Origin of the sequence: Kitasatospora sp. NPDC058170 (assembly GCF_042883905.1) — a bacterium.
Classification (GTDB): Bacteria; Actinomycetota; Actinomycetes; order Streptomycetales; family Streptomycetaceae; genus Kitasatospora.
Genome location: NZ_JBHVUV010000003.1, coordinates 168,262 through 283,604, shown reverse-complemented (window position 1 = coordinate 283,604; position 115,343 = coordinate 168,262). Strand labels below are relative to the sequence as shown.

General features: G+C 73.0%; 95 protein-coding genes and 1 pseudogene (1 of these 96 running past the window's edge). 48 read left to right on the top strand and 48 right to left on the bottom strand.

All coding sequences use genetic code 11. From position 1 onward, the window contains the following. Positions 1-313, bottom strand: the 5' portion of a protein-coding gene (locus ACFVVX_RS05790) for a PadR family transcriptional regulator (RefSeq protein ID WP_387941779.1). The gene continues 56 nt to the left of window position 1, outside the view; the window shows 313 of its 369 coding nt (coding positions 1-313); the start codon lies at positions 311-313; the stop codon falls past the left edge of the window. 79 nt (positions 314-392) lie between these two features. Next, positions 393-1,595 carry a PucR family transcriptional regulator gene (locus tag ACFVVX_RS05785; RefSeq protein ID WP_387941777.1) on the bottom strand — a complete coding sequence of 401 codons (1,203 nt, stop codon included), beginning with the start codon at positions 1,593-1,595 and terminating at the stop codon, positions 393-395. A 186-nt stretch (positions 1,596-1,781) separates the two neighbouring features. Between ACFVVX_RS05785 and ACFVVX_RS05780 the strand changes: the two genes are divergently transcribed. Beyond that, positions 1,782-3,581: an aldehyde dehydrogenase family protein gene (locus ACFVVX_RS05780; RefSeq protein WP_387941775.1), complete on the top strand. Its 1,800-nt coding sequence runs from the start codon at positions 1,782-1,784 to the stop codon at positions 3,579-3,581. A gap of 88 nt (positions 3,582-3,669) precedes the next feature. Here ACFVVX_RS05780 and ACFVVX_RS05775 read toward each other — a convergent pair whose 3' ends face one another. Further along, positions 3,670-6,033, bottom strand: coding sequence for a SpoIIE family protein phosphatase (locus tag ACFVVX_RS05775; RefSeq protein ID WP_387941773.1), 2,364 nt, complete (start codon positions 6,031-6,033; stop codon positions 3,670-3,672). A gap of 310 nt (positions 6,034-6,343) precedes the next feature. On the opposite strand from ACFVVX_RS05775, the gene ACFVVX_RS05770 reads away from it, so the two are divergent. Together ACFVVX_RS05770 and ACFVVX_RS05765 are read left to right on the top strand one after the other, a co-directional pair. After that, a complete protein-coding gene (locus ACFVVX_RS05770) occupies positions 6,344-7,270 on the top strand; it encodes a diiron oxygenase (protein ID WP_387941771.1) in 927 nt (308 codons plus the stop codon). Positions 7,271-7,437: 167 nt separating this feature from the next. Further along, a complete protein-coding gene (locus ACFVVX_RS05765; RefSeq protein ID WP_387941769.1) occupies positions 7,438-9,171 on the top strand; it encodes an FAD-dependent oxidoreductase in 1,734 nt (577 codons plus the stop codon). Positions 9,172-9,205: 34 nt separating this feature from the next. On the opposite strand, the gene ACFVVX_RS05760 is transcribed toward ACFVVX_RS05765, so the two are convergent. From ACFVVX_RS05760 to ACFVVX_RS05740, 5 genes are all read right to left on the bottom strand, one after another. Further along, a complete protein-coding gene (locus ACFVVX_RS05760) occupies positions 9,206-10,060 on the bottom strand; it encodes a methyltransferase domain-containing protein (protein WP_387941767.1) in 855 nt (284 codons plus the stop codon). Between the two features lie 573 nt (positions 10,061-10,633). Then, complete coding sequence (locus ACFVVX_RS05755; protein ID WP_387941765.1) at positions 10,634-11,746, bottom strand: PucR family transcriptional regulator; 1,113 nt, start codon at positions 11,744-11,746, stop codon at positions 10,634-10,636. A gap of 100 nt (positions 11,747-11,846) precedes the next feature. Beyond that, on the bottom strand, positions 11,847-12,551 hold the full coding sequence (locus tag ACFVVX_RS05750) for a hypothetical protein (protein WP_387941763.1): 705 nt from the start codon (positions 12,549-12,551) through the stop codon (positions 11,847-11,849). Positions 12,552-12,708: 157 nt separating this feature from the next. After that, a complete protein-coding gene (locus tag ACFVVX_RS05745) occupies positions 12,709-13,635 on the bottom strand; it encodes a GNAT family N-acetyltransferase (protein WP_387941761.1) in 927 nt (308 codons plus the stop codon). Between the two features lie 96 nt (positions 13,636-13,731). Continuing rightward, positions 13,732-14,166 (bottom strand): SgcJ/EcaC family oxidoreductase, encoded by a 435-nt coding sequence (locus ACFVVX_RS05740; RefSeq protein WP_387941759.1) that lies wholly within the window; start codon positions 14,164-14,166, stop codon positions 13,732-13,734. A 276-nt stretch (positions 14,167-14,442) separates the two neighbouring features. On the opposite strand from ACFVVX_RS05740, the gene ACFVVX_RS05735 reads away from it, so the two are divergent. After that, positions 14,443-15,033: a hypothetical protein gene (locus tag ACFVVX_RS05735; protein WP_387941757.1), complete on the top strand. Its 591-nt coding sequence runs from the start codon at positions 14,443-14,445 to the stop codon at positions 15,031-15,033. A gap of 114 nt (positions 15,034-15,147) precedes the next feature. Here ACFVVX_RS05735 and ACFVVX_RS05730 read toward each other — a convergent pair whose 3' ends face one another. The 7 genes from ACFVVX_RS05730 to ACFVVX_RS05700 all read right to left on the bottom strand — a co-directional run bounded on the left by ACFVVX_RS05730 (position 15,148) and on the right by ACFVVX_RS05700 (position 23,741). Further along, complete coding sequence (locus tag ACFVVX_RS05730) at positions 15,148-16,167, bottom strand: N-acetylglucosamine kinase (protein WP_387941755.1); 1,020 nt, start codon at positions 16,165-16,167, stop codon at positions 15,148-15,150. A gap of 119 nt (positions 16,168-16,286) precedes the next feature. Next, on the bottom strand, positions 16,287-17,567 hold the full coding sequence (locus ACFVVX_RS05725; protein WP_387941936.1) for a 6-phospho-beta-glucosidase: 1,281 nt from the start codon (positions 17,565-17,567) through the stop codon (positions 16,287-16,289). Between the two features lie 8 nt (positions 17,568-17,575). Then, positions 17,576-18,496, bottom strand: a complete 921-nt coding sequence (locus ACFVVX_RS05720) for a carbohydrate ABC transporter permease (protein ID WP_387941753.1) — start codon at positions 18,494-18,496, stop codon at positions 17,576-17,578. 21 nt (positions 18,497-18,517) lie between these two features. Then, positions 18,518-19,516 carry a carbohydrate ABC transporter permease gene (locus ACFVVX_RS05715; RefSeq protein ID WP_387941751.1) on the bottom strand — a complete coding sequence of 333 codons (999 nt, stop codon included), beginning with the start codon at positions 19,514-19,516 and terminating at the stop codon, positions 18,518-18,520. 22 nt (positions 19,517-19,538) lie between these two features. Then, the gene (locus ACFVVX_RS05710; RefSeq protein ID WP_387941749.1) at positions 19,539-20,891 is read right to left on the bottom strand and encodes an extracellular solute-binding protein; all 1,353 of its coding nucleotides are present in this window, start codon (positions 20,889-20,891) and stop codon (positions 19,539-19,541) included. Positions 20,892-21,077: 186 nt separating this feature from the next. Beyond that, positions 21,078-22,268, bottom strand: coding sequence for an ROK family protein (locus ACFVVX_RS05705; protein ID WP_387941747.1), 1,191 nt, complete (start codon positions 22,266-22,268; stop codon positions 21,078-21,080). A gap of 267 nt (positions 22,269-22,535) precedes the next feature. Continuing rightward, positions 22,536-23,741 (bottom strand): mechanosensitive ion channel family protein, encoded by a 1,206-nt coding sequence (locus ACFVVX_RS05700; protein ID WP_387941745.1) that lies wholly within the window; start codon positions 23,739-23,741, stop codon positions 22,536-22,538. Positions 23,742-24,229: 488 nt separating this feature from the next. On the opposite strand from ACFVVX_RS05700, the gene ACFVVX_RS05695 reads away from it, so the two are divergent. Continuing rightward, positions 24,230-24,874, top strand: a complete 645-nt coding sequence (locus ACFVVX_RS05695) for an HNH endonuclease (RefSeq protein ID WP_387941743.1) — start codon at positions 24,230-24,232, stop codon at positions 24,872-24,874. 113 nt (positions 24,875-24,987) lie between these two features. Here ACFVVX_RS05695 and ACFVVX_RS05690 read toward each other — a convergent pair whose 3' ends face one another. Next, positions 24,988-28,953, bottom strand: a complete 3,966-nt coding sequence (locus ACFVVX_RS05690; protein WP_387941741.1) for a beta-N-acetylglucosaminidase domain-containing protein — start codon at positions 28,951-28,953, stop codon at positions 24,988-24,990. A gap of 344 nt (positions 28,954-29,297) precedes the next feature. Here ACFVVX_RS05690 and malQ point away from each other — a divergent pair, with 344 nt between their 5' ends. Together malQ and ACFVVX_RS05680 are read left to right on the top strand one after the other, a co-directional pair. Beyond that, positions 29,298-31,460 (top strand): 4-alpha-glucanotransferase, encoded by a 2,163-nt coding sequence (malQ, locus tag ACFVVX_RS05685; protein WP_387941934.1) that lies wholly within the window; start codon positions 29,298-29,300, stop codon positions 31,458-31,460. A 21-nt stretch (positions 31,461-31,481) separates the two neighbouring features. Then, positions 31,482-31,715: a hypothetical protein gene (locus ACFVVX_RS05680; protein WP_387941739.1), complete on the top strand. Its 234-nt coding sequence runs from the start codon at positions 31,482-31,484 to the stop codon at positions 31,713-31,715. Between the two features lie 145 nt (positions 31,716-31,860). On the opposite strand, the gene pepN is transcribed toward ACFVVX_RS05680, so the two are convergent. Beyond that, on the bottom strand, positions 31,861-34,452 hold the full coding sequence (gene pepN, locus ACFVVX_RS05675) for an aminopeptidase N (protein ID WP_387941737.1): 2,592 nt from the start codon (positions 34,450-34,452) through the stop codon (positions 31,861-31,863). A gap of 147 nt (positions 34,453-34,599) precedes the next feature. After that, complete coding sequence (locus ACFVVX_RS05670; RefSeq protein ID WP_387941735.1) at positions 34,600-36,324, bottom strand: PQQ-binding-like beta-propeller repeat protein; 1,725 nt, start codon at positions 36,322-36,324, stop codon at positions 34,600-34,602. A 452-nt stretch (positions 36,325-36,776) separates the two neighbouring features. Here ACFVVX_RS05670 and ACFVVX_RS05665 point away from each other — a divergent pair, with 452 nt between their 5' ends. From ACFVVX_RS05665 to ACFVVX_RS05655, 3 genes are all read left to right on the top strand, one after another. Further along, positions 36,777-38,003: an ROK family protein gene (locus ACFVVX_RS05665; RefSeq protein WP_387941733.1), complete on the top strand. Its 1,227-nt coding sequence runs from the start codon at positions 36,777-36,779 to the stop codon at positions 38,001-38,003. A 177-nt stretch (positions 38,004-38,180) separates the two neighbouring features. Beyond that, complete coding sequence (dxs, locus tag ACFVVX_RS05660; protein WP_387941731.1) at positions 38,181-40,115, top strand: 1-deoxy-D-xylulose-5-phosphate synthase; 1,935 nt, start codon at positions 38,181-38,183, stop codon at positions 40,113-40,115. A 133-nt stretch (positions 40,116-40,248) separates the two neighbouring features. Then, entirely contained in the window at positions 40,249-41,763 is a 1,515-nt protein-coding gene (locus ACFVVX_RS05655) for an ArnT family glycosyltransferase (protein WP_387941729.1), read from the top strand. Between the two features lie 112 nt (positions 41,764-41,875). Here the strand turns inward: ACFVVX_RS05655 and ACFVVX_RS05650 are convergent, their stop codons facing one another. The 5 genes from ACFVVX_RS05650 to ACFVVX_RS05630 all read right to left on the bottom strand — a co-directional run bounded on the left by ACFVVX_RS05650 (position 41,876) and on the right by ACFVVX_RS05630 (position 48,813). Then, positions 41,876-44,002 carry a 3-hydroxyacyl-CoA dehydrogenase NAD-binding domain-containing protein gene (locus ACFVVX_RS05650; protein ID WP_387941727.1) on the bottom strand — a complete coding sequence of 709 codons (2,127 nt, stop codon included), beginning with the start codon at positions 44,000-44,002 and terminating at the stop codon, positions 41,876-41,878. A gap of 2 nt (positions 44,003-44,004) precedes the next feature. After that, the gene (locus ACFVVX_RS05645; protein WP_387941725.1) at positions 44,005-45,222 is read right to left on the bottom strand and encodes a thiolase family protein; all 1,218 of its coding nucleotides are present in this window, start codon (positions 45,220-45,222) and stop codon (positions 44,005-44,007) included. 311 nt (positions 45,223-45,533) lie between these two features. Then, positions 45,534-46,778, bottom strand: a complete 1,245-nt coding sequence (locus tag ACFVVX_RS05640; protein ID WP_387941723.1) for a ribonuclease D — start codon at positions 46,776-46,778, stop codon at positions 45,534-45,536. Positions 46,779-47,105: 327 nt separating this feature from the next. Then, positions 47,106-47,822 (bottom strand): LuxR C-terminal-related transcriptional regulator, encoded by a 717-nt coding sequence (locus ACFVVX_RS05635; RefSeq protein WP_387941721.1) that lies wholly within the window; start codon positions 47,820-47,822, stop codon positions 47,106-47,108. A gap of 328 nt (positions 47,823-48,150) precedes the next feature. Continuing rightward, positions 48,151-48,813 (bottom strand): DUF3000 domain-containing protein, encoded by a 663-nt coding sequence (locus tag ACFVVX_RS05630; protein WP_387941719.1) that lies wholly within the window; start codon positions 48,811-48,813, stop codon positions 48,151-48,153. 145 nt (positions 48,814-48,958) lie between these two features. Between ACFVVX_RS05630 and hemE the strand changes: the two genes are divergently transcribed. Continuing rightward, complete coding sequence (gene hemE, locus ACFVVX_RS05625; RefSeq protein ID WP_387941717.1) at positions 48,959-50,071, top strand: uroporphyrinogen decarboxylase; 1,113 nt, start codon at positions 48,959-48,961, stop codon at positions 50,069-50,071. 72 nt (positions 50,072-50,143) lie between these two features. On the opposite strand, the gene ACFVVX_RS05620 is transcribed toward hemE, so the two are convergent. Continuing rightward, on the bottom strand, positions 50,144-51,187 hold the full coding sequence (locus tag ACFVVX_RS05620) for a DUF4349 domain-containing protein (RefSeq protein ID WP_387941715.1): 1,044 nt from the start codon (positions 51,185-51,187) through the stop codon (positions 50,144-50,146). A gap of 145 nt (positions 51,188-51,332) precedes the next feature. On the opposite strand from ACFVVX_RS05620, the gene ACFVVX_RS05615 reads away from it, so the two are divergent. Genes ACFVVX_RS05615 through hemQ form a run of 3 tightly spaced genes read left to right on the top strand, consistent with a single transcriptional unit; the run spans position 51,333 to position 54,101 of the window. Beyond that, positions 51,333-51,920, top strand: coding sequence for a Uma2 family endonuclease (locus ACFVVX_RS05615; protein WP_387941713.1), 588 nt, complete (start codon positions 51,333-51,335; stop codon positions 51,918-51,920). A gap of 34 nt (positions 51,921-51,954) precedes the next feature. Then, complete coding sequence (gene hemG / locus ACFVVX_RS05610; RefSeq protein ID WP_387941711.1) at positions 51,955-53,391, top strand: protoporphyrinogen oxidase; 1,437 nt, start codon at positions 51,955-51,957, stop codon at positions 53,389-53,391. Beyond that, a complete protein-coding gene (gene hemQ, locus ACFVVX_RS05605; RefSeq protein ID WP_387941709.1) occupies positions 53,388-54,101 on the top strand; it encodes a hydrogen peroxide-dependent heme synthase in 714 nt (237 codons plus the stop codon). Before hemG ends, hemQ begins: the two co-directional genes overlap by 4 nt. Positions 54,102-54,189: 88 nt before the next feature. Here hemQ and ACFVVX_RS05600 read toward each other — a convergent pair whose 3' ends face one another. From ACFVVX_RS05600 to ACFVVX_RS05590, 3 genes and pseudogenes are all read right to left on the bottom strand, one after another. After that, positions 54,190-54,972: a TIGR04222 domain-containing membrane protein gene (locus ACFVVX_RS05600; RefSeq protein WP_387941707.1), complete on the bottom strand. Its 783-nt coding sequence runs from the start codon at positions 54,970-54,972 to the stop codon at positions 54,190-54,192. 89 nt (positions 54,973-55,061) lie between these two features. After that, entirely contained in the window at positions 55,062-56,120 is a 1,059-nt protein-coding gene (locus ACFVVX_RS05595; RefSeq protein WP_387941705.1) for a TIGR04222 domain-containing membrane protein, read from the bottom strand. Positions 56,121-56,146: 26 nt separating this feature from the next. Beyond that, a pseudogene (locus ACFVVX_RS05590) lies at positions 56,147-57,464 on the bottom strand (DUF692 domain-containing protein). Between the two features lie 267 nt (positions 57,465-57,731). Between ACFVVX_RS05590 and ACFVVX_RS05585 the strand changes: the two are divergent. The 8 genes from ACFVVX_RS05585 to ACFVVX_RS05550 all read left to right on the top strand — a co-directional run bounded on the left by ACFVVX_RS05585 (position 57,732) and on the right by ACFVVX_RS05550 (position 65,570). Continuing rightward, positions 57,732-58,655, top strand: coding sequence for a GNAT family N-acetyltransferase (locus ACFVVX_RS05585; RefSeq protein WP_387941703.1), 924 nt, complete (start codon positions 57,732-57,734; stop codon positions 58,653-58,655). A 273-nt stretch (positions 58,656-58,928) separates the two neighbouring features. Next, positions 58,929-59,675 carry a hypothetical protein gene (locus ACFVVX_RS05580; RefSeq protein WP_387941701.1) on the top strand — a complete coding sequence of 249 codons (747 nt, stop codon included), beginning with the start codon at positions 58,929-58,931 and terminating at the stop codon, positions 59,673-59,675. A gap of 225 nt (positions 59,676-59,900) precedes the next feature. Next, entirely contained in the window at positions 59,901-60,929 is a 1,029-nt protein-coding gene (locus ACFVVX_RS05575; protein ID WP_387941699.1) for an MBL fold metallo-hydrolase, read from the top strand. A 77-nt stretch (positions 60,930-61,006) separates the two neighbouring features. After that, complete coding sequence (locus ACFVVX_RS05570) at positions 61,007-62,971, top strand: ATP-binding protein (protein WP_387941697.1); 1,965 nt, start codon at positions 61,007-61,009, stop codon at positions 62,969-62,971. Then, positions 62,968-63,396, top strand: a complete 429-nt coding sequence (locus tag ACFVVX_RS05565; protein WP_387941695.1) for a roadblock/LC7 domain-containing protein — start codon at positions 62,968-62,970, stop codon at positions 63,394-63,396. The genes ACFVVX_RS05570 and ACFVVX_RS05565 overlap by 4 nt, the downstream gene beginning before the upstream one ends. Further along, on the top strand, positions 63,393-63,746 hold the full coding sequence (locus ACFVVX_RS05560) for a DUF742 domain-containing protein (RefSeq protein WP_387941693.1): 354 nt from the start codon (positions 63,393-63,395) through the stop codon (positions 63,744-63,746). The genes ACFVVX_RS05565 and ACFVVX_RS05560 overlap by 4 nt, the downstream gene beginning before the upstream one ends. Positions 63,747-63,819: 73 nt before the next feature. Beyond that, the gene (locus ACFVVX_RS05555; RefSeq protein ID WP_387941932.1) at positions 63,820-64,380 is read left to right on the top strand and encodes an ATP/GTP-binding protein; all 561 of its coding nucleotides are present in this window, start codon (positions 63,820-63,822) and stop codon (positions 64,378-64,380) included. Continuing rightward, on the top strand, positions 64,377-65,570 hold the full coding sequence (locus tag ACFVVX_RS05550) for a cytochrome P450 (protein WP_387941691.1): 1,194 nt from the start codon (positions 64,377-64,379) through the stop codon (positions 65,568-65,570). The genes ACFVVX_RS05555 and ACFVVX_RS05550 overlap by 4 nt, the downstream gene beginning before the upstream one ends. 78 nt (positions 65,571-65,648) lie before the next feature. Here ACFVVX_RS05550 and msrB read toward each other — a convergent pair whose 3' ends face one another. The 4 genes from msrB to ACFVVX_RS05530 form a co-directional block, all read right to left on the bottom strand. After that, positions 65,649-66,053 carry a peptide-methionine (R)-S-oxide reductase MsrB gene (msrB, locus tag ACFVVX_RS05545; RefSeq protein WP_387941689.1) on the bottom strand — a complete coding sequence of 135 codons (405 nt, stop codon included), beginning with the start codon at positions 66,051-66,053 and terminating at the stop codon, positions 65,649-65,651. A 27-nt stretch (positions 66,054-66,080) separates the two neighbouring features. Then, positions 66,081-67,523: a UDP-N-acetylmuramate--L-alanine ligase gene (murC, locus tag ACFVVX_RS05540; RefSeq protein WP_387941930.1), complete on the bottom strand. Its 1,443-nt coding sequence runs from the start codon at positions 67,521-67,523 to the stop codon at positions 66,081-66,083. Positions 67,524-67,677: 154 nt separating this feature from the next. After that, positions 67,678-68,139, bottom strand: coding sequence for an indole-3-glycerol phosphate synthase (locus tag ACFVVX_RS05535; RefSeq protein WP_387941687.1), 462 nt, complete (start codon positions 68,137-68,139; stop codon positions 67,678-67,680). A 144-nt stretch (positions 68,140-68,283) separates the two neighbouring features. After that, a complete protein-coding gene (locus tag ACFVVX_RS05530; RefSeq protein WP_387941685.1) occupies positions 68,284-69,051 on the bottom strand; it encodes a pyrimidine reductase family protein in 768 nt (255 codons plus the stop codon). A 132-nt stretch (positions 69,052-69,183) separates the two neighbouring features. Here ACFVVX_RS05530 and zapE point away from each other — a divergent pair, with 132 nt between their 5' ends. The 4 genes from zapE to ACFVVX_RS05510 all read left to right on the top strand — a co-directional run bounded on the left by zapE (position 69,184) and on the right by ACFVVX_RS05510 (position 74,502). Continuing rightward, positions 69,184-70,248 (top strand): cell division protein ZapE, encoded by a 1,065-nt coding sequence (zapE, locus tag ACFVVX_RS05525; RefSeq protein ID WP_387941683.1) that lies wholly within the window; start codon positions 69,184-69,186, stop codon positions 70,246-70,248. Positions 70,249-70,285: 37 nt separating this feature from the next. Then, positions 70,286-72,391, top strand: a complete 2,106-nt coding sequence (gene uvrB / locus ACFVVX_RS05520; protein ID WP_387941681.1) for an excinuclease ABC subunit UvrB — start codon at positions 70,286-70,288, stop codon at positions 72,389-72,391. A gap of 261 nt (positions 72,392-72,652) precedes the next feature. After that, positions 72,653-73,234 (top strand): TerD family protein, encoded by a 582-nt coding sequence (locus tag ACFVVX_RS05515; protein ID WP_387941679.1) that lies wholly within the window; start codon positions 72,653-72,655, stop codon positions 73,232-73,234. Positions 73,235-73,527: 293 nt separating this feature from the next. Further along, the gene (locus ACFVVX_RS05510; protein ID WP_387941677.1) at positions 73,528-74,502 is read left to right on the top strand and encodes a TerC family protein; all 975 of its coding nucleotides are present in this window, start codon (positions 73,528-73,530) and stop codon (positions 74,500-74,502) included. 88 nt (positions 74,503-74,590) lie between these two features. Here the strand turns inward: ACFVVX_RS05510 and ACFVVX_RS05505 are convergent, their stop codons facing one another. Both ACFVVX_RS05505 and ACFVVX_RS05500 read right to left on the bottom strand, forming a co-directional pair. Further along, positions 74,591-75,244, bottom strand: a complete 654-nt coding sequence (locus ACFVVX_RS05505; protein ID WP_387941675.1) for an MBL fold metallo-hydrolase — start codon at positions 75,242-75,244, stop codon at positions 74,591-74,593. Between the two features lie 121 nt (positions 75,245-75,365). Beyond that, positions 75,366-76,166 carry a maleylpyruvate isomerase family mycothiol-dependent enzyme gene (locus ACFVVX_RS05500; protein WP_387941672.1) on the bottom strand — a complete coding sequence of 267 codons (801 nt, stop codon included), beginning with the start codon at positions 76,164-76,166 and terminating at the stop codon, positions 75,366-75,368. 271 nt (positions 76,167-76,437) lie between these two features. Between ACFVVX_RS05500 and uvrA the strand changes: the two genes are divergently transcribed. The 11 genes from uvrA to ACFVVX_RS05445 all read left to right on the top strand — a co-directional run bounded on the left by uvrA (position 76,438) and on the right by ACFVVX_RS05445 (position 89,570). Then, on the top strand, positions 76,438-79,350 hold the full coding sequence (uvrA, locus tag ACFVVX_RS05495) for an excinuclease ABC subunit UvrA (protein ID WP_387941670.1): 2,913 nt from the start codon (positions 76,438-76,440) through the stop codon (positions 79,348-79,350). Positions 79,351-79,498: 148 nt separating this feature from the next. After that, on the top strand, positions 79,499-79,981 hold the full coding sequence (locus ACFVVX_RS05490; protein WP_387941668.1) for a Rieske (2Fe-2S) protein: 483 nt from the start codon (positions 79,499-79,501) through the stop codon (positions 79,979-79,981). Between the two features lie 42 nt (positions 79,982-80,023). Further along, the gene (gene uvrC, locus ACFVVX_RS05485) at positions 80,024-82,138 is read left to right on the top strand and encodes an excinuclease ABC subunit UvrC (RefSeq protein WP_387941666.1); all 2,115 of its coding nucleotides are present in this window, start codon (positions 80,024-80,026) and stop codon (positions 82,136-82,138) included. A 118-nt stretch (positions 82,139-82,256) separates the two neighbouring features. Further along, on the top strand, positions 82,257-83,168 hold the full coding sequence (gene rapZ, locus ACFVVX_RS05480) for an RNase adapter RapZ (protein WP_387941664.1): 912 nt from the start codon (positions 82,257-82,259) through the stop codon (positions 83,166-83,168). A gap of 76 nt (positions 83,169-83,244) precedes the next feature. After that, positions 83,245-84,330 carry a uridine diphosphate-N-acetylglucosamine-binding protein YvcK gene (gene yvcK, locus ACFVVX_RS05475; RefSeq protein WP_387941662.1) on the top strand — a complete coding sequence of 362 codons (1,086 nt, stop codon included), beginning with the start codon at positions 83,245-83,247 and terminating at the stop codon, positions 84,328-84,330. Continuing rightward, complete coding sequence (whiA, locus tag ACFVVX_RS05470) at positions 84,321-85,301, top strand: DNA-binding protein WhiA (protein WP_387941660.1); 981 nt, start codon at positions 84,321-84,323, stop codon at positions 85,299-85,301. The genes yvcK and whiA overlap by 10 nt, the downstream gene beginning before the upstream one ends. 298 nt (positions 85,302-85,599) lie before the next feature. Beyond that, a complete protein-coding gene (gene gap, locus ACFVVX_RS05465) occupies positions 85,600-86,604 on the top strand; it encodes a type I glyceraldehyde-3-phosphate dehydrogenase (protein ID WP_387941658.1) in 1,005 nt (334 codons plus the stop codon). A 153-nt stretch (positions 86,605-86,757) separates the two neighbouring features. Continuing rightward, a complete protein-coding gene (locus ACFVVX_RS05460; RefSeq protein ID WP_387941656.1) occupies positions 86,758-87,963 on the top strand; it encodes a phosphoglycerate kinase in 1,206 nt (401 codons plus the stop codon). A 4-nt stretch (positions 87,964-87,967) separates the two neighbouring features. Continuing rightward, positions 87,968-88,753 (top strand): triose-phosphate isomerase, encoded by a 786-nt coding sequence (gene tpiA / locus ACFVVX_RS05455; RefSeq protein WP_387941654.1) that lies wholly within the window; start codon positions 87,968-87,970, stop codon positions 88,751-88,753. 88 nt (positions 88,754-88,841) lie between these two features. Further along, positions 88,842-89,078: a preprotein translocase subunit SecG gene (gene secG, locus ACFVVX_RS05450; protein ID WP_387941652.1), complete on the top strand. Its 237-nt coding sequence runs from the start codon at positions 88,842-88,844 to the stop codon at positions 89,076-89,078. 204 nt (positions 89,079-89,282) lie between these two features. Then, the gene (locus ACFVVX_RS05445; protein ID WP_063349510.1) at positions 89,283-89,570 is read left to right on the top strand and encodes an RNA polymerase-binding protein RbpA; all 288 of its coding nucleotides are present in this window, start codon (positions 89,283-89,285) and stop codon (positions 89,568-89,570) included. A gap of 112 nt (positions 89,571-89,682) precedes the next feature. On the opposite strand, the gene pgl is transcribed toward ACFVVX_RS05445, so the two are convergent. The 5 genes from pgl to tkt form a co-directional block, all read right to left on the bottom strand. Continuing rightward, positions 89,683-90,471: a 6-phosphogluconolactonase gene (pgl, locus tag ACFVVX_RS05440; RefSeq protein WP_387941650.1), complete on the bottom strand. Its 789-nt coding sequence runs from the start codon at positions 90,469-90,471 to the stop codon at positions 89,683-89,685. A gap of 52 nt (positions 90,472-90,523) precedes the next feature. Continuing rightward, positions 90,524-91,795, bottom strand: a complete 1,272-nt coding sequence (opcA, locus tag ACFVVX_RS05435) for a glucose-6-phosphate dehydrogenase assembly protein OpcA (RefSeq protein ID WP_387941648.1) — start codon at positions 91,793-91,795, stop codon at positions 90,524-90,526. Then, positions 91,792-93,348: a glucose-6-phosphate dehydrogenase gene (gene zwf / locus ACFVVX_RS05430; RefSeq protein WP_387941928.1), complete on the bottom strand. Its 1,557-nt coding sequence runs from the start codon at positions 93,346-93,348 to the stop codon at positions 91,792-91,794. Before zwf ends, opcA begins: the two co-directional genes overlap by 4 nt. Positions 93,349-93,409: 61 nt before the next feature. Beyond that, positions 93,410-94,549, bottom strand: a complete 1,140-nt coding sequence (gene tal / locus ACFVVX_RS05425) for a transaldolase (protein WP_387941646.1) — start codon at positions 94,547-94,549, stop codon at positions 93,410-93,412. Positions 94,550-94,643: 94 nt separating this feature from the next. Then, positions 94,644-96,743, bottom strand: a complete 2,100-nt coding sequence (tkt, locus tag ACFVVX_RS05420; RefSeq protein WP_387941644.1) for a transketolase — start codon at positions 96,741-96,743, stop codon at positions 94,644-94,646. A gap of 456 nt (positions 96,744-97,199) precedes the next feature. Between tkt and ACFVVX_RS05415 the strand changes: the two genes are divergently transcribed. Continuing rightward, positions 97,200-98,141 carry a heme o synthase gene (locus tag ACFVVX_RS05415; RefSeq protein ID WP_387941642.1) on the top strand — a complete coding sequence of 314 codons (942 nt, stop codon included), beginning with the start codon at positions 97,200-97,202 and terminating at the stop codon, positions 98,139-98,141. Between the two features lie 73 nt (positions 98,142-98,214). On the opposite strand, the gene ACFVVX_RS05410 is transcribed toward ACFVVX_RS05415, so the two are convergent. After that, positions 98,215-98,856 (bottom strand): DUF2461 domain-containing protein, encoded by a 642-nt coding sequence (locus ACFVVX_RS05410; protein ID WP_387941640.1) that lies wholly within the window; start codon positions 98,854-98,856, stop codon positions 98,215-98,217. A 72-nt stretch (positions 98,857-98,928) separates the two neighbouring features. Between ACFVVX_RS05410 and ACFVVX_RS05405 the strand changes: the two genes are divergently transcribed. Continuing rightward, entirely contained in the window at positions 98,929-99,267 is a 339-nt protein-coding gene (locus ACFVVX_RS05405; RefSeq protein ID WP_387941638.1) for a hypothetical protein, read from the top strand. Between the two features lie 149 nt (positions 99,268-99,416). Here the strand turns inward: ACFVVX_RS05405 and ACFVVX_RS05400 are convergent, their stop codons facing one another. Next, entirely contained in the window at positions 99,417-100,385 is a 969-nt protein-coding gene (locus ACFVVX_RS05400) for a heme A synthase (RefSeq protein WP_387941636.1), read from the bottom strand. Positions 100,386-100,624: 239 nt separating this feature from the next. On the opposite strand from ACFVVX_RS05400, the gene ACFVVX_RS05395 reads away from it, so the two are divergent. Together ACFVVX_RS05395 and ACFVVX_RS05390 are read left to right on the top strand one after the other, a co-directional pair. Further along, complete coding sequence (locus ACFVVX_RS05395) at positions 100,625-101,977, top strand: choice-of-anchor A family protein (RefSeq protein WP_387941634.1); 1,353 nt, start codon at positions 100,625-100,627, stop codon at positions 101,975-101,977. A gap of 299 nt (positions 101,978-102,276) precedes the next feature. Beyond that, positions 102,277-103,002, top strand: a complete 726-nt coding sequence (locus tag ACFVVX_RS05390) for an LAETG motif-containing sortase-dependent surface protein (RefSeq protein ID WP_387941632.1) — start codon at positions 102,277-102,279, stop codon at positions 103,000-103,002. Between the two features lie 89 nt (positions 103,003-103,091). On the opposite strand, the gene pip is transcribed toward ACFVVX_RS05390, so the two are convergent. Continuing rightward, positions 103,092-104,051, bottom strand: a complete 960-nt coding sequence (pip, locus tag ACFVVX_RS05385) for a prolyl aminopeptidase (RefSeq protein WP_387941631.1) — start codon at positions 104,049-104,051, stop codon at positions 103,092-103,094. Positions 104,052-104,322: 271 nt separating this feature from the next. Between pip and ACFVVX_RS05380 the strand changes: the two genes are divergently transcribed. Continuing rightward, positions 104,323-105,498: a serine hydrolase domain-containing protein gene (locus ACFVVX_RS05380; RefSeq protein WP_387941629.1), complete on the top strand. Its 1,176-nt coding sequence runs from the start codon at positions 104,323-104,325 to the stop codon at positions 105,496-105,498. Positions 105,499-105,553: 55 nt separating this feature from the next. On the opposite strand, the gene ACFVVX_RS05375 is transcribed toward ACFVVX_RS05380, so the two are convergent. Next, the gene (locus ACFVVX_RS05375) at positions 105,554-106,162 is read right to left on the bottom strand and encodes a 1,4-alpha-glucan branching protein (protein ID WP_387941627.1); all 609 of its coding nucleotides are present in this window, start codon (positions 106,160-106,162) and stop codon (positions 105,554-105,556) included. Between the two features lie 194 nt (positions 106,163-106,356). Here ACFVVX_RS05375 and ACFVVX_RS05370 point away from each other — a divergent pair, with 194 nt between their 5' ends. Both ACFVVX_RS05370 and ACFVVX_RS05365 read left to right on the top strand, forming a co-directional pair. Continuing rightward, positions 106,357-108,153 carry an SMI1/KNR4 family protein gene (locus ACFVVX_RS05370; RefSeq protein ID WP_387941625.1) on the top strand — a complete coding sequence of 599 codons (1,797 nt, stop codon included), beginning with the start codon at positions 106,357-106,359 and terminating at the stop codon, positions 108,151-108,153. Between the two features lie 207 nt (positions 108,154-108,360). Then, positions 108,361-108,741 carry a TipAS antibiotic-recognition domain-containing protein gene (locus ACFVVX_RS05365; RefSeq protein ID WP_387941623.1) on the top strand — a complete coding sequence of 127 codons (381 nt, stop codon included), beginning with the start codon at positions 108,361-108,363 and terminating at the stop codon, positions 108,739-108,741. Between the two features lie 23 nt (positions 108,742-108,764). On the opposite strand, the gene ACFVVX_RS05360 is transcribed toward ACFVVX_RS05365, so the two are convergent. From ACFVVX_RS05360 to ACFVVX_RS05345, 4 genes are all read right to left on the bottom strand, one after another. Further along, positions 108,765-109,334, bottom strand: a complete 570-nt coding sequence (locus ACFVVX_RS05360; RefSeq protein ID WP_387941621.1) for a hypothetical protein — start codon at positions 109,332-109,334, stop codon at positions 108,765-108,767. Between the two features lie 240 nt (positions 109,335-109,574). Continuing rightward, the gene (locus ACFVVX_RS05355; protein WP_387941619.1) at positions 109,575-109,775 is read right to left on the bottom strand and encodes a DUF397 domain-containing protein; all 201 of its coding nucleotides are present in this window, start codon (positions 109,773-109,775) and stop codon (positions 109,575-109,577) included. 156 nt (positions 109,776-109,931) lie between these two features. Then, positions 109,932-110,135, bottom strand: a complete 204-nt coding sequence (locus tag ACFVVX_RS05350; RefSeq protein ID WP_387941617.1) for a DUF397 domain-containing protein — start codon at positions 110,133-110,135, stop codon at positions 109,932-109,934. Continuing rightward, on the bottom strand, positions 110,128-110,679 hold the full coding sequence (locus ACFVVX_RS05345) for a DUF5753 domain-containing protein (RefSeq protein WP_387941926.1): 552 nt from the start codon (positions 110,677-110,679) through the stop codon (positions 110,128-110,130). The genes ACFVVX_RS05350 and ACFVVX_RS05345 overlap by 8 nt, the downstream gene beginning before the upstream one ends. Before the next feature lie 166 nt (positions 110,680-110,845). Here ACFVVX_RS05345 and ACFVVX_RS05340 point away from each other — a divergent pair, with 166 nt between their 5' ends. The 3 genes from ACFVVX_RS05340 to ACFVVX_RS05330 all read left to right on the top strand — a co-directional run bounded on the left by ACFVVX_RS05340 (position 110,846) and on the right by ACFVVX_RS05330 (position 112,478). Next, the gene (locus tag ACFVVX_RS05340; RefSeq protein ID WP_387941615.1) at positions 110,846-111,088 is read left to right on the top strand and encodes a hypothetical protein; all 243 of its coding nucleotides are present in this window, start codon (positions 110,846-110,848) and stop codon (positions 111,086-111,088) included. Further along, positions 111,085-111,378, top strand: a complete 294-nt coding sequence (locus ACFVVX_RS05335; RefSeq protein WP_387941613.1) for a hypothetical protein — start codon at positions 111,085-111,087, stop codon at positions 111,376-111,378. Before ACFVVX_RS05340 ends, ACFVVX_RS05335 begins: the two co-directional genes overlap by 4 nt. Before the next feature lie 152 nt (positions 111,379-111,530). Beyond that, complete coding sequence (locus tag ACFVVX_RS05330; RefSeq protein ID WP_387941611.1) at positions 111,531-112,478, top strand: YhjD/YihY/BrkB family envelope integrity protein; 948 nt, start codon at positions 111,531-111,533, stop codon at positions 112,476-112,478. A gap of 37 nt (positions 112,479-112,515) precedes the next feature. Here the strand turns inward: ACFVVX_RS05330 and ACFVVX_RS05325 are convergent, their stop codons facing one another. Together ACFVVX_RS05325 and ACFVVX_RS05320 are read right to left on the bottom strand one after the other, a co-directional pair. Then, entirely contained in the window at positions 112,516-113,235 is a 720-nt protein-coding gene (locus tag ACFVVX_RS05325; protein WP_387941924.1) for an ABC transporter permease, read from the bottom strand. 47 nt (positions 113,236-113,282) lie between these two features. Continuing rightward, the gene (locus tag ACFVVX_RS05320) at positions 113,283-114,224 is read right to left on the bottom strand and encodes an ABC transporter ATP-binding protein (protein ID WP_387941609.1); all 942 of its coding nucleotides are present in this window, start codon (positions 114,222-114,224) and stop codon (positions 113,283-113,285) included. Positions 114,225-114,502: 278 nt separating this feature from the next. On the opposite strand from ACFVVX_RS05320, the gene ACFVVX_RS05315 reads away from it, so the two are divergent. Further along, positions 114,503-115,342, top strand: a complete 840-nt coding sequence (locus tag ACFVVX_RS05315; RefSeq protein ID WP_387941607.1) for a helix-turn-helix transcriptional regulator — start codon at positions 114,503-114,505, stop codon at positions 115,340-115,342. Position 115,343: the final 1 nt, after the last annotated feature.

Genomic DNA, 115,343 nt, shown 5'->3' with positions numbered 1-115,343 from the left:
GTGCGAGCCTGCGCTCGGCCTCGGCCACCCCGGCGCGCAGGCGCTCCGTCTCCTCGCCCAGCACCTCCCGGCCGTCCTCGGTGAGCGCGAAGGTGCGGCGCATCCGGCCGCCGACGACCTCCTCGTGGTCGATCCGGATCAGCCCCTGCTGGAGGAGGCGGTCCAGTGCCGTGTAGAGGGTGCCGGTGAGCAGCTTGGTCCGGCCGCCGGAGATGGCCAGGACCTCCTGGACGATCGCGTAGCCGTGCCGGGGGGCGTCGGCCAGCGCGGTGAGCACGAGCCGGGTCGGCTCCTGTAGTTGACGGTTAGCCATGGACCTGAGAATAGGTCAATGATGAGAGTATGTCGATGGTTGAGCTATTGGCGGTTCGCGGACGCCGCCGACGGGGCCGTCAGGGGCTGGTGGCGGGCGGGGTGGTGAGGTGGTGGGCGCGGAGGGCGGTGTGGAGTTCGGCGGCGTCGACGGGGCGGGTGGGGGTGCGGCCGGTGAGCTGGGCGATGCGGGCGATCCGGTAGAGGACCGTGTTGCGGTGGCAGTGGAGGCGGCGGGCGGCCTCGGCGGTCGAGCCGTCGGCGGCGAACCAGGCGTCGAGGGTGTCGAGGAGGGCGGCGTCGCCGCCCGCGCCGGAGAGCAGCGGGCCGAGGACGTCCTCGGCGAGCTCGGCCGCGGACTCGGGGTGCGCGGCCAGCAGGGTGTCGATCGGGGCGGTGCCGTAGCAGTGGACGCCCGGGCCGGTCGGGGGTGCGCACTCGCGGGCGATCCGGGCCTGGCGGAGGGCCTCCGGGGCGGCGGCGAGCGCGGCGAAGGGGCGGCTCACGCCGACCCGGGCGGCGGCCAGTTGCTCGACGAAGCGCAGGGCCGCCGCGGAGCCGGCCTCGCCGACGGGAGCGATCAGGCCGAGCCGCTCGCCCAGTTCGGTGGTCCAGGCGGAGGCGACCTGAACGCCCGCCAGCCGGGCGGCGATGCCGGGCAGCGGGTCCTCGCCGTCCGGTCCGAGCGCGCCTGCCACCACGCGGTAGGCGGCGCGTTCGGGCAGGCCGAGGGCGCGCGGCACACCGGTGGCGCTCCCGCCGCGGGCGGCGCCCGCGCCCCCGAAGACGCTCAGCAGGGTGACCCGGCGGGACACCTCCTCCTGGCGCTCCCGGTCGCGGGCGACCTGCCGGTAGGCCTCGGTCGCGGCCGTGGACAGCCGGTCGAGTACGCCCCAGAAGTGCGAGGACCGGTGCAGCAGGGCGGTGGCCCGTTCGCCGGTCCCGGCGCGGGCGATGGCCCACTCCCAGATCTCCAGCCCGCCGAGCCGGAAGGCGCGCAGCAGTGCGGAGAGCGGTACGCCGTGCTCGGCCTTGACGCGGCCGGCCCACCGGGCGGTCTCGTCGTCCACGCCGGGGCGGCCGTCGTCCCGGCCGCCGGCCTCCGTGCGCAGCACCGCCTCGATGTTGGCGCGGACGGTCGCGCGGAGCAGGTCCGGCGGTAGCCTGCCCTCGGGGGAGCTGAACTCGTCCTCGTTGATCTTCTCGATGGTCGCGTCGGTGAGGTCGTCGACCGAGCGGAGCAGCTCGGCGAAGACGTCGTCGAGGCCGGTGGTGTCGCGCATGCCACCACGCTAGTGCCGCGCCGGGCTTGTGCGGCGGCACAGCCGGGTCCGGCGGATTCTGCGGCACCCGCCCATAGCCGCGGGCCCGGATCTGCGGCATGGTGGCGTGGTTCGGAGAAGCTTGTGCACACACCCAAATCCCGTAGGACGACGCCCGCCTGTGCGGTCGTGATCGAGGGGGTCGCCATGACCGTCGCAGTTCCCGCAGGCAGCAATCCCGCAGGCGGCAGTCCCGTGGGCGGCAGTCCCGCAGCCGACCGCCCCTCAGCCGCCGAGCGGGCCGAGCTCGACGCGCTCCTCGCCGAGCTCGCCGAGGGCGAACGCCGCTGGGCGGCGACCCCGTTGGCCGAGCGGGTCGCCCTGCTCGACCGCGTCCACGCCGCCGTCGCCGCCGAGGCCGAGAGCTGGGTGCGGACGGCGAGCCGGATCAAGCAGCTGCCGGCCGACTCCCCGTTCACCGGCGAGGAGTGGATGTCCGGGCCCTACGCGCTGCTGACCTCGCTGGACGCGCTGGCCCGCACGCTGCGGGCGGTCGACGCGGGCCGCAGCCCGCTCGACGGCGCGCGCCTCGGGCAGGCGCCCGGCGGCCGGGTGAGCATCCCCGTCCTGCCGTTCACCGCCCACGACCGGCTGCTCCTCAACGGGTTCAGCGCCGAGGTGTGGATGCCGCCGCAGGTGGACGAGGCGACCGTGCGCCGCCAGGCCGGGCTCGGCGCGCTGGCCCCGGAGCGGACCACGGGCGTCGGCCTGGTCCTGGGGGCGGGCAACATCACCGCCATCGCGCCGCTCGACGTCCTGTACGAGCTGATCGCCCACAACCGGGTCGTCGTGCTGAAGCTCAACCCCACGCTGGGCGACCTGGAGCCGGTCTACCGGCGGGCGCTCGCGCCGCTGATCGAGCACGGTGTGCTGCGGATCGTCGCGGGCGGCGGCGAGGTCGGCGGCTACCTCGCCCACCACCCGGGCGTCGCGCACGTGCACATCACCGGCAGCCTCGCCACCCACGACGTGGTGGCCTTCGGCCCGGGGGAGGAGGGCCGGGCCCGCAAGGCCGCCGGCACCCCGCTCCTCGACAAGCCGATGACGAGCGAACTCGGCGGCGTCTCCCCGGTCATCGTCGTCCCCGGCGCCTGGAGCGAGGCCGACCTCCGCTACCAGGCCGAGCACATCGTCACCCAGCGGCTGCACAACAGCGGCCACAACTGCATTGCCTCGCAGCTGGTCGTGGTCAGCAGCGACTGGCCGCAGCGCGAGGCCTTCCTCGACCGGCTGCGGACCGCCCTGCGCCGGGCTCCGGCGCGCCCGGCCTGGTACCCGGGCAGCGCGCAGCGGCTGGCGGACGCGGCGGCGGCCCACCCGGGCGCCGAGTGGCAGGGCGCCGAGGGCTCGCGCCTGCTGGTCGACCTGGGCGACGGCCGGGGCGGCGGCGAAGGCACCGACGCGTCGGTGCTGGAGACGACGGAGTACTTCGCGCCGGTGCTCGGCGTGCTCAGCCTGCCCGGTACGGGCGCCGACTTCCTGGACCGGGCCGTCGAGACCGCCAACCGGGACCTCGTCGGCACCCTCGGGGCGAACATCCTCGTCGACCCCGCGACCCTCAAGGGCCTCGGCCGGGCCTTCGACGACGCGCTGGCCGCCCTGCGCTACGGCACGATCGCCGTCAACGCCTGGACGGCGCTGGGCTTCCTGGCCGCGACGGCCCCCTGGGGCGCCTTCCCCGGGCACACCGTGGACGACGCGCAGAGCGGGATCGGCGTGGTGCACAACGCCCTGCTGATCGACGGGCCGGAGCGGACCATCGTGCGGGGGCCGTTCCGGCCCTGCCCGCGGTCGCTCGCGGGAGGCGAGTTCGCGCTGTTCCCGAAGCCGCCGTGGTTCGTCACGGCGCGCAGCGCGGCTCTGACGGGCCGGCGGATCACCCGGTTCGCGATGAAGCCGTCCTGGGCGCGGATGCCCGCCGTGTTCGCCGCGGCCTACCGGGCCTGAGCGCCGCGGCCGTCCGGCCGGGCCCGAGCGCCCCGGCACTCAGGCCTGAGCGACACGTCCGGCCGGGCCCGAGCGCCCCGGCCGGGCGCTACGGCAGCTCCTGCTCGGCCCAGATGGTCTTGCCGCGCCGGGTGTAGCGGCTGCCCCAGCGGCTGCTCAGCTGCGCGACCAGGTACAGGCCGCGGCCGCCCTCGTCGGTGAGCCGGGCCCGGCGCATCCGCGGCTGGGTGGCACTGGGGTCGGAGACCTCGCAGGTCAGCCGCTCGGCGAGGATCAGCCGCACCTCGACCGGGCCGCCGGCGTACCGGATGGCGTTGGTGACGAGCTCGCTCAGCACCAGTTCGGTGGTGAAGACCAGGTCCTCCAGCCCCCAGGCGCGCAGCCGCGCGGTCGCCGTCTCCCGGACCCTGGCGACGGCGGCCGGGTCGGCCTCCAGCGACCAGGTGGCGGTGGACCCGGCCGGCACCGCACGGGTGCGGGCGAGCAGCAGCGTGACGTCGTCGGCGAGCCGGTGCGCGGGGAGGCCGGCCACGAGCTCGCGGCCCAGTTCCGGCAGCGGTGCGGTGACGGCGCCGGGGCGGGACATCCGGCGGCGCAGCTCGGCCATGCCCTCGTCGAGGTCGCCGCCGCTGCTCTGGATCAGCCCGTCGGTGTAGAGCGCGAGGACGCTGCCGGGGGCGACCTCGATCTCGGTCGCCTCGAACGGCAGGCCGTTGACGCCCAGCGGCGGGCCCGGGCGGACGGGGACGTACTCGACGGTGCCGTCGGGGGCGGCGACGGCGGGCGGCGGATGCCCCGCGGAGGCCATCGCGCAGCGCCGGGAGACCGGGTCGTAGACCGCGTACACGCAGGTGGCGCCGAACGGGTCGGACCGGTGGCGGGCGGACCACCCGTCCTCCTCCGGACCGTCGGCGTTCCCGCCCTCGACGAGCAGTTGGGAGACCAGGTCGTCCAGGTGCACCAGCAGCTCGTCCGGCTCCAGGTCGAGGTCGGCGAGGGTGCGGACGGCGGTGCGCAGCCGGCCCATGGTGGCGCTGGCCTCCAGGCCGTGGCCGACCACGTCCCCGGCGACCAGCGCGACGCGGGCCGAGGACAGCGGGATCACGTCGAACCAGTCGCCGCCGATGCCGCTGGCGCTGTCGGTGGGCAGGTAGACGCTGGCGGTGGTCACGGCGGCGGTCTCGGTCTGCGCGGGCGGCAGCAGGCTGCGCTGCAGGCTGACGGCGGCGCGGTGTTCGCGGGTGTAGCGGCGGGCGTTGTCCACGGCGAGGGCCGCGCGGGCGGCGATCTCGCGCAGCAGGTCGAGGTCGGCGGGTTCGTAGCCGGGCCGGCCGGGGGCGCGCCGGACGGTCACCCGGCCGAGGAGGCCGCCGCGGGCCCGGAGCGGGGCGGTCATCGAGGCGGGGGAGTCCGCGGCGGGCAGGTCGTCGGCGTCGACCAGGACGGTCTCCGCCGCCGCCGGTCCGGGACCGGCGGCCCCCGGGTCCGCCCCCGGTCCGTCCGGCACCGAGCCCGCGACGGCGGCGCGGCGCAGCAGCAGCCGCCCGTCCTGCCCGGGAGCGGGCTCCTCGCCGGTGAACACCGGCTCGGCGATCTCCACCACCGCCTGGTCCGCCAGCCCGGGAGCCAGGACGGCGGCCAGCTCCTCGGCCGTACCGGTGACGGAGAGCGACCCGCCGACGGCCGCGGTGGCGCGGTGCAGCACGGCCAGCCGCTCGCCGGAGCGGTGCAGCTCGGTGACGTCGTTGAACAGCGCGGTGACGCCGATGACCTGCCCGTCGGGGGCCTGCAGCCGGAACGCGGAGATCGCCATCACCACCCCGCCGCCCGGGTCCTGGACCGTCCGGACCAGATCTCCCGCCCGGACCAGCGGCCGACCCGTCCGCAGCACCTCCCGCAGCTGGCGCTCCACCGCCGTGGCGTCCGCCGCCGCGAGGAAGTCCCCCAGCCGGCGGCCGCGCAGATCCGGCGGGAGACCGGTGTACGGGAGCAGATGGGTGTTCGTCCGGACCAGCCGCAGCCGGTCGTCGAACACGGCGAGGCCCACCCGGTCCTGCAGGAACAGCTCCCGGGTGAACGCCTCGTCCTGGCGCCACTGGGCGACCAGCCCGTCGGGGGCCGCGAGGACGAAGTACCGGGCCTCGCCGGTCGGCTTCCCGGCGGCGCCGTCGGCCTCCGTGAGCGGCAGGACCTGGAAGACGATCCCCAGCTCCTCGCCCCGGCCGGACCGCAGCACCGCCCGGCCGGACCAGTTGCCCGCCGTCCGGTCCGCCAGCAGGCCGGTCCAGGCGGCCGGATCCGCGAGCAGCTCGCGCGCCGGGTGGCCGCAGACCTCGTCGGCGCGCAGCGACAGCAGCCTCCCGGCCTCCGGCGTCCAGCGGACGATCCGGCCGTCCGCGTCGAGCAGGGCCCCGGCCGCGCGGTCGGCGAACGGGAAGCGTCGGCTGTCCATGTGCGCACCTCGGATGGGTCGTGCTCCTCTCCGCCGGCCCGCCGCGAGCGCCCTCACTCACGCCCCTGCGGCGCGGCCCGGGACCTCTCCATCATCTCTCCGGTGGGCCCGGCCGCCAGTCACGGGCAGCGACGGGCCGCCCCGCCGCCCCGCGCCGGGCGCCGGCCGGCCGCCGACCGGCGCACCCGGATCGCGCCGTTCACGCCCCCGCCGCCGCGCGAGGGCTTCTCGCGGACGGGCCCTTATTGTACTGTCCGTCTAATAAGCGGGTGAGCGGGAACCCGCACCGGGCATGCACCTGGAGGCAGCCATGGCTCGTACCGGCACGGCGGCGGGAACCCCACGCCACACGCGCCACACCCCGGCCGACGACGACGTCTCGAAGCGACTGCTCGACTCGGCCGCGACGCTCTCCTACGACCCGGCGACCGAGATCGACTGGGACGCCCCGCTCCCCGAGGACGCCTACGGGCTCAACCCCGAGTGGAGCACGCTCTACGGCACCGCCCTGTGGGACGAGATGACGGTCGAGCAGCGGGTCACCCTCACCCGGCACGAGGTCTGCTCGATCATGAGCACGGGCATCTGGTTCGAGATGATCCTGCAGCAGATGGTGCTGCGCGATCAGTACCTGAAGGACACCGGGACGGCCGAGTTCAGGTTCGCGCTCACCGAGGTCGCCGACGAGTGCCGCCACTCGATCATGTTCGCGCGGGCCTGCGAGAAGATGGGCGCCCCGGCGTACCGCCCGGCCCGCTCGGTCGCCCACGCCGGCCGGGCCTTCAAGGCGCTCGCCACCGGTGAACTCGCCTACGGCGGGATCCTGGTGGCCGAAGAGGTGCTCGACGTCATGCAGCGCGACTGGATGCGAGGCGAGAACGTCCTGGAGATCGTCCGCGGGACGTCCCGGATCCATGTGGTCGAGGAGTCGCGCCACATGAAGTTCGCCCGCCAGGAGATCCGCGAACGACTGCGCGGCGCCGGCCGGGCGCGCCGGCGGGCCGCCGCCACCGGCATCGCCGCGGCCGCGTTCGTCATCGTCAGCAGCATGGTCAACCACGGCGTGTACGCGGCCGCCGGCCTCGACACCCGGCGGGCACTGGCCGAGGTCCGGGGCAACGAGCACCGCAAGGCGATGATGCGCACCAGCTCCCGGCATCTGATCGCCTTCCTCGCCGAGACCGGCCTGCTGACCGGCCCCTCCACGGCGATCTACCGCCGCATCCACATGCTCTGACCGCTCGGACCGCTCGGACCGCTCTGACCGCTCGGACCACCCGGACCGGCCGCCGGGCCGCGGGCCGCCGCCGCACCACCGGCGGCCCGCGCCGCGCCCCGACCGCACCACGCCGACCGCACCGCCGCGCCCCGACCGCCCCCCACGCAGCGAGGACCCACCCGGCCATGGCCTACGCGATCACCCAGACCTGCTGCAACGACGCCTCGTGCGTGTCCGTCTGCCCGGTCAACTGCATCCACCCCACCCCGGACGAGCCGGAGTTCGGCCGCACCGAGATGCTGTTCATCGACCCGGTCGCCTGCATCGACTGCGGCGCCTGCGCCGACGCCTGCCCGGTGGACGCCGTCCGCCCCGTCGACCGGCTCACCGGACCGGACACCGTCTTCGTCGAGCTCAACCGCACCTACTACCGGGACCACCCCAGCGACCACGCCTGGCGGGCGCCCACCTTCCCCCGCAGCCTGCCGAACGGCCTGGGGACCCTGCGGATCGCCGTCGTCGGCACCGGCCCCTCCGCGGGCTACACCGCGCAGTCGCTGCTGCGCAGCACCGGCGCCGAGATCACGATGATCGACCGGCTGCCGGTCGCCGGCGGGCTGCTGCGCCACGGCGTCGCCCCCGACCACCCGGCGACGAAGCGGATCGGCGAGGGCTTCGCGAGCGTCTTCCACGACCCCCGCCTGCGGGTCCACCTCAACGTCGAGGTCGGCCGGGACCTCACCCACGCCGAACTGGCCGCCCACCACCACGCGGTCGTCTACGCCGTCGGCGCCAGTGCCGACCGCAGGCTCGGCCTCCCCGGCGAGGACCTCCCCGGCAGCCTGCCCGCCACCACCTTCGTCGGCTGGTACAACGCGGAGCCCACCGTGCCGGCCGACGCCGTCGACCTCTCCGCCGAGCGGGTCGTCGTGATCGGCAACGGCAACGTCGCGGTGGACATCGCCCGGATCCTGCTCTCCGACCCGGACCGGCTCGCCACCACCGACATCGCCGACCACGCCCTGGCGGCGCTGCGCACCAGCCGGGTGCGCGAGGTGGTCCTGCTCGCCCGGCGCGGGCCCGAACAGGCGGCCTGGACCCGGCCGGAGTTCCTGGCGCTGCGCCACCTGCCGGGCGTGGAGCTGGTCGTCGACGACCACCCGGAGGTCCGGGCCGCCGTCGCGGCCGCCCCGCCGGACTCCAAGGCCGCGCTGCTCGCCGGACTCCCGCTGGAGAGCGTCGACTGGTCCGCGGCGCCGCGCCCCGGCCGACGGATCGTGCTGCGCTTCCTCGCCGCGCCCACCGCCCTGCTCGGCGACGGCAGGGTCGAGGCGCTCCAGGTCGAGGCGGCCCAAGTCGAGGCAGCCCGGGGCGGGGCGGCCCAAGTCGAGGCAGCCCGGGGCGGGGCGGCCCGGGTCGAGGCGGCCCGGGGCAGGGCGGTCCAGGGCGGTCGGAGCGCCGCCGCCGACGGGCCGGAGACCATCCGGGCCGGCGCCGTCGTGCGCTCCATCGGCCACCGGGGCGTGCCGGTACCGGGCCTGCCCTTCGACGAGGCCGCCGCGACCGTCGCGCACCGCGGTGGCCGGATCGTCGACCCGGCCACCGGCCGGCCGCTGCCCGGGGCGTACGTGGTGGGCTGGGCCAAGCGCGGCCCCTCCGGCGGCATCGGCGCCAACCGGGCCTGCGCGCAGGAGACCGTGGACGCCCTGCTGGACGACGCCGCCGCCGGAGCCCTGCCCGCCCCGACCGGCACCCGCCGGGAGCTGGACCGGCTGGTCCGCCGCCGCCGGCCGGACGCCGTCGGGCTGAAGGAGCTGCGGGCCGTCGACCGCACCGAGCGCGCCCTCGGCGAGGCGGCCGGCCGCCCCCGGGTCAAGCTCGCCACCATCCCCGAACTCCTCGCCGCCGGCCGCCGCTGAGGTCCGACCGGGGGCCCGAGCGGCCGAGGAGGCGTCAGGCGGCCGGCTTGACGGCGGTGTGGACGTACCAGGCGATGTACTGCCGGACCCCGTACATCTCCACGACCGAGCGCATGTTGAGCCACTTCTCGGCCGGCCCCCACGAGCGCAGCAGCGCGTAGGGGACACGGAAGTACGTGTACAGCGCCTCCGCGGTCGGGGCGTAGTTCGCGGTGGCGTCGAGGGCCTCCTCGACCTGGAACCCCGCCTCGGTGAGGAGCCGTTCCAGGTTGCCGGCGTGGTAGCGCTTGGCGCCGGGGAACACCATGTCGTCCAGGTACCGTTCGAGCACGGCCCGGTCCCGGGCGCCCATCTCCTCCAGCGGGACGGTGCTCATCGGGCCGAGCAGCACCAGCCGGCCGCCCGGGCGAAGCACCCGGTGGAACTCGGCCAGGGCCCGCTCCGGGGCGTAGGAGTGGACGAGGGTCTCCATCGAGTAGGCGCCGTCGAAGGACGCGTCGGGGAACTCCAGCCGGTGGTAGTCGCCCCAGGAGAAGGCCGTCCGCCCCTCCAGCGCCGCCCGCGCGCTGAGCTTGCGGGCCTCGCGCACATGGAAGTCCAGGACGTCGACCCCGGTGACCGCCAGCCCGAACCGGGCCGCCATCGCCCGTGCCACCACCCCCGCCCCGGAGCCGGCGTCGAGGACCCGGGCACCCGCGGGCAGGGCGAGTTTGCGCCCCAGCACGTCCTCCAGCCGCCGTTGGGCCCGCCAGCAGCGCCACTTGGACTGTCCGGGCTCCGTCCACCCCCAGTGCCGGGCGTTCCTGGCCACCATCGTGTAGAACAGTCGGCTTCCCGGCCGTCCGTAGACCCGCCGCAGCCCGGTGAGATCGAGCTCCTCAGTGACCATGCGCACAAGCTAGCGCCACCGCTGGTACGGGTCGGCGCGCCACGCGACACGGGTCATCTGATGGGACGCCACCCGGAGAGGGGCCGCCCGCCGCGGGGTCCGGACCGGGGGAGCCGCCGCAGGTGCGGTCAACGGCCGTGAACTGCAGCGCCATTGGCGTCGGTGAGGGGGCCGGGGCCTGAGCTCCCCGGGGGTCCGGTCGGCGCCGTGTCCTCCGTGCACGGCGCCGACGTGGGGAGCGGCGCCGTGCACCCGGGCGGGGCGCCGACGTGGGGGTCGGGCCGCCCCGGAGAGGGCCGGTACCACTGCCACCGGGGCCGTTGTCCGGCACCCGGCGACCACCACCGGCGCGCGGGCGGACGGCGCCGTCGGGGAGCCCGGCGCGGCTTCGATGGATCCCCCCATCCGCCCCGCCCCCCTTGCCCCTCCGGCGGTGCCGCAGCCCCGCGCCACGGAGATCGTGACAGTCGAGTAGGTGTTCGCACACTGCCAGGATCCGGCAATCTTGACGCCGCTTTGACACCCCGGATCGGGCACCCGGACCGGACGCCTTGGCCGAACACCCGGGGCGTCTCAGAGCGGCTGCTCCGGCCAGTCGAGCAGCCGGGCGCCCATCGCCGCCGTCTCCAGCGTGTAGCGGTGCAGCGCGATCGCCGGGTCGTAGCCGGTCAGCGTCCGGATCCGCTCCAGCCGGTAGCCGAGCGTCCGCACGCTCAGCCCCAGGCGGCGGGCGGCCTCCGCGTTGACGTAGCCCGTCTCGGCCTGCACGGCCAGGGTGTCCAGCAGCGGCCGCGCACCGCCCCGGGCCGCCGTCAGCGGGCCCAGGACGCTGCGCACCAGGTCGGCCATCGCCGCCCGGTCGCGCATCAGCACCGGGAACACCAGCAGCTCCGCGGCCTTCAGCCACCGGGCGGGCAGACCCAGCCGATCGGCGTAGTCCAACGCGCCGAGCGCCTCCTCGTAGCTGCGCGCCACCCCGCTCGCCCCGGAGTGACGGCGGCCGGTCGCCACCCGCAGCACCGGGCGGAAGCCGGTGCCCGGACCGAGCACCAGCTCGGCGAACGCCTCCAGCACCGCGCGCTCGCAGTCGGGCGCGATGCAGACCAGTCGGCCGTCCTTGCTCGTGACCAGGACGTCCCGCTCGCCGAACCGTCCGACCAGCTCCCGCTCCACCCGGTGCACCAGCGGGTGGGCGTCCTCGAACGGGTCCTCGCCGACCGCCACCGCCACCGCGTGCGAACCCGCCGGCCGCAGCCCGAACCGTTCGGCCCGCTCGGCGAGCAGGCCGAGGTCGCCGCGGCCGTACAGCAGGTCCGCGATGAACTCGCGCCGGGCCGACTCCTCCTGGCGGACCGCCATCCGCTGGGCCCGCTCGTGCCCCTCGCCGAGCGCGGCCAGCGCGCCGTCGGTGGCGGCGAGGACGGCGTCGCCGGTGCGGCGCAGCTCGGCGACGGTGGTCGCGGCGGAGATCCCGGGCAGCGTCCGCCAGGCCTGTCGGGTGGCGCCGAGGCAGTGGGCGACCAGTTCACGCAGTCCGTGCCCGGCCTCGGCGCTGCGCTCGCCCAGGGTGCGCAGGCTCTCCAGCTCGGCCCGGCGCAGCAGTCGGCCGGTGCGGGAGACGTCGGCCAGCAGGCCGAGGTAACGGTCGCTCAACTCGGCGGGTACGCGCTGCTGCCGGCCCGCCATGCTGGTCTGCTCCGCCCCTGAACGCCCGGTCCTCCGGGCCCGGACTCTACCGGACCCCCGGGCGGCGGCCCCCGTGGGGCCCGGCCGACCGGGGGCGGGCTCAGAACCGGATCTCGGGGGCCTGGAGGACGATGCGCAGGCTCTCGTCCGCGCGGTCCGCGTCGATCTCGTGGCGGAGCCAGACGTTCTGCAGGGCGTCCTCCTGCGAGCCGTCGGACACCGTCACCCAGAGCAGCAGGCCCCAGAGCACCGCCGGTGCGTGCCCGGCGAGCTGGACGCCGATGCCGACCGGCACCGCGACGCCGATCCGGGAGGGCGGAGCCTGTTCGAAGTCGGGCGGGGCGAAGTCCGAGGCGTCCTCGCCCGCGAGGCAGACCGGGGTCTCGGTGACCTTCAGCCAGTGCACCTCCACGCCGTCGGCGATCCGCCCGAGCGCGACCGACAGCCAGCCGCGCACCGTCCCCTCCGGGTCGGGCAGCCAGCTCAGCGGCCCGTCCGGGTCGGTCGCCCGGGCGAGGTCGTCCTTCGGCGGGCCGAAGTGCTCGTTCTCGACGGCCTCACCGATCACGTTGCCGTCCCGGTCCACCTGCCACCAGCGCCGGATCGACTCGGGCGGCGCCCAGGTCTCGGAGGAGTACTCCCCGGCGACCTCGTAGATCCAGGAGCCGCCGCCCTCCGGCAGCGGCGGGTCCTGCGGCCCGACCGGGCGCATCGTGGCACGCGGCGGCGCGTCCTGCGGTGTGGCCTGCGCCGCGTCCTGCGGCGCGGCCGCCCGGTCCCGGCGCTTGCGGCTGAAGATCCCCATCCCGCACCCTTCCCCCCTCGACTGCGGGGGATTCTGCCCCAGGAGGCGGGTCGGCAGACCGGTAATCGGGGAATTCGCCGACCGGGCCGTGGATCTGACGAAGCGTCACCGTCCATGGATTCCACAGCCACCCCTGCCGTCCCCGTGGCCGCTTCCGTCACTCGGCGGCGAGGGGCTTCCCGTACACCGAGGAGCTGCGCCGGACGGTCATCCCCACCCGCTCGTAGAGCGACAGCGCGCCGGTCTCCGAGTGCGTCCACAGGGTGCACGTCCGCCGCCCCCGCAGGTGGAAGGCGCGGAACGACTCCCGCAGCAGCACCCGGGCGATCCCCCGGTCGCGGTGGTCACGCCGTACGGCGACCCGCTCGACGTACCCCTCGCCGGTGCCCGGGACGTCCAGCGCCAGCACCGCGCCGACCATCTCGCCGCCGGCGAACGCCACCGGCGACAGCGCCGGTACGAAGGTGTCGCGCTCGACGGTGTGCAGCGCCCACTCCGGGTAGGACTTCCGCCGCGGCTGCCACTCGTCGAACGCGTCCTCGGTGAGCAGGTACGCGGCCTGCTCGTCCCCGGCCCGGAACGGCCGCACCGTGACGCCGGCCGGCGGGTCGGGCACCGCCGGCTCGGCGGACATGGCGAACTCCAGCTGCCACTCGGTGACGAAGGCCCCGTAGCCGCGGGAGCGCAGCAGCCCGACGGCGGCCCGGTCGCCGTCCGGCACCGTCTGGGAGAGCCGCAGGCCGCCCGCCTCGCGGGCCCGCGCCTCCACCCAGTCGAGCAGTCGGCCGCCCAACCCCCGCCCCCGGTGGGCGGGGTGGACGTCGACCTTGCTGCGCCGCCCGTTGTGCACCCAGGCGCGGCCGGCGAGCCGCCCGGACCGGTCCTGGACGAGCAGGGTGTCGAGGGCGGGGTCGAGGCCGGGCAGGGCGAGGTCGGCGGCGACGCCGTCGGCCCCGCTCTCGGCGCGCCCGAGCAGCTCGCGCTCGCAGGCGGCGACCAGGTGGTGGATCTCGGGGGCGTCGGCGACGGTCGCCGCCCGGCTCCGGTACCGGTCCGGGAGGGGCGGGAGCGAGAGGTGGGCCATGGTGCGACTCTGCGCCATCCCCGCCGGGTCTGTCGACCGCTTTCCCGGCCCGCCGGGTCGGCGGTCCGGCCCCCGCGGAGGCCCCGCGGAGGAGGGTCACCCGGCGGCCGGGGCCTCCACGGCGTTGTTCTGGCCGGCCACGATCCGCCAGCCCTCCTCCTGGCGGGCGACCACGTACAGCGCGGCGCCGCGCGCGCCCTCGACGGGGTTGCCGTCGGCGTCGGTGGGCGTCTGCGCCACGTTGACGGCGATCACCTCGGGCGCGATCTCCAGCAGCTTGACCACCTCGTACCGCGCGTACGAGTCGCTCAGGAAGCCCTTCATCGCCGGGGCGCTGAACTCGGCGATCGCCGCACGCCCGTCCAGCCGGGTGCCCCTGGCGTTGGTCCAGGACGTCCGCTCGGCGAACCAACCCGCCAGCGCGACCGGGTCCTTGTCGTTGAACGCCTTCTCCAGCCCCCTGACGACACCGGCCACCTCGGCCTGTGTCCGCGTCGGGACCGCCCCCGCCGGCTGTGCGTCCTTCGCCATGGCCGTACCCCTCTCGATACCGGATCCCCTCCGGAGCCGGCGGTGATCGCCGCTGGTCCCCATCCCACAACCTGAAGCGCGGTTGAGGTCAACCCCGGTCGGCAGCACGGGAACCGGCCCGTCCTCCGCGCGGCGCACGGCCGCCTCGCCACCTCCCCCGTGGGGGTGAGCCGGTCCCGTCCGTCGGAGGACGCGGGAGCGGTGGTGGCGCTGCGACCTTGGGAGCGGAAGCAGTCGCAACGGCCCGTCGACCGGGCCCGCTGTCGGGGAGGACGCATGAACGCCCGCACGATGTCGAGGAGTCTGCACGGCCGGACGGCGCAGGGGGTGCCGCGCTGGGCGGTGCTCGCCGCCTACGCCACCACGCTGACGGCGCTGCCCTCCTGCGTCTGGCGGATCGCCGCCATGATCTTCGACGTGCCGCTGCTGGAGCACCGTCCCGACCTCCAGGGCTCGCCGGCCCTCTCGGCGGGGTGGTGGTACATCATCGCGCTGAGCGTGGTCAGCGAGGCGCTGGCCTTCCTCGCGGTCGGGCTGGTCGCCGAGTGGGGGCAGGTCTGGCCGCGCTGGATCCCGGGCCTGGGCGGCCGCCGGGTGCCGACGCTCGCCGCCGTCATCCCGGCCGGGCTCGGGGCGACGCTGCTGATGGTCTTCCCGTACGCGATGGTGATGTTCGCCTTCGGGCTCACGTTGACCGGGGAGCCGGGCGGCGTGATCACGCACGGCTGGCAGACCGTGGTGTTCTGGGCCGCCTACCTGCCGCTGGCCGCCTGGGGGCCGCTGCTGGGCGTGCTGACCGTGCACTACTACCGCCGTCGCCGCCGCGCCGCCGCTCCCGGGCCGGCCGGGCTCGCGCGGGCCGCCTGACGGTCGGCCGCTGCCGGGACCCGGCCGCCCCCGGCGGGTGTGCGGACCCGTCGGGGGCGGAGCATCGGAGGGGTGGAGCTCAGAGGGGGCGCGGGTGCGCGGACCGCAGGGGGATCACGCCGCGATCCGTCGCGCCGGGTCGTAGGCCCCCCGCACCCGCGCCTGGGCGGCCTCGCCCGCGCCGAGGTGGTCGAGGCCGAGCAGCGCGGCGCCCAGCACCGGCGGCGCGACGACCACGCGCGGCTCCGCCAGCGGCGCGGCCGCGGCCAGCCGGGTCGTCACGTTGTCGAGCAGCAGCGGCTGCCGTGAGGCGAGCACGCCGCCGCCGAGCACCACGGGCGTCGGCTCGTCCAGCAGCTCCAGCCGGCCGAGGGCGACGACGGCGAGCCGGGTGATCTCGTCGGCCTGCCGGTCGATCAGCTCCAGCGCCACCGGGTCGCCCGCCCCGGCGACCGCGAACAGCACCCGGACGATCTCGTGCAGCCGCACGGACGGCAGGTGCCCGAGGTGGATGGCCTCGGCGACCGCGCCGGTACTGGGCAGGCCGAAGTGCTCGGCGATGGCCCGGGCGAGCGCGGTGGGGCCGCCGCGGCCGTCCTCGGCCCGGACGGCGTGCCACATGCTGTTCATGGCCAGTCCGCTGCCGCCGCCCCAGTCGCCGGTGAGCTCGCCGAGGGCGGGGAAGCGGGCGGTGCGGCCGTCGGGGAGCAGGCCGACGCAGTTGATGCCGGCGCCGCAGACGACGGCGATGCCGCGCGGGCCGTCGGTGCCGGCCCGCAGCAGGCCGAAGGTGTCGTTGGCGACGGTGTTGGTGGCGCCCCAGGGGTGGGACTCCAGCGCGGTGCGCAGGGCCTCCTCCTCCACCGGGAGGTCGGCGTTGGCGAGGCAGGCGCTGACGTGGGTGGTCAGGACACCGCTGCGGAAGGACAGTCCGGCCGCGGCGGCGGCCTCCTCGACGAGGGGGGCGAGGCCGGCTACCGCTGCCGCGCCGCCGACCTTCTGCGGGGCGAAGCCGCCGCCGCGGGCGGAGCCGAGGACGGAGCCGTCGGCGCCGATCAGGGCGACGTCGGTCTTGGAGTTCCCGGCGTCGATGGCGAGAACGCCGGGCAGGAGTGGTTCGGGCTGGTGGGTCATCAGGTCCCCGCGGCTCGTACGTGGCCCGGCCGTTGTCCCCGGCCGGGGGTGGTCGGTCTCCTCGCGGCCCGGCCCGCGACTCCCCGGGACGGGGGCGCGGGCCGGACGCGGCGGGCGGGTCACGCCCAGGCGAGGTGCTCGCGGTTGTGGGCGAGCAACCGGTCCGTGAGCTGGTCGGCGCGTTCGATCTGGCCGACCAGCGGGTGGGAGAGCAGGGCGTCGAAGACGCGGTCGCGCCCGCCGTGCAGCGCGGCGTCGAGCGCGAGGTGCTCGTACGCGGTGACGGCGGCGATCAGGCCGGCGTACAGCGGCTCGACCGGCCGCTGCGGCAGCGGGCGCACCCCGGCGGCGTCGACCTCGGCCGGGACCTCGATGACCGCGTCGTCCGGCAGGAACGGCAGCACACCGTCGTTGCGGGTGTTCACGACCTGCACGGACGTCCCGCCGTCGGTGCCCAGCAGCGAGGCGATCAGCTGGACGGCGGCCTCGGAGTAGAACGCGCCGCCGCGCTTGGAGAGCAGCTCCGGCTTGGTGTCCAGGGCCGGGTCGGCGTACAGCTCCAGCAGCTGCCGTTCGATCGCGGCGACCTCGGCCGCCCGCGAGCCCTTGGCCTTCAGCTCCTCCACCACCTGGTCGTGCTGGTAGAAGTAGCGCAGGTAGTAGGAGGGCACGACGCCGAGGCGCTCGATCATCGGCTGCGGCAGCAGCAGCTCCTGGGCGATGTCCTTGCCGAAGCCGGCCAGCAGCTCCGGCAGCACCTCGCGTCCGGTGGCCGAGCCCGGTGCGTCGAGCAGGGTGACGCCGCGCTCCCAGGTCAGGTGGTTGAGCCCGACGTGGTCCAGGCGGATCAGCTCGGGGGCCACGCCCAGGTGCTTGGCGAAGCGCCGCTGGAAGCCGATCGCGACGTTGCACAGGCCGACGGCCTTGTGGCCGGCGCTCTGCAGGGCGCGGGTCACGATGCCCACGGGGTTGGTGAAGTCGACGATCCAGGCGTCGGGGTTGGTGCGGCGGACCTTCTCGGCGATGTCCAGCACCACCGGGACGGTCCGCAGCGCCTTGGCCAGCCCGCCCGCGCCGGTGGTCTCCTGGCCGACGCAGCCGCACTCCAGCGGCCAGGTCTCGTCCTGGTTGCGGGCCGCCTGCCCGCCGACCCGCAGCTGGAGCAGGACGGCGTCGGCGTCCTGGACGCCCGCCTCGACGTCGGTGGTGGTGGTGACGACGGCCCCGTGCCCCTGCCGGGCGAAGATCCGCCGGGCCAGCCCGCCGATCAGCTCCAGCCGGTCGGCGGCCGGGTCGATCAGCACCAGCTCGCCGACCGGCAGGGTGTCGCGCAGCCGGGCGAAGCCGTCGATCAGCTCGGGGGTGTACGTCGACCCGCCGCCGACGATTGCCAACTTCAGTGCGGACATCAGCCCTTGACCCCTGTCAGTGTCACGCCTTCGATGAAGGCCTTCTGTGCGAAGAAGAAGAGGATGATCACCGGCGCCATCACCAGCAGGGTGGCGGCCATGGTGAGGTTCCAGTTGGTGTGGTGGGCGCCCTTGAAGGACTCCAGGCCGTAGGAGAGCGTCCAGGCGGCGGGGTTCTCGCTGGCGTAGATCTGCGGGCCGAAGTAGTCGTTCCAGGCGTAGAAGAACTGGAACAGCGCGACGGCGGCGATGGCCGGCTTGGCCATCGGCAGCACGACCCTGACCAGGGTGCGCAGGTCGCCGCAGCCGTCGATCCGGGCCGCCTCGATGTACTCCTTGGGGATGGTCATCAGGAACTGGCGCAGCAGGAAGATCGAGAACGCGTCGCCGAAGGCCATCGGGATGATCAGCGGCCAGAGCGAGCCGGAGAGGCCCATCTGCTTCGACCAGAACAGGTACATCGGGATGACGGTGACCTGCGGCGGCAGCATCATCATCGCGATGACCGCCATCAGGGCCAGGTTGCGGCCCCGGAACCGGAACTTGGCGAGCGCGTACGCCACCGGGAGGCTGGAGACGACGGTGAGCACGGTGCCGAGTCCGGCGTACAGCAGCGTGTTGCGCCACCAGGTCAGGAACCCGGGGGTCTCCCACACCTTGGAGTAGTTGCCCCACTCCCAGGAGGTGGGCCAGTAGTCGGTGGTGAGCGCCTGGTTGTCCGTCATCACCGAGGTGAGGAAGGCGAAGACGAATGGCAGCAGGAAGAACAGGGTGGCGGCGATCGCCAGCGAGTGGACGGCCACCCAGTTGAGCGCGGCGCGCCGGCGGGCGGCCCGGTGGGCGGCGCTGCGGGTGCCGCCGGACCGCGAGGTGCCGGGCTTGTGCGCGGGGGCCTCGGTGAGCGTGGTGCTGAGAGTCATGATCGTGTCCTCACTCGTCCGCTAGTCGTCGTTCGCCATGAAGCCGGACTTGCGGCGCAGCAGGATCGAGGTGACGGCCATCGAGATGGCGAACAGCACCAGGGCGACGACGCAGGCCGCGCCGTAGTTGAAGTGCTGGAACCCGAGGTTGTAGACCATCTGCGGCAGGGTCCAGGTGGAGCCCTGCGGGAAGCCGGGCTCGAACTGCTGCCCGGAGTTGCCGGCGATGCCGCCGGCGACCTTCCCGGCGACGATCGCCTGGGTGTAGTACTGCATGGTCTGGATGACCCCGGTGACCACCGCGAACATGATGATCGGCGAGATGTTCGGCAGGGTGACGTACCGGAAGCGCTGGAACGACCCGGCGCCGTCCAGCTCGGCCGCCTCGTACTGCTCCTTCGGGACGTCCAGCAGGGACGCCATGAAGATGACCATCAGGTCGCCGATGCCCCACATGGCCAGCATGGTGAGCGCGGGCTTCGACCAGGTCGGGTCGGCGAACCAGCCGGGCTGGGGCAGGCCGATCTCGCCGAGGAAGTGGTTGACCGGTCCGGTGCCGGGGTTGAGCAGGAAGGCGAAGGACACGGTGGCGGCCACCGGCGGTGCCAGGTACGGAAGGTAGAACGCGGTGCGGAAGAAGCCGGCGCCGGTCTTGACCTTGGTGATGAGCAGCCCGATGCCGAGACCGAACGTCACCCGCAGCGACACCATGATGACGACGAGCCAGAGCGTGTTGCGCAGGCCCTGCCAGAAGGACGGGTAGTCGTTGAGGACGTAGTCCCAGTTCTTCAGGCCGCTGAAGGCGGGGGCGCTGAAGCCGTTGTACTTCATGAAGCTGAAGTAGACGGTGGAGATCAGCGGGTACAGGAAGAAGACGCTGAACCCGATCAGCCAGGGGGAGAGGAAGGCGAGGGTGCGGGCCGCCTCCCGGCGGCGCTTCCGGCGCAGCAGGTGCTGCGTGGAGGGCGCCGCCGGGTCGGTGGATCCGGTGCCCTTGCGGGTGCCGAACGCGAGTGACATGGGAGCTCCGTTGGGCCGCTGGCTACTTGGCCTGGGCGATGGCGGCGTCGATCTCCTTGGCGGTGGCCGCGAGGCCGGCCGGGAGGTCCTTCTGCTGGCCGGACTCGTAGGCGTAGCCGAGGTTCTGCAGCGAGACGATGTAGGCGCCGCCGTTGACGCTCGCCGGGGTGGTGCCGGAGTGCTGGTTCTTGGCGATGTCCAGGAAGGTCTTGAAGTTCTGGTCGGTGATCAGCTTCGGCGAGTTGAGCGCCTCGAAGGTGCTCGGCACGTTGTGGATCGCGTTGGCGAAGCTGACCACCGCGTCGGTGTCGGTGGTCAGGTACTTGACCAGCTCCCAGGAGGCGGCCTGCTTCTTGCTGCTGCTGGCGATGCCGACGATGGTGCCGGTCTGGTAGCCGCGGCCGTAGGTGGCGAGCTGGTCGTCCGGCACCGGGAACGGCGCGGTGGCCCACTCGAAGTCGGGCTTGTTCTCGGCGAGCGAGGCGGTGCGCCACTCACCGTCGATGGCCATCGCGACCTGGCCGGTGTGGAACGGGTTCTTGGCGCTGAACTCCTCGCCGAAGGTGGCGCGGAACTTGTCCAGCTTGTCGTAGCCGCCGAGCTTGTCGACCAGGCCCTTCTGCCAGTTCAGCATCGAGGCGACCTTGGGGTCGGAGGCGAGGTTCGACTTGCCGGAGCCGTCGAAGTAGCTCGGGCCCCACTGGCCGAGGAAGTGCTCGGTGGTCGACTCGTAGCCGTGGTACAGCGGCATGAAGCCGAGCTGCTTGAAGCTGTCGCCCTCGGGGACGGTCAGCCTGGTGACGGCGTCCGCGAACTCGCTGAAGGTCTTGGGCGCGGCGGTGATGCCGGCGTTGGCGAAGGCGGTCTTGTTGTAGTACAGGCCGAAGGCGTCGCCGAGCAGCGGCAGGGCGCACTGGTTGCCCTCGAACTGCGAGTAGTTGAGCATCGCGGCTGGGAAGGTCTTCGCGGCGTCGATCTTGTCCTTCTCCAGGAAGGGCTTGAGGTCGGCGAAGGCCTTGGTCGAGCAGAACATGCCGACGTTGTTGGTGGTGAAGGAGGAGACCACGTCCGGGGCGGAGTCGCCGCCGGCCCGCAGCGCCTGGTTGACCTTGTCGTCGGCGATGTTGCCGACCACCTTGACGTGGATGTTCGGGTGGGCCTTCTCGAAGGCGGCGATGTTGGCGCTGATCGCCTTCACCTCGGAGTCCTGGCTCCAACCGTGCCAGAAGGTGATGGTGACGTCCTTGCCGGAGGCCGAGTCGTCGCTGCCGCCGGCGTCGTTGGTGCCGGTGCAGGCGGTGGCGAGCAGGGCCAGTACGGCGCTGCCGGTGACGGCGGCGATCGTCCGGCGGCTTCTGCGGGAGGTGGAGTGCACTTCGAGATCCTCCTGGGGGTGCGCGGGCAGGCGTCATTGCCTCTGGTCCCGCGTTGGGGGGCTGGGGGAGAGGTGTGCAGGGTCTTCTTCGGTGCAGGTGGGAGCTGTCTGCGGGGTGGTGCGGGGGCGGGCGGTAGTTCGGTGCGGCGGTAGTTCGGTGCGGCAGTACTTCGGTGCGGCGGTACTTCAGTGCGTGGAGAAGACCGCCTCGCGGGCGGCTGCCAGGGCGCGTTGCAGGGCGCCGATCAGGACGGGCGAACCGGGCAGGGCACTGCTGCGGACTTCCGGCCGGGCGATCGAGATCCTGGCCAGCTCCTCCTCGACGAGTGCGCGCAGCCGTTCGCCGCCCGCGCTCGGCACGCCGCCGGAGACCACCACCAGCTGGGGGTCGACGACGGCGACGATCACGGCCAGGCCGACGGCGAGCCGGCCGGCCAGCTCGGCGAGGAACTCGTCACCGGCACCCGGGGTCTCCAGGGCCAGGGCGAGCGACTCCTCGGCGGTGGGGGCGGCGAGCCCGTGCCGGCGGGCCAGCGCCTTGACGGCGGGCGCGCCGACGAGCTCCTGGAAGCCGCCGGAGTTGCGGCGCCGGGCGTCCCGCACGAACGGTGAACCGGGCACCGGCATGTAGCCGACCTCCCCGGCGCCGCCGGTGAAGCCGCGGTGCAGCCGGCCGGCGATCACGATCGCTGCGCCGGTGCCCTCACCGGCCCAGAGCAGGACGAAGTCCTCGAACCCGCGGGCCGCACCGGACGCCTGCTCGGCGACGGCGGCGAGGTTCACGTCGTTCTCGATCGACACCGGCGCGCCGACCGCCTCGGAGAGCTCCTGCGCCAGCCGCGGCGCGTGCCAGCCCGGCAGGTGGGAGGCGTAGCGCAGCTTGCCGGTGACGGGGTCGGGCGCGCCGCCGACACCGATCACGACGTTGCCCAGGGCGTCCTCCGCGAGTCCGGCCGCGCGGACGGTCTCGGCCACCGCCGCGGCGACCCCGGGGACGGTGCCGGCGGCCGGCCAGCCCTTGGTCGGCACGACGTGCTCGGCGAGGGTGACGCCGGTGATGTCGGCCACCGCGATCCGCACGTGGCTGTTGGTGACGTCCAGTCCGGCGACGTAGCCGGCTGCCGGATTCACCTGGTACAGCTGCGCGTTGGGACCCGGGCCGCCCGCCGTGGTGCCGACCGGCAGGACCAGCCCGGCGGCCTCCAGACGGGCCAGCAGCTGGGAGGCGGTGGGCTTGGACAGGCCGGTCAGGGTGCCGATCTGGGTGCGGGAGAGCGGGCCGTTCTCCAGCAGCAGTTCGAGGGCGGCTCGGTCGTTGATGGCGCGCAGCAGGCTGGGGGTGCCGGCGAGGGGGGCCTTGGCGGTCGTCTTGGTCACGCGCGGAATCCTCCTCTTCCAGCTGGTCCCGGTAGCCCCCGGGTGGGGTTCGGGCGAACTGTTAGGAAACTTTCCAGTCGCTTGAGAAAGGACCGTACGGTCCCCGTCCGGAGGGTGTCAATGGTCCCTCCCGCGGTGGATGCCGAAGCGTTACCGGGCAGCACGGAGCCCCGCCTCCCGAGGGGGGAGAGCGGGGCTCGCGTCCGGTTCCGGCCGGTGTCGGGCACGCTCCGGCGGGGCGTCAGGGCCGGGCGTCAGAGCCGGGCGTCAGGGCGTCTTGCCGCCGTCGTCGCCCGGCTTCACCGGTGCCGGTATCGGCGCCGTGGCCAGATAGCGCGGCGAGGCCGGGTCGGCCAGCGCGGACGGCGGCGCCGCGTCGGTCGGCGCCGGCACCGAGGCGGTGGCCAGCACCATCGCGGAGGTCGCACCACCCGCGGCCGCGGCGGCCGCGGCCGCCGCCGGGACCTCCTCCTTGACCTTGATCCCGGCCAGGTCGAAGGCCGTCTTCAGCCGCTGGCGCAGCGCCCGGGCCACCGACAGCGACTTGCCCGGGGCGGTCCGGGCCTCGACCCGCAGCACCACCGAGTCGACCGCCACCGACTCCACGCCCAGGACCGTCACCGGCGCCCAGACCAGCTCGTCGAACGGCGCCTCCTTGGCCAGCGTCTCCGCCGTCTCCCGGATCAGCGCCTCGACCTGGATCAGGTCCTCCTTGTACCCGACCTGCACGTCCACCGAGGCCGTCGACCAGCCCTGGCTCATGTTGGCGATCCGCTTCACCTCGCCGTTGCGGATGTACCAGATCTCACCGCCCGCGCCGCGCAGCTTGGTCACCCGCAGGCCGACCTCCAGCACCGTGCCGGTGGCCACCCCGGTGTCGATCTCGTCGCCGACGCCGTACTGGTCCTCCATGATCATGAAGACCCCGGACAGGAAGTCCGTGACCAGGTTGCGCGCGCCGAAACCGATCGCCACACCGGCCACACCGGCACTCGCCAGCAGCGGCGCCAGGTTCACCCCGAGCGCCGCCAGCACCATCAGCGCGGCCGTCCCCAGGATGCTGAAGGAGGCCACGCTGCGCAGCACCGAGCCGATCGCCTCCGAGCGCTGCTGCCGGCGCTCCGGGTTGACCACCCCGGTGTTGGCCAGCAGACCGCCCAGCCGGCCGGGCTCGTCGTCGCCCTCGGCGGGCTTGGTCATCCGCCCTATCAGCTGGGTGATCAGCTTGCGCACCACGGCCCGCAGCACCAGCGCCAGCACGATGATGAAGACGATCCGGACACCGCCGGCCAGCCAGTCCTGCCAGTGCGAGTCGAACCAGCCCGCCGCCTGCCGGGTGGTCTCGCCGACCTCCTGCGCGCTGGTCGGGATTCTGAGGTCGAGCTGCGGCAGCGCCGGGGCCGTGGGGCTCGGGGACGGACTCGGCGTCGTGGACGCGTCGGCGAGGAGACCGGCGGCACCGGACCAGGACACGTGCGGGACCTTCCTGCAGGGAGCGTGGCGGGCCCGCCGCCGCGGAGGCATGCCGTGGCCTGCGGACCGTCCGCACTACCCTAACCGGCGCCGGACCACCCGCCGGACACGCCGAAGGGCGTGCGGACCACTCCCGGACGCCCTGTCAACGCCCCGGCGCGCCCCTGTTCCGCGCCCCGGAGAGCCCCCCGGAGCACTCCAGGAGCACTCCCGGGGCCGCCCGCGGCCGTGCTGCGCCGACCGGCCGAGCCGTCCCCCGGGCGGGCGGCGGCGCCCCGGGACGGCACCCGGGTGCAACCCCTCCTTCGCCTGGGCATATCGGGTATGACGGCAACCGCACCCCGCGGTTCATGTCGGGTCCGTTACACGGGAGTGGTGGCGCCGCACAAAGGCGTGAGGCGACACTGGGGGAGATCACACACCCGTTGCGTGATCCAACCGCTCGTCCCGGCGCGAGCCACGCGCCGCAGGCGTCCAAGGAGGCATCCGTGCCGCATGTCCTGGTCCTCAACGCGTCCTACGAGCCACTCGGCGTCGTATCGATGCGCCGCGCACTCATCCTGGTCCTCAACCACAAGGCGGTCAGCCTGGAGGACTCGGGAGTCACTCTGCACAGCGCCACCAGCGCCCTTCCGGCGCCGTCCGTCGTCCGCCTGACCCGCTTCGTCCGGGTCCCGTTCTGCGGGCCCGTCCCGCTCACCCGCCGGGCGCTGTTCGCCCGCGACCACGGCCGCTGCGTCTACTGCGGGGCCGCCGCCACCAGCGTCGACCACGTCATCCCGCGCAGCCGGGGAGGCCAGCACCGGTGGGACAACGTGGTGGCAGCCTGCCGCCGCTGCAACCACACCAAGGCCGACCGCCACCTCACCGAACTCGGCTGGCGGATGAAGCGGCAGCCGGCCCCGCCCAGCGGCCTGGCCTGGCGCATCATCGGCACCGGGATCAAGGACCCGCGCTGGCGCCCCTATCTGGAGCCGTACGGCGGGGGCGACCAGCTGCACGCCTCGCAGTGGGGCGAGTACGAACACCACGACCATACCGAGGCCGCGCACACCGTGCCGCTCGGCCGGGCGCACTCCGCCCACTCCGCCCCGATCCGCCGCGGCGAGCAGCCCGAACCGCTCTCCGCCTGACCCCGCTTCAACAAGGGCCTGCCCGTCATAGCGTCCGGTACGCCTCATGGGCCGCCGCGCACCCCGCAACCGGGGAGCGCGGCGGCCCGCCGTCTTGACCGACCCCGGCCGCCCTAGGGCTTGGCCGGCGGTGCGACGGGCGCCGTCGTGGGCGCGACCGGCGGCGCCGTGGCGGCCGGCGGCGGGGTCGGCTGACCGGTCGGTGCCGTGGTGACCGGCGGTGCGACCGGCGGGGTGGTCACGGGCGGGACGGTGACCGGCGGCGTGGCGGCCGGCTGGGTGACGGCGTACAGCTCGACACCCCACAGCGAGTAGCCGTACTTGGTGGCCCGGGCCACGCCCTGGACCCGCAGGAACTTCGCGTCCGGCGCGTCGAAGCGGACCGTCTCGTTGCCGCCCCTGCCGTCGTCCACCGTGGCCACCGTCGTCCAGCTGACGCCGTCCGCCGAGGACTGGATCTTGTACGCGGAGGCGTACGCGGCCTGCCAGTGCAGCACCGCCGAGCCCAGGTGGGCGGCCTTCGGCAGCTCCAGCTGCACCCAGGCGTCGTCCCTGGCCGGCGAGGACCAGCGGCTCTTCGGGTCGCCGTCGGCCACCGCGGCGGCGGGGAACGACGCCGTCTCGTCGCCCGAGGAGGTGGCGTGCGCGGTGGGCGCCAGGTCCGCACCGCCGGTCGGCGGCACCACGTGCACCTGGAGCACCTGGCGCACGGTGGTCAGGCCGGCCACGAACAGCACCGGCACCTGGTACGTCCCGGAGGGCGTCTCCGGCGTGGCCGTGACCAGCAGCGGGACGCCCACCCGGCCGCCGCGCGGCACGGTCACCCCGGCCGCCGGGGCGACGGTCAGGCCCTTGGCCACCACCGGCACCTCGGTGCGCAGCTCGCCGGCGGCGCCCTCCGGGCGGCCCGCCTCGACGATCGCGCGGGTCTGCGCGGGGGCCGCCGCGCCGGTCACCACGTCCAGTGCGGCGTCGGAGAGGCTGAGCCGGGCCGCCGGGGCGTCGGCGTACCAGGGGATCACCTGGTTGACCACCGGCGGGTCGCCGCCCGGCTTCCAGGCCAGCCGGAACGCGTCCGCGACCTGCCCGCCGGCCGCCAGCTCGTTGTAGCCCGGCTGGATGGTGCCGATCTCGCTCCAGCTGCCGTCCGGGTGGCGCAGCGACACGGTGGCACTGGCCCGCACGCCCGGGTCGGTGAGCACGGTGAGGCGGTCCAGCGGGCGGGCCGCACCCAGTTCGACGGTGAGCGGCTCGTCCGTGGCGGTCGGCGCGGTGGCCGCCCGGTAGGCGGTGTCCGGATTGCCGTCCAGCACGGCGTCGGCGGCGGAGCCGGGCAGTGCGGCCGGGCCGCCGGTGACGCTGGCCGGGGCCTCGTCGGGCGCGGTGACGCTGAACTCGCGCACCGCCACCGCGGTCTTCTGGGCGGCGGTGGCGCGCAGCCGCACCGCCCGGACGACCACGCCCGCGGGCAGCTGCGCGGTGACGCTCTTCTGGTTCTTCACCTGGGCGAGCTGCTTCCAGCCGCCCTCGCCGGTGGAGTACTCCAGCACCCCGTCGCGGATGTAGTCGTCGACCGCGCTCGGACCGTCCGCGCCGCCGCCCCACGAGCCCATCAGCACGGTGACGCTGCCGACCGGGCGGCCGCCGCCGAGGTCCAGGCCGATCGAGTCGCCGGGCTGCGCGGGCCCCGCGCTCCAGTAGAAGGTCTCGGCGACGCCGTCGGTCATCAGCGCGGGCAGGTGGTCGTGGGCGGTGCCCAGGGTGGTGGTCGGGGTGATGCCGCCGCCGACCACGCCGGCCCAGTTGTCGGCGGCCCGTATGGCGCGCTCCAGGAACGGGCCGAGCACACCGGCGCCGATCGTCGCCGGGCTCCCGCCGAGCTGCTCGCGCAGCCGGTTCAGCTCCACCCGGGCCTTCCAGGCGGTCGCGCCGTCGCCGCCGCGCTGGGCGAGCAGCATGTCCAGCGCGGCCTGGCCGGCCAGGCCGTAGTCGTGCAGCGGGGCCAGCCAGGGACCGGACTCGGCGGCCAGCTGGGCGGTGGCCTGGGAGGCGGCCAGGGTCCGCTGGGCGCCGGCCATCGCGGTGAAGGCGTCCCGCAGCGGGGCGGCCGCCTCTATCAGCTTGGCGACGTCCGGGGCGGTGCCGGAGTTCGGCTCGGCGGTGGCCCAGAACCGCTCCAGCAGCGGGGCGAGGTAGCCGGACTCCTGCTTGGACAGCGGCGAGGAGGAGCTGTTGCCGGCCAGCGCCGTGACGGCGCCGAGCACCGCGCCGACGGGCGTGGCGGTGCCGCCGGTCGGCCCGGCCAGCGAGCGCAGCGCGGCCTGCCAGGACTCCTCCGGCTTGTAGCCGCCGGGGTTCCAGGCGAAGTCACCGGCGGTGGCGAGCGCGATCCGGGAGGCCACCGGCTGCTGCATCGCGCCGGTGAGCATGACGGCCGACCTGGTCGCCACCTCGGTGTCGCGCCCGGTGTAGGCGCCGAGGAAGAGCCGGTCCGGGCTGGAGTCGTTCACCGGGTAGTTGTCCATGGTGACCAGCGGGTGCCCGTAGAGGGCGCCGGTGTCGGCGGTCTGAGCGCCCGTGATCTTCTCCGGGATCACCCCGACCCCGCTCCAGGCGACCTGCACCCCGCTCGGCAGCGCCGCGGCCAGTGCCTTGCGGTACGGCGTGGAGCCCTGCTGGTGGTACTCGGTCGGGACGACGGACAGCGGCGCCAGCCAGCTGTTGCGCGCGATCAGCCGGTCCTGCACCTTGGTGATCAGCTCGGCCTGCGCCTTGGCGGCCGCGGCCGGCCCGGTGCCGTACCGGGAGCGGTCGTCGCCGCAGTGCCACTCGTCGTAGGAGACGTCCAGGAACTGCAGCTGGAACGCGGTGAAGCCGAGCTTGCGCAGCCCGTCCAGCTTGGCCACCAGCGCGTCGGCGTCCTTGCCGGAGCTGTAGCAGAACGACTGCCCGGGGTCGATCGCGTACCCGAGGGTGACGTGGTTCTGCGCGGCCCGGGCGGCCAGCGCCCGCAGGTCCTCGGCGCGCTCCTGCGGGTAGGCGTCGCGCCAGCGGGAGAGCCGGAACGCGTCGTCACCCGGGGCGTAGAGGTAGAAGTTCTGCTTGGACCGGCCGAGGAAGTCGATCTGGTCGAGGCGCTGCTGCTGGCTCCACGGCGTGCCGTAGAAGGCCTCGGCGGTGCCGCGCACGGGCGCGCCGGAGGGCCAGTCCCGCAGCGTGATCCCCGGCAGGCCGAGGCCCGCCGCGCCCGGCGCCTGCCCCTGCCCGTCCGGCACGGCGGCGAGCAGCTGGCGCAGGCTCTGCGCCGCGTAGAACGTCCCGGCCGCGTCGACCCCGGCCAGCACCACCGCGCCGTAGCTGCCGCCGCCCTGGGCGGGCAGCTGACCGGCCGACAGCACGTACCCGCCGGCCGCCATCCCGCCGGGCGAGGGCGCCGAGCCGTCCTTGCCGCCGGCCGCCGCGGTCAGCTCCCGCAGCACCCGGTCCACCTGGCCGCCGGCGTCCTCGGCGGGCCCGCCGACGTACACCACCAGCGATCCGGCGGCCGGGGTGCCGGCCTCCTCCTGCGGCGTCACCGAGGTCGCCCCGGCGATGCCCAGCACCTCGCGGACGGCGTCCACCGCACCGTGGTCGGCCTTCGGCGCGGTCACCAGCGTCACCGCGGCCGGCACGGCCACCGGCTTGCCCGCCACGCTCTGCTCCTGCGGACGCGGGAACACCTGGGGGTTGCTCACACTGCCCAGCGGCGTCTGCGGCGCACTGCTCACCACGTCGGGCCCCGGGCTGTACGCGTAGGCGCCCGACGCCGGCGCGACCGCCAGCAGTCCGCCGACCACGGCCGCCGCCGACAGCGTCGCCGCGATCTGCAGCGTCCGCCGGCTCGGCGCCCCGGAGGCCCGCCCGCCGCCGGCCCGCTCGGCCCGCACCGAGGCGAGCAGCGGCTCCGTCCCCTTGAGGTCCGCGATCAGCCGGTCCGCCGCCCTGGGCGCCAGCTGACGGCACGTCCGCGCCGTGGCCCGCCGCGCGGCCAGCGCCGCCGGGTGCTGCAGCACCTCCCGCAGCGCGGGACTCTGTTCCAACTGCTGCCTCAGCCGCCGTCCGGCTGCGATGGACACTCGGGCTTGCACAGGAGCCTCCTCGCCAGGCTGCGACCACATCGCGCCAAAGCCCACCAGTTGGCCCAGCCGGTGTCAACGCCGCCGACTGGTATGGATGGTTTGTCCGAATTGATCACTGCTTGGGCCGCCCACGAAACACTTCCGGCGCCCTTCGGCCCGCCGCCCCGGCCCCGCACCGTGTGTCGCGCCGGGTCACCGGGGTGTTACGCGGGTAGGACTGTGGCTGTCCCGTTGGGCGTTGCCGAGAGCCGCAGGAGCCGCGAGTGGCCGCTTACCTCGATCGTGACGGAGCCGACAGCCGACAGGTGCCGGCGCAGGACGCGCCGCCGCCCCCGGCGGAGCTGGTGGCACTGGCACAGGCGTACGGGGTGGAGAGCAGTTACGACCCGGGCAGTGGGCCGGTGTCGGTGGGGGCCCGGACGCTGGTGGCGGTGCTGGCCGCGCTCGGGGTCGAGGCGGGGACGCCGGAGGCGGTGCGGGAGGCGCTGGAGCGTCACCGCGGCGGGCAGCGGGCCCGGTTGCTGCCGCCGACCGTGGTCGTGCGGCGGGCGGGTCGGCGCACCGCGCTGGACGTTCCCGCGGACGCCCGCCTCGGCGTCGAACTGGAGGAGGGCGGCGTCTGGGAGCTGCCGCGCGGGCACTCGCACTGGCTGCCGGCCGACCTGCCGCTCGGGCGGCACACCCTGACGGTGGCGGCGGGCGGGCGGGAGCAGCGCGCCCACCTGGTCGTCGCCCCCGAGCGGCTGCCGCAGCCGACCGGCCGCAGCTGGGGCTTCCTGGCGCAGCTGTACTCCGTCCTGTCCGAGCGCTCCTGGGGGATGGGCGACCTGGGCGACCTGGCGGAGCTCGCCCAGTGGGCCGGGGCCGGCCTTGGCGCGGGCTTCGTCCAGATCAACCCGCTGCACGCCGGCCTGCCCGGCGCACCGTCGGACCCGTCCCCCTACCGGCCCTCCTCCCGGCGCTTCGCCGACCCGGTGCACCTGCGGATCGAGGCCGTCCCGGAGTACGGCTACCTGACGGGCGAGCAGCGCGCCGAGGCGGAGGAGCTGGGCCGGCGCGCGGCCCGGCTGCGCGACGAGGTGCTGAGCCACGACGGCCTGATCGACCGCGACGCCGTCTGGGCGCTCAAGCGCAAGGCGCTGGAGCTGCTGTACGAGGTACCGCGCGGGGCCGGCCGGGAGGCGGCCTACCGGGCGTTCCTGCACCGCGAGGGCGGGTGGCTGGAGCGCCACGCGCTCTGGAACGCGCTCGCCGAGGTGCACGGCGTCGACTGGCACGCCTGGCCCAAGGGGCTGCGCCACCCCGACAGCCCGCACGTCACGCTCGCCGCCGAGGAACTGGCGGAGCGGGTCGACCTCCACCGCTGGCTGGCCTGGCAGCTCGACGACCAGCTCGCCCGCGCCCAGCAGGCGGCGGCCGGCGCCGGCATGGCCGTCGGCCTGATCCACGACCTCGCCGTCGGCGCCCACCCGGACGGCGCCGACGCCTGGGCGCTCCAGGACGTGCTGGCCACCGGCATCTCGGTGGGCGCCCCGCCGGACGCCTTCAACGCGCACGGCCAGGACTGGGGCCTGCCGCCCTGGCGCCCGGACGCGCTGGCCGCCGCCGGCTACGCCCCGTACGCGGAGCTGCTGCGCTCCGCCGCCCGGCACGCCGGGGCGGTCCGGATCGACCACGTGATGGGCCTGTTCCGGCTCTGGTGGGTGCCGGCCGGACACCCGCCGACCGAGGGCGCGTACGTCCGCTACGACGCCGAGGCGATGCTCGGGGTGCTCGCCCTGGAGGCGCACCGGGCGGGCACCACCGTGATCGGCGAGGACCTGGGCACGGTCGAGCCGGGCGTGCGGGAGGAGCTGGCGGTGCGCGGCATCCTCGGCACCTCGGTGCTCTGGTTCGAGCGGGACTGGCAGGCCAAGGGCGAGATCCTGGCTCCGGAGCGCTGGCGGCCGGGCAGCCTGGCCACCCTGACCACCCATGACCTGCCGAGCACCGCGGCCCGGCTGTCCGGCGAGCACGTCGAGCTGCGCCACCGGCTGGGCCTGCTGGCCCGCGCGCTCGGCGAGGAGCAGTCGCAGGCCGCGGCCGAGCTGACCGACTGGCGGGCCGAGCTGACCCGGCTGGGCCTGCTGGCGCAGGACGAGCCGCTGTCCGCGCGGGCGCTGTACCGCTTCCTGGCGGCCACCCCGGCCGAGCTGGTCGGCGTCTGGCTGCCGGACCTGGTGGGGGACCCGCGCCCGCAGAACCTGCCCGGCACCTGGGACCAGTACCCGAACTGGCGCCTGCCGGTGGCCGACGCCGAAGGCCATCCGGTGACGCTGGACGCGTTGGCCGCGCTACCGGCGGCCCGGTCACTGGCCGAGGTGCTGGCCGACGTGCCGGCCGAGGCGCCGCGCGAACGGCCCGAGGGCGCCGGGCGGCACGAGGGCGGCAGGCCCGAAAGGCCGACCCCGCCGAGCGGGGCCGCGTAAGAGGCGGGTAAGTTGAACAACGTGGACAAGAGGAACGCTTTGCGAGCCGGCGCGGTCAGCGCAACGGTCACGCTGATGATGCTGCTGTCGTCGCCCGCCATGGCCCTCACCCGGGACGACGGCGACGACCCGGGTACCGGCCTGACGGTCGCCCAGACCCTCGGCCTGTACGTGCTGCTCCCGATCGCGGCCTTCGTGATCATCGGTGCTCTCGCCGCGCTGCCGTTCGGCGACGGCAAGGGCAAGAAGAAGTAACCGAGGGCCTTCCACCAAGGACCCGTACGACCCCGAGGGGGCACCGGAGCGCATCCGGTGCCCCCTCGGGCGTTCTCGTTCCGGTCGGGGCCGAGCGGCCCGCCCCGGGCGGGAGGTCCGAGGACCCCCGCCCGGGGCGGTCGGGTCAGTGCCCCAGCTCCCGCGCGCCGGCCGCCCGGTCGGCCGCCTGGGCCTTCAGGGCGCGCTCGACGCCGGCCCGCGCCTCGACGACCTGCCGGCGCAGCGCCGGAGCCGGCTCGGCCGCGGCCAGCCAGGCGTCGGTGGCGTCCAGGGTGGCCTGCTCGACCTGGAGCGCCGGGTACAGGCCGACGATGATCTGCTGCGAGATCTCGTGGCTGCGGGACTCCCAGACCCCCTTGACGGCCGCGAAGTACTTCGCGGTGTACGGCGCCAGCAGCTCGCGCTGGTCGGACTGCTGGAAGCCGGCGATCACCGCGTCCTGGACGTAGTTGGTGAGCGCGTCCGACTCCACCACGGAGGCCCAGGCGCTGGCCTTGGCCTCGGCGCTCGGCCGGGCGGCGCGGCAGGTGGCCGCGTGCTCCTGGCCGGCCGCCGTGTTGTCGCGGGCCAGCTCGGCCTCGATCGCCTTGTCGTCCGCGCGGCCGGTGGCGGCGAGGCGCACCAGCAGCGTCCAGCGCAGCTCGGTGTCCACCGCCAGGCCCGCCAGCTCGGCCGTGCCGTCCAGCAGCCCGGCGAGCAGGCCGAGCTGCCCGTCGGTGCGGGCGACGGAGGCCAGCGCGCGGGCCCAGGCCAGCTGGTGGTCGCTGCCGGGCGCGGCGGCGCGCAGCTCCCGCTCGGCGGCCTCGGCCCAGCGGGCGAGGCCCTGCTCGCGCCAGGCCGGGTCGGCGTAGGCGTCCAGGGCCAGCTTGACCTGGCGCTGCACGGACTGCACGACGCCGATGTCGGACTCCCGGCCGAGGCCGGAGAGGGCCAGCGACAGGTAGTCGCGGGCGGCCAGCTCGCCGTCGCGGGTCATGTCCCAGGCGGAGGCCCAGCACAGGGCGCGCGGCAGCGAGTCGGTGAAGCCGCCGAGGTGCTCGGTGACGACGGCCAGCGAGTCCTCGTCCAGGCGGACCTTGGCGTAGGACAGGTCGTCGTCGTTGAGCAGGATGACGGCCGGGCGGTGCCGGCCGACCAGCTGCGGGACCTCGGTGCGCGGGCCGTCGACGTCCAGCTCGATCCGGTCGGTGCGCACCAGCGCGCCGTCGGCCAGCTCGTACACGCCGATGGCGATCCGGTGCGGGCGCAGGACCGCCTCGCCCTTGGCGCCGGCGGGCAGCGCGGGGGCCTCCTGCAGGACGGCGAAGGACTCGATGTCGCCGTCGCCGTTCAGGGTGAGCGCCGGACGCAGGACGTTGATCCCGGCCGTCTCCAGCCAGGCCTTGGACCAGGACTTGAGGTCGCGTCCGCTGGTCTCCTCCAGCGCGCCGAGCAGGTCGGCGAGCCGGGTGTTGCCCCAGGCGTGGCGCTTGAAGTAGGCCTGCACGCCCTTGAAGAAGGCGTCCTGGCCGACGTACGCCACCAGCTGCTTGAGCACCGAGGCGCCCTTGGCGTAGGTGATGCCGTCGAAGTTGACCATGACGTCTTCGAGGTCGTTGATCTCGGCCATGATCGGGTGGGTGGACGGCAGCTGGTCCTGCCGGTACGCCCAGGTCTTCATCTGGTTGGCGAAGGTGGTCCAGGAGTGCGGCCACTTCGAGCCCGGCGCCTCGGCCTGGCAGACGGCCTCGGCGAAGGTCGCGAAGGACTCGTTCAGCCAGAGGTCGTTCCACCACTCCATGGTGACCAGGTCGCCGAACCACATGTGGGCCAGCTCGTGCAGGATGGTCGCGGCCCGCGACTCGTACGCGGCGTCGGTCACCTTGGACCGGAACACGTACTGGTCGCGCAGGGTGACGGCGCCCGCGTTCTCCATCGCACCGGCGTTGAACTCCGGGACGAACAGCTGGTCGTACTTGGCGAACGGGTACGGGTAGTCGAACTTCTCCTGGAAGTAGTCGAAACCCTGCTTGGTGACGGCGAAGATCGCGTCGGCGTCCAGGAACTCGCGCAGCGAGGGACGGCAGTAGACGCCCAGCGGCACCTTCTGCGAGCCGTTCTCGTAGGCGTCGAAGACGCCCACGTACGGGCCGGCCACCAGCGCGGTGATGTAGGTGGAGATCCGGCCGGTCGGCTCGAACGTCCAGACCTGGGTGTCCCCCTCGCCGACCGGGGTCGGGGTGGGGGAGTTGGAGACCACGACCCAGCCCGTGGGGGCCGTCACCGTGAAGGCGAACGCGGCCTTGAGGTCGGGCTGCTCGAAGGAGGCGAAGACGCGGCGGGCGTCCGGCACCTCGAACTGGCTGTACAGGTAGGTCTCGCCGTCGACCGGGTCGACGAACCGGTGCAGGCCCTCGCCGGTGTTGGTGTACGCGCAGTTGGCGACGACCCGCAGCTCGTTCTCGGCCCGCAGGGCCGGCAGCGCGATCCGGCTGTCGGCGAAGTTCGCGTTGTCGAGCCGCTCGCCGTTGAGCGTGATCTCCTCGACGCTCGGCGCGACGAGGTCGATGAAGCTGGCCGCACCGGGGGTGCGCGCGGTGAACCGGACCACGGTCGTGGACCGGAAGGTGCCGCCCTCGCGGGCGGTGCTCAGGTCGAGCTCGATGTCGTACGCGTCCACGTGCAGGAGCTCGGCCCGGGTGCGGGCCTCCTCACGGGTCAGGTTGGTGCCGGGCACTCGCAGGACTCCTTCGTCGGGCTGAATGTTTCGCATCCTCCCATGCCCAACGAACGGGCCCGGCGAATAATCGCGGCGGGGTGGAACCGGCCCGAGGCCCGTTCCACCCCGCCGCGACGGAGCCGGCGACCTAGCGCGCCGCGTACGTCACTTCTTCGCGTACTTGACCACCGGGGCGTCGGAGCCGGCGCCGCGCGAGAAGCCGTACAGCGAGCCGTCCGACTGCAGCACGTACTCGCTGGTGCTGTAGCTGGTGTAGGTGCCCTTGGGCACGCTGATCACCCCGAGGTCGCTGGGTGCGCCGTCGGTGGGCGAGAGCGTGACCAGCTTGGCGTCCTTGCCGTATCCCATGTCCAGCAGCGCGCGGACCTTGCCGTCCTTGTCGGTGCCGGAGACCAGCCGGATGCCCTCGCTGGTGCCGCCGGTGGACGACCAGAGCCGCTTGCCGGTGGTCAGGTCGTAGGCGTTGACGGCCGGCTTGGAGGGGTTGACCTGGACGTACAGCGTGGTGCCGCTGACCACGTTCTGGGTGAACGCGTCCGCCTGGCCGGAGAGCCGCAGGCTGTCCGCACCGGGCTCCTTGACCGACATCTTGGCCAGCGGCTTGTTGCCCTTGTCGAACGGCAGCAGGTAGTCGCCGCTGGAGCTGCCCGTCATCAGCAGCACCAGCGGCTGGTCCGAGACGACCTTGTCGACGCGCTCGATGGTGCCGTCCAGCGGGGTCGCCGTGCCGGCCGCCTTGCCGGTCTCGGCGTCCACGATCTGCAGCTGCGACTTCGGGTTGGCGCCGCTCCCGTAGCAGCGGTCGCTGACCGCGATCTGGTTGCCGGCCACCTTGCCGTAGATGCTGCAGTCCTTGTCGCGCGGCTGGAACTGCCACACCGGCGAGCCGTCGGCGACGCTCACCGCGCCGACGGCGCTGCTGCCGCCGACCGCGATGACCTTGTCGGTGATGCTCAGGGTCGGCGAGGAGATCCGCTCGGTGGACACCTTGGCCGACCAGAGCAGCTTGCCGGTGCTGATGTCGACCGCGCCGACCGTGGAGCAGTCGCTGTCACCGGTGTTGAAGGAGACCGCGGCGACGTGCTTGGAGTTGACCCCGTACGAGACGGTGCAGAACTCCTTGGCGCCGGCCGGCGGCGCGACCGACCACATCTCCTTGCCGTCGGCGGAGTTGAGGCCGCGGATGCCGGTGGTGTCGGCCCGGACGACGGTCTTCTCGGCGCCCCAGATCCCGAGGATCTGCGCGCCGCTGCTGGCGTTGGCGGGCTTGGCGGCGCTCCACGCGAGGTTGTAGGAGCCGGCCTTGCCGCCGCCCCCGCCGCCGGTGCCGCCCGTGCTTCCCGAGGCGGAGGGGTCGCCGCTGGCGCCGCCGGTGGTGCCACCGGACGTGGTGCCGCCGGTGCTCGCGACCGGGTCGTCCTTCTTGTTGTGGTCGTTGCCGGTGAACAGCACGACCAGGCCGGCGATGATGGCGATCGCCAGCACGCCGCCGATGATGCCGCCCCAGAGCATGACGGGGTTGCGCTGCTTGGGCGCCGGCGGCACCGGCGCGCCCGGGTAGCCGTACCCGGGCTGCTGCGGCTGCTGCGGGTACCCGTAGCCGGCGCCGTTGGTGGGCTGCGGCGTGGGGTAGCCGTACTGCTGACCGGCGTTGGGCGCGGCGAACGGGGGCGGGGTCGGGTCGAACGGTCCGACCGGGGCGCCGGGCGGGGGCGGCGGCGCGCTCTGCGCGGGGAAGGCGGCGGCGGTGGGCGCGTAGGCGTACTCGCTGCCGGGCGCGGGCGGCTGCACCGGCGGCTGGGCCGGCGGTGTGCCCGGCGCCGCCGGTCCACCCTGGCCCGGCACCGGGGCGCCGTCGAGCTGTGTCATCTGGTCCGCCACCGCGGCCGGGTCCACGCCGCCCGGCGTGCGCCCCAGCGAGACGCCCCGGTTGTCCTGTGGACCGGTGCCGGGCGTTTCGCCTGACCCCGGAGTAGGGTGATCCCCTGCCATGTGATGCCCCGTCATGTCTGGAAGCGTCCCCCTGCCGGTTCACGTCCGCGGCCGGTGGGACGGGTGAGAATGGGCACCATCGTACGGGTGGGCCGATTTCGGGCGGCCGCAGGAGCCCCGGACCGCGCGTGCCGTACCGCTGAGCTGCGCGCTCTCGTCCGCCGCGGAGCCGTCCGCGCCGCCCCCGCCGCCGTGGCCCGCGGTGCCGTCCGCGGTGCGGTCCGTGATCATCCGCAGGGAACGCGCCACCGGGCCGCGCAGGGCCTAGGCTTCAGGAGTTGAAGGGAGCACCCGGCGGAGGGGTTCCCTCGCCCTTGGAAGGGTGGATCATGTCGACGGACACACCGGGCTCGCAGTCCTCACTGCACCGGGCCAATCTCGAACGGGTCCTGCGGGCGGTGCGGATGGCCGGCTCGCTGACCCAGGCCGAGATCGCCCGCGGCACCGGGCTCTCGGCGGCCACCGTGTCCAACATCGTGCGGGAGCTCAAGGAGAGCGGCACCGTCGTGGTCGCCGACACCTCCTCCGGCGGCCGCCGCGCCCGCAGCGTCTCGCTCAGCGGTGACGCCGGGATCGTGGTCGGCATCGACTTCGGCCACACCCACCTCAGGGTCGCCGTCGGCAACCTGGCCCACCGGGTGCTCGCCGAGGAGAGCGAGCCGATCGACGTCGACGTCTCGGCCGCCCAGGGCTTCGACCGCGCCGAGGCGCTGGTCGACCGGCTGCTCCAGCAGGCCGGCTTCCGTCCCGACAAGGTGATCGGCGTCGGCCTCGGCGTCCCCGGCCCGATCGACGTGGAGACCGGGGCGCTCGGCTCCACCGCGATCCTGCCCGGCTGGACCGGGATCGCCCCCGGCCGGGAGCTGGCCGCCCGGCTCGGCATGCCGGTGCACGTGGACAACGACGCCAACCTCGGCGCGCTCGGCGAGCTGGTCTGGGGCGCCGGGCGCGGCCTGAGCGACCTCGCCTACATCAAGGTGGCCAGCGGCGTCGGCGCCGGCCTGGTGGTCAACGGCCAGATCTACCGCGGTCCGGGCGGCACCGCGGGTGAGATCGGGCACATCACCCTGGACGAGGCCGGGCCGGTCTGCCGCTGCGGCAACCGCGGCTGCCTGGAGACCTTCGTCGGCTCCCGCTACCTGCTCAACCTGCTCAGCACCACGCTCGGCCCGGACCTCACGCTGCCGCGGGTGGTCGAGCTGGCCCACCAGGGCGACCTCGGCTGCCGCCGGGTCATCGCCGACGCCGGCCGGCAGATCGGCACCGGCGTCGCCACCCTGTGCAACCTGCTCAACCCCCGCCGCGTCATCCTCGGCGGCGACCTCGCCGAGGCCGGTGAGCTGGTGCTCGCCCCGATCCGCGACTCCGTCGCCCGCTACGCCATCCCCAGCGCCGCCCGCCAGCTCTCGGTCGTCCCCGGCACCCTGGGCGGCCGCGCCGAGGTGCTCGGCGCGCTCGCCCTGGTGATGAGCGAGATGGGCGAGTCGGGGGCCATCGGCCGATCCGTCCAGGCGTCCGTCGCCCGACCCGAACGGGCGTCCGCCGCTCGATCGTGAGTCGCAGCCGGGGCGGGGTGACGGGCCGGTGGCACCGGGCGCCCCGCCCGGTGTCCGCCAAGCGGACATTAGACTCGACCGGTCGGCACCGACCGAGACCGTGGGAGCGCGCCGGCGACAGGGCAGCGACGCCCGTCGGACCGCGTGCGGTCCGCAACTTTGAACGAGGAGGAACGGGTGGCCCTGCTGACCCGCATTCGGGGACCGCGCGATCTCGACCGGCTCACGCCCGGACAGCTGGCCGCGCTGGCCCAGGAGATCCGGACCTTCCTGGTGACCGAGGTCTCCAAGACGGGCGGCCACCTCGGCCCCAACCTCGGCGTGGTGGAGCTGACCATCGCGCTGCACCGCGTCTTCGACTCCCCGCGCGACCGCATCCTCTTCGACACCGGCCACCAGAGCTACGTCCACAAGCTGCTCACCGGCCGCCAGGACTTCTCGCAGCTGCGCACCAAGGGCGGCCTGTCCGGCTACCCGTCGCGCGCCGAGTCCGAGCACGACGTGATCGAGAACTCGCACGCCTCCACCGTGCTCTCCTACGCGGACGGCCTGGCCAAGGCCAACCAGCTCCAGGGCCACCACGACCGCCCGGTCGTCGCCGTGATCGGCGACGGCGCGCTCACCGGCGGCATGGCCTGGGAGGCGCTCAACAACATCGCCGACGCCCAGGCCAAGGACCGCCCGCTCGTCATCGTCGTCAACGACAACGAGCGCTCGTACTCGCCGACCATCGGCGGGATGGCCAACCACCTCGCCACGCTGCGCACCACCCAGGGCTACGAGCGCTTCCTCTCCTGGGGCAAGGACGCCCTGCAGCGCACCCCCGTGGTCGGCCAGCAGCTCTTCGAGACGCTGCACGGCGCCAAGAAGGGCCTGAAGGACTTCATCGCCCCGCAGGGCATGTTCGAGGACCTCGGCCTCAAGTACATCGGCCCGATCGACGGCCACGACCTCACCGCCCTGGAGTCCGCGCTGACCAAGGCGCGCGGCTTCGGCGGCCCGGTGATCGTGCACTGCCTCACCGAGAAGGGCCGCGGCTACCACGCCGCCGAGAACAACGACGAGGACCGCTTCCACGCGGTCGGCGTGATCCACCCGGAGACCGGCCTGCCGATCAAGAGCGCCGGCAAGGACTGGACCTCGGTGTTCGGCGAGGAGATGGTCGCGCTCGGCCACGAGCGCGAGGACATCGTCGGCATCACCGCCGCGATGCTCCACCCGGTCGGCCTGGCCCCGTTCGCCAAGGCCTTCCCGGAGCGGACCTTCGACGTCGGCATCGCCGAGCAGCACGCCGTGACCAGCGCCGCCGGCCTGGCCACCAACGGCCTGCACCCGGTCTTCGCGGTCTACGCGACCTTCCTCAACCGGGCCTTCGACCAGGTCCTGATGGACGTCGCCCTGCACAAGCTGGGCGTCACCTTCGTCCTGGACCGGGCCGGTGTCACCGGCACCGACGGCGCCTCGCACAACGGCATGTGGGACATGTCGATCCTGCAGGTCGTCCCGACCCTGCGGCTGGCCGCCCCGCGCGACGCCGACCAGCTCCGCGCCCAGCTGCGCGAGGCGGTCGAGGTCACCGACGCCCCGACCGTGGTCCGCTACTCCAAGGGCACGGTCGGCCCGGCCGTCCCCGCGGTCGGCCGGATCGGCGGCATGGACGTGCTGCGCGCCAACGAGGAGGCCGGCCCGGAGAGCGCCGAGGGCCGCCGCGCCGACGTGCTGATCGTCGCGGTCGGCGCGCTGGCCACCACCGGCCTGGAGGTCGCCGACCTGCTGGCCGCCCAGGGCATCACCGCCACCGTGGTGGACCCGCGCTGGGTCAAGCCGGTGGACCAGGCCCTGCCCGGCCTGGCGGCCGAGCACCGGGCGGTCGTCACCATCGAGGACAACGGCCGGGTCGGCGGCGTCGGCGCCGCGATCGCCCAGGCGCTGCGCGACGCCGACGTGGACGTCCCGCTGCGCGACTTCGGCATCCCGCAGGAGTTCCTGGACCACGCCTCGCGGGCCGAGATCCTCGCCGAGATCGGCCTCAACGCCCCGGACATCGCCCGACAGGTCACCGCCCTGGTCTCCCGCCTCGCCCGGCTGGACGTCGCGGCCGTCGACGCCTGAGCCGGCCGCACGGCGGCCGACTGCGGCCGTCTGCGCCGGCTTCGCAACAGTTCGCAGGAGAACAGGCTGATAATCGCACCGAAAGGCGGGACCGGCGCTGCCCGCGTCGATCCCGCCCGGTAGGTTGTCACTCGTGCCGACCCCCACCCGTCCCCGCCTCGCCGGGCTAGCCGAGCGCCTGCCCGCCAGTGTCCGCCAGGGTTACTGGACGAGGCTGGTGCCGGTGCTGGCCCTGGTCGCGCTCGTCACCCACATCCCCTCCTTCGTCCGACCGGTCTGGAGCCCCGACGAGGGCTTCCTGGCCACCCAGGCCCGGATGCTGGCCAACGGCGGTGTGCTCTACGACACCGTGGTGGACCGCAAGCCGCCGCTGCTGCCCTGGCTCTACCAGGCCTGCTTCGCGCTCTTCGGCTCCACCTCGCTCTGGCCGCTGCGCACCCTGGCGGTGGTCGCCCACCTGGTCACCGCGATCCTGCTGGCCTCGATCGCCCGCGGCCGCTGGGGCAACCGGGCCGGCGCCGGCGCCGGGCTGCTGTACCTGCTGGTCTCCATCGGGCTCTCCCCGGAGGACACCCAGGCGGCCACCTTCGAGGTCTTCATGCTGCCCGCCATGGTGGCCGCCTTCCGGTACGCCGAGCGGCGCCGCTGGCTGGCCGCGGGCATCGCGGTGGCGCTCTGCTCGCTGACCAAGCAGACCGGCGGCGCGGTCCTGCTGCCGGTGCTCTGGATGCTCTACCAGGACGCCCGCCGGCGCGGGGTGCGCTGGCCGCCCGCCCTGTTCAAGATCGGCTTCGGGTTCACGCTGCCGATAGCGCTGGTCGCGGTGATCCTCACCAAACCCAAGGGCTTCCTGTTCTGGGTGGTCACCGGCAGCGGCGACTACGCCACCTTCGGCGGCGCCTGGCTGCAGATGACCGGCCGGGCGCTCGGCAACACGGCCATCCTGATCGGGGCCGGGCTGGGCTTCCTGCTGCCGGTCGGCCGCCGGCTCTGGCTGAAGTACCGCCACCGCCCGCTGCCCGTCGCGGGGGAGGAGCACGGCTCCACCGCCGACCTCTGGGTCTGGCTGCTGTCCTCGGTCGTCGCGGTCAGCGTGGGCTTCCACTTCTTCGGCCACTACTACCTGCAGCTGATGCCCCCGCTGGTCCTGCTGGGCACCGGCGCGGTCGCCACCTCGGCGATCCGCTGGAAGCCGGTGCTGGTGTACACCGCGGTGGCCGCCACGACCTTCTGGGGCCTGGCGCTGGCCTGGCCGGGGGAGCGGCTCAGCCGGACCACCGAGGTGGCCACCGCGGTGGCCGCGCAGACCACGCCCAAGGACACCGTGCTGGTCTGGGGCATGCACCCCGAGCTGTACTGGCTGGCCGACCGCAAGCCGGCCACCCGCTACCTGACGGCCGGCTTCCTGACCAACTACAGCGGCGGCAAGGACGGCAGCCAGAACGTCGGCGAGCAGTTCAGCGTCAGCAACGCCTGGCAGACCTTCGACCAGGAGATCGCCAAGAGCCTGCCCGAGGTCGTGGTGGACGACTCCGGCCTCGCGCCCTACCAGCCCAACCTGGTGCCGAGGATCGAGAACCTGCTGGAGACCCACTACGAGATGGTCGGCGTCTTCGCCGACACCGTGGTGTACCGCCTCAAGCGCTGAGGCCGCACCGCGCTCCGGCCCCGCGCGGCCGCCCGTGGGCCCCGCACGGGGCGTACGGGCCCATGGAAGAGCCCCGGTGACCTGTCAGGTCACCGGGGCTCTCACGTCGCTGCTAGGCGGGCACCGAGGCCACACCCGGGGCGAGGAACCGCTTGCCGGTCACCCGCTCCGAGACGCCCTCACGGTCCAGGTACGGGGTGATCCCGCCCAGGTGGAAGGGCCAGCCGGCACCGGTGATCATGCAGAGGTCGATGTCCTGGGCCTCGCCCACGACACCCTCCTCCAGCATCAGGCCGATCTCCTGCGCCACGGCGTCCAGGGAGCGGGCCAGGACCTGCTCCTCGGTCAGCACGGTGTCGCCGAAGGAGAGCAGCTCCAGCACCTCGGGGTCGAGCACCTGCTTGCCGTCGACCCAGGTGTAGAAGCCGCGCTTGCCGGCCTTGACCACCTTGCCGAGGTTCTCGGAGACGGTGAACCGCTCCGGGAACGCGCCGTGCAGGGTCTCCGAGACGTGCAGGGCGATGGCCGGGCCGACCAGCTCCAGCAGCACGATCGGGGACATCGGCAGGCCGAGCGGCTCGACGCCCTTCTCGACGGTGGCGATCGGGGTGCCCTCGTCGATGATGTTCTGGATCTCGCCCATGAAGCGGGTCAGGATCCGGTTCACCACGAACGCCGGGGCGTCCTTGACCAGCACCGCGGTCTTCTTCAGCTTCTTCGAGACGCCGAAGGCCGTCGCCAGCGAGGCGTCGTCGGTCTGCTCGCCGCGCACGATCTCCAGCAGCGGGAGGATCGCGACCGGGTTGAAGAAGTGGAAGCCGACGACCCGCTCGGGGTGCTTCAGCTTCGAGGCCATCTCGCTGACCGAGAGGGACGAGGTGTTGGTCGCCAGCACACAGGTCGGCGAGACCACGTCCTCCAGGTCCGCGAAGACGGTCTGCTTGACGCCCATCTCCTCGAACACGGCCTCGATCACGAAGTCCGCGTCGGCGAAGCCGGCGGCCTTGTCGAGCGAGCCGGTGACCAGGCCCTTGAGGCGGTTGGACTTGTCCTTGCCGATCCGGCCCTTGTCGAGCAGCTTGTCGATCTCGGCGTGGACGTAGCCGACGCCCTTGTCGATGCGCTCCTGGTCGATGTCGGTGAGGACCACCGGCACCTCCAGACGGCGGGCGAACAGCAGCGCCAGCTGCGAGGCCATCAGACCGGCGCCGACGACGCCGACCTTGGTGACCGGGCGGGCCAGCGACTTGTCCGGCGCGCCGAACGGGCGCTTGGCCCGGCGCTGCACCAGGTTGAAGGCGTAGATGCCGCTGCGCAGCTCGCCGCTCATGATGAGGTCGGCCAGGGCCGCGTCCTCGGCGTCGAAGCCGGCCTGCAGGTCGGCGTCCTTGACCAGCTGGATGATGTCCAGTGCCTTGTACGCGGCGGGAGCCGCGCCGTGCACCTTGGCGTCGGCGACCAGGCGGCCCCAGGCGACGGCGTCGTCCCAGGCCTTGCCGCGGTCGATCGCCTCGCGCTCGACCACGACGTCGCCGGTGAGGACCTTGGCCGCCCAGAGCAGCGACTGCTCCAGGAAGTCGGCCGGCTCGAAGATCGCGTCCGCGATGCCGAGCTCGAAGACGTCCTTGCCCCTGAGCTGCTTGTTCTGGCTCATCGAGTTCTCGATGATGACCTTGACGGCCTTCGCCGGACCGATCAGGTTCGGCAGGATGGTGCAGCCGCCCCAGCCGGGGACGAGGCCCAGGAAGACCTCGGGCAGCGAGAACGCCGGGACGCCCGTGCTGACGGTGCGGTAGGTGGCGTGCAGGCCGACCTCGACGCCGCCGCCCATCGCCGCGCCGTTGTAGAACGCGAAGGAGGGGACGGGCAGCGCGGCGATCCGCTTGAAGACCTCGTGGCCGCCCTTGCCGATGGCCAGCGCGTCGGCGTGCGCCTTGAGGATCTCGACGCCCTTGAGGTCGGCGCCGACCGCGAAGATGAACGGCTTGCCGGTGATCGCGACACCGACGATCGAACCCTCGGCGGCCTCGGCCTCGACCTGGTCCAGCGCGGCGGACAGCTTCAGCAGCGAGCCCGGGCCGAAGGTGGTCGGCTTGGTGTGGTCGAAGCCGTTGTCCAGGGTGATCAGCGCCAGCCGACCGGCCTGCAGCGGCAGGTCCAGGTGGCGGACGTGCGCGGTGGTCACGACCTCGCCGGGGAACAGCTCGGCGCCGTGCTTCAGCAGCTCAGTGGTGCTCATGGTCACTTACCACCCTCGAAGTGCGGGTTCTCCCAGATGATGGTGCCGCCCATGCCGAAGCCGATGCACATCGTGGTGAGGCCGTAGCGGACGTCCGGGCGCTGCTCGAAGCGGCGGGCCAGCTGGTTCATCAGGCGCACGCCGGAGGAGGCCAGCGGGTGGCCGAAGGCGATCGCGCCGCCGAACGGGTTGACCCGCTCGTCGTCGTCCGCGATGCCGTAGTGGTCCAGGAAGGCCAGGACCTGCACGGCGAAGGCCTCGTTGACCTCGAAGGCCTGGATGTCGTCGATGGTCAGACCGGCCTTGGCCAGCGCCTTCTCGGTGGCCGGCACCGGACCGATGCCCATCACCTCGGGCTCGACGCCCGCGAAGGCGTACGAGACCATGCGCATCTTGACCGGCAGGCCGAGCTCCTCGGCGACGTCCTCGGCGGCCAGCAGCGAGGCGGTCGCGCCGTCGTTCAGGCCGGCCGAGTTGCCCGCGGTGATGTTGCCGTGCGGGCGGAACGGGGTCTTGAGACCCGCCAGGCTCTCCATCGTGGTGCCCGGGCGCAGCGGCTCGTCCACGGTGGCCAGGCCCCAGCCGGTCTCGCCGACCTCGGGGTTGGTGTTGCGGATCGAGACCGGCACCAGGTCGGGCTGGATGTCGCCGTTGGCGTACGCCTTGGCGGCCTTCTCCTGGGAGCGGACGGCGTAGGCGTCGCAGCGCTCCTTGGTGATGTGCGGGAACCGGTCGTGCAGGTTCTCCGCGGTCATCCCCATGAACAGGGCGGACTCGTCGACGAGCTTCTCGGACACGAAGCGCGGGTTCGGGTCGACGCCCTCGCCCATCGGGTGGCGGCCCATGTGCTCGACGCCGCCGGCCACGACGATGTCGTAGGCGCCGAAGGCGATGCCGCCGGCGGTCGCGGTGACGGCGGTCAGCGCGCCGGCACACATGCGGTCGATCGAGTAGCCCGGGACGGACTTCGGCAGGCCGGCCAGCAGCGCGGCGGTGCGGCCGATGGTCAGGCCCTGGTCGCCGATCTGCGTGGTGGCCGCGACGGCGACCTCGTCGATCCGCTCCACGGGCAGGTTCGGGTTACGGCGCACGAGCTCCCGGATGCACTTGACGACCAGGTCGTCGGCGCGCGTCTCGTGGTAGATGCCCTTCGGGCCGGCCTTGCCGAACGGGGTGCGGACGCCATCGACGAAGACGACGTCCCTCGCGGTACGAGGCACGGGGGCTCTCCTCCCAGGGACCAACAGGTTGAGGTGGGCAGGCTGCCGCCGTCTCCTCCGTGCCGGAGGACGTCAGCGGCGCCGCTTCACCGCCATGCTACCGGTCGGTAACCAACCTGCCCAGGCCCGAAGGGCTCATCTCCCCGTGTGTCCCGCGACACGTCCGTCCGGTCGTGCCCCGCCGGCCCCGCCCGCGCCCGTCCCCGCCGGGTCCTGCCAGGTCCCGCCGGTCCGTGCCGGGTCCGGATCCGGGCCCGGGTACGACGAAGGGGATGCCGTCCCGGGACGGCATCCCCTCGTGGTGTCGGGACTCAGTCGGTCTGCTCCGCCGCCTTGGTGAAGGCGGCGGCCATCACCGGTGCCACCAGGTCGACCTGCCACTGCCGGGCGCCGAGCCGGCGCAGCGCGGCCGCCACGTTGGCGGCGCTCGCGTCGGCCGGCGGCTCCCAGGAGACGCGGCGGACCAGGTCCGGGGTGATCAGGTTCTCGGCCGGCAGGTTGTGCGTCTCGGCCAGCTCGCTGACGGCGGCCCGTGCCCCGGACAGCCGGGCGGCGGCCACCGGGTCCTTCTCGGCCCAGGCGCGCGGCGGCGGCGGACCGTCGTGCGGCGCGGAGGCGGGCGGCAGCTGGTTCTCCGGGATCTCCCGGGCCTGCTGCACGGCGGCCAGCCACTGGTCGAGCTGGCGGCGGTGGACGCGCGGCCCGAAGCCCTGGACGGACTGCAGCCCGGCGATGTTCAGCGGCATGGCCAGCGCGGCGTTGACGATCGCGGCGTCGGAGAGCACCCGGCCCGGCGAGACGTCGCGCTCCTGCGCCATCCGGTCCCGGGCCAGCCACAGCTCGCGGACCACGGCCAGCTGGCGGCGCCGGCGGACCTTGTGCAGCTGGGAGGTGCGGCGCCACGGGTCGGTCCGGGGGGCGGGCCGGGGAGCGCTCGCGATCGCGGCGAACTCCTCCAGCGCCCAGTCGAGTTTGCCCTGGGCGTCCAGCTCCTGTTCGAGTGCGTCCCGCAGCTCGACCAGCACCTCGACGTCCAGAGCGGCGTAGCGCAGCCACGGCTCGGGCAGCGGGCGGGTGGACCAGTCGACCGCCGAGTGCTCCTTGGCCAGGCTCAGCCCGAGCACGTTCTCGGTCATCGGTCCGAGTCCGACGCGGGCGAAGCCGGCGATCCGGCCGGCCAGCTCGGTGTCGAACAGCCGCTGCGGCCGCATCCCCACCTCGGCGAGGCAGGGCAGGTCCTGGGTGGCTGCGTGCACGACCCACTCGGTGTCCGCCAGGGCGTCACCCAGACGGCTGAGGTCGGGGCAGGCGATCGGGTCGATCAGCGCGGTACCGGCGCCCGCGCGGCGCAGCTGGATGAGGTACGCGCGCTGCCCGTAGCGGTAGCCGGAGGCCCGCTCGGCATCGACGGCGACCGGTCCGGTGCCCGCGGCGAAGGCGGCGACGGTGGCGGCCAGCGCCCGCTCGTCCGCCACGACTGGCGGGATCCCCTCCTTCGGTTCGAGGAGCGGGACCGGGGCTGCTTCTTCTGGGATGGCTGCTACGGCGTCGGTCACCCCCCAAGGGTACGACGGACCTTGCAACCGGGAGTGTTGTCGGACTGGTCAGACCGGGTCCGTGACTATGCCACCGGCCCGCCGCGACCGTGGAGCCCCCTGCCGAGGCCCGGACACCGACCGGCCCGGACCCGCCCGCCGCCCCGGAGCCCGGCCCCCGAACGCCCGCCCCGAGCCCGGAGCCCAGCCCCCGAACGCCCGCCCCGGGTCTGAACGCCCGCCCCGGCAGGACCCGCCCCGCCCCACCCCGGAGGCGAGCGGCGCGAAAACACAGCGGCCTTGGAGGAAACGTTCCTCCAAGGCCGCCGCAGCGGTCCCGCCGGGGGATCAGTGGATGATGCCGGTCCGCAGCGCCACCGCGACCATCCCGGCGCGGTCGCCGGTGCCCAGCTTGCGGGCGATCCGGGCGAGGTGGCTCTTCACGGTGAGCGCGGACAGGCCCATCGCGACGCCGATCGCCTTGTTGGACTGGCCCTCGGCCACCAGTCGCAGGACCTCCACCTCGCGGCCGGAGAGCTCGCGGTAGGCGGCCTGCTGCGCGCCCGGCGCACCGGGGGCCCCGGGGGCGCCCGGGGCACCGGCCGCACCCGGCACACCCGGCATGCCGGGGCGCCGCATCCGGCCGGCCAGGCCGGCCGCGCCGAGCGGGAGGCCCGGTCGGCCAGGCATGGCCACGTTGGTACGGGTCCCGGTGACCACGTACCCCTTGACGCCGCCGGCCAGCGCGCTGCGGACCGCGCCGATGTCGTCGGCGGCCGAGAGGGCCAAGCCGTTGGGCCAGCCCGCGGCGCGGGTCTCGGCCAGGATGGTCAGCCCGGAACCGTCCGGGAGATGGACGTCGGCGACGCAGATGTCGCGCGGGGTGGACACCCGGGGGCGGGCCTCGGCGATCGAGGACACCTCGATGACGTCCCGGACGCCGAGCGCCCAGAGGTGCCGGGTGACGGTGTTTCGGACGCGGGGATCTGCGATGACCACCATGGCGGTGGGCTTGGTCGGCCGGTAGGCGACCACGTTTGCGGGGTGCTCAAGAAGGACCGACACCAGGCCTCCTGCGGGGAGTGGCGGACGGAACCCCGATGGGGCGGTCGGAGTGTTCCGCGTTCGGAAAGGGTCACAGTCTGCTTCGGCAGGTACCGTGCCCGGCTTTAGCGAAAGATCACGATCTAGTGAGTAACAATACGGACAAATCGCGCATGTGACTGATGCGACATGCCCCGTATTCGTACAAAATCGATCAGATCGCGGGCAGTTCGATCGGTTTCCGCCGGTTAATTGACACAGGGGAAGGTCGAAGCCACACTCCGTCAGCCCCCGGGCGTCCGTCAGCCCTGGGGGTGGCTCCGGACCGGCCCGGAGCGGTTGCCACTCGTCAGTGCGAGCGCGGGCGCCGGCGGGCGGGCATCGGGACCACCCCGCCGAGTGACGGCACGTCGGCCGGCGGCTGCGGCGCCGGGGCCGCCGGCGGCAGGCCGGCGCTGAGGCAGAGCAGGTCGCCCCAGGCGGCCAGGTGCCGCTCGAACCGGCCGTCGGCGGGCGTCCAGGACGCCCGGATCTCGATCTCGGTGGACGACGCGCGGTCCGCCAGCCCGCCGAAGTACTGCGAGGCGCACCTGGTCACCGTGCCGCTGGGCTCGCCGTAGCCGGCGCCGTGCGCCTGCAGGGCGTCCAGCAGCCAGGCCCAGCCGACCTCGGACAGCATCGGGTCGCCGGCCATCTCCGGTTCCAGCTCGGCCCGGGTCATCGTCACCACGCGGAAGTCCCCGTTCCAGGCCTCCTGCCCGGCGGGGTCGTGCAGCAGCACCAGCCGGCCGTCGGCCAGCTCCTCGCCGTCCACTTCCACCGCGGCGGTCAGCGCGAACGAGTACGGGGCGAGCCGGCGCGGGGCCGGGGCGGGGGAGAGCTCGACCTCGGGGCGCAGCCGCGCCCCGGTCAGCGCCTCGACGGCGGCCCGGAACTCGCTCGGCGCCGCCTCCCGACCCGTTCCGCCACCTGTTCCGCCACCCTGTGCGGGGTGCCCGCCGACCGCTGCCATGCCCCGAAGACTAGGTCGAGAACCCGGGTATTCGCCGCAACTTCTCCTTGCGCGGCGTGCCGGGAGGGCAATCCGGCCAGATCTTGGAGGAACCGACGAGCCCGGGCGGGAAGCGCGGTCCGGGGCGCGTGCGAAGATTTGAACCGTGAGTGAGACAACGGCAGACACCGCGGCGGACACCCAGGCCGCCCCCACCGGCCAGCAGCCCTCCGCGCGCCGCGGCGCCGCGCACGACTCCGCGTTCCTGCGCGCCTGCCGGAACGAGCCGGTGCCGCACACCCCGGTGTGGTTCATGCGCCAGGCCGGCCGCTCGCTGCCCGAGTACCTGAAGGTCCGCGAGGGCATCCCCATGCTGGAGTCCTGCATGCGGCCCGAGCTGGTCAAGGAGATCACCCTCCAGCCGGTGCGCCGGCACAAGGTGGACGCGGCGATCTTCTTCAGCGACATCGTGGTGCCGCTCAAGGCCATCGGCATCGACGTCGACATCAAGCCCGGCATCGGCCCGGTGATCGCCGACCCGATCCGCACCGTCGAGGACCTCCGGCGGCTGCGGCCGCTCGAGCCCGACGACGTCCCGTACATCACCGAGGCGGTCGGCCTGCTCGTCGACGAGCTCGGCTCCACCCCGCTGATCGGGTTCGCCGGCGCCCCGTACACGCTCGCCAGCTACCTGGTCGAGGGCGGTCCGTCGAAGAACCACGAGAACACCAAGGCCATGATGTACGGCCAGCCCGAGCTGTGGGCGGCCCTGGTGGACCGGCTCGCCGACATCACCTCCGCCTTCCTCAAGGTGCAGATCGAGGCCGGCGCCTCCGCCGTCCAGCTCTTCGACTCCTGGGTCGGCTCGCTCGCCCCCGACGACTACCGCCGCTCGGTGATGCCCGCGAGCACCAAGGTCTTCGACGCGGTCGCCGGCTACGGCGTGCCGCGGATCCACTTCGGCGTCGGTACCGGCGAGCTGCTCGGTCTGATGGGCCAGGCCGGTGCGGACGTCGTCGGCGTCGACTGGCGGGTGCCGCTGAACGTCGCCGCCGAGCGGGTCGGCCCCGGCAAGGGCCTGCAGGGCAACCTCGACCCGGCCGTCCTCTACGCGCCCACCAGGGCCGTCGAGACCAAGGCCCGCGAGGTGCTGCACGCCGCGCAGGCGCTCGGCAGCAGCGGCCACATCTTCAACCTCGGCCACGGCGTGATGCCCAGCATGGACCCGGACGCGCTCAGCCGGCTGGTCGCGTTCGTGCACGAGGCCAGCGCGCGCTGAGCCGACGCCGGACCGGCAGCGACCGCCGGACCGGGTGGCGGGCCCCCTCGGCGGGGGCCCGCCACCTGTGCGTCAGGCGTCCTGGTCGTCCCCCGGCGGGTGGGGCGGCTGCGGGGGAACGGTCGGCTCGGCACCGGCACCCGCACTGCCACCGGCACCCGTATCGGTACCGGTGCTCGCCCGGCGCCGGCGCAGGAGCCAGAGGACGAGCGCCAGGGGGCCGAGCACCAGCAGGAACGGCGCCACCGCCGCCACCGCCATCGCGAGTCCGCGCACGATCGTGACCAGCACGTTCCAGCCGCCGCCGAGCGCCGAGCCGACCGAGGCCCAGAAGCCCTTCTCCTTCTTCTTCTCCGGCTCGTCGACCGGGACGGGCTTCGCCTCGCGCCGCACGTCGAGCGTGATGGTGGAGAGCGAGGTCCGGGCGGACAGCTCCTTCAGCTGCTTCTGCATCGACTCCAGGTCCGCCTCGCGGCGGCTCAGCTCGCTCTCCAGGCTGGTGATCTCGCTCAGCGTCTTGGTCTGGGCCATCAGCGCCCGGACCCGCTCCACGCTCGCCTGCTGCGTCTGCACCCGGCTCGCCACGTCCGCGACCTGCTGGGTCAGGTCGTCCGCCTGGCTCTTGCGGGTGAGCACCTCGCCGAGGCCGGCGAGCTGGTCCAGGGTCTGCTGGAACGACGCCGACGGGACCTTCACGGTGATCTGGCCACCGGCCCCGGCGGAGTCGTTCGCCCCGCCGTTGACCGTCTCGCCGCCGACGTAGCCGCCCGTCGCCGCCGTCAGCGCGCGGGCCTGCTCCAGTACCTTGGCGACGTCCTTCGCGCGCAGCGTCAACTGCGCGGTGTACGCGATCAGCCGGGTGTCGGGTACCGACACGGCGGCGGACGGGGGCGCACCGGTGGCGGCCCTCCCGTCGCCGGCCGCCGGCGGCGCGGCCGACGGCTGCGCGGCGCCGGCCCCGCCCACCGCGGGAGCACCGGCGGCCGGGGCGGCCGCGTCCTGCTTCGCCGCCATGCCGTCCGACCCGCGCTCGGCGGCGCTGCACCCCCCGACCAGGACCACCGCCGCGACGACCCCGGCCGTCAGCACCCCCGGTCTGCGTCGTCCTCTCGTCACGATCGAGCCCTCCCCAAATCCCTTGTCCGGCGCCCGGATTCGGACGCTCAGACCATGAGACGCGGGCGCGCCCCGATCGGACCCCGGTGGGAGATCGCAACTCGATCACGGGTGGGTGGCGGTCCGGAGTCGCTACCGTAGGGCCATGAGCGAGTTGCCGGACCGGAGGTATCCGCCCCGCATCGAGGGCTGGTTCGCCGAGGATCTCGATCGGCTGACGCAAGCCCCCCGGCACACCGAGCTGATCGACGGCGCGCTGGTCTTCATGACATCCCCGCAGCGCTCCTGGCACGGCCGGGTCGTGACGGCACTGACGGTCGCGCTGGAGGACCAGGCGCCCGACGACACGGTGGTCGACCGGGAGATGACCATCAGACTGGACCGGCGAAACCGCCCGGAACCGGACGTGGTGGCCGCGATGACCTCCTACGATCCGGACCGTACGTGGTACGACGCGGCCGATGTGACGCTCGTCGTCGAGGTCGTCTCCCCCGAATCGGTCGATCGCGACCGGGGTCTCAAACTGCGCAAGTACGCCGCGGCCGGCATCCCGCACTACTGGCTCGTCGAGGAGGAGGACGGCCGGCCGGTCGTCCATGTCTACGAGCTCGACATCGCCACCTCCGCCTACGCGCCGGCCGGGATCTTCCGGAACCGGCTGTCGCGGCCGGTGCCGTTCCCGGTCGACGTCGATCTCGACGCGCTCGTTCCCGTCCGGAAGCGGGCGGATTGAGGCATTGATGTAAGGACCTGCGAGACTGCGGGGCATGTCGCAAGCACATGTCGTCGTGATCGGCGGCGGTATCGCGGGCCTCGCCGCGGCCGCCCACCTCAGCGGGGCGGCGGGGGGTGCCGCACGGGCGCGGGTGACGCTGCTGGAGGCCTCGGAGCGGGTCGGGGGGAAGCTGCACGGCGGGGAGGTCGGCGGGGTCCGGGTCGACCTGGGCGCCGAGTCGATGCTGGCCAGACGGCCGGAGGCGGTCGAGCTGGCGCAGGCCGTCGGGCTCGCCGGGGCGCTGGAGCCGCCGACGACCGCCAAGGCCGCGATCTGGACCAGGGGCGCGCTGCGGCCGCTGCCCGGCGGTCAGGTCATGGGCGTGCCGGGGGACCTCGACGCGCTCGCCGCCTCCGGGGTGCTGACCGCCGAGGGGCTGGAGCGGGCCCGGCACGAGGACGGGGGCGCGGGGGTCGCCGACGACGTCGCGATCGGGCGGTACGTCGCGGACCGGCTCGGCCACGAGGTGGTGGACCGGCTGGTCGAGCCGCTGCTCGGCGGCGTCTACGCCGGGCACGCCGACGAGATCTCGCTGCGCGCCGCCGTGCCGCAGCTGCTGGCGATCGCCAGGGGCGGCGGCTCGCTGGTGGAGGGCGTCCACGAGCTGGCCTCCCGGCCGCGGACCGTCGGCACACCGGTCTTCCAGGGGCTGCGCGGCGGCCTCGGCACGCTGCCCGGGGCGGTCGCCGCGGCCTGCGTCAGGGCCGGCGTCGAGCTGCGTACCGGGGCCCGGGTGGACGAGCTGCGCCGCACCCCCGAGGGCTGGCGGGTGGTGACCGGCGACGGCGTGGCGCTGTCCGCGGACGCCGTCGTGCTGGCCGTGCCCGCGCCCGCCGCGGCCCGGCTGCTGCGCGCGGACGCGCCGGCCGCCGCCACCGAACTGGACGGGGTCGAGTACGCGGGGATGGCGCTGGTCACCCTCGCCTTCCGGCGCGCCGACCTGCCGGTGCCGCCGACCGGCAGCGGGTTCCTGGTGCCGCCGGTGGACGGCCGGCGGATCAAGGCGTCCACCTTCTCCTCCAACAAGTGGGGCTGGCTGGAGCGCGCCGCCCCGGACACGTTCGTGCTGCGCACCTCGCTGGGCCGGCACCGCGAGGAGGCGGCGCTGGACCTGCCGGACGAGGAGCTGGTGGCCCGTTCGCTGGCCGACCTGGGTGAGGCGATCGGCCTGACCGCCCGCCCGTACGACACCGCCGTCACCCGCTGGCGGGCCGGACTGCCGCAGTACCCGGTCGGCCACCTCGACCGGGTGGCCCGGATCCGGGCGGCGGCCGGGCAGGTGGGCGGGCTGGCGCTGTGCGGCGCCGCGTACGACGGCGTGGGGATCCCCGCGTGCATCGCGAGCGCCCGGACGGCGGTCGCGGCACTCGACAGACTGTTGACCCCGGCGACCGGGGCGAGCGTCACGGAGAGGACAATGGGCGCATGACTGAGACCGTTGAGCAGCAGCCGGAGAAGAAGAAGGCGCGCGACCTGAACCAGGTCATCCGCTACACCATGTGGTCGGTGTTCAAGCTCAAGGGCGCGCTGCCCGAGGACCGCACCGCCCTCGCCGCCGAGGTGGACGAGCTGTTCGCCCAGCTCGACGCGAAGGACATCACGGTGCGCGGCACCTACGACGTGTCCGGTCTGCGCGCGGACGCCGACATCCTGGTCTGGTGGCACGCCGAGAACTCGGACGACCTCCAGGACGCGTACAACCGCTTCCGCCGCACCGGCCTCGGCCGGGTGCTGGAGCCGGTCTGGTCCAACATGGCGCTGCACCGCCCGGCCGAGTTCAACAAGTCGCACATCCCGGCGTTCCTCGCGGACGAGCGGGCGCGCGACTACGTCTGCGTCTACCCGTTCGTCCGCTCCTACGAGTGGTACCTGCTGCCGGACGCCGAGCGGCGCGCGATGCTCGCCGAGCACGGCCAGATGGCGCGCGGCTACCCGGACGTCCGGGCCAACACGGTGGCCTCCTTCGCGCTCGGCGACTACGAGTGGCTGCTCGCCTTCGAGGCGGACGAGCTGCACCGGATCGTCGACCTGATGCGCGACCTGCGGCCGTCCCGCGCCCGGCTGCACGTGCGCGAGGAGGTGCCCTTCTTCACGGGGCGCCGCAAGCCGGTGGGCGAGCTGCTCAACGGCCTGGTCTGAGACCGCGGCACGACGAGGGCCGGCTCCCCGGGAAGGGGAGCCGGCCCTCGCGGCCGTTTCGGCTCGGTACCGGTCGGCTGCGGCGCCGTCAGCTCCGGTGCGGGCGCAGGGCGGCGCGCAGCCGGGCGTCGGGGAGGGCGTCCGGGCCGATCATCGCGACGGCGGTGAGCAGTTCGCGCTCGTCGTCGTCGGTGAGGCCGTGCTGGCGCGGCGGCCGCACCTCGCGCAGCACCTCCTGGCCGACCGGGGAGGCCCAGTGGGTGTAGGGGTAGACGTCGACCCGGGCCATTAGCAGGGTGCCCGAGGTGAGCACCAGCGGCAGCGAGAACCAGGCCAGCGGCGCCAGCGCGTCACCGTCCGCGAAACCGCCGACCGCCAGGGCCGCGGCCAGCAGCACCAGGGTGAGCAGCAGGGCGTGCCGGACCTGGCGGACCACCAGGACGGTGCTCTGCTGCACCAGCGCCGGGGTGGCCAGGCCGGCCAGGGCGAGCCGGCTGCCGATCTCCAGCACGGTGGGGTGGCAGGCCATGACCCGGCGCAGGTCGGCCGTCCGGCACTGGCCCTCGGGCCCGACGGTGGCGACCACCGCGCGCTCCAGGCGGCTGCGGCCCTTCGGGTCGACCACGGTGGTCCAGCCGGTGTGGGCGAGGTGCAGCCGGCCGCGGGAGGCCATCAGGACCAGGGCCAGTTCGACCACCCGGTCCGGTCCGCCGGCCAGGTACGCCGTCTCGTACAGCCCGATCCCGACGGCCTCGGGCGGCCTGAGCCCCTCCTGCCCGGCGAGTGCGTCGGCGGTGGCGGTCATCCGGACCAGCCGGATGCAGGAGAACACCGCGGCGATGCAGGCAGGGATCAGGAAGAGCAACCACATGGCCTTGTTGTAGACCCGCTTCCGCTCCGAGCGGTACGAATTTCCGGACCGCGATACCGAACTGTGACTCGCGGGCGGGTCGGCCGTCCTCAGGATCCGCAGCTGCTGCCGCCGCAGCTGGACGAGGAGGAGCTGCAACTCGACGAGGACGACCCGCAGCTGGACGAGGACGAGCCGCAGCTCGACGAGGAGGACCCGCAGCTGCTGGAGCTGGATCCGCAGCTCGAACCCGAGGAGCCGGGGCTGGAGGAGCCGCACCAGGTGCCCCCGCTGCAGGAGGAGGTGTAGGCGGCGGAGGAGCAGGAGGAGCCCGAGCCGGAGCTCGCGGTCGCCGAGGACCCGTACTTGGCGGTCAGCAGCTCGGCCGAGGCCGCGGCGAGCATCGCCTCCTGGAGCTCCGCGTCCTCCAGCCCGGAGGCCGCCACCCCGCTGAGCGCGACCGCGCCGAGCAGGACGGCGCCGGCCGTCCGGGGGGCCAGGCCCGTGCTGGGCTTCCACGGCTTGCCGATCGCCATCAGGCTGAGCTGGCGGCGCCCGGCCGGGGTGATCCGGCCCTTCAGCGGCCAGCTCGCGAGCAGCGAGACCAGCGCGAAGCCCAGCAGGACCGGGGCGACCCACAGCGCGGGGCGCTCGGAAGCGGCGGTGCCGTCGTCGATCACGAAGGCGAGTCCGAAGGTCGCCACCACGGCGAGGACGGCCAGCCAGAGCAGTCGCCGCGCCGTCCTCGCCCGGCGCATCCGGGCGGGGTTGCGCAGGAGACCGCGGTCGGCGAGCCCGTCGCCGATCTTCTGGACGGCGGGCGAGCGCATCACCTCGTGCCGCAGTGCGGCGAGCGGCCGCTGCCGGTCCGGTCCGGCGGCCTCGATGACGGCCTGGTCGACGGAGTCGTAGGGCCGCTCCGCGGTGATGGTGATCAGACCGGAGCGGTTGACGATGACGTGGCCGGCCTCGTGCATCCGGACGAGGGCGGTGTCGAAGACCCGGCCGGGCCCGCCGGAGAGGAAGGCGGTGTCCAGCAGCGGCAGCCCGCGGCCGGGCAGGCCCTTGGCCTGCGGTGCCCGCCGGACCAGCTGCTTGGTGCGCGAGGCGTGGAACGAGGCCAGCACCAGCAGGACGGCAGGGACGATGAAGTACGTGTTGTGCCACATGGGCGGTTCCCCCGGGGTGGTGAGTTCTAGGGCGTGCGGCCGGGCCAAAGGGCCCGGCGCAGGCGGGTGAGCGGGCCCGGCGGCTGCTCCGCCACCGGGTGGAGCCACTGCTGCACGGCCCGGCGCCGGTCGGGGCCGAGCCCCGGGCCGTCGTCCGCCCCGGCGCCGTCCGCCGGCGTGCCCTGGGCCAGCGCCCAGGCGGCGAAGGCCCGGGCGTCGGCGCGGTAGCCGTCGGTCTGCGGGTGCGTGCGGGCGTAGGCGAGGAACAGCGGTCCGTACTGCCGGCCGAGCAGGCGGGGCAGCTCCGGGGCCACCTTGGCGGTGGTGTCGCGGCGCTTGGCGGCCAGGCCCAGGGACTGGGCCCGGACCTGGGCCGGATCGAATCCGGGCGGCACCGGCCCGCCGGCCACCAGGGCCGTCAGCAGGGCCTCCTGGCGCCGGGCGAGCGCGGCGCGGGCGGCGTCGAGCCCCCCGGGGTCGTCAGCCATCGCGCCGGGCCCGGTCCAGCACCCGGCGGATGGCGTCGAGTTCGGCGGAGAGCTCGGCCGGCGGCGGGAAGGCGGCGTCCCGCTCCAGCAGCACCCCGGGCGGTGCCACCCGTGCGCACAGCTCGGCCAGCACCTCCAGCACCGGCTCGGTGACGGGGTGCGCGTGGGTGTCGTGCCAGACGCCGTCGACCATCGTGCCGCCCGCCACGTGCACGTACGCGAGCGCCTCCAGTGGCAGGCGGTCCAGCTCGGCGGCCGGGTCCAGACCGAGGTTGACCCGGTTGGTGTGCAGGTTGGCGACGTCGATCAGGAGCCGGACGCCGGTGCGCTCGACCAGCTCGGCGAGGAACTGCCCCTCGGTCAGCTCGTCGTCCGGCCAGGCCAGCTGGGCGGCGATGTTCTCCAGCGCCAGTGGTACCGGCAGCTGGTCCTGGGCGATCCGGACGTTCTCGGCGATCACCCGCAGCGCGTCGCGCGAGCGCGGTACGGGCAGCAGGTGCCCGGCCTCCAGGCCGCCGGCCCGGACGAACGCCAGGTGCTCGGTGACCAGCGGGGAGTCGAGCGCGGTGGCGGTCCCGGCGAGCCGGGCGAGCCGGGCCGGGTCGGGCCGCTCGGCCCCGCCGAGGCCGAGCGAGACGCCGTGCGGGACGACGGTGACGCCGCGGGCCCGCAGCACCGCCAGCGATTCGGGGAGGTGGTCGGCGCAGACGTTCTCCGCGACCACCTCGACCCAGTCCAGACCGGGTTGGCGCTCGACCACGACGTCGATCTCGCTGCGCCAGCCGAGGCCGACGCCGAGTGTGCCGCCCAGCGCGGGTAGGGCGGGCAGGCGGGGCTTTGTGGCAGGGGAGGTCATCGGTGCGCCCCCTTCGGAGGGCTGGGTGGGGAGGCCGTCGGGCGGTGCGGGCGTCGTCGCCAGGGCCGCCGGGCCGTGTTGCTGAGGATGTCCCCGGGCGGGGCGGCTGCCAAGCCTCACCCGGTCTTCTCAGAGCATTATTTGAGCTTGTCGGTCCGGCCGTGACGGACTTTATCCCGTCCGGTGCGCGGAGCCGCAGGTGGGGGGCGGTGCGGGCGGAAAAACCGGAGGCGTGCCGACCACCGCGGCGGCTAGGGTGACGCAGCTATGACGCCACTGACGATTCGTGACTTCCGCCCCGGCGACGGCGTGGCCGTCGCGGCCGCCCACAGCGCCGGGCGCGAGCACCTGCTGCTCACGCCCGAGGTGCTGGTGTGGCTGGACGGCCGCCGGGCCGAGGGGGAGTACTACCGCACCCTGGTCGCCGAGATCGATGCCACCGTGGTCGGCGCCGTGCGCTGCGGCGTGGTGACCGGCACCTCCACGAAGGGCGTCGGCTACGCCAACGGCAGTGTGCTGCCCGCCCGGCGCGGGCGCGGGGTCTTCACCGCGCTGCTGGCCGCGGCCGAGGCGCACCTCGCCGAGCACGGCGTGGTGGAGGTGCACAGCTGGGTGGACGAGGAGCCCGGGGCGCTGGCGTTCGCGGCCGCCCGGGGCTACACCGAGGGGCGGATCGCCCACTTCGCCCGCCGCGACCTGTCGCTTCCGCTGCCGGCGGCGGCCGGGCTGCCGCCGGGTGTCGAACTGCGCCCGGCGAGCGAGTGGGAGGACGACCCGTACCCGATCTTCGTCATCGAGGCGGACGCGGTGCGCGACGAGCCGGGCGAGGTCGAGATGGACGCCGCCGACTACGAGGAGTTCGTGAACGGCGTCTGGGCCCGGCCGGACCTGGACCGGGAGCTGACCACGGTCGCGGTCCTCGACGGCGAGCCGGTCGCGTTCAGCGCGGTGCAGACGGACGGCGTGGACCGCTACTGGTCGGCGTTCACGGCCTGCCGGCGGGACTTCCGGGGGCGGGGCCTGACCAAGCTGGCCAAGGCGCAGTCGCTGCGCCGGGCGCAGGCGGCGGGCTACCGGTGGGCGTACACCAGCAACGACGCGACCAACGCGCCGATGCTGGCGATCAACTCCTGGCTCGGGTACGAGCGCTGCGCGAGCGAGCGGAAGTTCGTCAAGCGGCTCGACGGCTGAGTTCCGGCGGCGCGGGCGGTGTTCGGTGTTCGGGCCGCCGCCCGGACGCCGGCCCTGCCCCGCGGCTTCACGTGGACTCCATTGTCGGTACACTGTCAACGGTCGAGGCGTCCCTGGGGCGGATGTGACGGGGGGTCACTCGAACGAGTGAGGCGGGCGCACTTTCCCGCCTTCCGCGCCGGGTGGGCCGCTGTGGCGGGAGTTCCGGGTGTTATACGGGGCATCACCTCACGGCAGACAGTTCGTATCCGAGTCTTCCGTGCGGGGGATGGTATGGAGATCCTGCTCCAGGTACTGATCGGATTCTTTCCGGCCGTTATCGGTTTTCTCGCGGCCCGGTCCCTCGCCCGCACCCGGCTGTTCCTGCGCTACGGATTCCTCCGGGCCCTGCTCGCGCCCTACAGCCGGGTCCAGATCATCAGCCCCAGCATCGAGGTGGCGGAGTTCGCCTTCGCCAAGGACGGCCGCCGGCTGACCAGCAGGGGCCCGAAGAACGTGCTGTTCATGCCGATGGCCGAGGCCCGGGCGATAGCCCAGCTCATCGACCTGCTGCGGAAGGTCAACCGCAAGGCGACGATCGAACTGGTCGCGGCGGGCTCGCAGGATCCGCGGATGCCGACCTTCTCGATCGGCGGACCGAGCGTCAACTCGTACTCGGGGGGCATCCTCGGCGCCGGGTTCCCGGACTTCCGCATCGAGTACCCGGAGGCGGCCCGGGCCCGGTGGGGCGGCATGACCTTCGAGGCGCAGTACAACGCCGCGGACGAGCTGATCCGCGACCACGGCTTCATCTTCGTCACCCGCACCTCGCGGAACGCGCCCTGCATCGTGCTCTGCGGGGTCTTCGCGTTCGGGTCGGCGATGGCGGTGGAGACCCTGGCGGCGGCGGGGCGCAAGTCGCCGCTGGCGGCGCTGTTCCGGTCCGGGGAGAAAGGATTCGTCGCGGTGGAGGGCCGGGTGATCGGCCTCGACACGGTGGACGTCACGGTCGAGGTCTGCCGGGTCCTGCCGGCGGCGTGACGGGAGGGGCGCCCGCGGGCCGCTGGCCAGGGCCGGTGGCCCGGGTGGGGGTGCCGGAGCCGCCGGGCGCACGCTCCCGGGGTGCGCCATCCTGATCCTTGAGACGAAGTGGTCCAGACCTTCCTGGTACGAAACGGGACAGGTCGGGAGGCTCTGGGGCAGGAAGTGGCCTGAATCGCAGGGGTTTTGCCTCGCCCCTGTCACATCATCGGCATAATCGCGCCCATGACGATCAGCCGCGCGAACGTGAGCGCGATTGCCGAGGACCTGTACGTGTGGCTCCCCCCGAAGCGGGGGTGGGGTCTGGCCAACTGCGGGCTGCTGGCCTCGCCGAGGACCGCGCTGTGGATCGACACCCCCTACGACCCGTCCCTCGCGGCGGAGTTCCTGGCCGAGAGCCGGCAGCGGCTGGCCGCCGGGGTGGACGTCGACCGGGTGATCGTCACCCACGCCAACGGTGACCACCTCTGGGGCGCCGGCGTGCTGCCGGACGCCGAGGTGATCTCCACCCGGGAGGCGCTGGAGCACATCCACTACGAGCCCACCCCGAAGCAGCAGCACGCGCTGGTCGCCGGCAGCGACCCGGCCTCCCCGCTCGGCGGCTACCTCCAGCGCCACTTCGGGCAGTTCGACTGGTCGGACACCGAGCCGGTCCAGCCGCACACCGTCTTCCACGGCGAGCTGGAACTGCGGGTGGGGGACTACCCGGTGCAGGTGACCGGCCTCGCGGCGGCGCACACCGGCGGCGACCTGATCGTCCACCTGCCCCGCCAGCGCGCGGTGTTCACCGGCGACGTGATCTTCGGCTCGACGCCCGAGCACCCCGGCGACCACCCCGTGCACTGGGCCGGGCCGCTGGAGAACGTGATCGCCGCCTGCGAGCAGGTGCTGGCGACCGGCGCCGAGATCTTCGTCCCCGGCCACGGCCCGGTGCTCGACCGCGCGGGCGTGCGGGAGCACATCGCCTACCTGGCGTACGTCCGGGAGCGCGCGCACGCGCTGCACGCCGCCGGGATACCCGCGCTGGACGGCGCCCGCCGGGTGATCGCCGAGCAGCGCCACCCCGAACTGGGCCTGCCCGAGCGCCTGGTGCTGACCGTCGCCGCCGAGTACCGGCACCTGGACGGCTCCGAGGTGCCGAACGTCCTGGAGGCCATGGGCCAGGTCGCCCTGGTGGCCCGGGAACTGGACGAGGACGCGGTGCGCGCCGCGCTGCGGCCCCGGAGCGGGGAGGGCGCCCCCGCGTCGGCCTGACCGGGCCGGGCCGGTCCCCGACCGGCCTCGCCCGACCCCTTCCAGTTCCCTTCGATCGAGGACGTTCGAGGACTTCGATGACGCAGATCGCGTTGGTCGCCCTGGTGGCGATCACGGTGGCCGCCCTCGCGGCGGCCGGTGTCCTGGCCCGCAGCCGGTCCCGGGCCGTCGCCCGGGCCGGGGCGGCCGAGGCGGCCACGGCCCACAGCGAGGAGCGGGCCCGCGCCGCCGAGGCCCGGGTGACCCGCCGCGACCAGCACCTGCGCGAGGCGCAGGCGGCCGCCCGACAGGCGGCCGAGGAGACCCAGCGGGCCGAGAACCGGGCGCTGGTCGCCGAGGGCCGCTCCCGGGAGGCGGACCTCCGGACGGCGGAGGCCGAGCACCGCACGGCCGAGGCCGAGCTGCACACCCGCGCCGCGGAGGAGCGGACCAAGACGGCCGAGGGGCTGGTCGCCGGGGCCGAGGCCCGGACCGCCGAGGCCGGCCGGCAGGCGGACGACGCCGAGGAGCAGGCCAGGGCGCTGCTCGCCGAGATCGGCCACCTGGCCAAGGAGCGGGTGGCCGCCACCGCGCTGCGGCTCAGTCACCCCAACGCCCCGGTCGCCGGTCCGCTCGACGCGCAGAGCGTCGGCACCGAGGCCGTCCAGGCGCTGCAGGCCGTGCTGGACGCGGCCGCCGCCGCCATCACCGACGAGCGCGAGCGCGTCGACGCGGCCGCCCGGGCCGCCATGCGCGGTGCCACCTCCAAGATCCAGACGCTGCTCTACCAGATCCAGAGCCTCGTCCAGCAGCTCCAGCACGAGAACGACGACCCCCGGCTGCTGGAGGTCGACTTCCGCAACGAGGTCGCGCTGCGCCGGATCCAGACCATCGCCGTGCTCTGCGAGGCCTGGCCCGGTCTGGCCCGCACCGACTCCCCGCTCGCCGAGGTGGTGGTCGGCGCGCTCTCCCGGGTGCCCGGCTACGCCCGCATCAAGGTCGCCAACCACCTGCGGGAGAACCGGCTGGCCGTCGTCGCCCGGGCGGCCGAACCGCTCGCCATCACGGTGGCTGAACTGCTCGCCAACGCCACCGGGTACTCGCACCCGGAGACCGACGTCCCGGTCACCGTCCAGCAGGGCGGCCGCGGCGCACTGGTGATCATCGACGACAGCGGGATCGGGATGGAGGAGGACCAGCTGCGCCGCGCCCGCCGACTGCTGGCCGGTCCGCCCGAGGTGCTGCTCACCGAGCTGGGTAACCCGCCGAAGACCGGGTTCGCGGTGGTCGGCAAGCTGGCCCGGCAGTACGGTTTCGCCTGCCACATCGAGCCCTCGCCGTACGGCGGCATGCGGACCATCGTCCGGATCCCGGCCGCGCTGCTCACGGTGGTGGACGACGAGCAGCCGCTCTCGGTGCTCACCCCGCTGCCGCTGCGGGCCGGCTCCGGCCCGGCTCCGGCGCCCACCATGGCGGCGCTGCCGCCCGTCCCGGCCGCGCGCGGCGGGGACGGGCAGGAGGGCCGGGGCGGGCCGGCCGGGTCCGCCGGGCACGACGTGCCACCAGGACACGAACTGCCCACCCGGCGCAACGTGTCGACACGGCACGAGCTGCCGTCCCGGCAGGCCGTGCCGACCATGCACGTCGTGCCACCCGTGCAGGCCGTGCCGTCCGACGACAGTGGCCTGCCCAGCCGCCGCCGGCGCCAGCCGCTCCCGCACCAGGCCCAGGCACCGCAGGGCGCGGGCACCGCCGGTCCCGCGCAGCTCCCGCCCGCCCGGACGCCCGAGCAGGCCGCCGAGCGCTGGGGCGCCCTGCAGCAGGGCACCGGCTCCGGCCGGGCCGCCGTGGCGCAGGCCGCGGACCGGTCCGTCCTGCCCGCCGCCGCCCCGGTCGACCACCCTGCGGACCACCCGGCCCCGGCGGCGGACCACCCGGCCCCGGCGGCGGGTCGCCCGGACCGCACCGACCGCACCGACCACACGGGCGAGACCGACCACACGGACGGGACCGACCACACCGGTCACCGCCGGGCCCAGACCTCCGAAGGAGCCGAGCAGTGAGCACGCCCAGCCCTAGCGCCACCGATGAGATCTCGTGGGTGCTGACCCCGCTGCTGGAGCTCCCGGGTGTCCTGCACGCGGTCATCGCGACCGGTGACGGCCTCGTCGAGGGCGCCTCGGACGGCCTCAGCCGGGCCTCCGCCGAGCGGGTCGCCGCCATGACGGCCACCGTGCACGCCTCCGCCCGCGCGTTCACCACCGCCTTCACCGACACCGAGCAGCCGAAGCTGGCGCAGACCGTGGTGGAGTCCGAGCTGGGCTTCGCCATCGTCGTCCCGGCGGGGGAGAACACCTCGCTCGCGGTGTTCACCACCCCCGACGCCCAGCTCGGCAACGTGGCCTACCAGATGCAGGTCCAGGTCGCCGCCCTGGGACGCGCCATGGCGAGCCCGGCCAGGCAGCAGGACACCACCCTCCGGTCATGACCGCCGTACCCCGCAGGCGGATGGTGCCGGCCTACCTCGCCACCGGCGGCCGGGTCCGCGCCGGCGCTCCCGGGTTCGAGCGGCTCACCGTCCTGTACGCAGCCGACGCCGAGCCGCCGCAGGAGCTGGAGCACGAGCACCGGCGGCTCTGGGAGCTGCTGCGCCCGGGGGCGCTGACCGTGGTGGAGGCCGCCGCGCACCTGCGGCTGCCGGTCAGCGCCACCGTCTTCCTGGCCGCGGACCTGGTCGAGGCGGGCTGCTTACGCGCCCGCAGTCCGATCCCCCGCGCCCAGCAGACCGACCGCACGATCGTCGAGAGGCTCCTCGTTGGACTCCGTACTCTCCGGTAGCGCCGACGGCGCCGGGGACCCCGCCGGCCGGACGGGCCGCGTGGGCTACCTGCCCGACCGGGACCAGACCCTGATGAAGGTGCTGATCGCCGGCCCCTTCGGGGTCGGCAAGACCACGCTCATCCGTACCCTCTCGGAGATCCCGACCCTCCACACCGAGGAGGCGATGACCGAGACCGGTGCCCCCGTCGACGACACGGCGGGTCTGCCCGAGAAGACCACCACCACCGTGGCGGTCGACTTCGGCCGCCTCACCCTGCCCGGCCAGGTGGTGCTCTACATGTTCGGCACGCCCGGACAGCGCCGCTTCTTCCCGCTCTGGCAGGACATCGCGCGCGGCGCCCTCGGGGCCCTGGTGCTGGCCGACACCCGGCGGCTGTCCGACTCCTTCGAGATCATGGACATGGTGGAGGAGCAGGGCCTGCCGTACGCGGTGGCCGTCAACTGCTTCCCCGACGCGCCCGCGCACTCGGTCGAGGTGCTCCGCACCCACCTCGACCTGCACCCCGACACCCCGCTGGTGCTCTGCGACGCCCGCGAGCGCCGCGCCAGCCTGGACGCGCTGATCGCGCTGGCCGAACACGTCCTGGACGGCCTGCCCGCAGCGCCCACCGCCGCCCTGGAGCAGCCGTGACCGCCGACACCCGCCCGATCCCGATCTACGGCCCGGTCTTCGCCGCCGACCCGCAGCTCGTCTACGACCAGCTGCGCCGGTACGGCGCCGTCGCCCCGGTGGAGATCGCGCCCGGTGTGGAGGCCCTGCTGGTCACCGACTACCAGGCCGCGCTGGACCTGCTGCGGGACACCGACACCTTCTCCAAGGACTCCCGGGCCTGGCAGCAGACCCTCCCGCCGACCTCCCCGCTGCTGCCGATGCTGGGCTACCGCCCCACCGCCCTGTTCAGCGACGGCGAGGTGCACGCCCGCTACCGCTCGGTGATCACCGACGGGCTGGCGCTGCTGGAGCCGCACCTGCTCCAGCGCCGGGTCACCGAGGTCGCGCACCAGCTGATCGACCGCTTCGAGGCCGCCGGCAGCGCCGACCTGATCGCCGAGTACGCGCGGCAGCTGCCGGTGTTCGTCTTCAACACGTGGTTCGGCGTGCCCGAGGAGCACAGCGCCCGGCTGGTCGCGGGCATCTCCGGGATGATCGAGTCCACCGAGAAGGCGGTCGCGGCGTACGGGGACCTGGTGGCGGTGGTCACCGGGATGGTCGCCGAGCGGCGCGAGAAGCCCCGGCACGACCTGACCTCGTGGTTCCTCAACCACCCCGCCGGGCTGGACAACGACGAGGTGGTCCGGCAGATCACCCTCACCATGATCGCCGGGCACCAGCCGACCACCAACCTGATCGCCAACGCGCTGCTGCGGGTGCTCACCGACGCCCGGTACGCCGGCTCGCTGTTCGGCGGGGCGATGACGGCCTACCAGGCGATCGACGAGGTGCTCTGGCACGATCCGCCGATGGCGAACCTCTCGGCGCACTACCCGCGCTACGACATCACCTTCCACGGCCGGGAGATTCCCGCCGGGTCGCTGGTGCTGGTCTCCTACGCGGCCGCCAACTCGCAGGCCGCGCCGCCCACCGACGGCAACGAGCTGCGCAGCGGCGAGAGCGCCCACCTGGCCTGGGCGGCCGGCCCGCACGCCTGCCCGGCCCGGGACCCGGCGCTGCTGATCGCGATCACCGCGATCGAGCAGCTGACCAGCCGGCTGAGCGACCTGGAGCTCAGCACCCCCATCGAGGACCTGCCCTGGCGCCCGGGCCCGTTCTTCCGCGCCCTGGTCAGCCTCCCGGTCCGCTTCGCGCCGGTCGCCGGGTAGCCGGGCCGGACACGGACGGCACGGCGCGGGGCCCGGAGGTCACGACGACCTCCGGGCCCCGCGCCGTCCGGCCGGTGGCTACTCGGCCGGGCGCAGCGTCAGCGAGACGCTGTTGATGCAGTACCGCTGGTCGGTCGGCGTGCCGTAGCCCTCACCCTCGAAGACGTGGCCCAGGTGCCCGCCGCAGCGGGCGCAGCGCACCTCGACCCGGCGCATGCCCATCGAGCTGTCCTCGATGTACTGCACCCGGTCCTCGGCGAGCGGCGCGTAGTACGACGGCCAGCCGCAGTGGCTGTCGAACTTGGTCTCCGAGCTGAACAGCTCCGCACCGCACGCCCGGCAGCCGTAGACGCCGATCGTCTTCGTGTCGGTGTACTCGCCCGTGAACGGCCGCTCGGTGCCGGCCTCGCGCAGGACGCGGTACTCCTCGGGGCTGAGCTCGGCGCGCCATTCGGCGTCGGACTTCTCGATCTCGTAGCTCATGACAGCGGACTCCCGGACGCGGTGGACTCAGACGTTGGTGGCAACGCTCGCGAGGTGCTCGAGGATTTCCGGGCCGAGGTTGGTGACGTCGCCGGCGCCCATGGTGAGCAGCAGGTCGCCCGGGCGGGCCAGGCCGGCCAGCAGGGCGGGGGCGGCGTCGAAGGCGTGCTCGGCGGTGACGTCGGCGCCGGCCTGCCGGGCGGCGTCGATGATCAGCTCGCTGGTGACGCCGGGGATCGGGTCCTCGCGGGCCGGGTAGATGTCGAGGACGACGGAGGCGTCGGCGAGGGCGAGGGCCCGGCCCATCTCCTCGGCGAGCTGCTGGGTGCGGCTGAACAGGTGCGGCTGGAAGACGACCAGGACCCGGCCCGCGGTCGCCTCGCGGATGGCCTCCAGGTCGGCGGTCATCTCGGTCGGGTGGTGGGCGTAGGAGTCGATCACCTGGACGCCGCCCGCCTCGCCCTTGAGCTGGAGCCGGCGCCGCACGCCGGTGTAGGCGCCGAGCGCCTTGGCGAGGTCGGCGGCCGGGACGCCGAGCGCGACGCCGGCGGCGAGCGCGGCGACGGCGTTGTGGGCGTAGTGCCGGCCGGGCACCGACACGGTGAAGGCCAGCTCGGCGCCGTCCAGCAGCACGACGACCTCGCTGGTCATGCCCCGGGGGGTCACCGACAGCACCCGCAGGTCGGCGTCCTCGGCGGCGCCGACGGTGACGATGTTCAGGCCGTCGCGGCCCGCGACCCGGGCGGTCAGCTCGCGCGCGCCGTCGTGGTCGGCGGAGACCACCAGGGTGCCGCCGGGGGTGATCCGGCCGACGAAGGTCTCGAAGGACTCGTAGATCTCCTCGATCGAGGCGTAGTTGGCGTGGTGGTCCAGCTCCACGTTGAGCACGATCGCCACCTCGGGCGCGTACTTGTGGAAGCTGCGGTCGCTCTCGTCGGCCTCGGCGACGAAGATCTCGCCGGTGCCGTGGTGGGCGTTGGAGCCGGGCGCGTCGAGGTCGCCGCCGATCGCGTAGGACGGTTCGAGGCCCAGCTCGCCGAGCGCGACGGCCAGCATGCTGGTGGTGGTGGTCTTGCCGTGGGTGCCGGCCACGGCCAGCGCCCGGCGGCCGCCCATCAGCGCGGCGAGCGCGTCGGAGCGGTGGACGACCGGGATGCCGCGCTCGCGGGCGGCGGCGAGCTCCGGGTTGTCGGCGCGGATGGCGCTGGAGACGACCACGCTGCTGGTGCCGTCCGGCACGTGCTCGGCGGCGTGGCCGATGTGCACGGTGGCACCGAGGGCGCGCAGCGCGAGGACGGTCTCGGACTCCTTGGAGTCGCTGCCGGAGACGCTGGCGCCGCGTACCGCGAGGATCTTCGCCAGGCCGGACATCCCGGCGCCGCCGATACCGATGAAGTGCGGGGCGTGCAGGTCGTGCGCGGCGTCGTTCAAGGCGGGGCTCCGTACGGGCGGGGGCAGACAAGGGGACAGCGGGCGGGGCGGAGGGCGAGGGCGGGCGGGGCGTGCGGGGTGCGAACCGTCCTCGCGGTCGGACCGCAAGGACGATTCTGCACCACCGGCGACGGGCTCCTCGATTCCCGGCCTCCGGCCGGGAGGCACCCCCGGCCCGGGGCGGGCAGGGGGATCAGGAGTCGCTGGCGAAGAGCCGCAGCACCGGGACGCCCACCTTGTGCCGGGCCTGGGAGGCCCAGTCGCGGTGGAAGAACTCCTCCACGAAGTGCGGCGAGGTGAGCACGACGACCTCGTCCGCGCTGTGCTCCTCGACCACCACGCGCAGCCGCTCCAGCGGGGCGTCCTCGACCAGCTCGCCGACCGCCTCGGCACCGGCCTCGCGCAGGTGGCGCAGGCTGTGCGCCAGCGATTCGCTGGCCACCGTCGGGCCGCTCTCGGACTCGTCGTGCTCGTGCACCATCTTGTCGAGGTGGCCGAGGGCGACGTCGTCCAGCGCCCGCAGCAGCTCGTCCTGCTTGCCGCGCGGCTGCATCAGGACGACGAAGGAGACCTTCTCCTCGCTGTGGAGCGTGGTGACCAGCTCCACGTCGGCGTCGGAGAGCGCCTTTTCGATCATCAGTACCGTCTTGAACACGTGCAGTCCCTTCCAGTGGCCGGCCCCCGGGCCCCGGCGTCGGATCCCATACTGCCCGGAGGAAGCTTTCCGCACGCTGCACACCCGGCACACGGGCCACGCGGACGAAAGCTCCCAGGTGGGGGCGGGATCACGATCCGGGGGTCACGGAGTCGGCGGACGCAGGTAGCGGGTGAAGAGGAATCCTTTCTGCTCGATCAATGAGACCAGTCGCATCCGCTGCACGTCAGGCATTTCCGCATCGTGGATGATGCGCGGCGCGTCGCCGGCCGTGACCAGGGGGGCCAGCGACAGGCACAACTCGTCCAGCAGGCCCGCGGCCGCCAGCTGTCCCAGCAGCCGCGGCCCGCCCTCGCTCAGCAGCCGGGTCCAGCCGCGTTCGGCCAGGGACGCGACGGCCGAACGCAGGTCCACCGATCCCCGGCCGGCCACCACCACGTCGGCCACCTCGGCGACCGCCCGCAGGCGCTCCGGCGGGGCGTCCTCGGTGGTGATCACCACCGTCCGCACCAGCGGCTCGGTGAACAGCGGCGCCGCCAGGTCCAGCCCCAGCGAGCGGGTGACGACCGCGATCGCCGGCGCCGGCTGCTGCCCGGCCGCCCGGCGTGCCGCGGCGAAGTCGGCCCGCGCCCGCCCGGGCCGGTAGCCCTCGGCGCGGACCGTCTCGGCGCCCACCAGCACCACGTCCGCCAGTGCCCGCAGCACCCCGAAGATCCGCTTGTCGGCGTCCCCGGAGAGCCCCTCGGAGAGCCCGTCCAGCTTGGCCCCGCCGTCCAGGCCGGACACCATGTTGGCGCGCAGCCACGGCTGCCCGTGATTCACCTGGTCGGGGTACGCGTACACCGCCGCGAGCGACTCCAGCGAGGCCGGATCGGCGAACGGCGCGGTCAGGGGACTGATCAACTGCTGCATGCCCCCAGTCTTCCACCGGCCTCCCGCCGGCGGCCCGGCCCGCCCCCGCCGGGACCCGCCCGACCGGCCCGCCCCCGGCCGCCGACCGGCCCCGATCTGACCGGTCCGCGACGAGGCGTACCCTCTACTGATGTGCCCGCAGCCCCACACCCCGCCGCCGAGCCGATAGCGACCGCGACCCCCGTCGCGCTCACCGCCCGGCGCCCCGTCGTCCCCGCCGAGCGCCTGGTCGCCGAGATGGTCCCGCCGCCGCGCTTCTCCGATGTCAGCTTCGGGACGTACCTCCCGGATCCCGGCCAGCCGAGCCAGTACGAGGCCGTGCAGGTCCTGGAGGAGTTCGCGGGCGCGCTCAACAGCGGAAACGGTTCCGCCCCGAAGCGCAGCTGGTTCCGCCGCACCGCGCCCGTGCCCACCGGCCCGGCCGGCGTCTACCTGGACGGCGGCTACGGCGTCGGCAAGACCCACCTGCTCGCCTCGCTGTGGCACGCCACCCCCGGCCCGAAGGCCTTCGGCACCTTCGTCGAGCTCACCAACCTGGTCGGCGCGCTGGGCTTCCAGCAGGCCGTGACCACCCTCTCCGGGCACCGGCTGCTCTGCATCGACGAGTTCGAGCTCGACGACCCGGGCGACACCGTCCTGGTCTCGACCCTGCTCGGCCGCCTGGTCGACAACGGCGTCAAGCTCTGCGCCACCTCCAACACGCTGCCCGAGAAGCTCGGCGAGGGCCGCTTCGCCGCCGCGGACTTCCTGCGCGAGATCCAGGGCCTGTCCGCGCACTTCCGCCCGCTGCGGATCGACGGCCAGGACTACCGCCACCGCGGCCTGCCGGACGCGCCGCCGCCGTACTCCGACGAGCAGGTGGGCGCCGTCGCCGCCCGCACCCCGGGCGCCTCGCTGGACGACTTCGGCGCACTGCTCGACCACCTCTCCGCCGTCCACCCCAGCCGCTACGGCGCGCTGCTGGACGACGTCACGGCGGTCTGCCTGCGCGGCGTGCGCCAGGTCGACGACCAGTCCACCGCGCTGCGCCTGGTGGTGCTGGCCGACCGGATGTACGACCGCGAGCTGCCGATCACCGCCTCCGGCATCGCCTTCGACCAGGTGTTCCCGGCGGAGATGCTGCGCGGCGGCTACCGCAAGAAGTACCTGCGGGCCGTCTCCCGGCTGGTCGCCCTCGCCCGGGACAGCGCCAAGTAGGCACCGGTTGTCAGTGGTGGGTCGTACGGTTGGACACGTGCGACCCATCACGAGTATTGAGCGGTCAGTGGCGCCCTTCGAGGTCGTCAGCCCCTTCCAGCCCAACGGCGACCAGCCCGCGGCCATCGCCGAGCTGGAGCGCCGGATCCGCGCGGGCGAGAAGGACGTCGTCCTGCTCGGCGCCACCGGCACCGGCAAGTCGGCCACCACGGCCTGGATGATCGAGAAGCTGCAGCGCCCCACCCTGGTGATGGCGCCGAACAAGACCCTGGCCGCCCAGCTGGCCAACGAGTTCCGCGAGCTGCTGCCGAACAACGCGGTCGAGTACTTCGTCTCGTACTACGACTACTACCAGCCCGAGGCGTACGTCCCGCAGACGGACACCTACATCGAGAAGGACTCCTCGATCAACGAGGAGGTCGAGCGGCTGCGCCACTCCGCGACCAACTCGCTGCTCACCCGCCGCGACGTGATCGTGGTCGCCTCGGTCTCCTGCATCTACGGCCTCGGCACCCCGCAGGAGTACGTCGACCGGATGGTCCGGCTCAAGGTCGGCGAGGAGATCGACCGCGACGTCCTGCTGCGCCGCTTCGTCGACATCCAGTACACCCGCAACGACGTCGCCTTCACCCGCGGCACCTTCCGGGTCCGCGGCGACACCATCGAGATCTTCCCGGTCTACGAGGAACTGGCCGTCCGGATCGAGATGTTCGGCGACGAGATCGAGGCGCTCTACACCCTGCACCCGCTCACCGGCGAGATCATCAGCCAGGACGACTCCGTCCACGTCTTCCCCGCCTCGCACTACGTGGCCGGCCCCGAGCGGATGGCCCGGGCGGTCACCGACATCGAGCAGGAGCTGGAACAGACGCTCGCCCGGATGGAGAAGCAGGGCAAGCTGCTGGAGGCCCAGCGGCTCCGGATGCGCACCACCTACGACCTGGAGATGCTGCGCCAGATCGGCACCTGCTCCGGCGTGGAGAACTACTCCATGCACTTCGACGGCCGTGAGCCCGGCTCCCCGCCGAACACCCTGCTCGACTACTTCCCGGAGGACTTCCTCCTGGTGATCGACGAGTCGCACGTCACCGTCCCGCAGATCGGCGCGATGTACGAGGGCGACGCCTCCCGCAAGCGCACCCTGGTGGAGCACGGCTTCCGGCTCCCCTCGGCGATGGACAACCGCCCGCTGAAGTGGGAGGAGTTCCTGGAGCGGATCGACCAGACGGTCTACCTCTCGGCCACCCCGGGCGCCTACGAGCTCTCCCGCGGCGACGGCCAGGTCGAGCAGATCATCCGCCCGACCGGCCTGATCGACCCCGAGGTGATCGTCAAGCCGACCGAGGGCCAGATCGACGACCTGGTGCACGAGGTCCGCACGCGGGTCGAGCGGGACGAGCGCGTCCTGGTCACCACCCTCACCAAGAAGATGGCCGAGGACCTCACCGACTACATGCTCGGCCTGGACATCCGGGTCCGGTACCTGCACAGCGACGTCGACACGCTGCGCCGGGTCGAGCTGCTGCGCGAGCTGCGGGCCGGCCGGTACGACGTGCTGGTCGGCATCAACCTGCTCCGCGAGGGCCTGGACCTCCCCGAGGTCTCCCTGGTGGCGATCCTGGACGCGGACAAGGAGGGCTTCCTGCGCTCGGGCACCTCGCTGATCCAGACCATCGGCCGCGCCGCCCGTAACGTCTCCGGCCAGGTCCACATGTACGCGGACCGGATCACGCCGGCGATGGAGAAGGCCATCGACGAGACCAACCGGCGCCGGGAGGTCCAGCAGGCGTACAACACCAAGCACGGGATCGACCCGCAGCCGCTGCGCAAGAAGATCGGCGACATCCTGGACACCCTCGCCCGCGAGGACGTGGACACCGACGAGCTGCTCTCCTCCGGGTACCGGGGCGCGGGCGGCAAGGAGAAGGGCCGGGGCAAGGCGCCCGTCCCGGCGCTGGGCGCGGAGCGCGGCTCGGCCAAGAGCCTGCCCGCCGCCGAGCTGGCCGAGCTGATCCAGTCGATGACCGACCGGATGCACGCGGCCGCGACGGACCTCCAGTTCGAGGTCGCGGCCCGGCTGCGCGACGAGGTCAAGGAGCTGAAGCGCGAGCTGCGGCAGATGCGCGAGGCGGGGATCGCCTAGGGTCCGTCTTCGAGCTCCCGCCCGTCGGGCCCGGCCGGTTCCGGCACCGGTCAAGCCCGGGGGTGTCTCAGCCTTGCCACAAACGGGTAGACGGCGATCGATGCGGTCCACCGCAGGGCCTAGGCTGGCCTGCGGTGCCGCCCGGGCCGGGCGGTGCGCAGAGTTCGTCACAGGGGGCCTCAGCCGGGGGACGGCAACGGGGTGTTCCACCGTGGAGCCGGCGCGGAGACCGACCGCCCGGCCGGCAGAGAGGACAACGCCGTGTCGGTGAACCTTGCCAAGGGGCAGATGGTCAGCCTGCAGAAGGGGTCGGGTGAGTCGCTGACGGTCGTCCGGATGGGACTGGGCTGGAAGGCGGCGCCCAAGCGCGGCCTCTTCGGCAGCCGCACCCGGCAGATCGACCTGGACGCCTCGGCCCTGCTGTACGCCGAGCGGACCCCGTCGGACGTGGTGTTCTTCCAGCACCTGGAGAGCAACGACGGCTCGGTGCGGCACACCGGTGACAACCTGGTCGGCGGTGCCGGCTCGGGCGACGACGACGAGGCGATCCTGGTCGACCTGGTGCACGTGCCGGTGAACATCACCCAGGTGGTGTTCACGGTCAGCTCGTACACCGGGCAGAGCTTCGCCGAGGTGCAGAACGCGCACTGCCGCCTGGTGGACGAGGGGACGGGCCTGGAGCTGGCCCGGTACGAGCTGGCCGGCGGCGGCCCGCACACCGGGCAGATCATGGCCAAGGTGTTCCGGGAGGCGGACGGCGGCTGGGGGATGCAGGCGATCGGCGCACCGGCCCGGGCGCGGACCTTCCAGGACCTCCTCCCGGCGATCGAGCCCTACCTGTAGCGGAGTCGGCCGGACTCGGCAGCGACTCGGTCGGAGCGGTTCGCCCCGTTCGTCCGGGCCTGTCAGGGTCCGCGCGAGGCGGTTCTTTACCTTCTTTACCCTTTCTTGGGATACCTGTTATCCTCGGTGGCAGCGGAGGGGAGTATTCCCCCGCAGTGGTCCCGTCATCACGGGCGTCCCGAGCGGCGCCCCGGGGCCATTGGTCCGGGCTGGCTCGCAGTGGCGAGCCGACGGGCGGAAGAGACCTCCGGCAGTGACGATGACTGTCTCGCCTACCTGCCGGAGGAGCAGTAGTGGACGTTTCCGTAGCCATGTGGGTCTCGACGATCGGTGTGTTGATCGCACTGATCGTGGCCGACTTCTTCATCGGAGGGCGCAAGCCGCACGAGGTCTCCATCAAGGAGGCCGGGATCTGGACCACCGTCTGGATCGTGCTGGCGCTGCTCTTCGGCGGCTTCCTCTGGTGGCACTCCGGCTCGAAGCCGGCCGGTGAGTTCTTCGCCGGGTACATCACCGAGAAGTCGCTCAGTGTCGACAACCTCTTCGTGTTCATCCTGATCATGGGCAAGTTCGCGGTGCCCAGGATCTACCAGCAGCGCGTGCTGATGTTCGGCGTGATCATCGCCCTGGTGCTGCGGGCGGTCTTCATCGCCGGCGGCGCCGCCCTGGTCGCCCAGTTCTCCTGGGTGTTCTTCATCTTCGGCGGCTTCCTGATCTGGACGGCCTGGAAGCTGATCAAGGAGGCCCGGGCCGACGAGGAGGAAGAGGAGTTCGAGGAGAACCGCCTGCTCAAGTCGATCGAGCAGCGCTTCCCGTCGACCGACAAGTACCACGGCACCAAGCTCTTCATCCGTGAGAACGGCAAGCGGCTGATGACGCCGATGCTGATCGTCATGCTGGCGATCGGCACCACTGACGTGCTGTTCGCGCTGGACTCGATCCCGGCGATCTTCGGCCTCACCCAGGACCCGTACATCGTCTTCACCGCCAACGCCTTCGCCCTGATGGGCCTGCGCCAGCTGTACTTCCTGATCGGCGGACTGCTGAAGAAGCTGGTCCACCTCTCGTACGGCCTGTCGGTGATCCTCGGCTTCATCGGCGTGAAGCTGGTGCTGCACGCGCTGCACGAGCAGGGTGTGCACGTGCCCGAGATCGGTATCCCGTTCTCGCTCGGCTTCATCGTGGTGGTGCTCGCCGTCACCACCGTGACGAGCCTGATGGCCTCGAAGCGGCAGGCGGCCGAGGAGGCGGACAAGATCGACGCCTGACCCGCCCGGCGCCGTGCGCCGCGCACGACCCCCGAAGACCCGAAGGCCCGGCCACCGAGTGGCCCGGGCCTTCGGGCGCTCCCGGGGCCTACCAGCCCCGCTCGCGCCACTCCTGGAGGTGGGGGCGCTCGGCGCCGAGGGTGGTGTCGCCGCCGTGGCCGGGGTAGACCCAGGCCTCGTCGGGCAGGACGTCGAAGATCTTCTCGTTGACGTCCCGGTACAGGCTCTCGAAGGCCGCCGGGTCGCCCCAGGTGTTGCCGACGCCGCCGGGGAAGAGGCAGTCCCCGGTGAAGACGTGGGGGTGGCCCTGCGGGTCGTCGTAGACCAGCACGATCGCGCCGGGGGTGTGGCCGACCAGGTGCCGGACGGTCAGCTCGACCCGGCCCACCCGCAGGGTGTCGCCGTCCGCCAGCAGCAGCCCGGTGGGGACGCCGATGGCCTCGGCGTCGACCAGGCCGGCCGCGGTGCGGGCGCCGGTGGCCGCGACCACCTCGGCGAGCGCGCCCCAGTGGTCGTGGTGGCGGTGTGTGGTGACGACGGTGGCCAGGCTCTCGCCGACCGTCTCCAGCAGCACCGGGGCTTCGGCCGCGGCGTCGATCAGCAGCTGCTCGTCGGTGGCCCGGCAGCGCAGCAGGTAGGCGTTGTTGTCGTACGGGCCGACGGCCACCTTGGTGATGATCAGGTGGGCCAGCTCGCGCACGTCCGGCGCTCCGCCGACCTTCACCGCTCCGTGGTACGTCATCCGTCCGCTCCTCGTCGTGTCGGGACTGCTGCTGTCGGGACTGCTCGTGTCGGGAGTGCCGGGTGCCGGGACCGCCCGCGTCGGGAGTGCCCCCGGTGTGTCCGAGAGCATCGTCGCGCGGTCAGCCCAGCGGGGGAAGCACGGGCAGCGCGGCGCGGCCGTCGGAGAGCTGCTCGCCACCCCGGTGGACCTGGAGGCCGTCCCCGTCGGAGCGCCCGGAGAGCCAGGCGGTCAGCGCCCGGACGGGGCCCTCGACGGTCAGTGCGGCGGCGGCTCCGGCCCCGGCGGCGGGGTCCGGGTCGGCGCCGATCCGGGCCCGGTCCGCGGTGTCGTCGGCGACCAGCTCGACCGCGGGCAGGCCCTCGGCGCCCGCCAGTCCGGCGGCCAGGCGGCGGAACTCGGCCACCGCGAAGAGCTCGGGCCAGTGCGCGGGGGTGTAGCCGGCGTCCAGGTCGACGTGGTGGTACTCGACCTCCATCAGCCGCTTCCAGGGGATGTCGCAGGCGGGGAAGAGGTAGCCGGTGCGGTGGCGCACCTCGACCGTCCAGGCCTGCCCGGGCAGCAGCGCGGCCGCCGAGGCGAAGTTCCGGTCCGACTCCCGCAGGTCGTCGAGCTGGACGTCCAGCGGGCGCCCGGCGCCGGTCTCGATGTCCCGGTCGCGGGCCCCGCCGTCGGCGTACTGCGGGATGTCGGTGCCCGTCCGGGCCCCGTCGAGCAGGTTGACCAGGGAGTCCGCGTTGCGGGCGAGGTGGGCCAGCACATGGCCCCTGGTCCAGCCGGGCAGGGCTGAGGGCTCGGCGAGGGCCTCCGGCTTGAGCCCGGCGGCGGAGTGCAGCAGGTGTCCGGTGCTGGTGGCGACCAGGCGCAGCCGTTCGTCGGCGAGCGCGGCGGCGGCCGTCTCGGCGTTCTGGGGGTCGGTCATCGGGTGCGGCCTCCGTCGGACTGGTTGGCAGCGTTGCCCGGGAGGGCCTTCGCTCGTTGACGAGGGTGACGCTATCTCCGATGTCACGGCTGAGCAGGGCTTTTCTCGAACAGCCCCGGTCAACATTGGTCGGGCGACTCACTCGTTCGGGTGGACTCCACTGGACAAGCTCGATAATCGAACGCGTGAGCTATAGGCTGGCTGCCGCATCCTGGAAGAAGTACACCTCTCCCGCACGTCCTCCTCGCCCCGGAGAAAGGCGCCAGAAGCAGTGGCCGACCGCCTCATCGTCCGCGGTGCTCGCGAGCACAATCTCAAGAACGTCTCGCTCGACCTGCCCCGCGACTCCCTCATCGTCTTCACGGGCCTCTCCGGGTCCGGCAAGTCCTCGCTGGCCTTCGACACGATCTTCGCCGAGGGGCAGCGCCGCTACGTCGAGTCGCTGTCCTCCTACGCCCGGCAGTTCCTCGGGCAGATGGACAAGCCCGACGTCGACTTCATCGAGGGCCTCTCCCCGGCCGTCTCGATCGACCAGAAGTCCACCAACCGCAACCCGCGCTCCACCGTCGGCACCATCACCGAGGTGTACGACTACCTGCGCCTGCTGTTCGCGCGGATCGGCAAGCCGCACTGCCCGCACTGCAGCCGCCCGATCGCCAAGCAGTCCCCGCAGGCCGTCGTCGACAAGGTCCTGGAGCTCGCCGAGGGCACCCGGTTCCAGGTGCTCAGCCCGGTGGTGCGCGAGCGCAAGGGCGAGTTCGTCGACCTCTTCGCCGACCTCCAGTCCAAGGGCTACGCCCGCGCCCGGGTGGACGGCGAGACGATCCAGCTGGCCGAGCCGCCCAAGCTCAAGAAGCAGGAGAAGCACACCGTCGAGGTGGTCATCGACCGCCTCACCGTCAAGGAGGGCGCCAAGCGCCGCCTGACGGACTCGGTGGAGACGGCCCTGCGGCTCGGCGGCGGCATGGTGGTGCTCGACTTCGTCGACCTCCCGGAGGACGACCCGGAGCGCGAGCGGATGTACTCCGAGCACCTCTACTGCCCGTACGACGACGTCTCGTTCGAGGAGCTGGAGCCGCGCTCGTTCTCCTTCAACTCGCCGTTCGGCGCCTGCCCGGACTGCTCGGGCCTGGGCAACCGGATGGAGGTGGACCCGGAGCTGGTCATCCCCGACGAGGAGCGCTCGCTCGACGAGGGGGCCATCCACCCGTGGTCCGGCGGCCACACCAAGGAGTACTTCCAGCGCCTGATCGACGCGCTCGCGGGCGAGCTGGGCTTCCGTACCGACATCCCCTGGGCCGGGCTGCCGGCCCGCGCCAAGAAGGCGCTGCTGTACGGGCACAAGCACCAGGTCGAGGTGCGCTACCGCAACCGCTACGGGCGGGACCGGTCCTACACCACGGGCTTCGAGGGCGCCGTCCCGTTCATCCAGCGCCGGCACCAGGAGGCGGAGAGCGACAGCAGTCGCGAGCGCTTCGAGGGCTACATGCGCGAGGTGCCCTGCCCCACCTGCCGGGGCACCCGGCTCAAGCCGGTGGTGCTCGCGGTCACCGTCGAGGGCCGGTCCATCGCGGACGTCTCGGCGATGTCGATCAGCGACTGCTCGGACTTCCTCGGCGCGATGAAGCTCAACGCCCGGGACAAGCAGATCGCCGAGCGGGTCCTCAAGGAGGTCAACGAGCGGCTGCGCTTCCTGGTCGACGTCGGCCTGGACTACCTGTCGCTGAACCGCGCGGCGGGCACCCTCTCCGGCGGCGAGGCCCAGCGCATCCGGCTGGCCACCCAGATCGGCTCCGGCCTGGTCGGCGTGCTGTACGTGCTGGACGAGCCGTCCATCGGCCTGCACCAGCGCGACAACCACCGGCTGATCGAGACCCTGGTCCGGCTGCGGGACATCGGCAACACCCTGATCGTCGTCGAGCACGACGAGGACACCATCAAGATGGCCGACTGGGTGGTCGACATCGGCCCGGGCGCGGGCGAGCACGGCGGCAGGGTGGTGCACTCCGGCTCGCTGAAGCAGCTGCTCGCCAACAAGGAGTCGCTGACCGGCCAGTACCTCTCCGGCAAGCGCTCCATCCCGATCCCGGAGACCCGCCGCGAGCGGGACAAGAAGCGCCAGCTGACGGTGCATGGCGCCCGCGAGCACAACCTCAAGGACGTCACGGTCGGCTTCCCGCTCGGCACCTTCACCGCGATCACCGGTGTGTCCGGCTCCGGCAAGTCGACGCTGGTCAACGACATCCTCTACACCCACCTCGCCCGGGAGCTGAACGGCGCCCGCAGCGTGCCCGGCCGGCACACCCGGATCACCGGCACCGACCTGGTGGACAAGGTGGTGCACGTCGACCAGTCGCCGATCGGCCGCACCCCGCGCTCCAACCCGGCCACCTACACCGGGGTGTTCGACCACGTGCGCCGGCTCTTCGCCGAGACGCAGGAGGCCAAGGTCCGCGGCTACCTGCCCGGCCGGTTCTCCTTCAACGTCAAGGGCGGCCGCTGCGAGAACTGCTCCGGTGACGGCACCATCAAGATCGAGATGAACTTCCTGCCCGACGTCTACGTGCCGTGCGAGGTCTGCCACGGCGACCGGTACAACCGGGAGACGCTGGAGGTGCACTACAAGGGCAAGTCCATCGCCGAGGTGCTGAACATGCCGATCGAGGAGGCGCTGCACTTCTTCGAGGCCGTCCCGGCGATCGCCCGGCACCTCAGGACGCTCAACGACGTCGGCCTCGGCTACGTCCGGCTCGGCCAGTCCGCTCCGACGCTCTCCGGCGGCGAGGCGCAGCGCGTCAAGCTCGCCTCCGAGCTGCAGAAGCGCTCCACCGGGCGGACGGTCTACGTGCTCGACGAGCCCACCACCGGTCTGCACTTCGAGGACATCAGCAAGCTGATCAAGGTGCTGTCCGGGCTGGTGGAGAAGGGGAACACGGTCATCGTCATCGAGCACAACCTCGATGTGATCAAGACCGCCGACTGGATCGTCGACATGGGCCCCGAGGGCGGCTCCGGCGGCGGTTCGGTGGTGGCCGAGGGCACCCCGGAGCAGATCGCCGCGGTGTCGCAGAGCCACACCGGCAAGTTCCTGCGGGACATCCTGCCGGGCGAGTTCGCCGACGCCCCGGTCGCCCCGGTGAAGGCGAAGGCACCGCGCAAGCGGGCCGCCGCCGCGAAGAAGTAGGCGCCCCCGGGGTCGGCCGCACCGGGAAGCACCGGTGCGGTCGGCCCCGCGGCGCATAGACTTCCGCCGGACCCGACCGGCCACCCGCGCCGGCCGTCGTCGAGCAGCAGCCGTCGAGCAGCCGTCACCGACCCAGGAGCACGCACCGATGTCCGAGGCCCTTGAGAGCCCCGCCGCCTCCCGCCGTACCGTGCTCTGCGGAGCCGCCGCCGTGCTTGCCGCCGGTGGTGCGGTCGCGGTCACCGGGTGCTCCTCCTCGGGCTCCGGCGCCTCCTCCGGCTCCGGGGCCGCCGGGGCCGCCGGCTCCGCCAAGGGCAGGCTCAAGGAGCCGGTGGTGGTCGGCCCGGCCTCCGACATCCCGGTCGGCGGCGGCAAGGTCTTCCGCGAGCAGAAGGTCGTCGTCACCCAGCCGGCACCCGGCCAGTGGGAGGCCTTCAGCGCGGTCTGCACCCACGCCGGATGCGTGGTGGACAAGGTCGAGAACCAGCTGATCAAGTGCCCCTGTCACGGCAGCGCCTTCAACGTCACCACCGGTGCGCGGGTCGAGGGCCCGGCCCCGACGGGGCTTCCCCAGTACCAGGCCGCGGTCGAGGGCGCCGACATCAAGGTGTCCCCGCGATCCAGCAGTTGATCTCGACTCCACGCCGTCGGCGCGACTCGGTACGGTGGACCCATGGCTGACCCGTCCACCTACCGACCGTCCCCGGGAGCGATCCCGACCTCCCCCGGGGTGTACAAGTTCCGCGACGCCCACGGGCGGGTCATCTACGTCGGGAAGGCCAAGAGCCTGCGGCCCCGGCTGTCGTCCTACTTCCAGGACCTCGCCGGGCTGCACCCGCGCACCGCGACGATGGTCACCACCGCGGCCTCGGTGGAGTGGACGGTGGTCGCCACCGAGGTCGAGGCGCTCCAGCTGGAGTACTCCTGGATCAAGGAGTTCGACCCCCGCTTCAACGTCAAGTACCGCGACGACAAGAGCTATCCGGAGCTGGCGGTCACCCTCAACGAGGAGTACCCGCGGGTCCAGGTGATGCGCGGCGCCCACAAGAAGGGCGTGCGCTACTTCGGCCCCTACGGGCACGCCTGGGCGATCCGCGAGACCGTCGACCTGATGCTGCGGGTGTTCCCCGTCCGCACCTGCTCCAACGGCGTCTTCAAGCGCGCGGCGCAGGTCGGCCGCCCCTGTCTGCTCGGCTACATCGGCAAGTGCGCCGCGCCCTGCGTCGGCAAGGTCAGCGCGGACGAACACCGGGCGCTCGCCGAGGAGTTCTGCGACTTCATGGCCGGGCGCACCGGCAACTACCTGCGCCGGCTGGAAGAGCAGATGCAGGAGGCCGCCGCCGAGCTGGAGTACGAGAAGGCGGGCAGACTGCGCGACGACATCGGGGCGCTCAAGCGCGCGATGGAGAAGAACGCCATCGTCCTCGCCGACGCCACCGACGCCGACCTGCTCGCCGTCGCGGAGGACGAACTGGAGGCCGCCGTCCAGATCTTCCACGTCCGCGGCGGCCGGGTGCGCGGACAGCGCGGCTGGGTCACGGACAAGGTCGAGGACGTCGACACCGCCGGCCTGGTCGAGCACGCCCTCCAGCAGCTCTACGGGGGCGGTACCGAGGCCGTCCCGCGCGAGGTCCTGGTGCCGGCGCTGCCCGATCCGGTCGGGCCGGTCAAGGAGTGGCTGGCCGGTCTGCGCGGCAGCCAGGTCGACCTGCGCATCCCGCAGCGCGGCGACAAGAAGGACCTGATGGCCACCGTGCAGCGCAACGCCCTCCAGGCGCTGGCCCTGCACAAGACCAAGCGCGCCTCCGACCTCACCACCCGCAGCCGCGCCCTCCAGGAGATCGCCGACGCGCTGGAGCTGGACTCCGTCCCGCTGCGCATCGAGTGCTTCGACATCTCCCACCTCCAGGGCGAGGACGTGGTCGCCTCGATGGTGGTCTTCGAGGACGGCCTGGCCCGCAAGAGCGAGTACCGGCGGTTCCAGATCAAGGGCTTCGAGGGCCAGGACGACGTCCGCTCGATGCACGAGGTGATCAGCCGCCGCTTCCGCCGCTACCTCCAGGAGCGCGAGCAGACCGGCGAGTGGGCCGTCCCGGAGGCCGACGACCCGGGCGGCCAGGACGTCCAGGACGCCCAGGTCGGCCAAGGCGGCCAGGACGGCCAGGACACCTCCGACCTCTCCGGTCCCGACGCCGCGGCGACCCGGGACGAGACCGGGCGCCCGCGCCGCTTCGCCTACCCGCCGCAGCTGCTGGTGGTCGACGGCGGCCAGCCGCAGGTCGCGGCCGCCCGGCGGGCCCTGGACGAGCTCGGCATCGACGACGTCGCCCTGTGCGGCCTGGCCAAGCGCCTGGAGGAGGTCTGGCTGCCGGGCGAGGACGACCCGGTGGTGCTGCCGCGCAGCAGCGAGGGCCTCTACCTGCTCCAGCGGGTCCGCGACGAGGCGCACCGCTTCGCGATCGGCTACCAGCGCAGCAAGCGTTCCAAGCGACTCACCGCCGGGGAGCTGGACTCCGTCCCCGGCCTCGGCGAGACTCGCCGCCAGGCGCTGCTCAAGCACTTCGGCTCGCTGAAGAGGCTCCGGGCGGCCACCGTCGACGAACTCTGCGCCGTACCCGGCATCGGACGGCGGACGGCGGAGACTGTTGCGGCAGCGTTGTCGTCCCGTCCACCCGCGGCACTCGCCGTGAACACCGCCACAGGCGAGATCATCGATGACAGCGCCGACGTGGCGGCCGGGCCGGCGCACGCAGTGCCCGAGACCGCACCATCCCAGGAGACGCCGTGACGGCCGACGCCGCCCGTCAGCCGGCGCGCCCCGCATTCACCCGTCCGAGTGAGACGGGGAAGCGTGGCCGCGCCGCGCGCGTTCTCCTCAGCAGAACCATCGAGAGCGGGGAACCGAAGTGACCGTGTCCGATCATGGGGGTACCACCCGGCCGGAGGCCGGGGCGGAGAACACCCCGGAGCTGGTGATCATCTCCGGCATGTCCGGAGCCGGCCGATCAACCGCCGCGAAGTGCCTGGAGGACCTGGGCTGGTTCGTGGTGGACAACCTGCCGCCGGCCCTCATCCCGACCATGGTCGACCTCGGCGCCCGCTCCCAGGGCAACGTGGCCCGGATCGGCGCCGTGGTGGACGTCCGGGGCCGCCAGTTCTTCGACGACCTGCTCACCTCGCTGGACGAGCTGGAGAAGCGCGGCGTCCGGCTCAGCGTGGTGTTCCTGGACAGCTCGGACGACGCCCTGGTGCGCCGCTTCGAGAGCGTCCGGCGCCCGCACCCGCTGCAGGCCGAGGGCCGGATCGTCGACGGCATCGCCCAGGAGCGGGACCTGCTGCGCGAGCTGCGCGGCGAGGCGGACCTGGTGATCGACACCTCCAACCTCAACGTCCACCAGCTGCGCGCCAAGCTCGACGCCCAGTTCGCGGACCACGACGAGCCCGAGCTCCGGGCCACCGTGATGTCCTTCGGCTTCAAGTACGGTCTTCCGGTCGACGCCGACCTTGTGGTGGACTGTCGCTTCCTGCCGAACCCGCACTGGGTCCCCGAGCTGCGAGCCCGTACCGGCACCGACAGCGATGTCGCCGACTACGTGTTCCAGCAGCCCGGAGCCAACGAGTTCCTCAACGGGTACGCCGAGCTGCTGCGGATCGTCACCGAGGGGTACCGCCGCGAGGGGAAGCGCTACATGACGCTTGCCGTAGGCTGCACCGGTGGCAAGCACCGCAGCGTCGCGATGTCCGAGCGCCTGACGAAGCGTCTCATCGCGGACGGCGTCGAAACGGTGCTCGTCCACCGTGACATGGGACGGGAGTAGCCGCCGTAACCCTGCCGGGCCGCCGGCGGAGACCGGCGGCCGGCAAAGGGAACGCGAGGTAGGTGTGACGGGATACGTGCCCGGGCGGCAGCTTCAGAACAGGGCCGCCGATCGGACAGGAGTCCCGGCGCGCACCGCCACGGCCGGTCGGCCGCGCACCAGCCCGGCCCGCACCAACCCGGCACCCAGAATCACCGCCCTCGGCGGCGGCCAGGGCCTGTCCGCCTCACTGTCCGCACTGCGCCGGCTCACCAGCGACCTCACCGCCGTGGTCACCGTCGCCGACGACGGCGGCTCCAGCGGCCGGCTGCGCGAGGAGCTGGGCGTGCTGCCCCCGGGGGACCTGCGCAAGGCGCTGGCCGCCCTCTGCGGGGACGACGACTGGGGCCGCACCTGGTCCGAGGTGATCCAGCAGCGCTTCACCGGCAGCGGCGAGCTGGGCGGCCACGCGGTGGGCAACCTGCTGATCGTCGCCCTCTGGGAGAAGCTGGGCGATCCGGTCGCCGCCCTGGACTGGGTGGGCCGGCTGCTGAACGTCCAGGGCCGGGTCCTGCCGATGTCGGCCGTCCCGCTGGACATCGAGGCGGTCGTCCGCGGCCACGACCCGGAGCGGCCGGGCGAGCTGTCCGCCGTGCGCGGCCAGGCCAACGTGGCGGTCACCCCCGGCACCGTGCAGTCGATCCGGCTGCTGCCGGACGAGCCGCCGGCCGTCCCGCAGGCCGTCACCGCCGTCCGCGAGGCGGACTGGGTGGTGCTCGGCCCCGGATCCTGGTTCACCAGCGTGCTCCCGCACCTGCTGGTGCCGGAGCTGGCCGAGGCCCTCACCGAGACCCGCGCCCGCCGCCTGCTCACCCTGAACCTGGCCCCCCAGCCCGGCGAGACCGAGGGCTTCACCCCGCAGCGCCACCTGGAGGTCATCGCCGACCACGCCCCCGGCCTCGCGGTGGATGCGATCCTGGTGGACGAGCGGGCCGTCACCGGCGGCGCGTTCGGCCTGGCCGACCTGGCCGGCCTGGAGAAGGCCGCCGAGCGGATGGGCGCGGCCCTGGTGCTCGGCAGGGTCGCCCGCACCGACGGCACGCCGCGACACGACCCGGAGCTGTTGGCAGCCGCGTACGACCGGATTTTCCGGACACATGGAAGGATCGGGCCATGGCGATGACTCCAGCGGTGAAGGACGAAATCAGCCGGCTCCCGGTCACGAGGGCCTGCTGCCGCAAGGCGGAGGTGTCGGCGATCCTGCGTTTCGCGGGCGGGCTCCACATCGTGAGCGGCCGCATCGTGATCGAGGCGGAGCTGGACACGGGCGCGGCGGCCCGGCGACTGCGCAAGGACCTGCTGGAGATCTTCGGACACTCCTCGGACCTGGTGGTGATGGCACCCGGCGGCCTGCGCCGGGGCAGCCGCTACGTGGTGCGGGTGGTCAAGGACGGCGAGCTGCTGGCGCGGCAGACCGGACTCGTCGACGGGCGGGGTCGGCCGATCCGGGGCCTGCCCCCGGCCGTCGTCTCCGGTGCGACCTGCGACGCCGAGGCGGCCTGGCGGGGCGCCTTCCTGGCGCACGGCTCGCTCACCGAGCCCGGCCGGTCCTCCTCGCTGGAGATCACCTGCCCCGGATCCGAGGCGGCCCTCGCCCTGGTCGGCGCCGCCCGCCGGCTCGGCATCCCCGCCAAGGCCCGGGAGGTGCGCGGTGTCGACCGGGTGGTCATCCGCGACGGCGACGCCATCGGCGCGCTGCTGACCCGCCTGGGCGCCCACGAGTCCGTGCTCGCCTGGGAGGAGCGCCGGATGCGGCGCGAGGTCCGCGCCACCGCCAACCGCCTGGCCAACTTCGACGACGCCAACCTGCGCCGCTCGGCCCGGGCCGCGGTCGCGGCCGGCGCCCGGGTGCAGCGCGCGCTGGAGATCCTCGGCGAGGAGGTGCCCGAGCACCTGGCCGCCGCGGGCCAGTTGCGGATGCAGCACAAGCAGGCCTCGCTGGAGGAGCTGGGCGCGCTGGCCGACCCGCCGCTGACCAAGGACGCGGTGGCCGGCCGGATCCGCCGCCTGCTGGCGATGGCCGACAAGCGCGCCTCCGAGCTGGGACTGCCCAGCACCGAGGCGAACCTGACCGACGAGATGGCGATGAACTAGCGCGATCCCGTCTCACGGAGTGAACGGCCGGTGTCCTGGATCATGGACGCCGGCCGTTTCGCGTCCGAACTTCCCGAAGGGTCGGTTTTGCGGCCTGCTCCGATGGCCTGGACCAACTGCCCCCGGAGCCAAGGGTGGAAGCCCTGCTCGGGCCCTCTTGACACGCCACGCCAAGGTGTCCCACCCGAGCTGATGTGCCCTCCCAGGCTTGGGAGAGGTAGGGTCATGGGTGGTCGGGGACATCCCAAATTCCACCCCGTCGGCATAGTTCCGGCGTACCTAACGAGGAGATCGGTTCGTGACGATCCGGGTAGGCATCAACGGATTCGGCCGCATCGGCCGCAACTTCTTCCGTGCGGTTCAGGCCCAGGGCGCGGACATCGAGATCGTCGGTGTCAACGACCTGACCGACACCAAGACCCTGGCGCACCTGCTCAAGTACGACTCGATCCTGGGCACCTTCCCGGGCGAGGTCTCGCACACCGAGAACAGCATCACCGTCAACGGCAAGACCTTCAAGGTCATCGCCGAGCGCGACCCGGCCAACCTCCCCTGGGGCGAGCTGGGCGTGGACATCGTGATCGAGTCCACCGGCATCTTCACCAAGGCCGAGGCGGCCAAGAAGCACGTCACCGCCGGTGCCAAGAAGGTCATCATCTCGGCGCCCGCCACCGACGAGGACGTCACCATCGTGATGGGCGTCAACGACGAGAAGTACGACGCCGCCAAGCACACCGTCATCTCCAACGCCTCCTGCACCACCAACTGCGTGGCGCCGCTGGCCAAGGTGCTGAACGAGAACTTCGGCATCGTCAAGGGTCTGATGACCACGGTGCACGCGTACACCAACGACCAGGTCACCCTGGACTTCCCGCACAAGGACCTGCGTCGCGCCCGCGCCGCCGCCCTGAACATCATCCCGACCTCCACCGGTGCCGCCAAGGCCACCGCGCTGGTGCTGCCGGAGCTGAAGGGCAAGCTGGACGGCACCTCGCTGCGCGTCCCGGTCCCGACCGGTTCGATCACCGACCTGGTCGTCACCCTCGAGCGCGACGTGACCGTCGAGGAGGTCAACGCCGCCTTCCAGAAGGCGTCCGAGGGCTCCCTCAAGGGCATCCTGCAGTACACCGAGGACCCGATCGTCTCCTCCGACATCGTGAACTCGCCGTTCTCCACGATCTTCGACTCGCTGATGACCATGGTCCAGGGCAACCAGGTCAAGGTCTTCGGCTGGTACGACAACGAGTGGGGCTACTCCAACCGCCTCGTCAACCTGACCACCCTCGTCGGCGGCCAGCTCTGACGCAGCGGGAGCTGACGTGAAGTAAAGGGGGAGGGCCCGGACGACTGCGCACCACCGTCCGGGCCCTCCCCCTGCGCGAACCCTCAACTCCCTGGCGGCCCGCCGTCGTGCCGCCGACCGCAGCGCCCGTATCTCCCCAGGAGACCGAAGACAGTGAAGACCATCGAAGACCTCGACGTCACCGGCAAGCGCGTGTTCGTGCGCGCGGACCTGAACGTCCCGCTGTCCGACGGCACGATCACCGACGACGGCCGGATCCGCGCCGTCGCCCCGACCATCGCCAAGCTCGTGGAGCGCGGCGCGAAGGTCGTCGTCGCCTCCCACCTCGGCCGCCCCAAGGGCGAGCCGGACCCGCAGTTCTCCCTCGCGCCGGTGGCCGTCCGCCTCGGCGAGATCCTCGGCAGGTCGGTGTCGTTCGCGGCCGACACCGTGGGCGAGAGCGCGAAGGCCACCGTCGCCGCCCTGGCCGACGGCGAGGTCACGCTGCTCGAGAACCTGCGCTTCAACGCCGGTGAGACCAGCAAGGACGACGCCGAGCGCGGCGCCTTCGCCGACGAACTGGCGGTCCTGGCCGACCTGTACGTCGGTGACGGGTTCGGCGCCGTGCACCGCAAGCACGCCTCGGTGTACGACCTGCCGGCCCGTCTGCCGAACGCCGTCGGCGACCTGATCGCCACCGAGGTGGGCGTCCTGAAGCGGCTCACCGAGGAGGTCGAGCGCCCCTACGTGGTCGTGCTCGGCGGCTCCAAGGTGTCCGACAAGGTCGGCGTGATCGACAACCTGCTCGGCAAGGCCGACCGCATCCTGATCGGCGGTGGCATGGCGTACACCTTCCTGTACGCGCTGGGCCACGAGGTCGGGCTCTCGCTGCTGCAGAAGGACCAGGTCGACACCGTCCTGGAGTACCTGGAGCGGGCGAAGACGAACGGCGTCGAGTTCGTGCTGCCGGTGGACGTCGCGGTCTCCGGGAAGTTCCCCGACACGAAGACGCACGCCCCGGTCGAGGACTTCGCGGTCGTCGACGCGGACGCGATCCCCGCGGACAAGGAGGGCCTGGACATCGGCCCGAAGACCCGGGAGCTCTTCGCGGAGAAGCTGGCCGACGCCAAGACGGTGTTCTGGAACGGCCCCGTGGGCGTCTTCGAGCACCCGGCCTTCGCCGAGGGCACCAAGGCCGTCGCGCAGGCCCTGCTCGACAGCGACGCGTTCACCGTGGTCGGCGGCGGCGACTCCGCCGCGGCCGTTCGCATCCTGGGCTTCGACGAGACGAAGTTCGGGCACATCTCGACCGGCGGTGGCGCGAGCCTCGAGTACCTGGAGGGCAAGACCCTCCCCGGTCTCGCCGCCCTGGAAGGCTGAGGCAATGACTGAGCGTCTCCCGCTGATGGCGGGCAACTGGAAGATGAACCTCAACCACCTTGAGGCCATCCAGCACACCCAGAAGCTGGCCTTCGCGCTGGCCGACAAGGACTACGAGGCCGTCGAGGTCGCCGTCCTGGTGCCGTTCACCGACCTGCGCTCGGTGCAGACCCTGGTCGACGGCGACAAGCTGAAGATCAAGTACGGCTCGCAGGACATCTCGCAGCACGACTCCGGTGCGTACACCGGCGAGGTCTCCGGCCCGATGCTGGCCAAGCTGAAGTGCGCCTACGCGGTGATCGGCCACTCGGAGCGCCGCCAGTACCACGGCGAGAACGAGGAGATCGTCAACGCCAAGGTCAAGGCCGCCTACCGCAGCGGGATCACCCCGATCCTGTGCATCGGCGAGCCGCTGGAGGTCCGCAAGGCCGGCACCCACGTCGAGCACACCCTGGCCCAGCTCGACGGCGCCCTGCAGGACGTCCCGGCCGCCCAGGCCGAGTCCATCGTGGTCGCCTACGAGCCGGTCTGGGCGATCGGCACCGGCGAGGTGGCGACCCCCGAGGACGCCCAGGAGGTCTGCGCGGCGATCCGCCGGCGGATCGCCGAGCTGTACGACGCCGAGCTGGCCGACAAGGTCCGCGTGCTGTACGGCGGTTCGGTGAAGTCCTCCAGCGCGGCCGGCCTGATGGCCAAGCCCGACGTCGACGGCGGCCTGATCGGCGGTGCCTCCCTGGACGCCGACGAGTTCGTCAAGATCGTGCGTTACCGTGAGCAGGCAGTAGGCTAACGCCGCTGCAGCAACGTAGGCTTTGGGGCCGGACCGCATCTTGGCGGCCCGGCCCCTTCGCCGAAGATACGAGAGAGTTGGTCCCGTCGTGGTTCTCGGGTTCTCGATTGCCCTGATCATCTTCAGTCTGCTGATGATCCTCCTGGTGCTGCTGCACAAGGGGAAGGGCGGCGGTCTGTCGGACATGTTCGGCGGCGGCGCGATGTCCACCGGCGGCGGCTCGGCGGTGGCCGAGCGCAACCTGGACCGCATCACGATCATTGTCGGCGTTGGCTGGTTCGCGTGCATCGTGGTGCTCGGCCTGGTGCTCAAGTACAAGAGCTGACGTATCTCTGACGCCCTGTCGCCCCGCGGCCTATGCTGGAACGGTCCGGGGCGGAGGCGGTGGTGGTGCAACCTTAACTCCTGCTTACACTAGGACGACTTTCGCCACCGACGCGCACGCGGCGGGTCGGCGCACCAGCACGCAGGGAGTCAGACCGTGGCAAGTGGCAACGCCATCCGTGGCAGCAGGGTCGGAGCCGGCCCGATGGGTGAGGCGGAGCGCGGCGAGTCCGCCCCCCGCAACCGGATCACCTTCTGGTGTGCCAACAAGCACGAGACCCGTCCGAGCTTCGCCGCCGAGGCCGTCATCCCGGACACCTGGGACTGCCCGCGCTGCGGTTTCCCGGCCGGGCAGGACGAGCACAACCCGCCGGCCCCCTCGCGCAACGAGCCGTACAAGACCCACCTCGCGTACGTCCGCGAGCGGCGCACCGACGCCGACGGCGAGGCGATCCTCGCCGAGGCGCTGGCCAAGCTCCGCGGCGAGATCTGAGAGCACCCGCGCGACGGGCGCGAGCAGCAGGCAGCACGAACCACGGAAGGGCGTCACCGTTCGAGACGGTGACGCCCTTCGTGTGTCGGCGCCCGGTCGGCGCCGGGGTCGCTCAGGCCGAGGACGGCGGGTACAGCTGGGGCGGGATCTGCGCCGCCGCGGCCCGGTCCAGCAGCCACAGGGTGCGGCCGCGCCCGTACGCGCCCGAGGCGGGCGCCTGGAGCTCGCCGGGGCCGGACAGGGCCAGCGCGACCGCGCCCGCCTTGTCCTCGCCCGCTGCCAGCAGCCAGACCTCGCGGGCCGCCCGGATGGCCGGGAGGGTCAGCGAGACCCGGGTCGGCGGGGGCTTGGGCGCGCCGCGCACGCCGACCACCGTCAGCTCGGTCTCCCGGACGCCCGGGTGCTCGGGGAAGAGCGAGGCGACGTGGGTGTCCGGGCCGACGCCGAGCAGCAGCACGTCGAAGGCCGGGACGCCGAGCCGGTCGCCGGGGCCGGCGGCCTTCGCCAGCTCCTCCGCGTAGCGGGCGGCGGCGGCCTCCACGTCCGAGCCGTCCACGCCGTCCGAGGCGGGCATCTCGTGCACCCGCGCCGGATCGAGCGGGACGGCGTCGAGCAGCTCCGCCCGGGCCTGGACGGCGTTGCGGTCTGGGTCCCGGGCGGGGACGAAGCGCTCGTCGCCCCACCAGAGGTCCAACCGGGCCCAGTCGACCGCGTCCCGGGCCGGGGAGGCGGCGATGGCGGCCAGCAGGGCGTTGCCGTTGCGGCCGCCGGTGAGCACCACCGAGGCGGTGCCGCGGGCGGCCTGGGCGTCCACGATCCGGGTGATCAGCCGGGCTGCGGCCGCCTGGGCCATCAGCTCCTTGTCCCGGTGGACGACCAGCTGCGGGGTGGCGGCGGTCATCCGCGCACCTCGCCGGTCCGCGCGGGGCGGGCCGGTGCCCCGGCCCGCCCGTTCACGAGCCGCTCCGCTTGGTGGTGCGCTTGGCCGCGGGCTTCGCCGGGGCCTTGGTGGAGGCCTTGCCGGAGGCCTTCGCCGGAGCCTTGGCGGGGGCCTTGGCCGGAGCCTTGGCGGGGGCCTTGGCCGGGGCCTTCTTCGCCGCGCCGGCCTTCTTGTCGGCGGGCTTCCCGGCCGGAGCCTCGGGAGCCGGCACCTCGGCGGCGGGCGCCTCGGTGACCGGGGCCTCCGTGACAGACGCCTCGGCGGCCGGCACCTTGGCCGTCACCTGGACCGGGGCGGCCACGGCGGCCTCGGAGACCGCCTGGGCGACCTTCCCGGCTGCCGCCGTCTCGGCGTTGACCGGCTCGCGCAGCCGCTCGACGGGCGTGCGCACGGCCGACGCGTAGATGTCGTCCGGGTCGAGCCGGCGCAGCTCCTCGGCGATCAGCTCCGAGGTCTCGCGGCGCTTGAGCGCCACCTGGCGGTCCGGAGAGCCGGGCATCGAGAGCGTGCCCATCAGGCCGTCCGGGCGGTCCAGGGTGATGTCCCCGTCCTTGGTGCGCAGGTGCACCGCGGTGATGCCGGGGCCGCCGGTGACGACCCGCTCGACCGGTACGTGCAGCCGGTTGTGCAGCCAGAGGCCGAGCAGTTCGACGCTGGGGTTGTACGACTCGCCCTCGACCACCGCGGAGAGGATCGTGGCGGGCCGCTGGTCCAGCGCGGCGGCCAGCATCGAGCGCCAGCCGGTGATCCTGGTCCAGGCGAGGTCGGTGTCGCCCGGGGTGTAGCTCTGGGCCCGCTGGGCGAGCTGGCCGACCGGCGACTCGGCGGTGACCGCGTCGGTGATCCGGCGCTGGGCGATCGAGCCCAGCGGGTCCTGCGCGGGGTGCGCGGGGGAGTTCTCCGGCCACCAGACCACCACCGGGGCGTCCGGCAGCAGCAGCGGCAGGACGACCGACTGGGCGTGCGAGGCGAGCTCGCCGTGCATCCGCAGCACGACCGTCTCGCCGGAGCCGGCGTCGGTGCCGACCAGGATCTCGGCGTCCAGACGGGTCTCGGCGCGGGCCCGGGGCGAGCGCCCGGCGCGCTTGATGACCGCGAGGGTGCGCGAGGGGTGCTCGCGGGAGGCGTCGTTGGCGGCCTTGAGGGCGTCGTACGCGCTGCCCTCGTCGGTCACGATCACCAGGGTGAGCACCATGCCGGCGGCGGTGGAGCCGCTGGCCCGGCGGGCCTCCATCAGGGACGCGTTGATCTTGCTGGACGTGGTGTCCGTGAGGTCGATCTTCATGGCCGCCGCCAGCTCCTGCCGTCTCGTGCGAGCATCTCGTCCGCCTCGACGGGGCCCCAGGTCCCCGCCGGGTACTGAGCGGGCTTGCCGTGGGTGTCCCAGTACGTCTCGATCGGGTCGAGGATCTGCCAGGACAGCTCGACCTCCTGGTGGCGCGGGAACAGGTTGGCGTCGCCGAGCAGCACGTCGAGGATGAGCCGCTCGTACGCCTCCGGGCTGGACTCCGTGAAGGACTCGCCGTAGGCGAAGTCCATCGTGACGTCCCGGACCTCGAAGGAGGTGCCCGGCACCTTGGAGCCGAACCGCACCGTCACGCCCTCGTCCGGCTGGACCCGGATGACCAGGGCGTTCTGCCCCAGCTCCTCGGTCGCGTAGGAGTCGAACGGCAGGTACGGCGCCCGCTGGAAGACCACCGCGATCTCGGTGACCCGGCGGCCGAGCCGCTTGCCGGTGCGCAGGTAGAACGGCACACCCGCCCAGCGGCGGTTGTTGATCTCCAGCTTGATGGCCGCGTAGGTGTCGGTCGTGGAGTCCGGGTTGATGCCGTCCTCGTCGAGGTAGCCGACGACCTCCTCGCCGCCCTGCCAGCCGGACGCGTACTGGCCGCGCACGGTGTGCCGGCCGAGGTCGGCCGGGAGCTTGACGGCGCTGAGCACCTTCAGCTTCTCGGCCACCAGCGCCTTGGGGTGGAAGGACGCCGGCTCCTCGATGGCGGTGAGCGCCATCAGCTGCAGCAGGTGGTTCTGGATGACGTCGCGGGCGGAGCCGATGCCGTCGTAGTAGCCGGCCCGGCCGCCGATGCCGATGTCCTCGGCCATGGTGATCTGCACGTGGTCGACGTACGACCGGTTCCAGATCGGCTCGAACATCTGGTTGGCGAAGCGGAGCGCCAGGATGTTCTGGACGGTCTCCTTGCCCAGGTAGTGGTCGATCCGGAAGACCTCGTCCCGGGGGAAGACCTCGTGGACGATCCGGTTCAGCTCCTGGGCGCTCTCCAGGTTGTGGCCGAAGGGCTTCTCGATGACGGCGCGGCGCCACGAGCCCTGCGGCGGGTCGGCCAGGCCGTGCTTCTTCAGCTGCTGGACGACGGTGGGGAAGAACTTCGGCGGGACGGACAGGTAGAAGGCGAAGTTGCCGCCCGTGCCCTGGGCCTTGTCGAGCTCCTGGATGGTCTCGCGGAGCTTGTCGAAGGCGTCGTCGTCGTCGAAGTTGCCCTGGACGAAGCGCATGCCCTTGGCGAGCTGCTGCCAGACCTCCTCGCGGAAGGGGGTCCGCGCGTGGTCCTTGACCGCGTCGTGGACCTCCTTGGCGAAGTCCTCGTCCTCCCACTCGCGGCGGGCGAAGCCGACGAGCGAGAAGCCCGGCGGCAGCAGGCCGCGGTTGGCCAGGTCGTAGATGGCCGGCATCAGCTTCTTGCGGGACAGGTCGCCGGTGACCCCGAAGATGACCAGGCCGGACGGCCCCGCGATGCGCGGGAGCCGCCGGTCTGCAGGGTCACGAAGCGGGTTGACGTGGGTCGGCTGGGCATCGCCCGCGTCCGAGTCCGATGTCAACTCAGGGAAATCAGTGCTCACTTGATGGGCTCCGCTTTCGTGCGCTGGCTGTGAGCAGGGATCACTTCTCGTCGGCGAAGGAGGCGAGCGAGGCGGTGACGGTGTCGAGCAGCTCGTTCCAGGACTGCTCGAACTTCTCGACGCCCTCGTCCTCCAGGACCTGCACCACGTCGTCGTAGTCCACGCCGGCCGCGGCGATGGCGTCCATGACGGCCTTGGCGTCGGCGTAGTTGGGGACGATGGTGCCGCCGGTGACCACACCGTGGTCGCCGGTGGCGTCCAGGGTGGCCTCGGGCATGGTGTTGACGGTGCCCGGGGCGACCAGCTCGGTGACGTACAGGGTGTCCGGCAGGGCCGGGTCCTTGACGCCGGTGGAGGCCCAGAGCGGGCGCTGCGGCTTGGCGCCGGCGGCCTCCAGGGCCTTCCAGCGGTCGGTGCCGGCGGCCTTGCCGTCGACGGAGCCGAAGACCTCCTCGTACGCCTGGTAGGCGAGGCGGGCGTTGGCCAGGGCGGCCTTGGACCGCAGCTGCCGGGCGTCGCCGCCGACCTTGTCCAGGCGCTTGTCGATCTCGGTGTCCACGCGGGACACGAAGAAGGAGGCGACCGACTCGATCTGGGAGAGGTCCAGGCCCTTGGCCTTGGCGGACTCCAGACCGGTCAGGTAGGCGTCGATGACCGCGCGGTAGCGCTCCAGCGAGAAGATCAGCGTGACGTTGACGCTGATGCCCTTGCCGATGACCTCGCTGATCGCGGGCAGGCCGGCCTTGGTGGCGGGGATCTTGATGAAGACGTTCGGGCGGTCGACCAGCCACCACAGCTGCTTGGCCTCGGCGATGGTGGCGGCCGTCTCGTGGGCCAGGCGCGGGTCGACCTCGATGGAGACCCGGCCGTCGCGGCCGTTGGAGGCGTCGTAGACCGGGCGCAGCACGTCGGCCGCGTCGCGCACGTCCGAGGTGGTGATCATGCGGACGGCCTCGTCGGTGGTGACCTTGCGGACGGCGAGGTCGCGCAGCTGGCCGTCGTACGAGCTGTGCCCGCCGCCGATCGCCTTCTGGAAGATGGTCGGGTTGGTGGTGACACCGACCACGTGCTTGTTCTGCACCAGCTCGGCGAGGTTGCCGGTGTTCAGCCGCTCGCGGCTGAGGTCGTCCAGCCAGATCGCCACGCCTTCGTCGCTGAGGCGCTTCAGTGCGTCAGTCATGGTGCTTCAGTCCTTTTTTCTTTGGCAGTCTGTCGTGGGGTCGTCAGACCGGGCCGCGCGCCCGACGTGCGGGCCGGGCGCGCGGCCCACGGTGTCAGCGGTTGACGGCTTCGAGCGAGCGCAGCGCGTTGTGGGCCTCGGCGACGACCCGCTCGGAGGTCAGGCCGAACTCCTCGTAGAGCACCTTGTAGTCGGCGGAGGCGCCGAAGTGCTCCAGGGAGACGATCCGGCCGTGGTCGCCGACCAGCTCGCGCCAGCCCTGGGCGATGCCGGCCTCGACCGAGACCCGGGCCTTGACGGTGGGCGGCAGCACGCTGTCGCGGTACGCCTGGTCCTGCTCCTGGAACCACTCGAAGGACGGCAGGGAGACCACCCGGGTGGCGATGCCCTCGGCCTCCAGGACCTCGCGGGCCCTGACGGCCAGCTGGACCTCGGAGCCGGTGCCGAGCAGGATCACCTGCGGGACGCCGGCGGAGGCCTCGGCCAGGATGTAGCCGCCCCGGGCGGTGCCCTCGGCGGAGCCGAAGGACGCGCGGTCGAAGGTCGGGACGTTCTGGCGGGTGAGCGCCAGGCCGACCGGGCCGGGGTGGGTGGTCTGCCGCTCGATCACGGTGCGCCAGGCGACGGCCGTCTCGTTGGCGTCGGCCGGGCGGACCATGGACAGGCCGGGGATGGCGCGCAGCGAGGCCAGGTGCTCGACCGGCTGGTGCGTCGGGCCGTCCTCGCCGAGGCCGATCGAGTCGTGCGTCCAGACGTAGGTGACCGGCAGCTTCATCAGCGCGGCCAGGCGGACGGCCGGGCGCATGTAGTCGGCGAAGACCAGGAAGGTGCCGCCGAAGACGCGGGTCTTCCCGTGCAGGGCGATGCCGTTCATGGTCGAGCCCATGGCGTGCTCGCGGATACCGAAGTGGATGGTGCGGCCGTACGGGCTGGCGCTCTTCAGCGGGTTGCCCTCGGGGAGGAAGGAGCTGTCCTCGTCGATGGTGGTGAGGTTGGACTCCGCGAGGTCGGCCGAGCCGCCCCACAGCTCCGGGATCACCGCGCCGAGCGCCTTGAGGGTCTCGCCGCTGGCCTTGCGGGTGGCGATCTCCTTGCCGGCCTCGAACGCCGGGACGGCCTTCTTCCAGCCCTCGGGCAGCTCGCCGGCCTGGATGCGGTCGAACTCGGCGGCGCGGTGCGGGTTGGCGGAGCGCCACGCGGCGAAGGACTGCTCCCAGCCGGAGCGGTCGGCCTTGCCGCGCTTGATCACCAGGCGGGCGTGCTCGATTACCTTGTCGCTGACCTCGAAGGTCTTCTCCGGGTCGAAGCCCAGGACCTTCTTGGTGGCGGCGATCTCGGCGCCGCCGAGCGCGGAGCCGTGCGCCTTGGCGGTGTTCTGGGCGTCCGGGGCCGGCCAGGCGATGATCGTGCGCATCGCGATCATCGACGGGCGGGTGGTCTCGGCCTTGGCCGCGGCCAGCGCGTCCGCGAGGACCGCGACGTCGATGTCGCCGTTGGACTTCGGGGCGACCCGCTGCACGTGCCAGCCGTAGGCCTCGTAGCGCTTGAGGACGTCCTCGGAGAAGGCGGTCTCGGTGTCGCCCTCGATCGAGATGTGGTTGTCGTCGTAGAGGGCGACGAGGTTGCCCAGCTTCTGGTGCCCGGCGAGCGAGGAGGCCTCGGCGGAGATGCCCTCCTCCAGGTCGCCGTCGGAGACGATGGCCCAGATGGTGTGGTCGAAGGGGGACTCCCCGGCCGCGGCGTCCGGGTCGAAGAGGCCGCGCTCGTAGCGGGCGGCCATCGCCATGCCCACCGCGTTGGCGATGCCCTGGCCGAGCGGGCCGGTGGTGGTCTCGACGCCCGCGGTGTGACCGTGCTCCGGGTGGCCCGGGGTGCGGCTGCCGGCGACCCGGAAGGCCTTGAGGTCATCCAGCTCCAGTCCGTAGCCGGACAGGTAGAGCTGGGTGTAGAGGGTCAGACTGGTGTGTCCGGGAGAGAGGACGAACCGGTCGCGCCCCGCCCAGGCCGGGTCGGTCGGGTCGTGGCGCAGGAAGCGCTGGAAGATCAGGTACGCCGCGGGGGCCAGCGACATGGCCGTCCCGGGGTGTCCGTTGCCGACCTTCTGGACCGCGTCCATGGCCAGGACTCGGGCGGTGTCCACCGTCCGTTCGTCCAGCTCGGACCACTCGAATGCATTCGTCGGCGTCGTGCTCACCCTGTCTCAGGGCTCCTTCCGTATTGAAGAGTGACCCCGTGAAGGGGACCGGGTCGGCCACGTCGCTGTGGGCCGGACGCTTGGGTGGTGCCGGTCACGGAGGGTAGATCCCGCTTCTTCGGCCGAGCCTACCGTCCGGGCCGAGGCTCACCCTCCGTGCTGAGACAACCGGAAATTCCGTATGGCGATTCCCACGAGGGTTCGATGGACGGTTTTGTCCCAGGCTCTCCCGGTTTCCCGGGGTCTGCCCGCCCGATGGTCAGGACGAGGGACCGGTGCCGCACCGGGTCGGCTTCGTCGGTTCACCCAGGGGTGTGCGTTCCGCCCCGCCGGGGGACCCCGGAGCCGGTGGGGAGATATGGAGCGTCTAAGGTGGCGTGGTACGCGCAGAGCGGACGATTCGGGAACTCCGTTCCCAGGGACGCCTGCGAAGCTTCATCTTCAGTTGGGGTGTTAGTGACCGCCGTCGAATCCCGTCCCGCCGGGGTCACCGGGGCGAAGCCTGCGCACCGGCCGTTCGGGGCCCGTGTCGGTGCGTTCGTCGCACTGACCAAGCCTCGGATCATCGAGCTGCTGCTGATCACCACCGTGCCGGTGATGTTCCTGGCACAGCGCGGTGTCCCGGATCCGCTGCTGGTCCTGGAGGTGGTCATCGGCGGCTACCTGTCGGCGGGCGGTGCCAATGCCCTCAACATGTACATCGACCGCGACATCGACGCGGTGATGTCGCGCACCGAGCGGCGGCCGATCGTCACCGGCATGGTCTCGCCGCGCGAGGCGCTGGTCTTCGGCATCGCGCTGGCGGTCGCCTCGACGGTCTGGCTGGGCGTCCTGGTCAACCCGCTCGCCTCGGTGCTGGCGCTGGCCGCGCTCCTCTTCTACGTCTTCGTCTACACGCTCGGGCTGAAGCGGCGCACCGCGCAGAACATCGTCTGGGGCGGCATCGCCGGCTGCATGCCGGTCTTCGTCGGCTGGGCGGCCGTGACCAACTCGCTGTCCTGGTCCGCGCTGGTGCTCTTCCTGGTCATCTTCTTCTGGACGCCGCCGCACTACTGGCCGCTGTCGATGAAGGTGCGCGAGGACTACGAGCGGGCCGGTGTGCCGATGCTGCCGGTGGTCAAGGGCAACCTGGCGGTCGCCAAGCAGATCGTCATCTACTCCTGGGTGATGGTCGCCGTCTCGATGGCGCTCTGGCCGCTGGCGGAGACCAGCTGGCTGTACCCCGTCTCGGCGCTGGTGCTGGGCGCGGCCTGGCTGAAGGAGGCGCACGGGCTGTACGCCCGGGCCAAGGCCGGGGTCGTGGGCGCGAAGCTGAAGGAGATGCGGCTGTTCCACTGGTCGATCACGTACCTGACGCTGCTCTTCGTGGTGATCGCGGTGGATCCGTTCGTGAAGTAGTCGTCACGCAAGGTGTTCGGCGAGGGGCCCCGGTCGGTGACCGGGGCCCCTCGGCGTGCGCCCGCGGCGCCGCTCAGCGGGACGGCAGCTCGCTGGGCCCGACGTGGCCGTCCAGCCAGTCCTTGAGGGGCTGGGAGACGCGCAGGAAGCCGGTGATCCGGTCGTACGCGGCCGGGGTGCCGAGCCAGTCCGCGGGCGGCCACTCCTGCCAGGCGACCAGGCCCTTGTGGCGCAGCAGCTCGATCCGGGGGTGGTCCTTGGGGTAGCCGCGCGGGGCCGTCTTGAGGGAGTCCCGGCCGACCACCTGCGGGCCGGCCTCGCGGACCCGGGCGATCACCCGCTCCAGCTCGGCGCCGGAGACGTCCTCGGCGACGGCGCCGCGATAGCGCTCCAGCTGGTCGGGGGCGAGCTGGTAGAGGCCGTTGCCGCAGGCCAGGCCGTCGGCGGAGAGCTGGATGTAGCCGCCCGCCCGCAGGTGGGCGCCGATGTGCGTCTTGTACGGGGACTTGTCGGCGCTGAACCGCACGTCGCGGTTGGGCCGGAAGATCTTGGCCGGGCCGAACTCCGGCTCCAGCCGGTCCAGCAACTGCTCCATCGGCTCGCGGACGTCCTGCTCGTACCGGGCCCGGTGGTCGGTCCAGAAGGTCTTGGAGTTGTCGGCCTCCAGGTGCGCGTAGAAGTCGAGCGCCTCGGCGGGCCAGCCTTGAAAGGTCACCCCTCCAGTATGTGGTCCGGTGCACACGCCGCTCCCGTCGCCAGTCGCGCTACCGGTCGGTAGCATGCGGCTATGAGCAGCGCAGAGACCGCCACCACCGCCGCGCCGGACGCCCGCGTCGAGCGCCGCGCCAAGCGCATCGCCAAGCACCTCACCGCCTTCGCCGCGCAGCACGGCGGCAGCGCCGACGGCGTCGTCGAGTACATCGGCGCCGTGGCCACCCGGATCGTCGTGGTCGGTGCCGACGGCGCCTGGGGCGACCAGGTCGCCCCGAGCTACGCCGTGGGCCGCCGGGCCGCCGAGCTGGCCGGGCTGACCCTGCACGACGACTTCGAGGGCGAGCTCGGGCTCCGGGTGAAGACCGGGCCGTACGAGTGGAAGCGGATGGCCGGTATCCAGATCGGCGGCTGATCCCGTCACGGCGAAGGCCCGGTTCCCCCGCGCGGGGGAACCGGGCCTTCGTGCGTGCCCTCGGGTGCCGGTGGCCGTGCCGGCCGGTCGGGCCGTGACGGTGGTCGGGCCGTGCCGACCGGTCGGGCGGTGGCGGCGGGTCAGGCGGGTCAGGCGGTGGCGGCCGCCGGGACGGGCAGGGCCTGGGCCGGGACGGCCTCCTGCTCGCGGGTCCGCAGTGCCAGCGGGATCCGCAGGACGGCGATCCAGGTGAGCGTGGCGCCCAGCATGTGCAGGCCGACCAGGATCTCCGGGACGTCCGTGAAGTACTGGACGAAGCCGAGCACCCCCTGGACCAGCAGGACCAGGAACAGCTCGCGGGCCCGGGCGCGGGCGGCCGGCGGTGCCTTCACCGCGGCGAAGACGAAGATCACCGCGATCGCCAGGCCGACCGAGACGAACGCCAGGTCGGCGTGCACCTGGGCGAGGCGGTCGTAGTCGAGCGGGATCCGGGGCACCAGCTTGTTGTCCTTGGGCGTGCCCGGGTGGTGGCCGGCGCCGGTCACCAGGGTCCCGGCGGCGACCAGCAGGCCGATCACGGTGACCAGGACGTAGGACAGCTGGACGATCGGGCGGGCCACCGCGGGCCGCGGCGGACCGTCACCCTCCTTCGCGCGCTCCCACATCTGCAGCGCGACCCAGACCAGGGCCATGGCGGCGATCAGGTGCAGCGCCACGGTGTAGGGGTTGAGGCCGGTCAGCACGGTGATGCCGCCGAGCACGGCGTTGCTCATCACCAGCCAGAACTGGGCCCAGCCGAGCCTGGTGAGGCCGCGTCGCCGCGGGCGGTGGCAGCGGGCGGCGAGGATGGCCCAGCCGACCGCGGCGCTCAGGACGTAGGTGAGCATCCGGTTGGTGAACTCGACGACACCGTGGAAGCCCATCTCGGGCGTCGGGGTCAGGCTCTCGCCGGTGCAGCGGGGCCAGGTGGTGCAGCCGAGGCCGGAGGCGGTGAGCCGGACGGCGCCACCGGTGACCACGATGACCACGCTCATCACCAGCGCGGTGAACGCGGCACGCCGGACCATGGCGGCGGAGGGCTGCCAGCGATCGGCGAGCAGGGAGAAGGGGGTACGCACGGGGTCAATCGTAGGCGGCCTTACAGCCGATCTTGGGGCGGGGCGGGCGGGTGCGCCGCGCCGCCGGGTGGACGGCCCCCGCGGCCGGGGTACCGGTCGGCCAGCGGGGGTGAAAGGGACTGTTCGGACATATCGGATATTGGTCTTGACCAATCGCGGGTTTGGTCGAGAGAGTGCGGTTGGTCCATACCATTTTCGGGCCGCCCCCGCCCCCCGCACGTCAAGCGGAGATCCTGCACATGCGCATACCCATGCCCGCCGCTGCGCTCGCACTCGGCGGATCCCTCGCACTGGCCGGTCTCATCGCCCCGGTCGCCGCCCAGGCCGCCGAGCCCGGCGAGCAGTGCCTCACCCTCGGCGTCGCCAACCTCTACGGCGAGTTCATCGAGGGTGACGACACCCACACGCCGGACGCCGAGGGCGCGGTGGCGGTCGGCGGCAACGCCGACTTCACCGGCGGCTTCTCGGTCGGCCAGGAGCTCACCGCCGAGCAGGTGGCGGCGCTGCCGGGCGGCAACGCGCTGGTCGTGGCCGGCAAGATCACCGGGCACAACACCCAGGTGATGAAGGGCAACGGCGTCTACGGCTCGAAGGCCGAGGGCGCCGTGATCGAGGCGCACCAGGGCAAGATCAGCCAGGGCGCGTCACCGATCGACTTCGGTGCGGAGTTCGCCCGCCAGCGCGCGGTCGCCACCACGCTGGCCGCCCAGGCCCAGACGGCCGCCGCCAAGGTCGAGGCCAAGGGCGCGGACCTGTACCTGAGCAGCTCGGACGCCAGGACCAACAGCTTCACGGTGAGTGCCGCCACGCTCCAGGGCGCCACCAACGTCTACCTCAAGGTGCCGGTCGGCTCGGTCACCGTGGTCACCGTCACCGGCGACGTGTACGACATGGCCGCCGCCAGGACCACCGGCTTCCACCTGTGGGACGAGGCCAAGAAGGCGTACGTCCTGGACGACAAGCTGCAGAGCGCGGCGGGCGGGGCCGTCCGCTCCAAGCTGCTCTGGAACCTCCCGACCGCCACCAAGGTGGTCAAGAACAGCGCGGCCGCCTGGCCCGGCACCGTGCTGGCGCCGAACGCCGCCTTCGACCTCGGCAGCGGCGGCCCGGTCAACGGCTCGGTGATCGCCAAGTCGCTGACCGGCAAGGGCGGTGCGGAGACGCACCACTACCCGTTCACCGGCTGCCTGCCGGTCGAGGTGCCGCCGACCGCACCGCCGACCGTGCCGCCCACCGTCCCGCCGGTGGTGCCGACCGGTACGCCGTCCGCGAGCGTCACGCCGAGCACCCCCGGTACGCCGGGCGCCTCGGCGAGCCCGAGCGCCTCCGCCAGGCCCAGCGCCTCCGCCTCGGCCAGTGCGTCGGCCTCCGTCTCGGCGTCGGCGTCGGCGTCGCCCTCCGCGTCGGCCTCGGCGGGCGTGCCCAGCGCCTCCGCCTCGGCCGGGCCGTCGGCGTCGGCCAGCGGCGGGGGCAACCTCGCGCACACCGGGTCCGGTCCGGTCGTCCCGCTGGCGATCGGCGGCGCGCTGGTGGCCGCCGCCGGTGGCGCGATCGTGGTGGCCACCCGCCGCCGGGCGGCCAGGAAGGCCTGAACACCCGCCCGCTGATCGATCCGGCGCCCTCGGTGATTGAACCCAATCGCCGAGGGCGCCGTTCTTCATGAAGTGTGACGAAGTCCGGTCAACCTTGCCCGATCCGCATCCTGCGAGGTGGCGGGTGTGATGGGCTGGCTCGTGCACATCCCAGACAGGCACGGACAGACGGATTCCGGTCGTACAGCGGGTGTGGAGAGGTGCGGGAGTGCCGGTAGAGTCCCCGGGACACTCGTGGCGGGCCAACCGCGAACCACTCAACATGCCTGCTGCGGACGACCGTTCGGAGGGACAACGAAATGGCGCGACAGCAGCGGCAGCTCGGTATCAGGAAGACGGCACTCGTCGGGGCGGCGGCCGCGGCCGTCCTTCTGCCGGTGGCCCTGGCCGCCAACGCCTCGGCGCACGCGCCGACTTGGCAGGTGACCTGCGACAAGGTCTCGATCGATCTGACCAACTACAGCGAGACGAACGGCATAAAGAACTCGGTCAGCCTCACCATCGGCGGTGAGAAGGTGCTCGACCAGAAGCAGTTCGGCAAGGAGTTCCACGGAACCTTCCCGGTGAAGGACCACTCCGAGCCGGTCTCCGCGACCTTCGTGGTGACCACCACCGAGGACCCGAAGAACCCGGACTGGAACAAGACGGAGACCAAGTCGATCCCGGTCTGCCACACGCCGACCCCGACGCCGACTCCCACCAAGACCCCCACCCAGACCCCGACCCCGACCCCCACTCCCACCCCGACCCCGACGCCGACTCCCACCAAGACCTCGACCCCGTCCCCGTCCCCGACGGTGACGCCGAGCGCGAGCCCGACCGCGTCGGCCACGCCCAGCCCGACCGTGTCGGCCACCGTGGCCAAGACGCCCTCCCCGGCGGCCAGCTCCCCGGCCCCGGTGCTCGCCCAGACCGGTAGCAGCGACTCCACCCCCGTCCTCGCGGCGGCCGGCGCCGGCGTCCTCCTGGTCGGCGGCGCCCTCGTGCTGTTCGCCCGCAAGCGCCGCAGCGGCAACCAGAGCTGACCCGCTCGCCCGGTGACGGAAGCGGCCCCTCGCTCGACCTTGCGTTCCGGAGGTCGAGCGAGGGGCCGCTTTCCGCTGCGCGGCCCGGGTCAGCGGTTCTTGAACTCCTCGATGGCCACCCGGACGGTCCTCTGCATCGCCTCGCTCCCGACGTGCCCCGAGTCCTCGAAGATGTGGAGCCGGGCGTCCGGCCACGCCTTCGCCAGCTCCCAGGCCGTCTGCACCGGGCTGCCCATGTCGTGCCGGCCGTGGACCAGTACCCCCGGGATCCCGGCCAGCCGGTGGGCGTTGCGCAACAGTTGGTCCTCCTCCAGCCAGGCGCCGTTGCTGAAGAAGTGGGCGCAGATCCGGACGAACGCGATCCGCGCGTCGAGCTCCCGGTCGCTGTACATGCCGGGGATGCCGTTGGGCTCGTCCGAGACGACCGCGTCCTCCCAGGCGAGCCAGTCCTCGGCGGCCTTCTCCCGGACCGCCCGGTCGGGGTTCTCCATCAGCCGCGCGTAGGCCGCCAGGAGATCGCCGTCCCGCTCGGCCTCGGGGACGCCGTCGCGGAACCGGTCCCAGGCCTCGGGGTGGAACCGCCCGGCGCCCCGGTAGAGCCAGGAGGTCTCGTCGGGGCGGGTCGTCGTCACCGCCTGGATGATGATCTCGCTGACCCGCTCGGGGTGCTGCTGCGCGTAGGCCAGGAGCAGCGTCGAGCCCCAGGAGGCGCCGTTCAGCAGCCACTTCCCGATGCCGAGGTGTTCGCGCAGCCGCTCCATGTCGTCGATCAGGTGCTGCGTGGTGTTGAGCCGCATGTCCGCCGCCGGGTCGCTGGCGTGCGGGGTGCTGCGGCCGCAGTTGCGCTGGTCGAAGCGGACGACGCGGTAGCGCTCCGGGTCCCAGGCCCTGGTGGGTCGCTGCGGGGCGCCCGCCCCCGGGCCGCCGTGGACGGACAGGACGGGCTTGCCCCCGGGGTGGCCGAGCTGTTCGTAGTAGACGCGGTTGCCGTCTCCGGTGTCGAGCATTCCGTGGTCGTAGGGATGGGTCGGAGGATAGAGATCAACCATGGCCGTCGATCCTACGGCGCGCGGTCGGGTTCCGGTGGGAGTTTCCAAATCGCCTTGCTGGGCGGGCCTTTGAGGCGGCGTTGGCGGGTGCGGCCGCCCGTCCCGATCCCCTCGTCGGGGTCGGGTGAGGGACCGTCCCTGGTGGGGGGCCGGGGGGTGCGGGGTGGGGACATCCCCCGTACCGACGCGGGCGTCAGCCGGATGGGCCGCGGGTACGGCGGCCCGGCACGATGAACGGGAACGGAACGGACAGCAGAAACAGGAGTGATCGGTGAAGGCACGTATGGGGGCGGCGGCACTGTGGGCCGGGATGTGCGCGGTGGCGGTGGCGGGGATCCTCCCGGCGAACGCGGCCGCGGCGGAGCGGGCGTCGGCCCCGCCGCCCGCCGCTCTCAAGGCGGCGATCGAGCAGACGGTCGCGGACGGGTTCCCGGCCGCCGTGGCGTACGCCAGGAACGGGGAGAGGGAGTCACGGGTGGCGGCCGGGGTCGCGGACACGGCGACCGGTGAGCGGGCCCGGCCGGACCACCGGTTCCGGATCGCCAGCAACACCAAGTCCTTCGTGTCGACGGTGCTTCTGCAACTGGAGGGCGAAGGCCGGCTCTCACTCGACGACAGCGTGGAGAAGTGGCTGCCCGGCGTGGTCCGGGGAAACGGCAACGACGGCGCCGCCATCACCGTCCGGCAACTGCTCAACCACACCTCGGGCATCTACGACCCCACCAACGAACCGGAGTTCTTCGCCCCCTACCTGGAGCGCCACGACTGGGGCTACGTCTACACCCCGCGGGAGGTGATCGCCCGCGCCCTGCAGACCGAGCCGAAGTTCAAGCCCAACGAGGGCTGGTACTACTCCAACACCAACTACCTGCTCGCCGGCCTGGTGATCGAGGCGGTCACCCAGCACAGCGCGCCCTCCGAGATCCGTCGGCGGATCCTCGCCCCGCTGGGCCTGAAGGACACCTCCTTCCCGCTGACCGACCCGGACGTCCACGGCCCCCATCTGCACGGCTACGACCTCGCGGGACACGATGTGACCCGGTTCAGCCCGTCCTACGACTGGACCGCCGGCGCCATGATCTCCACGGTCGACGACCTGGCCCGGTTCCACCGGGCGCTGTTCACCGGCAAGCTGCTGCGCCCCGCCCAGCAGCGCGAGCTCCTGACCACGGTGCAGTTCCTCGACGGGCCGGAGTACGGACTCGGTGTGCAGCGCGAGGAGGTGTCATGCGGTTCGGGGCCGGGCGCCGCGTCGATCAGTGCCTGGTCGACCGACGGCGCCGGACCCGGCTACACCAGTGTGGCGCTCACCACCGTCGACGGTGAGCGGCAGCTGGTCCTGGCGGTCAACGTCTACGACCTCGGCGCGGAACTGCGGAAGCAGAGGCCCGTCCCGGCCCGCACCGAGGGGCTGTCGAAGGTGCCGGCGGCGGCCCTGTGCGGCTGAGGCGGCGGCGCGTCCGTCGCGGGTGAGGCCGCGCCGCCGTGGCCGGGGTGAGCCGCTACTCCGGTGCGACGGTCGCGAATACGCCGCGCACAGCCGTTCCGTCCGGCCAGGTCCACCCGGCGACGAGGGCCACGGGCGAGCTCTGCGCGGCCTCCGCGGCCCGCAGGACACGGTTGACCCGAACGCCGAGGCCGTCAGCAGGACCGTTTCCGTTTCCGGTTCCGGGCCTGGATCCGGTTCCGTGCACGGTGACGGTCGGGTCGGGGGTGTCGCTCTCGCTCTGGTGCTGCGGCACCGCCTCCCCGCGCAGAAGCGCGCGCAACTGCTCCGTCACCACCGGGTCGTGGACGCCGTCGTAGATCCACCGGGTGCCGAGCACCCCGTGCTCGGAGGTGCCGATCAACGCCTCGCCCGGGACGCCCTCCAGGGCCGCGTCCCGGTAGCCCAGCGGCACCAGATACGCCACCGGCTCCTGCAGGGCGGTGTCCACCACGACCATGAACTCGATCCCGACCTCGCCCTGCGGATCGTCCAGCCGGAACCCGCCGGCCCTCACCAGCTCCGGCGTGTCGGCGTCGCCCACGTACCAGCTCTGCCTCGGCAGCCAGCCGGTGAGCAGCTCCAGCTTGGTCGGCGTCATCGTGGTGCGGTGGATGGCGGCCATGAGTTCCCTCGCGTGTAGGTCCGGGCCCGTGTCCCACGGGATGTGATCGAACCTATCGGACGGGGTGGTTGCCTCCCACGCGGCAGCGGTGGCGGTGGAGCGGGAAGGCGGTGGAGTGGGAAGTCGGCGGGTCCGACTTCCCACTCCAGATCACAGACGCCGGGACTGTCACGGCGCGCGCCTAGGGTGCCGACATGACCACACCTACCGTCGAACAGTCCTGGGCCCGCATCGAGACCTGGCTCGCACGGCACGCTGCTGAAAGCCATGGGCTGCTCCGGCGGCCGGCCCGCCCGGAGGACATCGCGGCGGCCGAACTCCGTCTCGGGGTGGGGTTCCCGCCGGACCTGAAGGACTCGCTGCTGCGCCACGACGGCGTACAGCTCCAGGACGGAACACCGACGTTGGGCTACTACGGCCCGCTGTCGGGCGTCGAGGACATCGTCCGGAGCACCGAGTTCCTGCGGGACGTCGGCGCGGACATCGCCGAGGCCGAGGCCGAGGCCGATCTCGACGAGGAGCAGCGCGACCAGTACGCGTACTGGCCGCACGAACGGCTGCTGATCACCCTGGGCATCGGATGGCAGTCCTCCGACGGCCTCTTCCTGGTCACCCGCCCCGGCCGGCACCACGGGCGGGTCGGCCGGTACTTCGACGAGGACAGCCCTTCCCTCACCCCTTGGCCGGGACTGCGGCACGTCCTCGCCGACTTCGCCACGGCCCTGGAGAACGGCACGCCCTTCAACGGGCGGACGCCCCTCGCCCATGAGGGCCGGCTGATCTGGGACAGCGGCGGGACGGTCGTCCCCGACCCGCTCTCCGCCATCGGCCTCGCCGCCCGGGCCGCCGAGCCGGTCCCGCCCGCGGCCGAGCCGGTCCCGCCCGCCCCGCCGACCGCTGGGTCGTACGCCGTCCTCACCTTCGGGTCGGCCGGCTCGCCCGCGCCACCCGTGCAGCCGGACGTCGTGTTCGTGGCCGGTGTCGCGCCCCGGGACCTGCTGGACAGGCTGGGCGCCGTGCCGGCGACCGCCGGGCCGCGCAGCAGCGAGCAGGTACGGCTGTCCGCCGCCGCACTCTGGGCGGCGTACCGCCCGATGGCCCGGGCCGGGCGGTGCGGTGACGGGTGGTCCTACGCCGTCCAGGAGGGCGGTGACCCCCAGTTCGGCCGTCCGGAGGTGCTGCGCCGGCTCTCCCGCGGGACCAGGGTGGTGAGACTGGCGAAGCGGGGGCCCGAGGTGCACGTCACCGTCGTCGAGGACGGTACGGAGCGGCCGGAGGAGGCCCGCCGGGTCGATTCGCCGCGCGAGGACCACGTGACCGGGCCCGACGGGAAGCGGTGGCAGCTGGGCGGCGTCGATCCGTGGCCCGGCTCGACCGCGGCGTACGCCCGGCTGCTGGCCGCCCTGGCGGCGGAACACGGCATCACGTGGGATCCGGAGGCCGACGGCGACGAGCCGCTGGCGAGCGCGCTGCTGCTGCCGGTCCTCGACGACGTGCCGCCGACGCGGGCCCCGCTCTCCTGGGTGCGCGGCTTCGACCTCGGCGGGCTCGTCGACCGGACGCCTCCGCAGCGGTTGCGCTCCGCGATGGCGGCGCAGCTCGCCCGGTTGGCGTCCGAGTCCGGCATCGACGCCTACCCGGAGATCGCGCGGGCGCTGGAGCGGATCCGCCGGGACGAGCCGGTGGACCTCACGGCCGACGGGGCCCTCGACCTGCGGATGAGGACGCTCTCGGCGGAGGTCCGGGCGGCACGGGGACTGCTGGAGGCGGCCCGGTACGCACCGGACCCGGCACCCGTGACGGCGGCCGACCTCGGGGCGTGGGTCGTGCGGGACTCTGCGGCCGGGGCACTGCGGGAGTTCCTGCTGCTGCCCCTGCCGGACGCCGCGGCCACGATCCTGGACCGGCGCCTGTCCGTACGCTGGCGCGACGATCTGGCTGCGGACCTGGCCGGTGAGGAGTCTTGCGGTCGATCAGCGCCCACGGGCTGAACCGGCTGTGGCACCGGTTCCCTCGGTTCGTCCCTCGCCCCGGACCGAGGGGCCGGAGCCCTTGGTTTCGGGGCAAACAAACCGCTTGCCGAGCCTGTGAGGGTATGTCACTGTTCGGCCTGGATAGACCGGTTGGTCGGTGCCGACGGGTCGATCGTCCCCTGAGGAATTCGCTGAAGGGGTGCAAGAACCACGGAAATCGGTGTCATGGGGAATCAGTACGAGGACGAGTGTCGCCGGGCGTTGGCCGGAGAGCAGGCGAAGAGCCTTGCCGAGACGGACAACTGGGCGCACGTGGACCGGGACCAGGTCCACCGGGACTGGGACGTGCTGTACAAGGAGATCGCGGCCGACCTGGAGGGCTCCCGGCCCGGGGATCCGCAGATCCAGGCGCTCGTCGGCAGGCACTTCGACATCATCTGCCGGTTCTACGTCCCCACCAGGGAGGCCTATGTCGGCACGGCGCTCTTCTACGCGGAGAACGACGACATGATGACCTTTCACAACGCCTACCACCCCAGGATGGTGGAGTTCCTGGGTGAGGCGATAGGTGTCTTCGCCGAACGCGGAGTCGGGTTCGCCACGTAGGGCGCGACTCGGGAAATGACGTGTCAGGGGATCGACACGGTATTCCAGACGGCCAGAGGATCGTACGGCCCTCCGCTGTGGCAACTACCCATGATCACGTGGCCGAAGTGGGGGCCGAAGCCCGGTTCGGCCTGCAGACATACCTTGAAGTCGCCGCTGAACGTTGTCCTGCTCTGGAACACCCAGCCGTTCCCCACCGACACCGCTTCGAAGACGGTTTCCGCAGCGCGGCATGGGGCTATGACGGCTTTGGGAGGCACGACGCTCGCGTAGGTGATGCACTGCCCGGTCAGCTTGTTCTCCAGCCTGATGTCGCCGATGTGACCCGACACAAGCCGGACCTTCCAGCGCTGCTGATCGGTGATGGAGGCCCCGGCCAGACGGATGGTTCCGTCAACCTGGGCGCTCTCCGACAGTACGTCCATGGCGCGAAAAGCGCCTATCTGGTCCTGCACGGTAGTCCGCAGCTGGAACCAGCCGGCCGGTGGGTAGGCATTGGCGGGCGTTGTCGCGAGCGGGGTCAACCCGCATGCCAGGACCATGACGCCGGCCAACTTCAGGAGCGTGCCTCTGCTCGGTATGCGCCTGCTCATAGCCGTCCCCTCCCTTGAGGACGTGGAAATCTCAACGGGCGTTTCCGGCCCGGTGGACCTTGAGGCGACGTCGGAGGCCAGTGGATCGATCACCGGGCGACTCGGGCGCGCGCCTCCGTGGCAGTCCTTGGAACCTGCCGTCCCAATCACCGTAACGCCGATGCGGCGGTGCAGCGCGGGATGTCCCTGGTGCGCCACGGTGGCCCGTTGCGAAGAGCAACGGGCCACCGGAACGATTCGCTACGCGTTGGCGGTGTGGTGGTCGAACTCGCCTGCCTTGGCGCCGCGGAGGAAGGCGGCGAACCTGATGGGGGTGGTGCGGACGATGATGTCGTCGTCATCGGATTCGCGGAGTTCGACCAGGCTGTTGGCGGTGCGCACCTCGATGCAGTCCCCGCCTGAACCGCTGAAGGAAGACTTCTGCCAGATGGTGTCGGACATTCTGGGCTCCTCGTTCTCGCTCGGCTTTGACCTGGTGTCAGGGGTGCGTGGGCGTGGAGTGGGAAGTCGGCGGGTTCGACTTTTCATTCCGGGAGGGGTCGGAAGTTCCGTTGGCGTGGCCCCTCGCTCGGGTCGAGCGAGGGGCCGGTGGCGGTGTCAGGTGGTGGGGTTGGTGTGGTGGTCGAACTCGCCGGCCTTGATGCCCTGGACGAAGGCGGCGAACGTGGCGGGGGTGGTGCGGACGATGATGTCGCCGTCATCGGATTCGCGGAGTTCGACCAGGGCGTTGGCAGTGCGGACCTCGACACATGCGTTGCTTGATCCGGAGTAGCTGGACTTCTGCCATATGGGGCTACTCATACTTGCTCTCGATCTCCTTCTTGATGGATCGGATGAAGTCTCGCGACCCCTCTTCCGTGAGGGCCACAGCTGCCATTCGGGTGAGGATTTCGCGGTAACTCGCCAGGTCCGAGGGAGTATCGAAAAGTGGGCAGCCAAAGCTGATGTCGATCTGCACGGTGTCCAGTTCGGGGACTGGGCCCTCGGTGTAGACGAAGTTCTCGCTGGGGCCGGGCAGGGATTCGATGTCGAAGGGCACCACTCGAACGGAGATTCCGGCACTCTCGGAGTCCTTGATGAGAGCACTGAGTTGCTCGGAAAGTACCTCCGGCCCACTGAACTGCATGCGCAGCGCGGCTTCGTGGATGAACGCCGTGTAGGGCGTCGTGCCGGACCGGACGATCTGTTGCCTCTGGAAGCGGAAAGCCATCCTGAGATCGACCTCGGCGCGCGGCAACGGTGGGATCGCACGAGCGAACACCGAAGTTGCGTAAGCCGGGGTCTGGAGCAGTCCAGGGATGAAAGTGATCGAGTATGTGGAGATCCTCCGTGCATGACCCTCGATCGCGGCGACATCGAGCAGGTCGGTGGTCAGGCCATGGCTGTAGTTCTCCCACCAGCCTGTTTCTCGTTCCTCGATGATGTTGGCGAGTGCGTCGATCAGGGGTTCGTTTCCGCATCACCCTCCTCAACCTCCTCCACCTGCTCCGCGACACCGAGAGGGACCAGCCGTGGGAGTCCTGATCCCGATGGTCACCGCCCAGGCGGTCCACACCGAGCGCACCACCGCGCACTACCTCGCCGTCGAGCACGTCCCCGACGCCGCCCTCCAGCTCCGCATCGGCGTCGACCTCGACGTCCACGTGGGCCCCGGTGAGCAGCTCGCCTTCCCGCTCACCCGCGACCAGGCCCACGACCTCCTCGACGCCCTCGCCGCCCACCTCGGCCAGCGCGTCATCGGGATCCGCCGATGAGAACCGGCACCGCCAGCTTCCTCGTCGGCGCCGCCCTCCTCACCCTCCTCGCGCTGGCGCTCGCCACTGTCGCGCTCGGCGTGATCGCCACGCTCAAGATGCCGCACCCGCCGCACGAGGCGGCCCCGCCGCCCATCACCCGCCACGGCCGCTGGGAACTGCGCCGACTCCCCGACGGCACCACCGAGTACGCCTGGATCGCCCGCCAGGCCGGCCACTACGGCCCCGAAACCCACCACCGCAACGCCACCAACCCCACCCCCAAGGGCCGCCACCGCATACCCACCTGAGCGCGACCCACGAAGGCCCTCGCCCGCCCGGGCGAGGGCCTCGTCGCCTCCCGGCGGGCGGTTCACCCGGACGGCCCACGTCGCACGTTCCCGCCCCAGGTCCGGCGGCTACGCTCGCAGCCAGCACCGGACCCGATGAGATCCGAGGGGGCATGACGGCCCAGACCAGCCGCGAACGCGCCGTCAGAACGCTGACGTTCTGGCTGCGCCCGGCCTTCGCCCTGCGGTGCTTCAGCCGTTTCCAGAAGCTCGTCGGCTTTGATCGCTCGATGGCCCTGGCCGCCGGCGCGCTGGCGGCAACCGTTCCGCTCTCGATCCTCACCGGCGGCATCCTGACGCACACCGGGCACGCGGACACGGCGGAGCGGATCATCGGCCGCTACCAGCTCACCGGGGAAGGCGCCGATGCCATCCGGCAGGTGCTCGCGCTGTCGTCCGGCACGTCCACGACCGTCGGCGTCTTCGGGGCGGTGTTCCTCGTGATCTCGGTCCTGAGTTTCGCGCGGGCCGTCCAGCGCCTGTACGAGCAGACCTGGGAGCTCAGCCCGCTCAGTGTGCGCAACACGCTGAACGACCTGTTGTGGGTGGCCGGTCTCGCCGGCTACCTGACGGTCACCGGCCTGGTCTACGGCTTCCTCGGCCGCGGGCGCCTGCAACTGGGGGCGGTCGCGGCCGAGGCGCCGGTGACCGCGGCCTTCCTCGTCTGGGGCGGCCGGATCCTCACCGCGCGGCGGGTCACCTGGCGGGACCTGCTCCCGTTCGGCGTCGTCGGGAGCGTCCTGGCGGCGGTGTACTCGGTGGGGGCGACGGTCTACCTCCCCCATCTGTTCAGTTCCTCGGCCGCCCGGTACGGCGCCGTGGGCGCCGTCTTCGCGACGCTCTCGGCGCTCTTCGGCGTCATGCTCGTCACCGTCGGGTCGGCCGCACTCGGGCGGGAGGTGCGCGACGAGCTCGTCGGTATCGCCAGGGGCGAGCGTCCGCCCGACGACGAGATCCGCCGAGAGTGGGACATCGTGATCGAGCAGGCGCGATCGCGGTGGCACACCACTCGGCAGCTGATCGCGCGCTACCGCCGACCCAAGGAACCGGACGAATCCTGAGCCGGACGCGACCGTGCATCCACACGGCCGGGGTCCGTCACTCCCAGCGGAAGAAGCGGGCCGCCGCGGCCAGTCCGAGGACCGACCAGCCGGCCAGGATGCCGAGGTCGGCCCACGGGACGCCCGCGCCGGTCTGGAGGACGGAGCGCAGGCCGTCCGACAGCGCGGCGATCGGGGTCAGCTCCAGCACCGACTGGACCGCCGAGGGGAACTTCGACAGCGGCACGATCACGCCGCCGGCCAGCAGCAGCAGGATGAAGACCAGGTTGGCGGCGGCCAGCGTCGCCTCCGCCTTCAGCGTGCCGGCCATCAGCAGGCCCAGGCCGGAGAACGCGGCCGTGCCGAAGACCAGCAGGGCGAGGACGCTGAACGGGTCGCCCTGCGGGGACCAGCCGAGCGCCAGCGCGATCACGCTCAGCAGCGCCACCTGCAGCGCCTCGGTCACCAGCACGCACCCGGTCTTGGCGGTGAGCAGCGCCCAGCGCGGCAGCGGGCTGGCGCCCAGCCGCTTGAGCACGCCGTACCGCCGCTCGAAGCCGGTGGCGATGGCCTGGCCGGTGAAGGCGGTGGACATCACGGCCAGCGCGAGCAGGCCGGGCGCCAGGAAGTCGACGCGCTTGCCGGGGCCCTCCACGGCGACGATGTCGACGGCGGAGAAGAGGACGAGCAGCACCGTCGGGATGACGACGGTCAGCAGCAGCTGCTCGCCGTTGCGCAGCAGCATCTTCGTCTCGAAGGCGGTCTGCGCGAGCAGCATCCGGCCGACGGGGGCGGCGCCGGGCTTCGGGGAGTAGTCCACAGAGGTCACGAGCGGAGGTCCCGTCCGGTCAGGTCGAGGAAGACGTCCTCGAGGCTGCGGCGCTGTACGGCGAGCCGCTCGGGGAGGATGCCGGAGGCCGCGCACCAGCCGGTGACGGTGGCCAGCAGCTGCGGGTCGACGGGTGCCCCGATGAGGTAGCCGCCGGGGGTGGGCTCGCTGGCGGTGGTGCCCTCGGGCAGCTCCTTGAGCAGCGGGCCGAGGTCCAGCCCGGGCGGCCCGTCGAAGCGCAGCGAGGATTCGGCGCCGCCGCGGCAGAGCTCCTCGGGGGTGCCCTCGGTGATCACCCTGCCGCGGTCGACGATGGCGACCCGGTCGGCGAGCTGTTCGGCCTCGTCCATGTGGTGGGTGGTGACGACCACGGTGACGCCGTCCCGGCGCAGGTCGCGGACCAGCTCCCAGGTGGCGTGGCGGGCCTGCGGGTCGAGGCCGGCGGTGGGCTCGTCCAGGAAGACCAGCTCCGGGCGGCCGACCACGGCCATGGCGAGGGCGAGCCGCTGCTGCTGGCCGCCGGACAGCCGCCGGTAGGTGGTGCGGCCGCAGGAGCCGAGGCCGAGCCGCTCGACCAGGGCGTCCACGTCCAGCGGGTGGGCGTGCAGCTTCGCGGTGTGCCGCAGCATCTCGACGGCGCGCGCGCCCGCGTACACGCCGCCGGACTGCAGCATCACGCCGATCCGGGGGCGCAGCTCGGCGCTCCGGGTGACCGGGTCGAGGCCCAGGACGCGGACGGTGCCGGCGTCGGGGCGGCGGTAGCCCTCGCAGATCTCGATGGTGGTGGTCTTGCCGGCGCCGTTGGGGCCGAGGACGGCGGTGACGGCGCCGCGCGCGAGGGTGAGGTCGAGACCGTCCACCGCGGTCACTCGGTGCTTCGACCCAGTGCCGTAGCGCTTGACCAGCCCGGTGATCTGGACCGCGGGTTCGGAGTGCATACCGGCGAGTCTAAGAGGAGCGAACAGGGCGGCCGGACGGGAGGCCGGGCCGGGACGGGAGGGCGCGCCGGCGGGGGTTTGCGGAGGGCCTGATTCCGAATGGGTGGGTCTCCCGGGGGCGGGGGCGGAACGGCCGCGGTGACCGGTGGAAAACGGCCTCCGTTGATCGTTTTCGCAGGTCAGGTAAGCCTTACCTGCGTGACAGATGCCACGGATGAGGCGTGGATCACGGCTTGTCCTCCCGGAAGTAATTACGCAACACTGGTGTTGTGAAAAACATGCGCGAGCACTCCACGCACCCGGAGGCCGAGTCGGCCCCCGGTTGCGCCGTGCCCGCGACGGCGGCCGAGGTGCTGCTGGACGGCCACCGCGCCACCCGGGACCGGGTCGCCCGATCGATCCTGGACCACGGCCCGTCCTCCGCCACCGACCTGGCGAACCGCCTCGGTCTGACCAGCGCGGCGGTCCGCCGCCACCTGGACGGACTGGCCGCCGCCGGCCTGGTCGACGCCCGCGAGCAGCGGGTGTACGGCAGTCGGGGCCGGGGCCGCCCGGCCAAGGTCTTCGCCCTCACCGACGCGGGTCGGGACGCCTTCTACCAGGCGTACGACCAGCTCGCCGCCGACGCCCTGCGCTGGATCTCCGACGCGGTCGGCGGCGGCAAGGCCGGCGAGGAGGCGGTCGCCGCCTTCGCGCGGGCCCGCTTCGGCAAGCAGGGCGAGCGGTACCTCGACGCGCTGGACCGGGTCGGGGCCGCGGAACGCACCGAGGCACTCGCCCAGGCGCTGAGCGCCGACGGGTACGCTGCCACGGTGCGGAGAGTCCCGTCGGCCGCGGCGAAAGCCCCGGCGGGCGCCCAGCTCTGCCAGCACCACTGCCCGGTCGCGCACATCGCCGAGCAGTTCCCGCAGCTCTGCGAGGCGGAGACCGAGGTCTTCTCCCAGCTGCTGGGCACCCATGTGCAACGGCTGGCCACCATCGCCCACGGCGACGGGGTCTGCACCACCTATGTGCCGGCACCCGGTGCCGCATCGTCGCCCACCCTGCGTTCCGCGGGCGGTTCCGATGCAGTGCCGACTGCCGGTACGTCCACCGAAGATTCAGCGTCCGCGCGTTAGG

Coding starts and splice junctions, on each gene's coding strand:
- ACFVVX_RS05785 (WP_387941777.1), bottom strand. CDS start 1,595: ATGCGCGACACCACCGGCCTCGACGACGTCTTCGCCGAGCTGCTCCGC.
- ACFVVX_RS05780 (WP_387941775.1), top strand. CDS start 1,782: ATGACCGTCGCAGTTCCCGCAGGCAGCAATCCCGCAGGCGGCAGTCCC.
- ACFVVX_RS05775 (WP_387941773.1), bottom strand. CDS start 6,033: ATGGACAGCCGACGCTTCCCGTTCGCCGACCGCGCGGCCGGGGCCCTG.
- ACFVVX_RS05770 (WP_387941771.1), top strand. CDS start 6,344: ATGGCTCGTACCGGCACGGCGGCGGGAACCCCACGCCACACGCGCCAC.
- ACFVVX_RS05765 (WP_387941769.1), top strand. CDS start 7,438: ATGGCCTACGCGATCACCCAGACCTGCTGCAACGACGCCTCGTGCGTG.
- ACFVVX_RS05760 (WP_387941767.1), bottom strand. CDS start 10,060: ATGGTCACTGAGGAGCTCGATCTCACCGGGCTGCGGCGGGTCTACGGA.
- ACFVVX_RS05755 (WP_387941765.1), bottom strand. CDS start 11,746: ATGGCGGGCCGGCAGCAGCGCGTACCCGCCGAGTTGAGCGACCGTTAC.
- ACFVVX_RS05750 (WP_387941763.1), bottom strand. CDS start 12,551: ATGGGGATCTTCAGCCGCAAGCGCCGGGACCGGGCGGCCGCGCCGCAG.
- ACFVVX_RS05745 (WP_387941761.1), bottom strand. CDS start 13,635: ATGGCCCACCTCTCGCTCCCGCCCCTCCCGGACCGGTACCGGAGCCGG.
- ACFVVX_RS05740 (WP_387941759.1), bottom strand. CDS start 14,166: ATGGCGAAGGACGCACAGCCGGCGGGGGCGGTCCCGACGCGGACACAG.
- ACFVVX_RS05735 (WP_387941757.1), top strand. CDS start 14,443: ATGAACGCCCGCACGATGTCGAGGAGTCTGCACGGCCGGACGGCGCAG.
- ACFVVX_RS05730 (WP_387941755.1), bottom strand. CDS start 16,167: ATGACCCACCAGCCCGAACCACTCCTGCCCGGCGTTCTCGCCATCGAC.
- ACFVVX_RS05720 (WP_387941753.1), bottom strand. CDS start 18,496: ATGACTCTCAGCACCACGCTCACCGAGGCCCCCGCGCACAAGCCCGGC.
- ACFVVX_RS05715 (WP_387941751.1), bottom strand. CDS start 19,516: ATGTCACTCGCGTTCGGCACCCGCAAGGGCACCGGATCCACCGACCCG.
- ACFVVX_RS05670 (WP_387941735.1), bottom strand. CDS start 36,324: ATGACACAGCTCGACGGCGCCCCGGTGCCGGGCCAGGGTGGACCGGCG.
- ACFVVX_RS05665 (WP_387941733.1), top strand. CDS start 36,777: ATGTCGACGGACACACCGGGCTCGCAGTCCTCACTGCACCGGGCCAAT.
- ACFVVX_RS05650 (WP_387941727.1), bottom strand. CDS start 44,002: ATGAGCACCACTGAGCTGCTGAAGCACGGCGCCGAGCTGTTCCCCGGC.
- ACFVVX_RS05630 (WP_387941719.1), bottom strand. CDS start 48,813: ATGGCAGCGGTCGGCGGGCACCCCGCACAGGGTGGCGGAACAGGTGGC.
- ACFVVX_RS05615 (WP_387941713.1), top strand. CDS start 51,333: ATGAGCGAGTTGCCGGACCGGAGGTATCCGCCCCGCATCGAGGGCTGG.
- hemG (WP_387941711.1), top strand. CDS start 51,955: ATGTCGCAAGCACATGTCGTCGTGATCGGCGGCGGTATCGCGGGCCTC.
- hemQ (WP_387941709.1), top strand. CDS start 53,388: ATGACTGAGACCGTTGAGCAGCAGCCGGAGAAGAAGAAGGCGCGCGAC.
- ACFVVX_RS05600 (WP_387941707.1), bottom strand. CDS start 54,972: ATGTGGTTGCTCTTCCTGATCCCTGCCTGCATCGCCGCGGTGTTCTCC.
- ACFVVX_RS05595 (WP_387941705.1), bottom strand. CDS start 56,120: ATGTGGCACAACACGTACTTCATCGTCCCTGCCGTCCTGCTGGTGCTG.
- ACFVVX_RS05585 (WP_387941703.1), top strand. CDS start 57,732: ATGACGCCACTGACGATTCGTGACTTCCGCCCCGGCGACGGCGTGGCC.
- ACFVVX_RS05580 (WP_387941701.1), top strand. CDS start 58,929: ATGGAGATCCTGCTCCAGGTACTGATCGGATTCTTTCCGGCCGTTATC.
- ACFVVX_RS05575 (WP_387941699.1), top strand. CDS start 59,901: ATGACGATCAGCCGCGCGAACGTGAGCGCGATTGCCGAGGACCTGTAC.
- ACFVVX_RS05570 (WP_387941697.1), top strand. CDS start 61,007: ATGACGCAGATCGCGTTGGTCGCCCTGGTGGCGATCACGGTGGCCGCC.
- ACFVVX_RS05560 (WP_387941693.1), top strand. CDS start 63,393: ATGACCGCCGTACCCCGCAGGCGGATGGTGCCGGCCTACCTCGCCACC.
- ACFVVX_RS05555 (WP_387941932.1), top strand. CDS start 63,820: ATGAAGGTGCTGATCGCCGGCCCCTTCGGGGTCGGCAAGACCACGCTC.
- msrB (WP_387941689.1), bottom strand. CDS start 66,053: ATGAGCTACGAGATCGAGAAGTCCGACGCCGAATGGCGCGCCGAGCTC.
- ACFVVX_RS05530 (WP_387941685.1), bottom strand. CDS start 69,051: ATGCAGCAGTTGATCAGTCCCCTGACCGCGCCGTTCGCCGATCCGGCC.
- ACFVVX_RS05505 (WP_387941675.1), bottom strand. CDS start 75,244: ATGACGTACCACGGAGCGGTGAAGGTCGGCGGAGCGCCGGACGTGCGC.
- ACFVVX_RS05500 (WP_387941672.1), bottom strand. CDS start 76,166: ATGACCGACCCCCAGAACGCCGAGACGGCCGCCGCCGCGCTCGCCGAC.
- ACFVVX_RS05490 (WP_387941668.1), top strand. CDS start 79,499: ATGTCCGAGGCCCTTGAGAGCCCCGCCGCCTCCCGCCGTACCGTGCTC.
- uvrC (WP_387941666.1), top strand. CDS start 80,024: ATGGCTGACCCGTCCACCTACCGACCGTCCCCGGGAGCGATCCCGACC.
- whiA (WP_387941660.1), top strand. CDS start 84,321: ATGGCGATGACTCCAGCGGTGAAGGACGAAATCAGCCGGCTCCCGGTC.
- tpiA (WP_387941654.1), top strand. CDS start 87,968: ATGACTGAGCGTCTCCCGCTGATGGCGGGCAACTGGAAGATGAACCTC.
- ACFVVX_RS05445 (WP_063349510.1), top strand. CDS start 89,283: ATGGGTGAGGCGGAGCGCGGCGAGTCCGCCCCCCGCAACCGGATCACC.
- pgl (WP_387941650.1), bottom strand. CDS start 90,471: ATGACCGCCGCCACCCCGCAGCTGGTCGTCCACCGGGACAAGGAGCTG.
- opcA (WP_387941648.1), bottom strand. CDS start 91,795: ATGAAGATCGACCTCACGGACACCACGTCCAGCAAGATCAACGCGTCC.
- tal (WP_387941646.1), bottom strand. CDS start 94,549: ATGACTGACGCACTGAAGCGCCTCAGCGACGAAGGCGTGGCGATCTGG.
- ACFVVX_RS05405 (WP_387941638.1), top strand. CDS start 98,929: ATGAGCAGCGCAGAGACCGCCACCACCGCCGCGCCGGACGCCCGCGTC.
- ACFVVX_RS05395 (WP_387941634.1), top strand. CDS start 100,625: ATGCGCATACCCATGCCCGCCGCTGCGCTCGCACTCGGCGGATCCCTC.
- ACFVVX_RS05390 (WP_387941632.1), top strand. CDS start 102,277: ATGGCGCGACAGCAGCGGCAGCTCGGTATCAGGAAGACGGCACTCGTC.
- pip (WP_387941631.1), bottom strand. CDS start 104,051: ATGGTTGATCTCTATCCTCCGACCCATCCCTACGACCACGGAATGCTC.
- ACFVVX_RS05375 (WP_387941627.1), bottom strand. CDS start 106,162: ATGGCCGCCATCCACCGCACCACGATGACGCCGACCAAGCTGGAGCTG.
- ACFVVX_RS05370 (WP_387941625.1), top strand. CDS start 106,357: ATGACCACACCTACCGTCGAACAGTCCTGGGCCCGCATCGAGACCTGG.
- ACFVVX_RS05365 (WP_387941623.1), top strand. CDS start 108,361: ATGGGGAATCAGTACGAGGACGAGTGTCGCCGGGCGTTGGCCGGAGAG.
- ACFVVX_RS05360 (WP_387941621.1), bottom strand. CDS start 109,334: ATGAGCAGGCGCATACCGAGCAGAGGCACGCTCCTGAAGTTGGCCGGC.
- ACFVVX_RS05355 (WP_387941619.1), bottom strand. CDS start 109,775: ATGTCCGACACCATCTGGCAGAAGTCTTCCTTCAGCGGTTCAGGCGGG.
- ACFVVX_RS05350 (WP_387941617.1), bottom strand. CDS start 110,135: ATGAGTAGCCCCATATGGCAGAAGTCCAGCTACTCCGGATCAAGCAAC.
- ACFVVX_RS05335 (WP_387941613.1), top strand. CDS start 111,085: ATGAGAACCGGCACCGCCAGCTTCCTCGTCGGCGCCGCCCTCCTCACC.
- ACFVVX_RS05330 (WP_387941611.1), top strand. CDS start 111,531: ATGACGGCCCAGACCAGCCGCGAACGCGCCGTCAGAACGCTGACGTTC.
- ACFVVX_RS05325 (WP_387941924.1), bottom strand. CDS start 113,235: ATGCTGCTCGCGCAGACCGCCTTCGAGACGAAGATGCTGCTGCGCAAC.
- ACFVVX_RS05320 (WP_387941609.1), bottom strand. CDS start 114,224: ATGCACTCCGAACCCGCGGTCCAGATCACCGGGCTGGTCAAGCGCTAC.
- ACFVVX_RS05315 (WP_387941607.1), top strand. CDS start 114,503: ATGCGCGAGCACTCCACGCACCCGGAGGCCGAGTCGGCCCCCGGTTGC.